This window comes from Phycicoccus sp. DTK01, from assembly GCF_017312765.1.
Lineage (GTDB): Bacteria > Actinomycetota > Actinomycetes > Actinomycetales > Dermatophilaceae > Phycicoccus > Phycicoccus jejuensis.
Genome location: NZ_BOPU01000002.1, coordinates 133399 through 248741, shown reverse-complemented (window position 1 = coordinate 248741; position 115343 = coordinate 133399). Strand labels below are relative to the sequence as shown.

The 115343-nt window shown below is 74.0% G+C and carries 99 protein-coding genes (1 of these 99 running past the window's edge); 59 read left to right on the top strand and 40 right to left on the bottom strand.

The genetic code is table 11. From position 1 onward, the window contains the following. Positions 1 to 101 precede the first annotated feature (101 nt). Positions 102 to 3407: a DEAD/DEAH box helicase gene (locus tag J3473_RS04885; RefSeq protein WP_242525693.1), complete on the top strand. Its 3306-nt coding sequence runs from the start codon at positions 102 to 104 to the stop codon at positions 3405 to 3407. Between the two features lie 97 nt (positions 3408 to 3504). On the opposite strand, the gene fumC is transcribed toward J3473_RS04885, so the two are convergent. Next, a complete protein-coding gene (gene fumC / locus J3473_RS04880) occupies positions 3505 to 4926 on the bottom strand; it encodes a class II fumarate hydratase (protein ID WP_030526260.1) in 1422 nt (473 codons plus the stop codon). 230 nt (positions 4927 to 5156) lie between these two features. Between fumC and J3473_RS04875 the strand changes: the two genes are divergently transcribed. After that, positions 5157 to 5963, top strand: coding sequence for a triacylglycerol lipase (locus tag J3473_RS04875; RefSeq protein ID WP_207022153.1), 807 nt, complete (start codon positions 5157 to 5159; stop codon positions 5961 to 5963). Between the two features lie 5 nt (positions 5964 to 5968). Next, positions 5969 to 7369, top strand: coding sequence for a wax ester/triacylglycerol synthase family O-acyltransferase (locus J3473_RS04870; protein WP_207022152.1), 1401 nt, complete (start codon positions 5969 to 5971; stop codon positions 7367 to 7369). An 8-nt stretch (positions 7370 to 7377) separates the two neighbouring features. Here the strand turns inward: J3473_RS04870 and J3473_RS04865 are convergent, their stop codons facing one another. The 5 genes from J3473_RS04865 to J3473_RS04845 all read right to left on the bottom strand — a co-directional run bounded on the left by J3473_RS04865 (position 7378) and on the right by J3473_RS04845 (position 13009). Further along, on the bottom strand, positions 7378 to 7800 hold the full coding sequence (locus J3473_RS04865; protein ID WP_207022151.1) for a VOC family protein: 423 nt from the start codon (positions 7798 to 7800) through the stop codon (positions 7378 to 7380). 115 nt (positions 7801 to 7915) lie between these two features. Next, entirely contained in the window at positions 7916 to 8398 is a 483-nt protein-coding gene (locus J3473_RS04860) for a pyridoxamine 5'-phosphate oxidase family protein (protein WP_207022150.1), read from the bottom strand. A 77-nt stretch (positions 8399 to 8475) separates the two neighbouring features. Beyond that, positions 8476 to 9888, bottom strand: a complete 1413-nt coding sequence (gndA, locus tag J3473_RS04855) for an NADP-dependent phosphogluconate dehydrogenase (protein ID WP_256437931.1) — start codon at positions 9886 to 9888, stop codon at positions 8476 to 8478. Between the two features lie 374 nt (positions 9889 to 10262). After that, entirely contained in the window at positions 10263 to 11756 is a 1494-nt protein-coding gene (locus J3473_RS04850) for a cryptochrome/photolyase family protein (protein WP_207022149.1), read from the bottom strand. Next, complete coding sequence (locus J3473_RS04845) at positions 11756 to 13009, bottom strand: FAD-dependent oxidoreductase (protein WP_207022148.1); 1254 nt, start codon at positions 13007 to 13009, stop codon at positions 11756 to 11758. The genes J3473_RS04850 and J3473_RS04845 overlap by 1 nt, the downstream gene beginning before the upstream one ends. Before the next feature lie 169 nt (positions 13010 to 13178). Between J3473_RS04845 and J3473_RS04840 the strand changes: the two genes are divergently transcribed. The 7 genes from J3473_RS04840 to J3473_RS04810 are packed head-to-tail and all read left to right on the top strand — an operon-like array spanning position 13179 to position 20338. Next, positions 13179 to 14297: a polyprenyl synthetase family protein gene (locus J3473_RS04840; RefSeq protein WP_207022147.1), complete on the top strand. Its 1119-nt coding sequence runs from the start codon at positions 13179 to 13181 to the stop codon at positions 14295 to 14297. Beyond that, the gene (gene crtI / locus J3473_RS04835; RefSeq protein ID WP_207022146.1) at positions 14294 to 15805 is read left to right on the top strand and encodes a phytoene desaturase family protein; all 1512 of its coding nucleotides are present in this window, start codon (positions 14294 to 14296) and stop codon (positions 15803 to 15805) included. The genes J3473_RS04840 and crtI overlap by 4 nt, the downstream gene beginning before the upstream one ends. After that, positions 15802 to 17316, top strand: coding sequence for an isopentenyl-diphosphate Delta-isomerase (gene idi / locus J3473_RS19445; protein ID WP_242525692.1), 1515 nt, complete (start codon positions 15802 to 15804; stop codon positions 17314 to 17316). The genes crtI and idi overlap by 4 nt, the downstream gene beginning before the upstream one ends. Continuing rightward, positions 17313 to 17660: a lycopene cyclase domain-containing protein gene (locus tag J3473_RS04825; RefSeq protein WP_306790177.1), complete on the top strand. Its 348-nt coding sequence runs from the start codon at positions 17313 to 17315 to the stop codon at positions 17658 to 17660. Before idi ends, J3473_RS04825 begins: the two co-directional genes overlap by 4 nt. Continuing rightward, positions 17653 to 17973 carry a lycopene cyclase domain-containing protein gene (locus tag J3473_RS04820; RefSeq protein ID WP_207022145.1) on the top strand — a complete coding sequence of 107 codons (321 nt, stop codon included), beginning with the start codon at positions 17653 to 17655 and terminating at the stop codon, positions 17971 to 17973. The genes J3473_RS04825 and J3473_RS04820 overlap by 8 nt, the downstream gene beginning before the upstream one ends. Further along, positions 17970 to 18704: a class I SAM-dependent methyltransferase gene (locus tag J3473_RS04815; RefSeq protein ID WP_030526248.1), complete on the top strand. Its 735-nt coding sequence runs from the start codon at positions 17970 to 17972 to the stop codon at positions 18702 to 18704. Before J3473_RS04820 ends, J3473_RS04815 begins: the two co-directional genes overlap by 4 nt. After that, entirely contained in the window at positions 18701 to 20338 is a 1638-nt protein-coding gene (locus tag J3473_RS04810; RefSeq protein ID WP_242525691.1) for an FAD-dependent oxidoreductase, read from the top strand. The genes J3473_RS04815 and J3473_RS04810 overlap by 4 nt, the downstream gene beginning before the upstream one ends. On the opposite strand, the gene J3473_RS04805 is transcribed toward J3473_RS04810, so the two are convergent. Both J3473_RS04805 and J3473_RS04800 read right to left on the bottom strand, forming a co-directional pair. After that, positions 20325 to 21077 (bottom strand): SDR family oxidoreductase, encoded by a 753-nt coding sequence (locus J3473_RS04805; RefSeq protein ID WP_207022144.1) that lies wholly within the window; start codon positions 21075 to 21077, stop codon positions 20325 to 20327. The genes J3473_RS04810 and J3473_RS04805 overlap by 14 nt on opposite strands. Next, complete coding sequence (locus J3473_RS04800) at positions 21074 to 22108, bottom strand: DUF5914 domain-containing protein (RefSeq protein ID WP_207022143.1); 1035 nt, start codon at positions 22106 to 22108, stop codon at positions 21074 to 21076. The genes J3473_RS04805 and J3473_RS04800 overlap by 4 nt, the downstream gene beginning before the upstream one ends. Before the next feature lie 81 nt (positions 22109 to 22189). Between J3473_RS04800 and J3473_RS04795 the strand changes: the two genes are divergently transcribed. After that, complete coding sequence (locus tag J3473_RS04795; RefSeq protein WP_207022142.1) at positions 22190 to 22588, top strand: SRPBCC family protein; 399 nt, start codon at positions 22190 to 22192, stop codon at positions 22586 to 22588. A gap of 405 nt (positions 22589 to 22993) precedes the next feature. Further along, the gene (locus J3473_RS04790) at positions 22994 to 23200 is read left to right on the top strand and encodes a cold-shock protein (protein ID WP_030526243.1); all 207 of its coding nucleotides are present in this window, start codon (positions 22994 to 22996) and stop codon (positions 23198 to 23200) included. A 134-nt stretch (positions 23201 to 23334) separates the two neighbouring features. Here the strand turns inward: J3473_RS04790 and J3473_RS04785 are convergent, their stop codons facing one another. Together J3473_RS04785 and J3473_RS04780 are read right to left on the bottom strand one after the other, a co-directional pair. Further along, a complete protein-coding gene (locus J3473_RS04785) occupies positions 23335 to 23760 on the bottom strand; it encodes a PPOX class F420-dependent oxidoreductase (protein WP_030526242.1) in 426 nt (141 codons plus the stop codon). 83 nt (positions 23761 to 23843) lie between these two features. Further along, positions 23844 to 28979, bottom strand: a complete 5136-nt coding sequence (locus J3473_RS04780; protein WP_242525690.1) for a peroxidase family protein — start codon at positions 28977 to 28979, stop codon at positions 23844 to 23846. Positions 28980 to 29268: 289 nt separating this feature from the next. On the opposite strand from J3473_RS04780, the gene J3473_RS04775 reads away from it, so the two are divergent. Genes J3473_RS04775 through J3473_RS04765 form a run of 3 tightly spaced genes read left to right on the top strand, consistent with a single transcriptional unit; the run spans position 29269 to position 31567 of the window. Then, positions 29269 to 30036 (top strand): LamB/YcsF family protein, encoded by a 768-nt coding sequence (locus tag J3473_RS04775; RefSeq protein ID WP_242525689.1) that lies wholly within the window; start codon positions 29269 to 29271, stop codon positions 30034 to 30036. Next, positions 30033 to 30686 (top strand): allophanate hydrolase subunit 1, encoded by a 654-nt coding sequence (locus J3473_RS04770; protein ID WP_242525688.1) that lies wholly within the window; start codon positions 30033 to 30035, stop codon positions 30684 to 30686. Before J3473_RS04775 ends, J3473_RS04770 begins: the two co-directional genes overlap by 4 nt. Then, a complete protein-coding gene (locus tag J3473_RS04765) occupies positions 30683 to 31567 on the top strand; it encodes a biotin-dependent carboxyltransferase family protein (RefSeq protein ID WP_207022139.1) in 885 nt (294 codons plus the stop codon). Before J3473_RS04770 ends, J3473_RS04765 begins: the two co-directional genes overlap by 4 nt. A 119-nt stretch (positions 31568 to 31686) precedes the next feature. On the opposite strand, the gene J3473_RS04760 is transcribed toward J3473_RS04765, so the two are convergent. Continuing rightward, positions 31687 to 32238 (bottom strand): maleylpyruvate isomerase family mycothiol-dependent enzyme, encoded by a 552-nt coding sequence (locus J3473_RS04760; RefSeq protein WP_207022138.1) that lies wholly within the window; start codon positions 32236 to 32238, stop codon positions 31687 to 31689. Positions 32239 to 32273: 35 nt separating this feature from the next. Further along, positions 32274 to 33326 carry a sigma-70 family RNA polymerase sigma factor gene (locus J3473_RS04755; RefSeq protein ID WP_051749960.1) on the bottom strand — a complete coding sequence of 351 codons (1053 nt, stop codon included), beginning with the start codon at positions 33324 to 33326 and terminating at the stop codon, positions 32274 to 32276. Between the two features lie 117 nt (positions 33327 to 33443). Between J3473_RS04755 and J3473_RS04750 the strand changes: the two genes are divergently transcribed. Together J3473_RS04750 and J3473_RS04745 are read left to right on the top strand one after the other, a co-directional pair. Further along, the gene (locus tag J3473_RS04750; RefSeq protein WP_207022137.1) at positions 33444 to 34940 is read left to right on the top strand and encodes a DHA2 family efflux MFS transporter permease subunit; all 1497 of its coding nucleotides are present in this window, start codon (positions 33444 to 33446) and stop codon (positions 34938 to 34940) included. A 178-nt stretch (positions 34941 to 35118) separates the two neighbouring features. Beyond that, a complete protein-coding gene (locus J3473_RS04745; protein ID WP_207022136.1) occupies positions 35119 to 35613 on the top strand; it encodes a pyridoxamine 5'-phosphate oxidase family protein in 495 nt (164 codons plus the stop codon). Positions 35614 to 35632: 19 nt separating this feature from the next. On the opposite strand, the gene J3473_RS04740 is transcribed toward J3473_RS04745, so the two are convergent. Further along, entirely contained in the window at positions 35633 to 37120 is a 1488-nt protein-coding gene (locus tag J3473_RS04740) for an MFS transporter (RefSeq protein ID WP_207022135.1), read from the bottom strand. 112 nt (positions 37121 to 37232) lie between these two features. On the opposite strand from J3473_RS04740, the gene J3473_RS04735 reads away from it, so the two are divergent. Continuing rightward, a complete protein-coding gene (locus tag J3473_RS04735) occupies positions 37233 to 37907 on the top strand; it encodes a TetR/AcrR family transcriptional regulator (protein ID WP_030526232.1) in 675 nt (224 codons plus the stop codon). Positions 37908 to 37994: 87 nt separating this feature from the next. Here the strand turns inward: J3473_RS04735 and J3473_RS04730 are convergent, their stop codons facing one another. The 3 genes from J3473_RS04730 to J3473_RS04720 all read right to left on the bottom strand — a co-directional run bounded on the left by J3473_RS04730 (position 37995) and on the right by J3473_RS04720 (position 42836). Further along, entirely contained in the window at positions 37995 to 40412 is a 2418-nt protein-coding gene (locus tag J3473_RS04730; protein WP_207022134.1) for an FdhF/YdeP family oxidoreductase, read from the bottom strand. Positions 40413 to 40578: 166 nt separating this feature from the next. Then, positions 40579 to 41271, bottom strand: a complete 693-nt coding sequence (locus J3473_RS04725; RefSeq protein WP_207022133.1) for a response regulator — start codon at positions 41269 to 41271, stop codon at positions 40579 to 40581. Next, positions 41268 to 42836 carry a sensor histidine kinase gene (locus J3473_RS04720; RefSeq protein WP_242525687.1) on the bottom strand — a complete coding sequence of 523 codons (1569 nt, stop codon included), beginning with the start codon at positions 42834 to 42836 and terminating at the stop codon, positions 41268 to 41270. Before J3473_RS04720 ends, J3473_RS04725 begins: the two co-directional genes overlap by 4 nt. Before the next feature lie 191 nt (positions 42837 to 43027). Here J3473_RS04720 and J3473_RS04715 point away from each other — a divergent pair, with 191 nt between their 5' ends. Together J3473_RS04715 and J3473_RS04710 are read left to right on the top strand one after the other, a co-directional pair. Further along, a complete protein-coding gene (locus tag J3473_RS04715; RefSeq protein ID WP_207022131.1) occupies positions 43028 to 44404 on the top strand; it encodes a cation:dicarboxylase symporter family transporter in 1377 nt (458 codons plus the stop codon). Positions 44405 to 44577: 173 nt separating this feature from the next. Further along, positions 44578 to 46218 carry a hypothetical protein gene (locus J3473_RS04710; RefSeq protein WP_207022130.1) on the top strand — a complete coding sequence of 547 codons (1641 nt, stop codon included), beginning with the start codon at positions 44578 to 44580 and terminating at the stop codon, positions 46216 to 46218. Here J3473_RS04710 and J3473_RS04705 read toward each other — a convergent pair. Next, positions 46169 to 47221: an NAD(P)-dependent alcohol dehydrogenase gene (locus J3473_RS04705; RefSeq protein WP_207022129.1), complete on the bottom strand. Its 1053-nt coding sequence runs from the start codon at positions 47219 to 47221 to the stop codon at positions 46169 to 46171. The genes J3473_RS04710 and J3473_RS04705 overlap by 50 nt on opposite strands. A 99-nt stretch (positions 47222 to 47320) precedes the next feature. On the opposite strand from J3473_RS04705, the gene J3473_RS04700 reads away from it, so the two are divergent. The 10 genes from J3473_RS04700 (at position 47321) to J3473_RS04655 (ending at position 55968) form a co-directional block, all read left to right on the top strand. After that, the gene (locus J3473_RS04700; protein ID WP_242525686.1) at positions 47321 to 48718 is read left to right on the top strand and encodes a DUF429 domain-containing protein; all 1398 of its coding nucleotides are present in this window, start codon (positions 47321 to 47323) and stop codon (positions 48716 to 48718) included. Positions 48719 to 48781: 63 nt separating this feature from the next. Beyond that, positions 48782 to 49192 carry a VOC family protein gene (locus tag J3473_RS04695; RefSeq protein ID WP_030526224.1) on the top strand — a complete coding sequence of 137 codons (411 nt, stop codon included), beginning with the start codon at positions 48782 to 48784 and terminating at the stop codon, positions 49190 to 49192. A gap of 74 nt (positions 49193 to 49266) precedes the next feature. After that, positions 49267 to 49677, top strand: a complete 411-nt coding sequence (locus tag J3473_RS04690; RefSeq protein ID WP_207022127.1) for a nitroreductase/quinone reductase family protein — start codon at positions 49267 to 49269, stop codon at positions 49675 to 49677. A gap of 82 nt (positions 49678 to 49759) precedes the next feature. Then, complete coding sequence (locus J3473_RS04685) at positions 49760 to 50674, top strand: SDR family oxidoreductase (RefSeq protein WP_207022126.1); 915 nt, start codon at positions 49760 to 49762, stop codon at positions 50672 to 50674. A gap of 130 nt (positions 50675 to 50804) precedes the next feature. Further along, positions 50805 to 51704, top strand: coding sequence for an NAD(P)-dependent oxidoreductase (locus J3473_RS04680; RefSeq protein WP_207022125.1), 900 nt, complete (start codon positions 50805 to 50807; stop codon positions 51702 to 51704). 166 nt (positions 51705 to 51870) lie between these two features. Further along, complete coding sequence (locus J3473_RS04675) at positions 51871 to 53532, top strand: glycerol-3-phosphate dehydrogenase/oxidase (RefSeq protein WP_207022124.1); 1662 nt, start codon at positions 51871 to 51873, stop codon at positions 53530 to 53532. A gap of 100 nt (positions 53533 to 53632) precedes the next feature. After that, positions 53633 to 53830: a hypothetical protein gene (locus J3473_RS04670; RefSeq protein ID WP_030526219.1), complete on the top strand. Its 198-nt coding sequence runs from the start codon at positions 53633 to 53635 to the stop codon at positions 53828 to 53830. Positions 53831 to 53913: 83 nt separating this feature from the next. Further along, positions 53914 to 54654, top strand: a complete 741-nt coding sequence (locus J3473_RS04665) for a YqjF family protein (protein ID WP_207022123.1) — start codon at positions 53914 to 53916, stop codon at positions 54652 to 54654. Further along, positions 54651 to 55064, top strand: coding sequence for a hypothetical protein (locus tag J3473_RS04660; RefSeq protein WP_207022122.1), 414 nt, complete (start codon positions 54651 to 54653; stop codon positions 55062 to 55064). Before J3473_RS04665 ends, J3473_RS04660 begins: the two co-directional genes overlap by 4 nt. A gap of 247 nt (positions 55065 to 55311) precedes the next feature. Continuing rightward, positions 55312 to 55968, top strand: coding sequence for an SDR family oxidoreductase (locus J3473_RS04655; protein ID WP_207022121.1), 657 nt, complete (start codon positions 55312 to 55314; stop codon positions 55966 to 55968). Here J3473_RS04655 and J3473_RS04650 read toward each other — a convergent pair. The 7 genes from J3473_RS04650 to J3473_RS04620 all read right to left on the bottom strand — a co-directional run bounded on the left by J3473_RS04650 (position 55958) and on the right by J3473_RS04620 (position 63375). Continuing rightward, positions 55958 to 57100 carry a glutamate--cysteine ligase gene (locus tag J3473_RS04650; RefSeq protein ID WP_207022120.1) on the bottom strand — a complete coding sequence of 381 codons (1143 nt, stop codon included), beginning with the start codon at positions 57098 to 57100 and terminating at the stop codon, positions 55958 to 55960. The two genes, J3473_RS04655 and J3473_RS04650, sit on opposite strands and share 11 nt — an antisense overlap. 83 nt (positions 57101 to 57183) lie before the next feature. Next, positions 57184 to 58134 carry an aminoglycoside phosphotransferase family protein gene (locus J3473_RS04645; protein ID WP_207022119.1) on the bottom strand — a complete coding sequence of 317 codons (951 nt, stop codon included), beginning with the start codon at positions 58132 to 58134 and terminating at the stop codon, positions 57184 to 57186. Between the two features lie 3 nt (positions 58135 to 58137). Next, positions 58138 to 59385, bottom strand: a complete 1248-nt coding sequence (locus J3473_RS04640) for an arginine deiminase (RefSeq protein ID WP_207022118.1) — start codon at positions 59383 to 59385, stop codon at positions 58138 to 58140. Positions 59386 to 59489: 104 nt separating this feature from the next. Next, entirely contained in the window at positions 59490 to 60782 is a 1293-nt protein-coding gene (locus J3473_RS04635) for a YibE/F family protein (protein WP_207022117.1), read from the bottom strand. 7 nt (positions 60783 to 60789) lie between these two features. Further along, positions 60790 to 61506, bottom strand: coding sequence for an NUDIX domain-containing protein (locus J3473_RS04630; RefSeq protein WP_030526211.1), 717 nt, complete (start codon positions 61504 to 61506; stop codon positions 60790 to 60792). After that, positions 61503 to 62081 (bottom strand): isochorismatase family protein, encoded by a 579-nt coding sequence (locus tag J3473_RS04625; protein ID WP_207022116.1) that lies wholly within the window; start codon positions 62079 to 62081, stop codon positions 61503 to 61505. The genes J3473_RS04630 and J3473_RS04625 overlap by 4 nt, the downstream gene beginning before the upstream one ends. Next, a complete protein-coding gene (locus J3473_RS04620) occupies positions 62074 to 63375 on the bottom strand; it encodes a nicotinate phosphoribosyltransferase (protein ID WP_256437923.1) in 1302 nt (433 codons plus the stop codon). The genes J3473_RS04625 and J3473_RS04620 overlap by 8 nt, the downstream gene beginning before the upstream one ends. A 306-nt stretch (positions 63376 to 63681) precedes the next feature. Between J3473_RS04620 and J3473_RS04615 the strand changes: the two genes are divergently transcribed. Then, positions 63682 to 64326 carry a hypothetical protein gene (locus J3473_RS04615; protein ID WP_207022115.1) on the top strand — a complete coding sequence of 215 codons (645 nt, stop codon included), beginning with the start codon at positions 63682 to 63684 and terminating at the stop codon, positions 64324 to 64326. A gap of 49 nt (positions 64327 to 64375) precedes the next feature. Beyond that, on the top strand, positions 64376 to 65080 hold the full coding sequence (locus tag J3473_RS04610; protein ID WP_207022114.1) for a Pr6Pr family membrane protein: 705 nt from the start codon (positions 64376 to 64378) through the stop codon (positions 65078 to 65080). Between the two features lie 7 nt (positions 65081 to 65087). Here J3473_RS04610 and J3473_RS04605 read toward each other — a convergent pair whose 3' ends face one another. Further along, on the bottom strand, positions 65088 to 65558 hold the full coding sequence (locus J3473_RS04605) for an SRPBCC family protein (RefSeq protein ID WP_207022113.1): 471 nt from the start codon (positions 65556 to 65558) through the stop codon (positions 65088 to 65090). Between the two features lie 338 nt (positions 65559 to 65896). On the opposite strand from J3473_RS04605, the gene J3473_RS04600 reads away from it, so the two are divergent. From J3473_RS04600 to J3473_RS04560, 9 genes are all read left to right on the top strand, one after another. After that, positions 65897 to 66934: a LacI family DNA-binding transcriptional regulator gene (locus tag J3473_RS04600; RefSeq protein WP_207022112.1), complete on the top strand. Its 1038-nt coding sequence runs from the start codon at positions 65897 to 65899 to the stop codon at positions 66932 to 66934. A gap of 44 nt (positions 66935 to 66978) precedes the next feature. Continuing rightward, entirely contained in the window at positions 66979 to 68253 is a 1275-nt protein-coding gene (locus J3473_RS04595; protein ID WP_207022111.1) for a sugar ABC transporter substrate-binding protein, read from the top strand. A 1-nt stretch (position 68254) separates the two neighbouring features. Next, positions 68255 to 69205 carry a carbohydrate ABC transporter permease gene (locus J3473_RS04590; protein ID WP_207022110.1) on the top strand — a complete coding sequence of 317 codons (951 nt, stop codon included), beginning with the start codon at positions 68255 to 68257 and terminating at the stop codon, positions 69203 to 69205. A gap of 4 nt (positions 69206 to 69209) precedes the next feature. Next, the gene (locus tag J3473_RS04585) at positions 69210 to 70034 is read left to right on the top strand and encodes a carbohydrate ABC transporter permease (RefSeq protein WP_207022109.1); all 825 of its coding nucleotides are present in this window, start codon (positions 69210 to 69212) and stop codon (positions 70032 to 70034) included. Between the two features lie 50 nt (positions 70035 to 70084). After that, positions 70085 to 71704: a glucoamylase family protein gene (locus tag J3473_RS04580; RefSeq protein ID WP_207022108.1), complete on the top strand. Its 1620-nt coding sequence runs from the start codon at positions 70085 to 70087 to the stop codon at positions 71702 to 71704. Beyond that, positions 71701 to 73593 carry a glycoside hydrolase family 3 protein gene (locus tag J3473_RS04575; protein ID WP_242525685.1) on the top strand — a complete coding sequence of 631 codons (1893 nt, stop codon included), beginning with the start codon at positions 71701 to 71703 and terminating at the stop codon, positions 73591 to 73593. Before J3473_RS04580 ends, J3473_RS04575 begins: the two co-directional genes overlap by 4 nt. A 210-nt stretch (positions 73594 to 73803) precedes the next feature. After that, entirely contained in the window at positions 73804 to 74298 is a 495-nt protein-coding gene (locus J3473_RS04570) for a dsRBD fold-containing protein (RefSeq protein ID WP_207022107.1), read from the top strand. Positions 74299 to 74382: 84 nt separating this feature from the next. After that, positions 74383 to 75570 (top strand): hypothetical protein, encoded by a 1188-nt coding sequence (locus J3473_RS04565; protein ID WP_207022106.1) that lies wholly within the window; start codon positions 74383 to 74385, stop codon positions 75568 to 75570. A 91-nt stretch (positions 75571 to 75661) separates the two neighbouring features. Further along, the gene (locus tag J3473_RS04560; protein WP_207022105.1) at positions 75662 to 76456 is read left to right on the top strand and encodes a class I SAM-dependent methyltransferase; all 795 of its coding nucleotides are present in this window, start codon (positions 75662 to 75664) and stop codon (positions 76454 to 76456) included. Positions 76457 to 76649: 193 nt separating this feature from the next. Here J3473_RS04560 and J3473_RS04555 read toward each other — a convergent pair whose 3' ends face one another. Next, positions 76650 to 77495, bottom strand: a complete 846-nt coding sequence (locus tag J3473_RS04555; protein ID WP_207022104.1) for an aldo/keto reductase — start codon at positions 77493 to 77495, stop codon at positions 76650 to 76652. A 106-nt stretch (positions 77496 to 77601) separates the two neighbouring features. Here J3473_RS04555 and J3473_RS04550 point away from each other — a divergent pair, with 106 nt between their 5' ends. Then, entirely contained in the window at positions 77602 to 78720 is a 1119-nt protein-coding gene (locus J3473_RS04550; protein ID WP_030526202.1) for an aminotransferase class V-fold PLP-dependent enzyme, read from the top strand. A gap of 88 nt (positions 78721 to 78808) precedes the next feature. Then, positions 78809 to 79609 carry an alpha/beta fold hydrolase gene (locus J3473_RS04545; protein WP_207022103.1) on the top strand — a complete coding sequence of 267 codons (801 nt, stop codon included), beginning with the start codon at positions 78809 to 78811 and terminating at the stop codon, positions 79607 to 79609. A gap of 19 nt (positions 79610 to 79628) precedes the next feature. On the opposite strand, the gene J3473_RS04540 is transcribed toward J3473_RS04545, so the two are convergent. The 8 genes from J3473_RS04540 to J3473_RS04505 form a co-directional block, all read right to left on the bottom strand. Further along, entirely contained in the window at positions 79629 to 80306 is a 678-nt protein-coding gene (locus tag J3473_RS04540; RefSeq protein ID WP_207022102.1) for an HAD family hydrolase, read from the bottom strand. Between the two features lie 100 nt (positions 80307 to 80406). Next, positions 80407 to 81435 (bottom strand): Lrp/AsnC family transcriptional regulator, encoded by a 1029-nt coding sequence (locus J3473_RS04535; RefSeq protein ID WP_207022101.1) that lies wholly within the window; start codon positions 81433 to 81435, stop codon positions 80407 to 80409. A gap of 10 nt (positions 81436 to 81445) precedes the next feature. Next, positions 81446 to 82297 (bottom strand): alpha/beta fold hydrolase, encoded by an 852-nt coding sequence (locus tag J3473_RS04530; RefSeq protein WP_207022100.1) that lies wholly within the window; start codon positions 82295 to 82297, stop codon positions 81446 to 81448. A 14-nt stretch (positions 82298 to 82311) separates the two neighbouring features. After that, positions 82312 to 83481: a Xaa-Pro peptidase family protein gene (locus J3473_RS04525; protein ID WP_207022099.1), complete on the bottom strand. Its 1170-nt coding sequence runs from the start codon at positions 83479 to 83481 to the stop codon at positions 82312 to 82314. A 1-nt stretch (position 83482) separates the two neighbouring features. Continuing rightward, positions 83483 to 84379, bottom strand: a complete 897-nt coding sequence (locus J3473_RS04520; RefSeq protein WP_207022098.1) for an ABC transporter permease — start codon at positions 84377 to 84379, stop codon at positions 83483 to 83485. Next, the gene (locus J3473_RS04515) at positions 84376 to 85341 is read right to left on the bottom strand and encodes an ABC transporter permease (protein ID WP_207022097.1); all 966 of its coding nucleotides are present in this window, start codon (positions 85339 to 85341) and stop codon (positions 84376 to 84378) included. The genes J3473_RS04520 and J3473_RS04515 overlap by 4 nt, the downstream gene beginning before the upstream one ends. Before the next feature lie 61 nt (positions 85342 to 85402). Next, complete coding sequence (locus tag J3473_RS04510) at positions 85403 to 86998, bottom strand: ABC transporter substrate-binding protein (protein ID WP_207022096.1); 1596 nt, start codon at positions 86996 to 86998, stop codon at positions 85403 to 85405. Beyond that, on the bottom strand, positions 86998 to 88209 hold the full coding sequence (locus J3473_RS04505) for a dipeptidase (protein WP_207022095.1): 1212 nt from the start codon (positions 88207 to 88209) through the stop codon (positions 86998 to 87000). The genes J3473_RS04510 and J3473_RS04505 overlap by 1 nt, the downstream gene beginning before the upstream one ends. Before the next feature lie 162 nt (positions 88210 to 88371). Here J3473_RS04505 and J3473_RS04500 point away from each other — a divergent pair, with 162 nt between their 5' ends. From J3473_RS04500 to J3473_RS04490, 3 genes are read left to right on the top strand one after another with little or no spacing between them, the layout of a single operon-like run. After that, positions 88372 to 89406, top strand: a complete 1035-nt coding sequence (locus tag J3473_RS04500) for an ABC transporter ATP-binding protein (protein ID WP_207022094.1) — start codon at positions 88372 to 88374, stop codon at positions 89404 to 89406. Continuing rightward, positions 89393 to 90391 (top strand): ABC transporter ATP-binding protein, encoded by a 999-nt coding sequence (locus J3473_RS04495; RefSeq protein ID WP_207022093.1) that lies wholly within the window; start codon positions 89393 to 89395, stop codon positions 90389 to 90391. Before J3473_RS04500 ends, J3473_RS04495 begins: the two co-directional genes overlap by 14 nt. 15 nt (positions 90392 to 90406) lie before the next feature. Beyond that, entirely contained in the window at positions 90407 to 91441 is a 1035-nt protein-coding gene (locus J3473_RS04490) for a YncE family protein (protein WP_207022092.1), read from the top strand. Here J3473_RS04490 and J3473_RS04485 read toward each other — a convergent pair. The 3 genes from J3473_RS04485 to J3473_RS04475 form a co-directional block, all read right to left on the bottom strand. Then, positions 91431 to 92411 carry a GTP pyrophosphokinase family protein gene (locus J3473_RS04485; protein WP_030526198.1) on the bottom strand — a complete coding sequence of 327 codons (981 nt, stop codon included), beginning with the start codon at positions 92409 to 92411 and terminating at the stop codon, positions 91431 to 91433. The genes J3473_RS04490 and J3473_RS04485 overlap by 11 nt on opposite strands. Positions 92412 to 93007: 596 nt before the next feature. Further along, positions 93008 to 94378, bottom strand: coding sequence for a replicative DNA helicase (gene dnaB / locus J3473_RS04480; RefSeq protein WP_030526197.1), 1371 nt, complete (start codon positions 94376 to 94378; stop codon positions 93008 to 93010). Positions 94379 to 94765: 387 nt separating this feature from the next. Next, entirely contained in the window at positions 94766 to 95041 is a 276-nt protein-coding gene (locus tag J3473_RS04475) for a DUF2277 domain-containing protein (RefSeq protein WP_030526196.1), read from the bottom strand. A gap of 96 nt (positions 95042 to 95137) precedes the next feature. Between J3473_RS04475 and J3473_RS04470 the strand changes: the two genes are divergently transcribed. After that, entirely contained in the window at positions 95138 to 96364 is a 1227-nt protein-coding gene (locus tag J3473_RS04470; RefSeq protein ID WP_030526195.1) for an acetyl-CoA hydrolase/transferase family protein, read from the top strand. Positions 96365 to 96468: 104 nt separating this feature from the next. Here the strand turns inward: J3473_RS04470 and J3473_RS04465 are convergent, their stop codons facing one another. The 3 genes from J3473_RS04465 to J3473_RS04455 all read right to left on the bottom strand — a co-directional run bounded on the left by J3473_RS04465 (position 96469) and on the right by J3473_RS04455 (position 102969). Beyond that, on the bottom strand, positions 96469 to 97836 hold the full coding sequence (locus J3473_RS04465) for an MATE family efflux transporter (RefSeq protein WP_207022091.1): 1368 nt from the start codon (positions 97834 to 97836) through the stop codon (positions 96469 to 96471). 103 nt (positions 97837 to 97939) lie between these two features. Next, a complete protein-coding gene (locus J3473_RS04460; protein WP_207022090.1) occupies positions 97940 to 101266 on the bottom strand; it encodes a S8 family serine peptidase in 3327 nt (1108 codons plus the stop codon). Between the two features lie 170 nt (positions 101267 to 101436). After that, the gene (locus J3473_RS04455; RefSeq protein ID WP_207022089.1) at positions 101437 to 102969 is read right to left on the bottom strand and encodes a gamma-glutamyltransferase; all 1533 of its coding nucleotides are present in this window, start codon (positions 102967 to 102969) and stop codon (positions 101437 to 101439) included. Positions 102970 to 103042: 73 nt separating this feature from the next. Here J3473_RS04455 and J3473_RS04450 point away from each other — a divergent pair, with 73 nt between their 5' ends. The 12 genes from J3473_RS04450 to J3473_RS04395 all read left to right on the top strand — a co-directional run. Next, positions 103043 to 103819: an S-methyl-5'-thioinosine phosphorylase gene (locus tag J3473_RS04450; RefSeq protein ID WP_036828595.1), complete on the top strand. Its 777-nt coding sequence runs from the start codon at positions 103043 to 103045 to the stop codon at positions 103817 to 103819. Continuing rightward, entirely contained in the window at positions 103816 to 105156 is a 1341-nt protein-coding gene (locus tag J3473_RS04445; RefSeq protein ID WP_207022088.1) for an amidohydrolase family protein, read from the top strand. The genes J3473_RS04450 and J3473_RS04445 overlap by 4 nt, the downstream gene beginning before the upstream one ends. Then, complete coding sequence (locus J3473_RS04440) at positions 105153 to 105653, top strand: cupin domain-containing protein (protein ID WP_242525684.1); 501 nt, start codon at positions 105153 to 105155, stop codon at positions 105651 to 105653. Before J3473_RS04445 ends, J3473_RS04440 begins: the two co-directional genes overlap by 4 nt. Beyond that, complete coding sequence (locus tag J3473_RS04435) at positions 105650 to 106402, top strand: SDR family NAD(P)-dependent oxidoreductase (RefSeq protein WP_207022087.1); 753 nt, start codon at positions 105650 to 105652, stop codon at positions 106400 to 106402. Before J3473_RS04440 ends, J3473_RS04435 begins: the two co-directional genes overlap by 4 nt. A 112-nt stretch (positions 106403 to 106514) precedes the next feature. Next, positions 106515 to 107603 carry a BMP family ABC transporter substrate-binding protein gene (locus J3473_RS04430; protein WP_030526187.1) on the top strand — a complete coding sequence of 363 codons (1089 nt, stop codon included), beginning with the start codon at positions 106515 to 106517 and terminating at the stop codon, positions 107601 to 107603. A 228-nt stretch (positions 107604 to 107831) separates the two neighbouring features. Continuing rightward, entirely contained in the window at positions 107832 to 108992 is a 1161-nt protein-coding gene (locus tag J3473_RS04425) for an ABC transporter permease (RefSeq protein ID WP_051749954.1), read from the top strand. A gap of 2 nt (positions 108993 to 108994) precedes the next feature. Next, positions 108995 to 110032 (top strand): ABC transporter permease, encoded by a 1038-nt coding sequence (locus J3473_RS04420; protein WP_207022086.1) that lies wholly within the window; start codon positions 108995 to 108997, stop codon positions 110030 to 110032. Continuing rightward, positions 110032 to 111681 carry an ABC transporter ATP-binding protein gene (locus J3473_RS04415; protein ID WP_207022085.1) on the top strand — a complete coding sequence of 550 codons (1650 nt, stop codon included), beginning with the start codon at positions 110032 to 110034 and terminating at the stop codon, positions 111679 to 111681. Before J3473_RS04420 ends, J3473_RS04415 begins: the two co-directional genes overlap by 1 nt. Positions 111682 to 111987: 306 nt before the next feature. After that, complete coding sequence (locus J3473_RS04410) at positions 111988 to 113142, top strand: ferredoxin reductase (protein ID WP_242525683.1); 1155 nt, start codon at positions 111988 to 111990, stop codon at positions 113140 to 113142. Positions 113143 to 113185: 43 nt separating this feature from the next. Continuing rightward, positions 113186 to 114481, top strand: coding sequence for an acyl-CoA desaturase (locus J3473_RS04405; RefSeq protein WP_207022084.1), 1296 nt, complete (start codon positions 113186 to 113188; stop codon positions 114479 to 114481). 167 nt (positions 114482 to 114648) lie between these two features. Next, entirely contained in the window at positions 114649 to 115140 is a 492-nt protein-coding gene (locus tag J3473_RS04400) for a CAP domain-containing protein (protein ID WP_084696490.1), read from the top strand. A 34-nt stretch (positions 115141 to 115174) separates the two neighbouring features. After that, positions 115175 to 115343, top strand: partial view of a sulfite exporter TauE/SafE family protein gene (locus J3473_RS04395; protein ID WP_242525682.1) — the 5' portion only. Its footprint extends 581 nt past the window's final position; 169 of the gene's 750 nt are visible here — the first part of the coding sequence; its start codon is at positions 115175 to 115177; its stop codon lies beyond the right edge, outside the window.

Here is a 115343-nt window from a genome sequence, read left to right as displayed (position 1 = left end):
CCTGTGGACGGAGTCGGCGGATGTCGGTCCGCCGACGTACGGTGGGGTGTTCGGGTCCGTCGCGCCAGGGGACGGACCGTTCCCGTGGGAGGAGGGTGCCCGTGGCCCGGGTCGTCACCGCCGGACGGCTCGCCGAGCTGACCAACCGCGAGCTCGGCGACGTCTGCGGCACCGTCACCGTCGCGCGCGGGCTCGCGTACGCGCGCGAGGGCCGCGTCGTCGACGTCCACGTGTCCTCCGACGGCGCCCACGCCACCGGATGGGTCGGCGGCAGCCAGGGCGAGACGTACACGACCGAGGTCGCGCTGCGGCCCAGCGAGTCGGTCGGCACCCGCTCCGTGCGGCGCTGGCACAGCGAGTGCTCGTGCCCGGTCGCCAGCGACTGCAAGCACGCGGTCGCGGTCGCCGCCCGCGTCCGCGAGCTCGACCCCACCCCTGCCGCCCCCGGCGACGAGCCCCGGCCCGCGTGGGAGCGTGCGCTCGGCGGCGTCCTCACCGACGACGTCCCCCGGCACGTCACCCCCGTCGGCCTGCTCATCGAGGACGCGGCGCCCGCCGGTGGACGGGCCCGCGTCGCCGACGACACCGGGCGCGCCCAGCTGCGGCTGCGCCCGGTCGTCCCGGGCGTGCGCGGCGCCTGGATCCGCACCGGCGTCTCCTGGGAGAGCTTCGCCGGCGGTTACTACGGCTACGGCCGGGTCACCTACTCCGACGACCACGTCGACGCGCTGACCGCCATCGCCGACGCGCACCGCCGCTCGGTCCGGGCCTTCGGCTACGGCCGGATGCCCGACGCCATCCTCCTCGACCACCTCGGCAGCGGCTGGGTGTCGCTGCTGCGCTCGGCCGACCGCGCCGGTGTCCGGCTGCTCACCGACCTCACCGGCGAGGGGCACGTCGCCTTCGCCTCCGACCCCGCCGAGCTCGTCGTCGACATCGAGCGCACCGCCGACGGCGCCACGCTGCACCCGCGCCTCGACCTGCCCGTCGAGCCCGGCACCGACACCCACCTCGTCGGCTCGCCGGCCACCGGCTTCTGGCTGCGCGACGACGGCACCCTCGTCCTCGGCGCGCTGACCGAGCCGCTCGACGGCTCCCGGCAGCGCCTGCTCGACCTCGGCGTCGTCGACGTCCCCGAGGCCGACTGGGCCCGCTTCACCGTCACGCACCTCCCGGCCCTGCGGCGCAAGGCCCGGGTCCGCAGCCTCTCCGACGAGCTCGACCTGCCGGACGCCGTGCCGCCGCGCCTGGCCCTCGACGTCACCGTCGAGCCCGGGCACCGCACCCACCTGCGCTGGGGCTACCGCTACGGCGGCCCGACCGGCGTGCACGTCCCGCTCGGCTCCGACGAGCCCGACCCGATGCGCGACCACGGCGCCGAGCGCCGGCTCGTCGACGAGCTGCGCGCCGTCCCGGAGGTCGCCGACCTCGACGTCCTCTGGCAGGTCGTCGCGCAGCACCCGCGCCTGGTCCCCGAGCTGCGCCTGCACGCGTTCACGACCATCGCCTTCAGCCGCCTGCTGCCGGTGCTCGAGGAGCTGCCGTTCCTCGACGTCGAGGTGCACGGCGAGGTCGCCGAGTACACCGAGGTCGACGAGGCGCCGCTCATCCAGGTGTCGACGAGCGACGGCCCGGGCGGCGGTGGTGGCGCCTCCACCGACTGGTTCGACCTCGACATCTCGGTCACGGTCGCCGGCGAGGACGTCCCGCTCGCGCCGCTCATCGAGGCGATCGCCCGCGGCCACGAGCACCTCATCCTCGACTCCGGCACGTGGTTCTCGCTCGCCCGCCCCGAGCTCGAGACGCTGCGCCGGCTCGTCGACGAGGCCCGCTCGTTGCAGGACAAGCCGACCGACCCGCTGCGCATCTCGGCGGTGCACGTCGGCCTGTGGGAGGAGCTCGCGGCGCTCGGGGTCGTCGACGAGCAGAGCGAGCGTTGGCGGCGCACCGTCGGCCGCCTCGTCGACGGCGAGGGCGTCGAGCCGGCCGAGGTGCCGGCGGCCCTCCAGGCGACGCTGCGCCCGTACCAGGTCGACGGCTTCCGCTGGCTGTCGCTGCTGTGGGACTGCGGTCTCGGCGGCGTCCTCGCCGACGACATGGGCCTCGGCAAGACGATGCAGATGCTCGCGCTCGTCCTGCGGGCCCACGAGCGCGGCGAGCTCGAGCACCCCGTGCTCGTCGTCGCGCCGACGTCGGTGCTCTCGACGTGGGCCGGTGAGGCCGCGCGCTTCGCGCCGTCGCTGCGGACCGTCGTCGTCGACCGCACCCGCGGCAAGGACGGGCGCTCGCTCGCGGCGGCCGTCGGCGACGCGCAGGTCGTCATCACCTCGTACACCGTCGCGCGCATCGACGGCGAGTCGTGGCGCTCGCGCGAGTGGTCGGCGGTCGTCCTCGACGAGGCGCAGTTCGTCAAGAACCACCAGGCGAAGACCTACCAGGCGGTGCGGCGGCTCAGCGCGCGGGCGAAGTTCGCCATCACCGGCACCCCGCTCGAGAACTCGCTGATGGACCTGTGGTCCCTGCTGTCGATCGTCGCGCCGGGGCTGCACCCGCGGCCGGGGGCGTTCAAGGAGCAGTGGGCCACCCCCATCGAGCGAGACGGCGACACCGAGCGCCTGGCCCTGCTGCGCCGCCGCGTCCGCCCGCTCATGCTGCGGCGCACCAAGGAGGCCGTGGCCCGCGAGCTGCCGCCCAAGCAGGAGCAGGTCCTCACCGTCGACCTCCACCCGCGCCACCGTGCCGTCTACGACCGGCACCTCCAGCGCGAGCGCCAGCGCCTGCTGGGGCTCATCGACGACTTCGACGGCAACCGGATGGCGGTGCTGCGCGCGCTCACCGCGCTGCGGCAGATGTCGCTCGACCCCTCGCTCGTCGACGAGGAGTACGCCGGCCTCGCCGAGTCCGCCAAGGTCGACACGCTCGTCGAGCACGTCACCGAGCTCGCCGGCGAGGGCCACCGGGCGCTGGTGTTCTCGCAGTTCACCGGCTTCCTCGCGATCGTCCGGCGCCGGCTGGAGGCCGAGGGCATCGCCTACGAGTACCTCGACGGCCGCACCCGCGACCGCGCCGACCGGATCGCCGCCTTCCGCGACGGTGACGCCCCGGTGTTCCTCATCTCGCTCAAGGCCGGCGGGTTCGGCCTCACGCTGACCGAGGCCGACTACGTCTTCGTCCTCGACCCGTGGTGGAACCCGGCTGCCGAGGCGCAGGCCATCGACCGCGCGCACCGCATCGGCCAGACCCGGCCGGTCAACGTCTACCGGCTGGTCTCGCGCGGCACCGTCGAGGAGAAGGTCGTCGCCCTCCAGGAGCGCAAGCGCGACCTCTTCACGCGGGTCGTCGACGAGGGCGGCGCGATGAGCCGGGCCCTCACCGCCGACGACCTGCGCGGCCTCCTCTCCGGCTGAGACTTCGCGCCCCTCCTCTCCACGAACGTGTGTTGACTCGCCGGGATTCTCCGGCGATCTCACACGCGTTCGCGGTGCGGGAGAGGGGAGGCGGGGGTCAGTCGGGGCGGGTCATCGCGGCGGGGACGACCCACCGGTCGTAGTCCTCGTCGGTGACGTGCCCGGAGGCGAGCGCCGCCTCGCGCAGCGTCGAGCCGTCGCGGTGCGCCTGCTTCGCGATGGCCGCCGCCGCGTCGTAGCCGATGTGCGGCGCGAGCGCGGTGACGAGCATGAGGTCGGCGTCGAGGTGCTCGGCGATGCGCTCGCGGTCGGCCTCGAGACCCTCGACGCAGTGCTCGCGGAAGGAGCGGCAGGCGTCCGCGACGAGCCGTACCGACTCGAGCACGGCGTGCGCCATGACCGGCGTGAAGACGTTGAGCTGGAAGTTGCCCTGCGTGCCGGCGAACCCGACCGTCGCGTCGTTGCCGAACACCCGCGTGACGACCATCGTCATCGCCTCGGACTGGGTGGGGTTGACCTTGCCCGGCATGATCGAGGACCCCGGCTCGTTCTCGGGGATGCGCAGCTCGCCGATGCCGGTGCGCGGCCCCGACGCCAGCCAGCGGACGTCGTTGGCCAGCTTCATGAGCCCGCCCGCGAGCGTCCGCAGCGACGACGAGACCGCGACGAGCGCGTCGTGCGCGGCGAGCTGGACGAACAGGTTGTCGGCCTGCCGGAAGGCGAGCCCCGTCTCGGCCTCGAGGTGACGGGCGACGGTGGGGCCGAACGCGGCCGGGGCGTTGAGCCCGGTGCCGACCGCAGTGCCGCCGATGGCGAGGGCGAGCACCCGCTCGCCGGCGTACCGGACGTCGGCCTGCGCCTCGCGCAGCTGCCCGGCCCACGCGCCGATCTCCTGGCCGAGCGTGACCGGCGTCGCGTCCTGGAGGTGCGTGCGCCCGACCTTGACGACGTCGCCGAGCTCGGCGGCCTTGGCGTCGAGGGCCGCGCAGAGGGCGTCGACCGCCGGGTGCAGCCGCTCGGCCAGCTCGAGGGCGACGGCGACGTGGACCGCCGTCGGGAAGGTGTCGTTGCTCGACTGGCTGCGGTTGACGTGGTCGTTCGGGTGGACCGGGTCCTTGGAGCCGAGCTCGCCGCCGAGGATCTCGACCGCGCGGTTGGCGACGACCTCGTTGGCGTTCATGTTCGACTGCGTGCCCGAGCCGGTCTGGAAGACGACGAGCGGGAAGTGGTCGTCGAGCTCGCCGCGCGCGACCTCGTCCGCGGCCCGCACCACGGCGTCGGCGACCTCCTGCGGCAGCAGCCCGAGCTCGGCGTTGGCCAGGGCCGCGGCCTTCTTGAGCAGCCCGAGCCCGCGGACGACGGGGCGCCCCCAGACGAAGGTGTCGCGGCCGATGTCGAAGTGCTCGAGGCTGCGCTGGGTCTGCGCCCCCCAGTAGCGGTCGGCCGGCACCTCGACCGGCCCCATCGTGTCGCGCTCGGTGCGGGTGGACCCGCCGACGGCCTCGGGCTGCGTGCTCATCCCTCCACTCTCCCTCCGAACGCGTGTGAACTCGCCGGTCGACCCCGGCGAGTTCACACGCGTTCGCGGTGGGGGCGGGGTTGGTGGAGGGGCAGGTGACGGTCCGGATACGGCTCCGCCGACAGACTCCCGTGCCGAGCCGCGCTCTGCCACACTCGTCCTCTGCCCATTCGCAGCGTCGCGAGCCCGGGTCCGGGTCCTCGTCGGTGCGCCGCACGGAAGGAGCGAGGATGCCGAGGCTCGATGCGACCAGCGGTGCCCCGTCCGCGCCGACGCTCTGGATGGCCCGCCGCGAGTGGCGCGCCGCCCTCGAGCTCGCGTCCTCCGCCGTGCGCACCCGCGACATCGCCGGCTGGCCGGTCGGGGACGGTCACCCCGTCATCGTCCTGCCGGGTTTCCTCGCCGGCCCCGAGTCCACCGTCTTCCTCCGCTCGCACCTGCGCCGCCTCGGCTACCGGGTCCACGACTGGCGCCAGGGCCGCAACCTCGGCGCGAGCCCGGAGCTCGCCGCCCGGCTCGAGGACCTCCTCCTCGAGGTCTACGACCGCTACGGCCGCAGGGTCAGCCTCGTCGGCTGGAGCGCCGGAGGCATCTACGCCCGCGAGATGGCTCGCGCCCTGCCCCACTACACCCGCTCCGTCGTCACGCTGGGCAGCCCGTTCCGCCACCACCCGGCCGCCACCCGCGCCTGGGCGATGTACCGCGTGATGAACCGCCACCACCTCGACCAGATGTTCACCGAGGAGGCCCTCGCCCTGCGCGCGGCGCCGCTCGAGGTGCCGACGACGAGCATCTGGTCGCGCACCGACGGGATCGTCGCGTGGGAGTGCTGCGTCCTCGACCCCGGCCCCCTCGCCGAGAACGTCGAGGTCGACGCGACGCACCTCGGCTACGGCCACCACCTCGACACCCTGCGCGTCCTCGCCGACCGGCTCGCCCAGGAGGAGGGCGCCTGGCGGCCGTGGGTCGCGCCCACCGCCACCGCAGCGCCCGAGCACCCCGACGACGGCGACCCGCTGCACGACGTGGCGGGCTGAGGCGGGTGCCGCGCTCGCGCTGGGCCTCGCCGCTGGACGCCGTCTTCCTCATCGGGGAGACCCCCGAGACCCTCATGCACGTCGGGTCCCTCCTGCACTTCTCGATGCCCCCGGACGCCGACGACGCCTGGCTGCGCGACCTCGTCGCCGACGTGCGCGCCTCCCCCGTGCGGACGCCGTGGACCTACCGGCTGCAGACCCGGCGGCTGCTGCGCCAGCCGGTGCACCGCTGGGTCGAGGACGAAGCCTTCGACATCGACTACCACGTGCGGCACTCGGCGCTGCCGAGCGGCGGCGGCGAGCGCGAGCTCGGCGTGCTCGTGTCGCGGCTGCACTCCAACCAGCTCGACTTCCGCCGCCCGCCGTGGGAACTGACGTTCATCGAGGGCGTCGCACCCGGGCAGTTCGCCGTCTACACGAAGATCCACCACAGCCTCGTCGACGGCTACACGGGAAACCGCCTGCTGCAGCGCGGGCTCACCGAGGACCCGGACGACCGCACCCACCCGCACTTCCTCGGGCTGACCCGCCCGCCGCGCGCCGAGGGCGAGCCGCGCGAGCCGGTCGGTGACGTGACGGCCATCCTGCGCAGCATCGGGAACGCGGTGACCTCGATGCCGGAGGTCGCGCGCACCCTCGTCGGCACCCAGCTGCGGCGCGGCGGGCCGAGCACCCGGGCGGTGGCGTCGTACCAGGCGCCGGTGAGCATCCTCAACGGACGCACCGGCCGGGCCCGCCGGTTCGCGACGCAGCAGTACGAGCTCGAGCGGCTGCGCGCCGTCGCGCGCGCCCGCAACGCGACGCTCAACGACGTGCTCATGGCCGTGTGCGCCGGGGGCCTGCGGCGCTTCCTCGACGACCTCGCGAGCCTGCCGGACCGGCCGCTCGTCGCGTTCGTGCCGGTCAACGTCCGCGCCCCCGAGAGCGAGGGCGGCGGCAACTACGTCGGGGCGACGCTGGTGTCTCTGGCCACCGACATCGAGGACCCGGTCGCGCGGCTCGCCGCGATCACCTCGTCGTCGCGCGCCGCCAAGGCCCGGATGCGCGGGATGGGCGGCGACGCGGTCATCGCCTACAGCGCGATGCTCCTGGCGCCGGCCGGTCTCCAGGTGCTGCGGGCGATGAGCGGGCTGCCGCTGCCCGGGCCGCTGACGCTCAACGTGTGCATCTCGAACGTGCCGGGGCCGACGAAGCCGCTGTACTGGCGCGGGGCGCGGCTCGACGCCACCTACCCGGTGTCGATCCCCGGGCACTCGATGGCGCTGAACATCACCGCCCAGTCGTACGCGGGCACGCTCAACCTCGGGTTCATCGGCGACCGCGACGCCCTGCCGCACCTGCAGCGGCTCGCCGTGCACACCGGCGCCGCCCTCGAGGAGCTCGAGGCCGCCACCGGTACCGCCTGACGCGTCGGTCAGCCCTGCGGCGGCTCCCCCGTCCCGATGTTGACCATCCACGAGATGCCGAAGCGGTCGGTGAGGGTGCCGAACTCGTCGCCCCACATCTGCTTCTCGAGGGGCATCGTCACGGTGGCGCCCTCGGAGAGCCCCTCCCAGTAGCGGCGCAGGGCGTCGTCGTCGCCGCTCAGCGAGACGTGGACGGTGGAGGCGGCGGTGGCGGGGGCGTCCTGCCCGGGCGGCAGGTCGGAGGCCATGAGGACGAAGCCGTCGGGTGTGGCGAGGTAGGCGTGCATCACGCCGTCGGCGCCCTCCCCCTCCATCCCGTACTGGCCGAAGGTCATGACGTCGAGGCTGCCGCCGAGGACCTCCTGGTAGAAGGTCATCGCCTCGCGGGCGGTGCCGGGGAAGTTGAGGTAGGGGTTGAGCTGGCTCGCCATGGTGGCCTCCTGCGCCGGGTCGTCGATGACGCTGGACGACGCTACGCCGGGTCACCGACACGGACCAGCCCCTCCGGGAGGGGGGGAGTCGGAGGGGCCGGTCGGTCGGTGGGGGTCAGAGCTCGACGGTGTGGCTCTCACCCGCGTCGGGGCGGTCGCCGGTCAGGCGCGCCTTGACCATCTCGACGACGGTCGCGGCCTTGCCGGGGCTGTCCCAGTACTGCGCGGACTCGCCGTCGACGCGGATGACGGCGACCTCCGGGTCCTCGGGCTCCTTCTGGAACCAGGTCTTCGCGAACTCGTTCCACAGCTCGCGGGCCTTCTCGGGGTCGTGGCGGACGCTGGCCCGGCCGGCCACCGACACCCACGCGCCCTCCTTCGCGAAGGCGACGTTGACCTGCGGGTCGGCCTCGATCTCGGACGCCGCGGCGCTGTCGCGCTGGGCGAGGAACCAGAACGTGCCGTCGTCGTCGACCTCCTGCAGCGTCATCGGGCGCGAGGTCAGTGCGCCGCTCTCGCGGTGCACGGTCGTGAGCATCGCGGTGCGCTGGTCCTCGACGAGCTCCTTGACGTGGGCAGCGCCCTCGTGGTGGGTCATCCTGCGGTCTCCTTCCGGTTCGGTCTTCTCTCGCTACCCGGCCGCGGCGCCGGTGACACGGCGCCACGGCCGGGGTCTCAGGCGTCGACCTCGGTGCGGTCCTCCGCCCACAGCGTGTGGAAGGAGCCCTCGCGGTCGGTGCGCTCGTAGGTGTGCGCGCCGAAGTAGTCGCGCAGGCCCTGGACGAGGGCGGCCGGCAGCCGCTCGGCCCGCAGGGCGTCGACGTAGGCGAGCACCGACGAGAAGACCGGCGCGGGGAGCCCGGCCGCGACGGCGGCGGTGACGACCCGGCGCAGCGCGGGCAGGCGCTCGGCGACGGCCCCGGCGAAGGCCGGGGTCGCGAGGAGCGACGGCGCGTCGGCGTGCTCCTCGAGCGCCTCGGTGATGTCCGAGAGCAGGCGGGCCCGGATGATGCAGCCGTCGCGCCAGATGCGCGGTAGGTCGGCGAGCTCGACGTCCCAGCCGTGCTCGGCCGAGCCGTCGCGCACCATGTCGAGGCCCTGGGCGTACGAGACGACCTTGGCGGCGTACAGGGCTTGGCGCAGGTCGTCGGTCGTCACGGTCACGCCGACGCCCGGTGCGGCCTCGCCCGCGAGCGCCTCGCGGACGGCCGCGCGGCGCGCGGTGTCGCCGGACACGGCGCGGGCCATCGTCGCCTCGGCGATGCCGGTGACGGGCACCCCGAGGTCGAGGGCGGTCTGCACGGTCCAGCGGCCGGTGCCCTTCTGCTCGGCGGCGTCGCGGACGACGTCGACGAAGGGGCGGCCGGTCGCGGCGTCGGTGTGGCTCAGCACCTCGGCGGTGATCTCGACGAGGTAGGACTCGAGCTCGGTGCCGTTCCACTCGCGGAAGGTGTCGGCGACCGCGGACGGCTCGAGACCGAGGACGTGGCGCATCAGGTCGTAGGTCTCGGCGATCAGCTGCATGTCCGAGTACTCGATGCCGTTGTGCACCATCTTGACGAAGTGGCCGGCGCCGTCGGGACCGATGAGGGTGCAGCACGGCTCGTCGTCGACGTGGGCGGAGATGACCTCGAGGAACGGCCCGATCTCGGCGTAGGTGTCACCGTCGCACCCGGGCATGATCGACGGGCCCTCGAGCGCGCCGACCTCGCCGCCGGAGACCCCGACCCCGGCGAAGCGGATGCCCTTCTCCGCCAGCGCGTCGTGGCGCCGCGCGGTGTCGCGCCAGTGCGCGTTGCCGGCGTCGGCGACGACGTCACCCTCGTCGAGCAGGGGCACGAGCTCGTCGATCACGGCGTCCGTCCCCTCGCCGGCCTTGACCATGACGATGATCCGGCGCGGGCGCTCGAGCGAGCCGACGAGGTCCTCGAGCGAGCGCGCGAGCGTGAAGTCGCCCTCGTCGCCGAACTCGTCGACGAGCGCCTCGGCCTTGGCCGTCGTCCGGTTGTGCACCGCGACCCGGAAGCCGTGGCGGGCCAGGTTGCGGGCGAGGTTGCGGCCCATCACCGCGAGACCGGTGACGCCGATCTGCGCGTGCCCGGCGCCCCCGCCGCCGTCCGTGCTCGTGTCCGTCGTCTCCGCGTGGTCCGTGCTCACCGGGGTCTCCCGTCGTCGAGGGGTGGGGTGCCGACCGGCGGGCGGGCGGCACGTCCTTCGGGCCAACCCGCGCGAGCGCCCCGCTCTTCCCACCCTCGACAGACCCAGCCCCCGGCCCCGCCGCTCCTCCACCCCACCGCATGCGCCCACCCCGTCCCCCCACGTGTCACCCGCGTATCGGGTCACCCGATACGACCGCGCTCTACCCCGGAACCGTTCTCGGGTGAGGCGCAGCGGTATCGGGTCACCCGATACGCGTGGGGTTCGCGCGGGGTTCGGGCGGGGGCGGGTGGGGCGGGCCGGGGTCAGAGGCGGCGGACGACGCGGCGGCTGCGGGCGAGCAGCTCCTCGCGGCGGTCGGGCTCCATCCCGTCCCAGGTGCGGGTGACCATCCGGGCGCGGACGTTGGACTCGAAGACGTCGCGGTGGTGGTCGACGAACCCCCAGTAGAGGGCGTCCCAGTCCTCGCGCCACTCGCCGGGCCCGAAGTCGGTCATCTTCCGCAGGTAGTTGCTGCCCGAGACGTAGGGCTTGGTCGTGATGCCGGTGCCGGCGGCGAACTGCGACATCGCGTAGACGTTGGGGACCATCACCCAGTCGTAGGCGTCGACGAAGAAGGCCATGAACCACTCGTAGACCTCCTCGGGGTCGGTGCGCAGCAGGCACATCGCGTTGCCGAGGACCATGAGCCGCTCGATGTGGTGGGCGTACCCGCGCTCGACGACGCCGCGGACGACGTGGTCGACGGGGTCGAGGCCGGTCGTCCCGTCCCACCAGCCGTCGGCGAGGGACCGGGTGTGCCGCAGGTGGTTCGAGGTCCGCATCCGCCGGCCGTAGAGGTGGTAGGTGGCCCGCATGTACTCGCGCCACCCGATGAGCTGGCGCACGAAACCCTCGAGCGAGGGCAGGTCGACGCCCTGCTCCTCGGCGCCCTCGAGCACCGTGCGCAGGACCTCGCGGGGGTCGAGCAGGCCGCAGTTGAGCGCCGGGGTGATGGCGGCGTGGAACACGAAGGGGTGCTCGGTGGCGACCGCGTCCTCGTACGGACCGAACTGCGCGAGGCGCTCGGCGACGAACTCGCGCAGGCCCTCCCGCGCCTGCTCGTGGGTGACCGGCCAGTCGAAGGTGTCGGCGTTCCCGGGCGCGTCAGGGAACTCCTCGCCGACCCATGCGATGGCCTCCTCGACCTCGGGCAACCGCTCGGGCGACGCCCGGCCGGGCACCTGGTGCTTCTTCGGCAGCTTCTTGCGGTTCTCGGTGTCGAACGACCAGCGGCCGCCGACCGGCTGGTCGTGCTCCTTGCCCTCGACGAGCACGTCGAACCGCTGCCGCTGCCACTGGTAGAAGGTCTGCATCCGGGCGCGGTGCGACCCGAACCACTCGGTCAGCTCCGGTCGCGTCGTGAGGAAGTTCGGCGTCTCCTCGACGTCCTCGGGCGCCAGCTCGACCTTGGCCTCGCGGAAGGCGCGCCGCACGTCGCGCAGCAGCCAGTCGTCGACGACGTCGTGCAGCCGCACCTCGTCCGGGGCGGCGTCGGCGATCGCCTCGGCCAGCCGCGTCCGGGTCTTGCGCCGTGCCGAGGTCTCGATGACGTCGACGTCGAACCCCTTCTCGCGCAGGCGGTCCGCGAAGAGCCGCATCGACGCGCGGTGCAGGACGAGCTTCTGGGCGTGGAAGGGCTGCTGGCGGAAGAGCAGGTCGTCCTCGACGAGGACGAAGCGCGTACCCGTCGGCTCGTCGAGCAGCGACTCGAACAGCTGGTGCGGGAAGACGACGCGCAGCCGCCGGCGGGCCGCCATCAGGCGGTCGCGAGCAGGTCGAGGACGGCGCCGGCCACCCGGTGGCCCGAGACGAGCGCCCCCTGGATGGAGGCGGTGTCGCGGTGGTCGCCGGCCACGAGGACCCCGTCGGCCACGCGGGCCGGCGAGGTGAGGCGCAGCGGCGCCGGCTGCGCGGGGAGGGCATCGTGGACGTCGTCGCGGCGCACGGTGCGCCACGAGGCCGTCGAGCAGCCGAAGACCTCGGCGGCCTGGCGGCGCACCTCGTCCTCCGCGGCGTCGTGCCCGGGCCCGAGCAGCGTGGTCACCTCGACGAGGTGGGCGTCCGGGGGCGCGTACGACGGCACTGCGTTGCTCACGACGGCGGCGTTGACCATCGGGCCGCGGCGGCGGCCGTCGACGACGACCTTGTCGGAGCGGGTCGGCGCCTCGTCGGCTGCGAACCACCAGGTCCGCAGCCCACGGGTGACCGGTGCCGGCACGTCGACCAGCCCCGCGACGGCCTCGGGGCCGACGGCGACGACGACCGCCCGCGCCGAGAGCGACGTGCCGTCGGCGCACTCGACCGAGGGCTCGGCGCCGGGTCGCACCCCGATCACCGGCGTGGACAGGCGCAGGTCGACCGGGGTGCGGCGGCGCACGGATCGGTCGGCGAGCCACTCCGGCAGGGCCCGGATGCCGCGGGCGGGCAACCCGGGCACGCCGAGGGCGAACATCCGCACGAGGAGGCGCACGAAGGCCTCGGACGTCTCGGCGCGGTCCTCGGCGACGACCCCCGCGAGGAAGGCCTCGAGCACCTCGGTCCGCAGCGGCCCGGACACACCGGCGGCGTCGAGTCCCTCGCGCAGGCTGCGGTCGGCCCCGCGCTTGACCCGGCCGGGCGCGGTGAGGGCCGGGGCGGCCCAGCGCCCGAGCGCCGCCAGCCCACGCGGGTCGAGGAGGCCGCTGCGCAGCGTGGCCGCCAGCCTCGCCGGCTCGCGCAGCGGGTGGGCGAGCTCGACGAGCCCGCGCTCGCGGCGCACCAGCAGCCCGGCGCCGAACGGACGCAGCGCGAGGTCGTCGACGTCGACCCAGCGGCGGACCGCCGGGTAGGCCGGGTTGAGGACCTGGAAGCCGCGGTCCAGGAGGAACCCGTCGACCTCGTCGGTGCGCTGACGGCCCCCGACGACCGCCTCCCGCTCGACGACGACCACCGCGCGACCCGCCTCGGCGAGCCGGTCCGCACAGCGCAGCCCGGCCAGTCCTGCCCCCACGACGACGACGTCCGCATCCACTCCCGCACCGTAGTACGAGCCCGTGCAGTGGGTAGGAGGCGTCGGTGGCGCCGTCTAGGGTTCGACAGCGAGCAGCGGTCCGTCGGGGACGGATGGTTGAATCGTCGAACCCGCCGGGGCCCGAGCACACCACGAGCGACCGACGCGACGAGGGGCGGACCACCTCACGATGACCACCCACCCGACCACCACCGGAACGTTGGACGTGCTGCGCCGCGACCCCGAGACCGAGCTACTGCTGGCCGACGTCGACGACACCCTGGAGCAGGTCCTCGAGGAGCTCGGCAGCATCCTCCACGAGGTCGGGGGCGAGCTCGTCGACACCAGCGTCGGCTCGCTGGCCGTCGACCTCGTCGACGAGCTGGCCCAGCGGCTGCGCCATCCCGGCAAACGCCTCCGCCCGCTCCTCACCGGCTGGGGCTGGGCCGTCGCCGGTGGCCGGTCGGACACCCGCGAGGAGCTCGTCCGGGTCGCGGCCGCCCTCGAGCTGCTCCAGCTCTTCGCGCTCGTCCAGGACGACGTGATGGACCGCAGCGACGAGCGCCGAGGGCGCCCGGCCCTCCACGTCGTGGCCACCGAGCGGCACGTCGCGGAGGAGGGCCTCGGCGACGCCCAGCTCTTCGGTGACAGCGTCGCGGTGCTCGTCGCCGACCTCGCCCTGTCCGAGGCGACGCTCCTCGCGTCCGCCGGGACGCGGCGAGTGGCGCGCGCCTGGCGGGTCATGGCGACCGAGCTCGTCGAGGGGCAGCTGCTCGACGTCACGCACACGGCCGGCCGCGGGCGCGACCTCGCGGTGTCGCGGCGGATCGGGCGCCTCAAGAGCGGCCGCTACACGATCACCCGCCCCCTCGAGCTCGGCGCGCTCGTCGCCGGGGCCGCCCCCGAGGTCGTCGCGAGCCTCGTCGCCTGGGGGGACCTCGTCGGCGACGCGTTCGCGCTGCGCGACGACCTGCTGGGGGTCTGGGGCGACCCGGGGCTCACCGGCAAGCCCGCCGGCGACGACCTGCGCTGCGGCAAGCCGACCGTCCTCCTCGTCTGGGCCGCCGAGATGCTGCCCGAGCGCCACCACCACCTCCTCGAGGCCTGCGACGCCGGCACCCTCGACGCCGACGGCGTGCTCGCGCTGCGCAAGGCGATGCGCTCGTGCGGCGTCCGTGAGCGTGCCGAGGCCGCGATCGCCGACCTCGTCGAGCGCTCGCACGAGGCCGTCGAGCGCATCGACACCGACGACGAGACGCGGGCGGCCCTGCGCGAGCTGGCCCACGCCATCGGCTGGAGGTCGGCGTGAGGGTCCTCGTCGTCGGCGCCGGCCTCTCCGGCCTGGCCGCCGCCTGCCACCTGACCGCCGCCGGGCACGACGTCACCGTCCTCGAGCGCGACGACGTCGTCGGCGGCCGCGCCGGCCTGCTGCGGATGGGCGACTTCCGCTTCGACCCCGGACCCGTCGTCATGACGATGCCCGAGCTGCTGCACGCCCCGATCCGTGCAGTCGGCGGCGACCCGGAGGCGCTCGTCCCGATGCGCCGGCTCGACCCCGCCTACCGGGCCGTCTACGCCGACGGCTCCGAGCTGCACGTCCGTGCCGACATGGCCGACCTGCGCGAGGAGGTGCGACGGCTGTCCGGCGAGCGCGACGCCGCCGGGTTCGACCGCTTCCTCTCGTGGCTCGAGGAGCTCTACGAGGTCGAGTTCGACACGTTCATCGACCGCAACCTCGACTCCGTCCTCGACCTCGTCCGCAACCCGGTCACGGCCGCCCGGCTGCTCGGGCTCGGCGGCCTGCGGGCGCTCGGGCCCCGCGTCGGCTCCTTCTTCGAGGACGAGCGGCTGCACCGCATCTTCGGCTTCCAGTCCCTCTACGCCGGCGTGGCCCCGGCGCAGGCCCGTGCGGTCTTCGCGGTCATCACGTACATGGACAGCGTCCGCGGCGTCTTCCACCCCGAGGGCGGCATGCACGCCGTCCCGGTCGGGATGGCCCGGGCGCTCGAGGACGCCGGCGTGCCGATCCACCTGGGCGTGGAGGTGACCTCGGTGCTGCGGCGCGGCGACGGGGCCGTGGCCGGGGTCGCGACCGCCGACGGCACCCGGCTCTCGGCCGACGCGGTCGTCTGCACCGTCGACCTGCCGGTCGCCTACGCCCGCCTGCTGCCGGAGGTCACCCCGCCGCGCGTCGTCCGGCGCGGCGACTACTCGCCGTCGGCCGTCGTCTGGCACCTCGGCGTCAAGGGCACCCCCGCCCCGGGGGTGCACCACCACAACATCCACTTCGGCGACGCGTGGGACACCGCGTTCGAGGCGCTCATCGACCGTGGCGAGCTCATGCCCGACCCGTCGCGCCTGGTCACCGTGCCGTCGCTCAGCGAGCCGTCGGTGGCCCCCGACGGACACTCGTCCCTGTACGTCCTCGAGCCGGTGCCGCACACCGGCTCCGGCATCGACTGGAGCCGTGAGAGCGGGCCGATGAAGGAGCGCCTGCTCGCGTTCCTCGACGCCAACGGCTACCCGACCGACGTCGTCGTCGACCGGCTCGTCACGCCGGAGGACTGGCTGGCCCAGGGGATGCACCTCGGCACCCCGTTCGCCCTGGCGCACACGTTCCTCCAGTCCGGCCCGTTCCGGCCGGCCAACGTCGACCGGCGCGTGCCGGGCCTGGTGTTCGCCGGCTCGGGCACGACGCCCGGCGTGGGCATCCCGATGGTGCTCGTCAGCGGCAAGCTCGCGGCCGAGCGGGTGCAGCAGTACGCGGGGGGCGCCGTTCCCACCCCCCGTCCCCGTGCGGCAGGCTTGCCTGCATGAGCGGACCCCCCGCTGCCCACCTCGAGGAGGGCTACGCCCGGTGCGCGGCCGTGACGCGCGAGCACGGCACGACGTACTACTGGGGCGCGCGGCTGCTCCCGCGGGCCGAGCGTCGGCACGTGTTCGCGGTCTACACCCTCGCCCGCCTCGCCGACGACATCGTCGACCTCGCCGGGCCCGAGCCGGGCCCCGCGACCGCGTCCGAGCTCGACGCCTTCGAGGCCCGCTTCCACGAGGCCGTGGCCACCGGTACCTCCGAGGACCCGGTGCTCGCCGCCGTCGCCACCACGGTCCGCGAGCGCCGCATCCCCGACGAGTGCTTCGACCGGTTCTTCGGGGCGATGCGCGCCGACCTCACCCAGCGCACCTATGAGACGTGGGAGGACCTGCTCGGCTACATGGACGGCAGCGCCGCGGTCATCGGCGAGATGATGCTGCCCGTCCTGCACCCGACGAGCGAGGCGCGCACCCCGGCCCGGGCGCTCGGGCTGGCCTTCCAGCTGACGAACTTCCTGCGCGACGTCGGCGAGGACCTCGACCGCGGCCGCGTCTACGTGCCCCAGGAGGACCTGCGGCACTTCGGCGCCGACCCGTGGACGCGCACCGTGACACCGGAGTGGCGCGCGCTCATGGCCTTCGAGATCGAGCGCAACCGCCGCCTCTACCGCGAGGCCGACGCGGGCCTGTCCGCCCTCCCGCCGGCCTCGCGACGCTGCGTCGCGACCGCCCGGGTCCTCTACGCCCGCATCCTCGAGCGCATCGAGGATGCCGACCACGACGTGTTCTCCCGGCGTGTCCGCGTGCCCACCCCGGTCAAGGCCGGCCTCGCGGCCCGGATGGTCACGGCGCGCGACCCGCGCCGGCTCGTCGCCCGCGAGCGCTCGACCCGCCGCACCGCCGATCCGGCGTGGGTCGACGACGACGTCGTGCTCGTCGCCGACGACGGCCGCCCCCTCGGGACCGCCCGCAAGGCCGAGGTCCACCACGACGCGACCCCGCTGCACCTCGGCTTCTCCTGCTACGTCGTCGACGACGACGGACGCCTGCTCGTCACCCACCGCGCCGACGACAAGCCGAGCTTCCCCGGCGTCGAGACCAACTCGGTCTGCGGCCATCCCCGGCCGGGCGAGCCGCTCGAGGACGCCGTGCGCCGCCGGGCGCGCGACGAGCTCGGCGTCGAGCTGGCTGAGGTCCGCCTCGTGCTCCCGGCCTTCCGCTACCACGCCCGGGCGCGCACGCTCGCCGAGAACGAGCTCTGCCCGGTGCTCGTCGCCCGCGCCGGCTCCCCCGCCACCAACCCCGACCCGGTCGAGGTCGGCCGGGTCGACTGGGTTCCGTGGCAGCGGTTCTCGCGCGAGGTGCTGGCCGGCACCCGCGAGGTGTCCAGCTGGTGCGCCGAGCAGGTGCCCCTGCTCGCCGCGCTCGGTCCCGACCCGCTGCAGTGGCCCACCGCGCCGCGCGAGCAGCTTCCCGCGGCCGCACGTGCCGGTGACACCGTCGGGGCCGGGTGACCGTGGACGACCGGTACCAGTACCTGCTGCTCATGGCCGGGTGCCTCCTCATCACGCTGCCGCTCGAGGTCGTGCTGCGCGCCCGCGTCTACCGGCGCCCCCTGCGGCTGCTCGCCGCGCTCCTGCCGGTCGTCGTGCTCTTCGTCGCCTGGGACGTCCTCGGCATCCGGCGCGGCCACTGGACCTACAGCGAGCTCTACACGACCGGCGTCATCCTGCCGCTCGACGTGCCGCTCGAGGAGCTCGTCTTCTTCGTCGTCATCCCGATCTGCGGGCTGCTGACCTACGAGGCGGTCGGGACCGTCCTCTCGGTCCTGCGCGAGCGGCGGCGACGGGATGCCTGAGTACACGGCGCTCGCGGTGGCGTCGGTCGTGCTGACCGTCCTCGTCGAGCGGTTCTGGCTGCGCACCGGGGTGTTCCGCACCGCGAAGTACTGGCTGGCCATGGCCATCGTCTTCTTCTTCCAGGTGCTCGTCGACGGCTGGCTGACCAAGCTGTCGGCGCCGATCGTCATCTACGACGAGTCGCAGACCACGGGCCTGCGCATCCCCTGGGACGTCCCCGTCGAGGACTACCTCTTCGGGTTCAGCATGGTGACCCTGACGATTCTGCTGTGGGTCCGGCTCGGCCGGTCCCGCGAGGAGGTGGACCGATGAGCCCGCGCGACTGGGTGCTCGCCGACGCGTTCGACCGTGCCGCACCGACCTACGACGCGATGGTCGCCCTGTCGCCGGGGTACCACGACCAGCTGCGGACGGCCGCCGACGCGCTCGTCGAGCGGCTGCCCCGGCGCACCGGTGTCGCCCCCGTGGTCCTCGACCTCGGCTGCGGCTCGGGCGCCTCGACCCGCGCGCTCCTCGACGCGTGGCGCGACGGCGGCCGCGGGCCGCTGCACGTCACCGGCGTCGACGCCTCCGAGGGGATGGTCGAGCAGGCGCGACAGAAGCAGTGGCCGGACGGGGTCGAGCTCGTCGTGTCGGACGCCGTGACCTACCTGCGCGGGCTGCCGGACGCCTCCGTCGACGGCGTCCTCGGGGCCTACCTCCTGCGCAACGTCCCGGACCGGCAGGCGCTCGTCGCCGAGGTCGCACGGGTCCTCCGGCCGGGCGGCGGGTTCGTCCTGCACGACTACTCCGTCGCGGGCAGCCGTCGCGCGCAGGCCATCTGGGCCGCGGTGTGCCACGGCATCATCATCCCGCTCGCCGCGGTCAAGCGCTCCGACGTGCCGCTGCACCGCTACCTCTACGAGAGCGTGCGCGACTTCGACTCCGTCGACCGGATGTGCGGCCGGCTCCAGGAGGCCGGGATGACCGACGTGCGCCACCGCTCCTACCCCGGCTGGCAGGACGGTCTCGTCCACACGGTCGTGGGCCGGCGCGCCGCGTGAGCCCCCGCCGTCCGACGTCGCTGCGGCCGGCTGCCTTGCGCCGCAACCGGTCCTGGCGGCCGGGGCTCGACCGCCGAGCGGTCTTCCACGCCCCGCCGCAGCCCTCGGCCGGTGACGGCCGGGCGCCGGCGGACCGGCACGTCGTCGTCGTCGGCGGCGGCATCGGCGGGCTGACGGCGGCGCTCGGGCTGGCCGAGCGCGGCGTCCGCGTCACGCTCCTCGAGCGCGACGAGCGGCTCGGGGGTCGCGTCTCGGCGTGGCCGGTGACGCTCCCCGACGGCTCCGGGTCGGTCATGAGCCGGGGCTTCCACGCCTTCTTCCGGCAGTACTACAACCTGCGGTCGGTGCTGCGCCGCACGGACCCGACGCTGTCCGGGCTGCGGCCCCTGGCCGACTACCCGCTCGTCCGCAAGGACGGCGGCGCCGACTCGTTCGCCGGCATCCCGCGCACGCCCCCGGCCAACCTCGCGGCCTTCGTCGCCCGCTCCCCCAGCTTCGACCTCGCCGGCCTGCGCGGCGTCGACGTCGAGCAGGCGCTCGGCCTCCTCGACCTCAGCTTCCCCGGGTCCTTCACCGACCTCGATGGCGTCAGCGCGTCCGAGGTGCTCGACCGCCTCCGGTTCCCCACCGCCGCACGCCATCTGGCCCTGGAGGTCTTCGCGCGCAGCTTCTTCGCCGACCCCCGGGAGTTCTCCGGCGCGGAGCTCCTCGCGATGTTCCACCTGTACTTCGTCGGCTCGTCCGAGGGCCTGCTCTTCGACGTGCCGCGCGACGACTACGACAGCACCCTCTGGGGGCCGCTCGGTGCCCACCTGCACGACCTCGGCGTGCAGGTCCGCGTCGGCCGCAGGGTGACGGGCGTCCGCGAGGGCGACGACGGCCGCCTCACGGTGCACCACCGCGGGGCCGACGCGGGCGCCTCCGACGAGGTCCTCGAGGCCGACGCCGTCGTCCTCGCCCTCGACCCGGTCGGGCTGCGCGAGGTCGTCGCGGCCTCGCCGGGGCTCGGCGACGACGGGTGGCGCGCGCGCGTCGGCGCCGTCCGCTCGGCCCCTCGCTTCGCCGTCTGGCGCCTCTGGCTCGACGGGCTCGTCGACCCCGAGCGCCCGCCGTTCCTCGGGACGAGCGGGTACGGGCCGCTCGACAACGTCTCGGTGCTCGAGCGCTTCGAGGACCACGCGGCGGCGTGGAGCCGCGAGCACGACGGGTCGGTCGTCGAGCTGCACGCCTACGCCCTGCCCGACGAGGTCGGCGACGACGAGGTCCGGTCCGCCCTGCGCACGGCCCTCCACGAGGTGTGGCCCGAGACGGCCCGGCTCGGCGTCGTCCACGAGGAGTGGCTGGTCCGCGGCGACTGCGTGCTCGTCGGCCTCGAGCCGTGGGCGTCGCGCCCGGGCGTCACGACCCCCGACCCGCGGCTCGTCCTCGCCGGCGACTCGGTGCGCTGCGACCTGCCCGTGGCCCTCATGGAGCGGGCGGCGACGACGGGCTGGCAGGCCGCCGACACCCTCCTCACCGGCTGGGGCCTGCCGGGTCACGGCGTGTGGTCGGTGCCGCTGGGCTCGCGGCTCGGGCCCGTGCCCGGGCTCGCCCGGCGCGGCCTGCGGGCCGCGGCGTCCCTCACCAGGCGGTGAAGCCGCCGTCGACGAGGAGGTCGGTGCCGGTGACGAACGAGGCCCGGCGCCCGAGGAGGAAGACGACGGGCTCGGCGACCTCCTCGACCTCGGCGAGGCGTCCCATCGGCGTCTGCGCGGCGAAGCCGGCGTTGACCTCCGGCGGGTTCGTGGCCGTCATCGCGGTCATCGTGTAGCCCGGGCTCACCGAGTTGACCCGGATGCCGAGCGGCGCCCACTCGACGGCGAGCGAGCGCCCGAGGTGGATGACCCCGGCCTTGGCCGCCGAGTACGCGGCGTGGGTGACGCCGCGGTTGACGACGTGCCCGCTCATCGAGGCGATGTTGACGATCGAGCCACCGCGGCCGGCCAGGAGGTCGTGCTCGGCCTGGCAGGCGAACATCACGCCGTCGAGGTCGACCTGGACGACCCGGCGCCACTCGTCGGCGGTCATGCCCGAGGCCGGGTGAAGGCCGTCCACCCCCGCGCAGTTGACCGCGTAGGACACCGGCCCGAGGTCGGCCGCCGTGGCGACGCCGGCCCGCACGGCGTCGCGGTCTCGGACGTCGAGGGAGGCGACCGCGTGCGCCACCCCGGCCGCCTCGCAGACCGCGACGAACGCGGCCGTGTCGGCGTCCGGGTGGTCGACGCAGAGGACGCCGACCCCGCGGGCCGCGAGCGCCTCGACCACCGCCAGCCCGATGCCGCGGGCGCCCCCGGTGACGACCGCGACGTGCCCGGGCTCGAGCTCGGGCCTCACCCGGACCAGCCGCGCCGGCGCAGGGCGTAGCGCCGGGCCGCGTACTCGAGGTCGTCGGCCCACAGCTGGCGCTGGGAGGCACGCATCCCGACCTGCACCAGCCGCGAGAGCGAGCGGGCGGCGCGGAAGCCGACGCGCTCGGACGTGGCGACGACCGCCTCGGTCATCACCGTGCGGGCCGGGTGCTCGCCGGGTGCGGTGAGCGGCGTCGCGTGGGTCTCGACGACGCTGCCGGTGCCCTCGCCGTCGGTGATCGTCATGAGGACGGTGTGCGAGTCGGGACAGGTGAACTCGGCGCGCACGGGCACGGCGAAGGTCCGCCCGAGCCGGTAGGCGACGTCGAGGACGAGGACGTCGTCGCTCGAGGCGTCGTCGTCGACCGTGAGGTCGCTGAAGGCGTAGGGGTGCAGCCACGCCCCGTGCCACGGGTCGAGCCGGTTGGCGACGATGTCGCGCGGCTCGCAGTCGGCGACGAGGGAGACGACGGACGCGACGGCCCCGGCGGGGTCGGGACGCTCGCAGAGCACCGGGCGCTCGCTCGGCCCGACGCCGTCCTCGACCGCGCCGACGCGCACCCAGACGAGGACGCCGTCGTCGTGCGCGGCGTAGGTGTTCCAGGGCGGCGAGGTGTCGCGGCCGAGCGGCATCCCGTGCCAGCGGCACAGGACGTCGCCGTCGACGACGTCGCAGTCGTGCAGCCGGGCCCCGAGGTGCGGGCAGGCGCCTGGCCCGGCGAGGAGGCCGCCCCCGGTGTCGCGCCACAGGACGACCTCGCGGCCGGCGACCGTCCGCACGAGCGAGCGGCCGCGCGGGACCTCGCTCGACGCGCCGGCGACGAGCCAGCCGTGCGTCGGACGCCGCAGCGCCGCGGCGAGCGAGGCGTCGATCCGGGCCGGGCGGGCCTCGCGCCAGGTGCCGCGGAGGTGGTCCGGTGTGGTCTGCGGCAGGTAGCGCACCGGGACCCGCTCGCGGACGGCCCCGGCCACCGAGCGGTCGGGGCGGGCCGGTCGGTCCGTGCGGAACAGGCTCATCCACCCACGCTAACCGGCCTGCCGCCGTGGGGGAACGCTCGCGCGCGACCCGGACGCGACGTCGTCTGGGACGATGGCGGCATGTCCCTGCTCGACGGCTCGCTCCGGCTCTCGGCCACCGGCCCGCTCGCGCCCGAGCACGCGTGGGCCCGCTACACCGAGCCGCGCCGCTGGTCGGTGTGGTCACCGCAGATCCGCGAGGTCGACTACCCGCTCGCCGTCATCGAACCGGGGACGCACGGCCGGGTCCGCGGCGTGGGCGGGGTCGTCGCCGTCTTCACCGTCGACGAGGTCGACCACGCGACGCGGACGTGGTCGTGGTCGGTGCGCTCCGGGCCGCTGCGGGTGCGGTTGCACCACGGCGTCGAGGAGGCCGCGGGCGGGAGCACGGCCTGGGTCGAGGTGCACGCCCTGTGGCCGGTGGTCGTCGGCTACGCCCCGGTGGCCCGCTGGGCCCTCGGCCGCCTCGTCACCCCCTGACGCCCGGCGACGACCCCGCACGTGCGGGCTTTCCGCGCTCCAGACCGGAAGCCGACCTCGACAACCCCGCACGTGCGGGCTTCCCGCGCTCCGAACCGGAACCTGACAGCGACAACCCCGCACGTGCGGGCTTTCCGCGCCCCGGACCACAACCCGACAGCGACAACCCCGCACGTGCGGGCTTCCCGCGCTCCGGTCCGAGCGGCGCCGACGGGCGTGGGCTGCGAGATCCAGGCTGGTTGGGGCTACGCTGGTCCTGTTGTTGAGCTTTCCGTTTGTGAAGTAGTGGCAGAACCGGTCCTCACGGGACCGAGCAGCTTTCTGAGCAGAGGTACGCACCAGGCATCACCAACGCCGGGCCCCACGGCAGTCGTGGGGTCCTCGCTCAGAGAGAAAGGCCATCCCATGGCTACTGGCACCGTGAAGTGGTTCAACGCCGAGAAGGGCTTCGGCTTCATCGCCCCCGACGACGGCTCCGCCGACGTCTTCGCCCACTACTCGGCCATCAACTCCAGCGGCTACCGCTCGCTCGACGAGAACGCCAAGGTCGAGTACGAGACCACGCAGGGCCAGAAGGGCCCGCAGGCGTCGAACATCACCGTCATCGGCTGACGTTCGTCACCACCGCGCCGCGAGGCGCACCACGCAACGCCGTCCGGCACCGCCGGGCGGCGTTCGTGCGTCCGGGGCCGGGCACGAGCCGACACGTTCCCCGACTCCTGCACACCCCGCCCCCGCGGGGGAGGTCAGGCGACCGGGGTGCGCTCGACCTCGAGGAGGATGCCGGCCCGCGGGTTGCGGCGGACACCGACGAGCCCGGTGACCTTCTCGACGAGGTCGGACATCCGCGCCGGCAGGCCGTACTTCGCGACGACCGCGGCCCGGACCTGCGCGACCTCCTCGGGCGAGCGGACGACGACGCCCTCGCCGCGGTAGGTCGGCGCCCCGTCCTCGACGGCGCCGCGCACCGAGCACGGCCGCAGCTCGACCCGACGGGTGTGGCCGAGGCGCTTGGTCTTGCCGGTCGCGTCGACCGTGATGACGGCGAGCCGGTCGGTGCCGTCGACGGCGGGCGCGACCCACACCGGGGTCGACACCGCGCGCCCGTCGCGGCGGAAGGTCGTCAGCGAGACGTACTTCGCGGACGCGAGGGGGTGGTCGGCGGCGCTCATGCGCCCAGCGTAGGGACCGTGCGAGCGCAAGGCCCCGCCGGCGACCGAGGAGCATCCGGTCGCCGGCGGGGTGGTCGCTGCGGTCAGCGCGGTGACACCGCCGCGGAGCGCTCGGACACCGGACCGTCCCCGACGCTGTTGAACGCGACGACCTCGAAGCGGTACGAGCCCGCCGGCAGGGTGAACGACCGGGTGCGGGCGTTCGCCCCGACGACGGCGACGGTCGGCGAGCCGACCGGGGTGACGCCGTCGGCGTCCATCCGCAGCGCCGTCACCCGGTAGCCCGTGATGGCCGAGCCGCCCGTGCTCGTCGGTGCGTTCCAGTTCGCGCTCGCCGTCAGGGCACCACCGGCCGCGCCCTGGGTCGGGGCGAGCATGACCGCGGCCCCGGGCACCCCGGCGGGGGTGACGGCGTTCGAGGCGGTCGAGAAGGCGCTGGCCCCGAGGGCGTTGACCGCCGCGAGCCGGAACGTGTACGCCGTCCCGTTGGTCAACCCGGTGACCGTCGTGCTCGTCGGCGCGCCCGTCAGGGTGCGGGTCTCGACGACGGTCGTCCCGGTGCGGACCTGCAGCTGGTAGCCCGTGATCGGCTGCCCGCCGGTGTCGCTCGGGGGCGTCCAGGTGAGCAGGGCCGACCCGTCGGCGCGCGCCGCGACGAGCGAGGTCGGGGTGAGCGGCGGCCCCACGGCCGTCACGGCGGTCGACTCCGTCGCGGGCCCGGCCCCGAAGAGGTTCACGGCCTGGACCGTGAAGGTGTAGGACTGCCCGGCGGTGAGCCCGGTGACCGAGCGCGCCCGGATGCCGGTGCCGATGCCGGTGACCCGGCTGACCTCGGCGCCACCCGACTTCACGACGAGCGTGTAGCTCGTGAAGGTCGGGCTGCCGTTGGCCGGCGCCGCCGTCCACGACACCGTCGCGTTGCGGTTGGTCCCGGCGACCGCCGTGACGCTCGCCGGCGCCGCGGGGGTCCGGACGAGGATCCGCTGGTCGCTGAACTGGAGCGCCTCGATGTTCCGCAGCCGGTCGGTGCCGTCACCGCGGGTCGCGCCACCGACGGCCGGGGGCGTGCTCGTCGTGTCCTGGACGCTGATCGTGCCGTCCGCGTTCGTCGTGATGACGTACGTCCCGCGGGTCCCGAGGAACGTCGCGACGTCGCAGTTGCGGGGCGCGGTCGTCCCGCAGTCGGGGGCCGGGGTCACCGGCGTCGTGATGCGACGGACCGCCACGACCTTCCCGGGGTCGACGAGCCCCTTGAAGATCGCCGACTGCAGCGTCATCCCGCTCGTGCCGGGCCCGAAGGTGCCGGTCTTCGCCACGCCCTCGATGAGGTCGGTCGTCCCGAGCTCGGTCGCGGGGTCGGACGGGTCGGTCCGGACGCTGAGGGCCACCCGCAGCTCCTTGTCGCCGTCGATGACGTCGTCGCCGGCGCGGCCCGTGAAGGTGTCGTTGCCACCCCCGCCGAGGAGGATGTCGCCCTCGCCCCAGACGGGGCCGGTGAGCGGGCAGCTGCCGCTCGCCGACAGCGCGGCCGTCTCCTCGGCGGTGCCGACCCACGACGACACCGGCGGGAGGACGTCGGCCAGGCCGTCGATGCGCGCGAGACCGTCCCGGTCGATGGCGTCGCAGCCGGTGAAGCCGCCACCGCCGACGAGCCGCGGGAACGCGAGGACGTTGGTCGTCCCCTTGATCTTGTCGTTGAGCGGTCCGCCGGAGACCGCCTCGGTCTCCTGCCACCGGTCGCGGTTGGTGATCACCTGGATGGGCAGGCCGCCGAGGTTGTTGTTGATCATCAGGTCGTCGTCGGCGGCGACCGTGTCGTACTGGTGGATGGCCCAGTCGAAGCCTCCCGCACCGGCGTTGCGGTCGACCGCCGCGTTCTGCGCCATGATGTCGTCGCCGCCCTCGGCGTCGTAGTCGTTCTCGCCGACCTGGCCGACGAAGACGTCGTTGCCGGGGGCCGTCTCGGCCGGGTCGTCGAAGAACGGCGCGCCGTGGTCGCCCTGGAGCAGGTCCTGCCCCGTGCCGCCCTGGATCCAGTCGTCGCCACCGCCACCGAAGACGGCGTCGGCGCCCTGCCCGGCGATCACCAGGTCGTTGCCGGGACCGGCGAAGATCTCGTTGTCGTTCGCCCCGCCGTTGAGCAGGTCGTTGCCGTCGTTGCCGTGGACGATGTCGTCACCCGGGCCGGCGTCGATCGCGTCGTTGCCCGGACCGCCCTTCGGCACGTCGGCGCCGTCGGTGTCGGTGATGATGTCGTTGCCGTTGCCGCCGAGGGCCACGTCGTCACCACCACCACCCTCGATGACGTCCGGCCCGTCGCCACCCCAGAAGGTGTCGTTGTCCACGCCACCCGCGACGCGGTCGGCGCCGGAGGTCCCGTCGTAGACGGCCTGGCCGTTGATGCCGGGCGGGTCGACAGTGTTGACCGAGCGGTACTGGATGGTGCCGTCGGGACGACGCAGCAGCAGCTTGGTCTCGTTGCACTCCGAGGCCGGGTCGTCGGCCACGGTGGAACCGCCCGCCGCGTAGCCCGCCGGGGTGCCCGCGAGGTTCGCGAGCTCGAACTTGCAGTCGGCCCGGGCGAACGCGTCGGCCTTGAGCGTCCGCGTCCCGTCGGTGTTGCGCATGATGATCTCGGAGAAGGAGTTCCCCTCGAGCTGCGTGCGCAGGTTCATGCCGGGGGTCCGGGCCAGGTAGTAGAGCCGGTCGTGGTCCTGGAGGTCCTCCATCTGGTTCTGGAAGACGTAGTTGAACGTGCTGCCCAGCATGCCGCCGTTGAGGTTGGTCAGCTCCGCGAGGCCACCGATCCACAGGTCGACGTCGTCGAGCCCGGTCGTCGTCACGCCGGCGGACGTGCTGGCCCAGTCACCCGTGCCAAACATGAAGTCCGCGGCGTCGGCCGGGACCACGTCGGTCGGTGTCGGGTCGACGATCGCCCGGGCGGCGTCACGTCGGGCCGCCGTCGTGGTGGCGGCCAGGATCGACGGGTGGCGGCCGTAGGCGGCGACGAAGTTGACCAGCGACTCGGGGTGCTTGAGGTGCTGGCCGAGGTCGCTCCAGCTCTCGTAGGGCGTGAGCGCGGCGTCGTGCGTCCGGTCGAAGATCTGCCGTCGGACGTCGTTGAGCGGGGGGACGCCGGCGTCGCGGGCCCGCGTGATGTTGAGCGTCGCGAGGTCGAGGGGGAGGCCGAGCAGGTTGTTGCGGAGGGTCTCGGTGACGAACTCGTCGATCTCGTTGCCGGTCTGGTCGGAGGAGCCCATGAAGACCGCCCCGGCGCCCTGCTCGGCCGTCAGCGTGCCCGCCGGGCCTCCGTCGTACAGCGACGGTGGGGAGAGGAAGGCGTCGAGCAGCGGCAGCGAGGCATCGGTCTCGGAGCCGTCAGGGGCCACGACGTGGCGCGAGACGGTCTCGTCGAGCATCGAGTGCCCGAACCGGTACACGGCGTGGGCGAACTCGGCGCTGATGGCCGGGTTCACGTCCGGCGAGTACACGTGGAACGGCCGGATGGCCGGCTGCACCTTGCGGCCGAACTCCTCGAACACGAGGTGCTGGTACTCCATCTCGGTGACGAAGCGGGCGGCCTGGAACAGGCGCTGGCCGTAGGTCCACGACCCGGTGCCGTCGGCACCGGAGACCCCGACCGCCTGCCACTGGGCGAGCGCGGCCCGGCCGGTGGCCGTGGTGTCGCCCTCGAGCGTGGTGCGGATGGCGTCGACGAGCCGGTTGTGCTCCGAGTGGAAGACCTGGTGCACGGAGGTCAGCGCGATGTTCTCGTTGCACCGGCCGTCGCCGCAGGCGGCGTGCGACGCGAGGAGCTCGTCGTCGTAGGTACCCGGCGCGGTCGGCCCGGTGTTCACCACGGAGTCGGCGTCCGGCGTCGGCCAGGTGTCGCCCACGCCGTCGTGGTCGGTGTCGACCTGCGAGGGGTCGGCGTTGTGCGCGATGTCCGTGAGGAACGGGGTGTCGAAGTGCGCGGCGTCGGCGGGGACCGGCACCGGGGTGGCGGTGTCGCCCTCGACCAGACCGCTCGCGGTCACGTACTGCGGCAGGCCGCGGGCCGGGCCCGGGAGGAAGTTGCCGTAGGGGTCGACGGCGAGCATCGGCACGTCGAGCGCGTCCCGGTCGGACAGCTCGAGGCCCAGCAGCTCGCGGGCCTGCTTGCGCACCGCCGCCCACGTCGACTCACCACCGGTCATGTCGGGTGAGCCCGTGTAGGTCTGCCCGGCGCCGAGGCCGTCGAGGAGCTTGCCCGCGGCGACCGCCGCCGGGCTGGTGGAGCCGACCGCGCCGGTGGCGGCGCGGTACTCGCGCAGGAACACCTGGTGCGAGGCGTGCGAGGTGTAGGTCTGGCTCTGGTCGACCCACGGGGTGTCGGTGTTGACGGCCTCCTGCACGTCGTCGGCCGTGCCGAGGACGTGGTCGTCGCCCGCCTGGTTGCGGGCCCGGGTCAGGACCATGAAGCGGCGCGACGCCGGGACCTCGTCACCCGTGCCGGCGCGGCCGTCCGGGCCGAGGGTCACCAGCGGGTCGTCGGCCTTGAGCGGGACGTACACGGTGGCTCCGCCCTTGACCGTCTGGTCGACGCCGTGGTCGAAGAACTGCCCGAAGAAGGTGAAGAGGCTGTTGTACGGCGGGGAGAGACCCACGTCGGTCGTGATGTTGGGGATGAAGAGCGTCTGGTGGCTCGGCGTGCACCCGGGCGGGTCCGCGACGATCGGCGGGTCGGTCGACGGGTCGGGGTCGGTGGTGCAGGGCACGGCCGTCGGGTTGGTGCTCTGCGAGCGCACCGGGTGCCCCGCGGCGGCGACGGCGGCCGGGTTGGTCACCGTCTGGTCGGCGATGAGGTTGCTGATGACACGCGGCTGGGCGTCGACGACGTTGCCGGTCTTCTGCGTGTAGCTCGTGTCGCCGGGGGCGCCGACGGGCAGGCTCGGGGTGATGGGGTCCGCGTCCCGGAAGACCGGTGTGGTCAGCCGGGGGAAGAGCTCGTCGGCCGAGGCGACGCGGAAGGTGCCGGCGGTCTTGAGGTTGTTGCACGAGCCGTCGACCGTCCGCAGACCGTAGGCCGTGAGGATGTCGGGGACCTGCTCGGCGTCCGGGATGCCGTCCCCGGCCTTGTTGAGGAGCGTCCCGCAGGGGTCCGCGGCCGTGAAGGTCGTCGAGTGCCGCTCGGCGATCTTGATCTGCTTGAGGATGAACGCCAGGTCGCCCGTGGTCACGGTGAACCCGGATCCGACCGTCGCCGCGGACGCCGGCGCCACGAGCGCCGGGACGGTGCCTCCCGCCACCGTCGCTGCCACGACGGCGACCACCACGTGTCGCCATCCCCGGCGGGGCCGGCCCGCCGCACGGAGTCCGGGCCCTCGGAGCCCCTGTCGCCTGCTGCTGTACCCGACCATGGCGGTCCCGCTTCCCCGGCGCCCCTGCGCGCCGATCCGGGCAGGGTCCCGCCGCCACCTTGGGGTTGCCTTGGGGTCGTCGCCCCGGCCGGCCGGTAGCGTCGGCGCCGTGGGAGCCGTCATCGACCTCAACGCCGACCTCGGCGAGTCCTTCGGGGCGTGGACGCTCGGCGACGACGCCGCGATGCTCCGGGTCGTGACCAGCGCGAACGTCGCCTGCGGCTTCCACGCGGGTGACCCCACGACCATCCGCCGGACCGTCGCGCAGGCCGCGGCCGCCGGCGTGGTCGTCGGCGCGCAGGTCGGCTACCGCGACCTCGCGGGGTTCGGGCGGCGCCGCATCGACATCCCGCCGGAGGACCTGACCGCCGACGTGCTCTACCAGCTCGGCGCGCTCGAGGCGATGTGCCGGGTGGCCGGCACGCGCGTCCGGTACGTCAAGCCGCACGGCGCGCTCTACACGACGGCCGCGGTGGACGAGGGGCAGGCGCGGGCGGTCGTCGACGCCGTCGTCGCGTGGGACGCCTCGCTCCCGGTGATGGGTCTGCCCGGCTCGGTCCTGCTGACGATCTCGGCGGACGCCGGCCTGGCGACCGTCGCCGAGGCCTTCGCCGACCGCGGATACGACGCCGCGGGCCGGCTCGTGCCACGCCGTGACCCCGGCGCGCTCGTGACCGACCCCGCGCAGGTCGCCGCACGGGTCGTGCGGATGGTGCGCGACGGCGTCGTCGAGGCCGTCGACGGCACGCTCGTCCCCGTCACCCCCGACTCCGTGTGCGTCCACGGCGACACCCCCGGCGCGGTCGCCGTCACTCAGGCCGTCCGCGACGCGCTGGCGGCGGCCGGCATCGGCCTGCGGGCGGTCGTCGAGCCGTGAGCGGCGTCCCCGTGCAGGTCCTGCCCGCCGGGGAGCACGCCGTCCTCGTCGAGGCGCCCGGCCTGGCCGAGGTCCTCGCGCTGGCCGTCGCGGTCCGGGCCGCGGTCGCCCGAGGCGGCGCGCCGTGGTCTGGCGTGACCGACGTCGTCCCCGCCGCCCGGACTCTCCTGCTCGTCGGTGACCGGCTCGACCCGGCCCCCGTCGCGGATGCCGTCCGCACGCTGGCCGCGGTCGTCCACGCCGACGCCTCGACCCCCACCGACGGCGACCTCGTCGAGGTGCCGGTGCGCTACGACGGGCCGGACCTCGACGACGTGGCCCGGCTGACCGGCCTGACCGCCGGGGAGGTCGTCGCCGCGCACACCGGCACGCCCTGGCGCGTCGCCTTCGGCGGGTTCGCGCCGGGGTTCGCCTACCTCGTCGGCGGCGACCCGCGGCTGCGCGTGCCGCGCCGCGACACCCCGCGCCCCTCGGTGCCGGCGGGGTCGGTCGGGCTGGCCGGGGAGTTCTCCGGTGTCTACCCGCGCGCCTCGCCCGGCGGCTGGCGACTCGTCGGCACGACGGACGTCGTGCTGTGGGACGCCGAGCGCGAGCCGCCCGCGCTGCTGCGCCCTGGTGGGCTCGTCCGCTTCGTGGCGGTGGACGGATGACGTCCGCGCTCGAGGTCGTGCGCACGGGGGCGCAGGTGCTGCTCGAGGACGCCGGGCGGCTGGGGCTCGCCGCGGTCGGGGTGGGCCGGTCCGGGGCCGCCGACAGAGGCGCGTACCGGCTGGCCTGCCGGCTCGTCGGGCACCGGGACGACCCGGCGGCGCTCGAGGTGCTGCTCGGTGGGCTCGTCGTCCGGGCGCGGGGCCGCGTGCTCGTCGCCGTCACCGGGGCGGTGGGACCGCTCGTGGTCGACGGCCGGCCGGCGCCCCACGCCGCCGTGCTGGAGCTGCGCGACGGCGCCGAGCTGGCCCTCGGCGCGCCCACCGCAGGCCTGCGCTCCTACCTCGCGGTGCGCGGTGGCCTCGACGTGCCGGCCGTGCTCGGCTCGCGCTCGACCGACGTCCTGTCCGGGCTCGGCCCGGCCCCGGTGCGGCCCGGGGACGTCCTGCCGGTCGGACCCGCGCCGGCGACCTTCCCGCACGTCGACCACGCCGTGGTGCCGCCTCCGGAGCCGGGTGAGGTCGTCCTCGACGCGCTGCCGGGGCCACGCACCTCGTGGGTCGGCGGCCTCGCGGCGGTGACCCGGGGCGGCTGGGTCGTCGGCCCGGACAGCGACCGGGTCGGCGTGCGGCTCCGGCCGGTCGACGCCCCCGTCGAGCGCCTCCCGGAGCACGCGGCCGACGAGCTCCCGAGCGAGGGGATGGTGCGCGGCGCCGTCCAGCTGCCGCCCGGCGGCGAGGCCGTCGTGTTCCTCGCCGACCACCCGGTGACCGGCGGCTACCCGGTCGTCGCCGTGCTGACCGAGGCCTCGGCCGATCGCGCCGCCCAGCTGCGCCCCGGACAGGCCGTGCGCCTGCGCGCGGTCACGACCCCGGCCCGCTGACGCCACCGGCCCGCCGCCCCGCCGACCGCACCCCGGCATCCGTCGGCTCCTCGGCCCCTCCCACCCGTCGAGTGAACAGGACACGCCGTGTGCGCCGGCCCGCAGGCGGCGCGTCCTGCTCACTCGACGGGGTGCACCCGGCCGAGGTGCGCGAGCAGGAGGGACGCGGGGTCGGTCGCCCGCGGCGGCACCGGGGGCGCGAAGCGCGGATGGCGCACGCCGGCCGGCACGCGGCGCAGGGCCACGGGCAGCAGGGCGGCGGCGAGCAGCGGCGGGAACGGCGCCGGCGACCCGAGCGCGGCGGCGACGTCCCACCCGTGCACCGCGACCTCCACCGACGACACCTCGAGCGCCACGTCCGGCTCCAGGCGCCGGTCGCCGACGAGCACCGGCCCCGGACCGCCGTCGCGCACCCACCCCTCGAGGAGGGCGCAGCCCAGCACGCGCAGGTGGTCGGCGAGCACGGTCGGCCGGCGGGAGGTCGGCGGCGGCCCGACGCTCGCCATCCGGCCGAGCGAGAGCTCGGTGACGACCTCGAGGGAGTCGACCATGTGCACGAGGAGGTCGGCGAGCGTCCAGGCGGCGCAGGGGGTCGGCCGGTCGGCGTCGTCGTCGGTGACCCCCACGAGGACGCCGCGGGTCCAGGCCAGCGACCGGTCCAGCAGCTCCACGTCGACCCCCGGACGGCAGTCCGCGGGGTGCACGCTCACTCCCCCGGTCGGGCGGGGACGTCGTCCGGCCCGAGCTGCTCCGGCAGCCCGGCCAGCGCGAAGTACGCGGGGTCGAAGAACACGACGGCGTGCTTGACGAGCGGGCCCTCGAGCTCGAGCACCTGCAGCTGGAAGGGCCGGAAGACGTCGCCGCCCGGGCCCTCCTCGCGCATGTAGAGGCCGAACGCCGGCTGCCCGTTGCACGTCGTCGGCAGCATCGGCATGTCGTAGGTGCCGCCGGGGCACTGGGTGTCGACGAGCTCGGCGATGGTGCGCGGCCCCTGGTACCACCCGGCGAAGGGCGGCATCTCCCAGACGGCGTCCTGCGTGAACAGGCGCGCGATGGCGTCGGGGTCCTTGCGCCAGAACGCGTCGACGTACCGGTCGAGGAGGGCGCGCTGCTCGTCGTCGAGCTCGGCGCGCGGGGCGTCCGGTGTGGGGGCGACGTCGCCGAGGGTCGCGCGGGCCCGCTGGAGCGCGCTGTTGACCGACGCGACCGACGAGCCGGTGGCCTCCGCGACCTCGGCCGCGGACCAGCGCAGGACGTCGCGCAGGACGAGGACGGCCCGCTGGCGCGCCGGCAGGTGCTGCAGCGCCGCGACGAAGGCCAGCCGGACGGTGTCGCGCTCGGCGACGACGTCGGCCGGGTCGGCGGTGCCGAGGAGCGCGGCGTCCGGCATCGGGCCGAGCCACGGGACCTCGGTGCGCTCGTCGAGCGGGTCGGCACCCTCGGAGGAGGCCGTGCCGAGGCCGGACGGCAGCGGGCGGCGGTCCTTGCCCTCGAGCGCGGTGAGGCAGACGTTGGTCGCGATGCGGTGCAGCCACGTGCGCAGCGAGGAGCGCCCCTCGAACGAGCCGTACGCCCGCCACGCGCGCAGGTAGACCTCCTGCACGAGGTCCTCGGCGTCGCTCGGCGACCCCGTCATCCGGTAGCAGTGCGCGAGCAGCTCGCGGCGGTACCGGCCGACGGCGGCGTCGAAGTCGGTGTCGGCGTCGGCGCGGGTGCCCCCGTCGGCCGCGGCCCGGGTCGGTGAGCCCGTGGACGTCATCGCGGTCCTCCTCCCGGCACCCCCGTGGTGCCTCTCAGCCGTACCGACCGGCGTCGGCCGCCGAACTCATCGCCGCGGCGACGATGACTTCCGGCCGGTGTCCCGGTCGATCCCACCATGACGACCACCGATTCCACCACCCTCGACGCCCCCGCGGCCCCCGCGGCGGCGGCCCCGGACGCCCCGGCACGCACCTACCCGGTGCTGCGCTGGCTCGTCGCGGCGACCTTCACCGTCATCCTCAACGAGACCGTGATGGTCAACGCGATCCCCCGCCTCATGGTCCAGTTCGACGTGGGCGCCCGTGCGGCACAGTGGCTCTCGACGGCGTTCATGCTGACGATGGCCGTCGTCATCCCGGTCACGGGCTGGTTCCTGCAGCGGGTCACGACCCGGCAGGCCTTCACCGTGGCGATGTCGGTCTTCGGCGTGGGCACGCTCGTCTGCGCGCTCGCGCCGACCTTCCCGGTCCTCGTCGGCGGCCGGGTCGTCCAGGCGGCCGGCACCGCCGTGATGATGCCGCTGCTCATGACGACGCTCATGACGGTCGTCGACGAGCGCGACCGCGGCCGGGTCATGGGCAACGTCACGCTCGCCATCTCGGTGGCGCCCGCGCTCGGGCCGGCGCTCTCGGGCGTCGTGCTCGCCGCGGCCGGGTGGCGCTGGCTGTTCGGGCTCGTCCTGCCGGTCGTCGTGCTCGTCGGCGTCGCCGGGCTGCGCCGCCTCACCGACGTCGGCGAGGTGCGCGCCTCGCGCGTCGACTGGGCGAGCGTCGTCCTGTCGGCCCTCGGCTTCGGGGCGCTCGTCTACGGCCTGAGCCGGGTCGGCGAGGAGCACCCCGGGGCGGTGCCCGCGTGGGGCTGGGCGCTCGGCGGCGTGCTCGTCGTCGCGGGCTTCGTCCTGCGCCAGCGCGCCCTGACGCGGCGGTCCGAGCCGCTCCTCGACCTGCGCGCCCTGACCCACCGCACGTACGCGGTCTCGCTCGCGATGCAGTCGCTCGCCTTCCTCACGATGCTCGGCGCGATGATCCTCCTGCCGCTCTACCTCCAGGACCTGCGCGGCCTCTCCCCGCTGCAGACCGGGCTGCTCGTCGCGCCGGGCGGCATCGCGATGGGTCTGCTCGGGCCGGTGGTCGGGCGGGTCCTCGACCGGGTGGGGGCGCGACCGCTCGTCGTGCCGGGCTCGCTCGGGGTCCTGGCCTCGCTCGCCGCGCTCTCCCGCCTCACCGACGGGACGCCGTACGTCCTCCTCCTCGCGGTGCAGGTGCTCCTCATGGTCTCGCTCGCGGCGCTGTTCACGCCGGCCTTCACCCTCGGCCTCGGCGCCCTGCCCGCGCACCTCTACGCCCACGGGTCCTCCCTGCTCGGCACGGCCCAGCAGGTGTCCGCGGCGGTCGGCACGGCGCTGACGGTGACCGTGCTCTCGTGGCGGTCGGCGCAGCTGGCGGCGGGCGGCGCCGGCGAGGCCGCGGCGTACGTCGGCGGGGTGCGTGCGGCCTTCAGCGTCGCGGCCGTCCTCGCGGTCGGCGTCGTCGGCCTCGCCCTGCTCCTGCCGAACCGCCTGCCGCCGACGGCCGGCCTCGAGAGCGGGGAGGGCGCACCGGCCGCCCACTGACGCGGCTCCTCGCCCTCCCGGATGCTCCCGCGCCTCCCGCGACCTTCGCGGTGGCGCGGGAGCATCCGGGAGTCAGCACGGCGGACACCGTTCGGGTTCCGAGGTTGCCGCGTCGCCGGACGGGGTAGCCCCGGGGTGCGGTGCGCCGCTGGGGCGGGCCGGGACGAACGGAGTGACCATGGCACAGGACCAGGACGACCGGGCCACGGTGGTCGAGCTCGTGGGGCGCGCCCAGTCGGCGATGCTCACGACGATGACCCCCGACGGCGACCACGTGAGCCGACCGATGGCCGTGCAGGAGACCGAGTTCGACGGGGACCTGTGGTTCTTCGTCGACGAGGGCTCGGACAAGGTGCGCCAGATCCGCGAGAACCCCCGCGTCAACGTGTCCTTCTCCAACGACCGCAAGAGCGAGTGGACCTCCATCAGCGGCCGCGCCGAGGTGGTCCACGACCGGGCCAAGGCCGAGGAGCTGTGGGCCAAGCCGCTCGAGACGTGGTTCCCCGACGGCCTCGAGACCCCCGGCCTCGCGCTTGTCAAGGTCCACGGCGAGACCGCCGAGTACTGGGACGCGGCCACGAGCCGGGTCAAGCAGATGCTGGGGATGGCCCGGGCCATCCGCCGCGACGACCCCGACGAGTTCCCCGTCGACCACCGCACCGTCGAGCTCTGACCCCCGCGGGTGGCCGGCGTCAGCGGATGCCGGCCACCTCCTCGTCCGTGGCGTCCTGCGGGTGCTCCTCGACGCTGCGGGAGTCGGTGAGGGACGAGGCGCCCCAGGTCGCGACGACCCCGACGAGGAGCGCGAGCACGAGGTAGGTCACCCGCTCACCCCGGAAGAACGCGTCGACGAGGTCGCTCCCCCACCGGCCCGCCGGCAGCGACCGGGTGACGAGGAGCGCGACGAGCGTGCCGACGACGGCGACGCCCACGCTGGACCCGACCTCCTGCGCCGTGTCGTTGAGCGCGGTGCCGATGGACGTGCGGTTGGCCGGCATGGCGTCGACGAGGGCGACGGCGCAGGTGGTCATCACCGTGCGCAGGCCGAGGGTGAGCACGACCATCGCCGCCGCCACGGCGGGGTAGCCGTGCGAGACGCCCCAGGCCATCCCGGCGAGCGAGGCCGTGAGCAGTCCCGCGCCGACGAGGCACGCGACCCGGTGGCCGAGGTGCCCGACCAGCCGCTCCGTGACCGGGGTCGCGAGGAGCATCGTCGCGACCATCGGCAGGTTGGCCAGCCCGGCGCGCACCGGGCTCCAGCCATAGGCGTACTGGAAGTGCAGGATCAGCCCGAACATCACGCCGGCCATGGCGATCGACGTGCCGACCTGCGCCAGCGCCGCGCCCCGAACCGTCCCGGTGCGCACGAGCGCGAGGTCGAGCATCGGGGACGGCGTGCGGCGCTCGTGCCGCACGAAGGCGACCACCGCCAGGGCCGCCCCGACGAGCGCGGCCACGGTCCACGCCGAGAGCCAGCCGTGCTCGACCCCGCTGGTCAGCGACCAGCAGCCGAGGCCGATGGCGGCGAGGCTGAGCACCGTGCCACCGAGGTCGAGGCGGTCGTCGGTCAGGTCCTCGCGGCGGTCGGCCGGGACGCCGAGCCGGACGCCCACCCAGGCGAGGAGGGCGATCGGGGCGTTGACGAGCAGCAGCCACTCCCACCGGACGTGCGCGAGCGCGGTGCCGCCGAGCAGCGGTCCGAGGACGAAGCCGGACATGCCGACGACGATCATCACCGTCATCGCCCGCATCCGCAGGGCCTGGTCGCCGAACAGCCGGAAGACGAGCGAGTTGGTGATCGGGGCCATCGCGGCGGCGGCGACCCCGAGCGCGGCACGCACGAGGACGAGCTCGCCGGTCGTCGAGACGGCGGCCACGGTGAGGCTCACGAGGCCGAAGACCGCGAGGCCGACGAGGAGGACCCGGCGGCGGCCGAGCCGGTCGGCCATCGAGCCGGCGGTGAGCAGCAGGCCCCCGAAGGTCAACGAGTAGGCGCCGGTGACCCACTGGAGGGCGGTCGTCCCGCTGCCGAGGTCGCGGCCGATGGTCGGCAGCGCCACGGTGAGCAGCGTGTTGTCGACCATCTCGACGAAGAAGGCGAGGCAGAGGGCGGCCAGCGGCACCCAGGCGGCGCGGAGGGACGGGTACGTGCGGGGCGCGGTGGCCGGGATGGAGGTCATGGCGCCTCCTCTCTGAATCGAACGTCGTTCGGTAGTCGAACGACGTTCGAGACTATAGAACGTTGTTCGGTCCGCGGCAAGACCCCGCGTCCGGGTGTGGTCTCATGGGGGCGTGCCCCCTCGTCGACGCGCCTCGCACTCGCTGGAGTCCGTCCTCACCGAGGCCGTCGCCCTGCTCGACGAGCACGGGGAGCCCGGGCTGAACTTCCGCGCGCTGGCCGGGCGGCTCGGTGGTGGCGTCGGCAGCGTGTACTGGTACGTCTCGAGCAAGGACGAGCTGCTCGACCGGGCCTCGGACCACGTCCTCGCGGGCGTCCTCGCCGACGTCCGCGACGTCGGCGGCGCCGACCCGGTCGACGACCTGCGCACCATCGCCGTCACCCTCTTCGACGCGATCGTCGAGCGCCCGTGGCTCGGTGCCTACTTCATGCGCAACACGCTCGTGCAGCCCAACGCCCTGCGCCTGTTCGAGAAGCTCGGCCAGCAGGCCCTGCGCCTGGACCTCACGCCACGCCAGCGCTTCCACGCGGTGTCCGCGGTCGTCGGCTTCGTCGTCGGCACCGCGGCCGACCTCGGGCAGGACCCCCCGGCCGAGGTGCTCTCGGGCGAGGTCGGGCGCCACGAGTACCTCGACGCCGCGGTCGACCAGTGGCGGGCCCTCGACCCGGTCGAGTTCCCGTACCTCCACGAGATCGCCGACGAGTTCGCCGGCCACGACGACACCGACCAGTTCCGGGCGGGGCTGGACCTGCTGCTCGCCGGGCTGCGTCTCCAGGCCGGCGCCTGACCCCGCCGATCGCAGAAGCTCCCCCGGCACCCGGAGGCTTCCGGGAGCCGAGGGAGCATCCCGGCGAGGTGGCGAGCGGAGCCCGTGTCAGCTCAGGTGGTGCGGCTCGACGTCGCTGCGGTTCTTCTGGTCGCTGCCGGACCTGACCCGGCTCTCGGGGTCGCAGTCGACGCGCCCGCACGAGCCGAGCGGCTCGAACCGGACGACGAGGCCCTTGGACACCGGGCAGTTGCTGCCCTCGGCGACGTGGTCGAGCGGGACGAGGACGTTGCACTCGGGGTAGTAGGCCGCCGCGCAGCCGCGCGCCGTCGGGTACGAGACGACCCGGTAGCCGTGCGCCACCCGCTCGGAGCCGTCGACCCACTCCGAGACGACGTCGTAGAGCTCGCCCTCGCGCAGGCCCAGCCCGCGGATGTCGTCGGGGTGCACCATGACGACGTTGCGCCCGCCGGCGAGGCCGCGGTAGCGGTCGTCGTGGCCGTAGATCGTCGTGTTGAACTGGTCGTGGCTGCGCAGCGTCTGCAGGACGAGCCGGCCCTCGCGCGCCTCGAGCAGCTCGATCGGCACCGACGAGATCTCGGCCTTCCCCGACGCGGTCTCGAAGACGCGCGAGTCGCGGGGCGGGTGCGGCAGGGTGAACCCGCCGGGCCGCTGGACCTTGTCGTCGTAGGCGTCGCAGCCGGGGACCACGTGGCCGATGTGCCGGCGGATGGCGGAGTAGTCCTCGGCCATCGCGGCCCAGTCGATGCTCGAGCCCTCGGGGCCGTCGCCGAGGACGGCCTCGGCCATCCGGCAGACGATCCACGGCTCACCGCGCAGCATCGGGCCGGCCGGCTCGTTGCGCCCGACCGACAGGTGCACCTGCGACATCGAGTCCTCGACGGTCAGCCCCTGCCAGCCCTCGGTCGTGATGTCCTTCTCGGTCCGGCCGAGGCACGGCAGGATGAGCATCCGCCGCCCCGGCAGGACGTGCGTGCGGTTGAGCTTGGTCGAGATCTGCACCCCGAGGCTCACCGAGCGGATGACCTCGTGGACGAGCTCGGAGTCGGGCGTCGCGGCAGCGAGGTTGCCCCCGAGGCCGACGAGCACCCTGACCCGGTTCTCCTGCAGCGCGCGGATGCTGTTGACCACGTCGTGGCCGCGCTGCTTCGGTGGCGTGAAGCCGAACTCGAGGCGCAGCTTCTCGGCGAAGTGGGCGGGCAGCTTGTCCCAGATGCCCATCGTCCGGTCGCCCTGGACGTTGGAGTGGCCGCGCACCGGGCACAGGCCGGCGCCGGGCTTGCCGATGTTGCCCTGCAGCAGAGCGACGTTGGTGATCTCCTTGATGGTCGACACCGCGTGCTTCTGCTGCGTCACGCCCATCGCCCAGCAGAAGACCGTCTTCGACGAGCCGACCAGCAGGTCGGCGACCCGCTCGATCTGGCTGCGCTCCAACCCGGTCGCCCGCAGCACGAGGTCCCAGTCGAGGTCGCGCACGTGCTGCTTGTAGGACTCGAACCCGGTCGTGTACCGGTCGACGAAGTCGTGGTCGACGGCACCGCGCTCGACGAGCAGGGCGCCGAGGGCCTGGAAGAGCGCGAGGTCGCCGCCGAGGCGGATCGGCAGGTACTCGTCCGCGAGGTCGGTGCCGACCCCGGTCAGGCCACGGACCGTCTGCGGGTTGTCGAACTTCATGAGCCCGGTCTCGGGCAGCGGGTTGACGGCGACGATCTTCCCGCCGCCCTTGACGCACTTCTCGAGCGCCGAGAGCATCCGCGGGTGGTTGGTGCCGGGGTTCTGCCCGGCGATGATGACGAGCTCGGCCTCGTGGACGTCCTCGAGGGTCACCGACCCCTTGCCGATGCCGATGGTCTCGGCGAGCGCGACCGAGGTCGACTCGTGGCACATGTTCGAGCAGTCCGGCAGGTTGTTGGTGCCGAAGGCCCGGGCGAACAGCTGGAAGACGAACGCGGCCTCGTTGGAGGCGCGTCCGCTCGTGTAGAGCACGGCCTCGTCGGGCGAGTCGAGCGCCTGCATCTCCTCGGCGACGATGCCGAACGCCTCGCCCCACGTCACCGGCTCGTAGTGCGTGCCGCCCTCGCGCAGGAGCATCGGCTCGGTGATGCGCCCCTGCTGCCCGAGCTGGTAGTCGCTCCACGTGGCGAGCTCGGAGACCGGGTGGCGCGCGAAGAACGCGGGGTCGGCGCGCCGCTTGGTGGCCTCCTCGGCGACCGCCTTGGCGCCGTTCTCGCAGAACTCGGCGAAGCTGCGGTGCTCCGGGTCGGGGTCGGGCCAGGCGCAGCCCATGCAGTCGAAGCCGTCGGCCTGGTTGAGGCGCCGAAGGGTGGTGAGGGTGCGGACGGGCCCCATCTGGCCGATGCCGCGGTTCATCGAGACCGCGACGGCCTCGAGCCCGGCCGCGGCCCTGCGGCGGTGGTGGACGTCGACGTCGGTGGGGGCGACGTCGGCCTCCGGCGCACCGCGCCAGGGCTCGAGCATCCGGGTCACGCGGGAGTTCTCGGCCATGTCCTCACCCTCGCACCCGCGGGCGCGCCGCAGTGGCTCAGGGTCCGTGACGAATGTCAGGACGTCGCAGGTCAGCCGCGCTCCCCGTCGCGCGCTACACCGCAGTACGGGTCGCCACAGCAGCACCTACTGCGGTGTAGTCGGCACCTGGACGGGGGTGGTGGGGTCAGCCGGTCCACTCGTAGGTGACCTCGGGGCGCCCGGTGCCGGCGTAGCGGTTGCCGCGGGCCGCGCGCCCGGCCGTCACGAGGTGCTCGCCGTACCGGCGCGCCGTCACCCGGCTGACGCCGAGCCGCTCGCCGAGCTCGGCCGCCGAGCACGGCCCCCCGGCCTCGCGCAGGGCGACGGACGTGCGCGCGAGGAGGTCCTCGGTCATGCCCTTGGGCACCGCCGAGCCCCCGGCGGGCCGCAGCCGCGAGAAAAGGGTGTCGACCTCGGCCTGCGTGTCGGCCTCGACGCCGCCCGACGCCTCCGCCCGGTAGGCGCGGTAGGCCTCGAGCCGGTCGCGGAGGGTGCCGAAGACGAAGGGCTTGAGGACGTACTGGACGACCCCGAGCGACACGGCGGCGCGCACCATCTCGAGGTCACGCGCCGAGGTGACCGCCACGACGTCGGCCCGGTGCCCGCCGGCCCGCATCGCCCGGACGACGTCGAGCCCCGGCAGGTCCGGCAGCCCCATGTCGAGGAGCACGAGGTCGACCGCGCTGCTCCCGAGGTGCTGCAGGGCGTCGCGGGCCGTGTGCACCGTCCCCGACACGACGAACCCCTCGACGCGTCCCACGTACGTCGCGTGGGCCTGCGCCGCCACCGGCTCGTCCTCGACGACGAGCACGCGGATGGGCTGCTCCGCCGCGCTCACCCGTCCACCCCCGCGCGCACGGGCAGGCGCACCGTGACGGTCGCCCCCGGCGGCTCGTCGATGCGCAGCGTGCCCCCGAGCCGCTGCACGGTGTCGGCGACGAGCGCCAGCCCGATGCCGCGCGACCCGGCCGGCCCGTCGACCGACTTCGTCGAGAAGCCGCGCTCGAGCACCCGCTCGCGCAGTGCCGACGGGATGCCCGGGCCGGTGTCCGCGACGACGAGCTCGACCCCGTCGCCGAGGTCGTGGGCCCCGAGGGTCACCCGCCGGACGCCCTCGACCCCGGTGACGGCGTCGATCGCGTTGTCGACGAGGTTGCCGACGACGGTGACGACGTCGCGGGCCGGCGCGACGTCCGCGGGCCAGCGCAGCCCGGGGTCGACGACGAGCTCGACCCCGCGCTCGTGGGCCTCGGCGGCCTTGCCGAGCAGCAGCGCCGACAGCGTCGGGTCCTCGACGCCGGTGACGACGACGTCGGTGAGCCGCTGCGCCCGCTCGAGCTCGTCGGTCGCGAACTCGACGGCGCGGTCGGGGTGCCCGAGCTCGATGAGCGACACCATCGTGTGCAGCCGGTTGCCCGACTCGTGCGCCTGCGAGCGCAGCGCCTCGGCCAGCCCCCGCGCCGCACCGAGCTCGCCGGTCAGCTCCTCGAGGTCCGTGCGGTCGCGGACGGTGACGACCGCGCCGAGGTCCTCGCCGTCGCGGCGCGCCCGCGCCTTGTTGAGGACGAGCACCCGCCCGCCGGTCACGTGCAGGTCGTCCTCGCGGACGTCGGGGTCCGCCATCGCCGCGACGAGCGGTGGCGCGAGCCCGAGCTCGCCGACGTCGCGCCCGGTGGGGTCCTCGCGCAGCCCGAGCAGGCGGCGCGCCTCGTCGTTGGCCAGCCGCACCCGGCCCCCGGGGTCGACGAGGACGAGCCCCTCGGTCACCGAGTGCAGGACGGCGTCGTGGTGGTCGTGCATCGCCTGGAGCTCGGCCGCCCGCAGCCCGCGGGTCTGGTGGCGCACCCGCCGGGTGATGAGCGTGGTGCCGACCGCGGCGAGCAGGCCCGCCACGACGCCGGCGACGAGCAGCGGCGGCAGCTCGCGGGCGAGCCGCTCGTCCGCGGCCTGCTTGCCGATGCCGACCGCGACGAGCCCGACGACCCGTGCCCCGTCACGCACCGGCACGACCGCTCGCCGGCTCGGCCCGAGCGTGCCTGTGTAGTCCTCGACGACCTCCCCGCCGGCGCGCGCGGCGGCGATGTGCCCGACGAACTGCTTCCCGACCTGGTCGGGGTTCGGGTGGGAGAACCGGATGCCGCTCGGGCTCATGACGACGACGAAGTCGGTGCCGGTGCTGCGCCGCACCCCTTCCGCGAGCGGCTGGAGCACGCCGTCGGGGTCGCCGCCGCGGACGGCCTCGACGACCTCGGGCTCGGCGGCGACGGACTGGGCGACGGCGAGGACCTGTGCGGTCGACTGGTCGGTGACCGCCTGGCGCGCCTGGAGGTAGGCGGCCCCCAGCCCGGCCGCGATGACCCCGAAGACGAGGGCGACGACGAGCAGCGCCGTCTGCCCCGCCACGCTCAGCCCGTGCGACCCGGGCTCGTCCGGCGGCGCGGGCCGGCCCGGGGCACCCTCGCCCGCCCGGCTCACGACCGGGGCCCGCGCTCCCGCGTGAACTTTGCGTACACAACGGTGACGATAGCCGCGTCGTCGAGCACCCTCGACGACGACAGCGCAGGCCCACTGCGTCGGACAAAGGAGTTCACGCCATGACTGCATCCGCGCCCGCAGCGCCGGGTGGCGACACCGCCGCCCCGAAGCGCCGCGACAGAACGCACTTCCTCTACATCGCGGTCATCGTCGCGATGCTCCTCGGCATCGCCGTGGGCTTCCTCTTCCCGGAGTTCGGCAAGGAGCTCAAGCCGCTCGGGACGTTCTTCGTCAACCTCATCAAGATGATGATCAGCCCGATCATCTTCGTGACGATCGTCCTCGGCATCGGGTCGGTGCGCCGCGCCGCGCAGGTCGGCAAGGTCGGCGGCCTCGCGCTCGGCTACTTCCTGACGATGTCGACCGTCGCCCTGGCCATCGGTCTCGTCGTCGGCAACATCGTCCAGCCCGGCGCCGGGCTCAACCTCACCGACGAGCTCGCGAAGTCCGGTCAGTCGCAGGTCTCGGCGGAGGCGGAGTCGACGACCGAGTTCCTCCTCGGCCTCGTCCCCGACACCCTCGTCTCGGCGCTCACCTCCGGGTCCGTGCTGCAGACCCTCCTCGTCGCGATCCTCGTCGGCTTCGCGCTGCAGAAGCTCGGCACCGCCGGCGAGCCGATCCTGCGCGGCATCAAGCACCTCGAGAAGCTCGTCTTCCGCCTCATGGCGATGATCATGTGGGTCGCCCCCGTCGGCGCGTTCGGCGCGATGGCCGCGGTCGTCGGCGCCACCGGCCTCGACGCTCTCAAGAGCCTGGGCCTGATCATGGTCGCCTTCTACGCGACGTGCTTCCTCTTCGTCTTCGGTGTGCTCGGGGCGATGCTCCGCGTCGTCGCGGGCGTCGGCATCTGGTCGCTCCTCAAGTACCTCGGCCGCGAGTTCCTCCTCATCCTCTCGACCTCGTCCTCGGAGTCGGCCCTGCCGCGGCTCATCGCGAAGATGGAGCACCTCGGGGTCTCCCGCCCGGTCGTCGGCATCACCGTCCCGACCGGCTACTCCTTCAACCTCGACGGCACCGCGATCTACCTGACGATGGCCTCGCTCTTCATCGCCGAGGCGCTCGACAAGCCGTTCAGCATCGGCCAGCAGATCGGCCTGCTCGTCTTCATGATCATCGCGAGCAAGGGCGCCGCGGGTGTCACCGGCGCCGGCCTGGCGACCCTCGCCGGCGGCCTCCAGTCGCACCGCCCCGACCTCGTCGACGGCGTCGGCTTCATCGTCGGCATCGACCGCCTCATGAGCGAGGCGCGCGCGCTGACCAACTTCGCGGGCAACTCGGTCGCGACCGTCCTCATCGGCACGTGGACCAACGCCATCGACCGCGAGCAGATGAGTGCCGTGCTCGCCGGGCAGCGACCCTTCGACGAGGCCCGCATGATCGACGACCACGAGGCGGCCCCGCCGGCCGCCGAGGAGCTCGAGCCCGCGGCGCGCTGAGCACCGCCGCACCCGCAGCACCGCCGGAGGGCGGGTGGTCCCCACGGGGCCGCCCGCCCTCCGCCGTGCCGGCATCGGCCGGACGGCCCTTCCCGCCCGGGACGGGCAGCGGCCGGTCCCCGGATGTCCCTACCCTGCGAGTGAACCCGTCGCGCCGACCTCCAGGACCCCTCATGCCCCCGCGCCCCCGCCTGCTCGCCCTCGGCGTGGCCCTGGCCGCGTCCGCCGCGGCCCTCGTCGGCGGTGGCGCCGCCCCGGTGCACGCCGCCCCGCCCGGCGCGCGGACCGGGCCGACCACCGTGAGCGGCACCCTGACCGCCCTCGTCGCCGACGGCTTCGGCAGCGGCACGACGAGCACGACGCTCGCCGTCACCCCCGGCGGCACGGCCGGCAGCCCCGTCCCGCTGACCGGTGTGACGGCGACGGACGAGCACCCCCTCGTCGGGGCCCGTGTCAGCGTCCGCGGCACCCGGACCGCCTCCGGGGCGCTGCGCACCTCCGACGCCGCCCTCGCCGCCTCGGGCACCACCTCCCGCACCGCCGAGCTCGCCCTGCCCACCGGCTCGGGGAAGCGCACCTACACGGTGCTCGCGATCTCCCTGCGCTTCGCCGACCGTCCGTCCGAGGCGCCGGCCTCGCCGAGCACCGTCGCGGCGCGGCTCTTCGGCGCGTCCTCGAGCGTCCGGGCGTTCTACGCCGAGTCCTCGGACCGGCTGTGGACCGTCGGCGGCCGCGCGGTCGGCCCCTACACGGTGACACGGAGCAACCCGTCGAGCTGCGACTTCCGGGAGTGGGGCGAGAAGGCACAGGCCGCCGCCAGAGCCGCGAAGGTCGACACCTCCGCCTACACGAACATCATGGTCGTCGTGCCGCGGCAGGCCTCCTGCGGCTGGGACGGCCTCGCCGAGGTGCCGGGCACCTGGTCCTGGATCAACCAGGACTCCCCCTCGCTGCTCGTGACCGCCCACGAGCTCGGCCACAACTTCGGTGAGCACCACGCCTCCGGCTACCGCTGCACGACGGGGACGACGAACGTCACCCTCGGGGCCCCCTCCGGCTGCAGCGACCCCTCGGGGACGGTGCTGGAGTACGCGGACCCGTTCTCCGTCATGGGCAACACCCATGCCCGCCTGCACCCCGCGGCCGGCCGCGTCCACTTCGGCCAGGTCAAGCCGGTGTCCGTGCCCGCCGGCGAGGCGAGGACCGTGCGCATCGTCCCGTCCGAGACGCCGTCGGGGAACCGCGAGCTGCGGATCCCGCGGCGGGACGGGTCGTGGCTGACCGCCGAGCTGCGCACGACCACCGGGGCGTTCGACACGTTCGCGGCGACGGACCCGGCCGTCCGGGGCGTCACCTTCCGCATCGACCGCGGTGCGGGGCACCAGAGCTGGCTCCTCGACGGCAAGCCCTCGACCTCCTCGTTCGCCGACGCCCCGGTGCTCCCGGGCGGCTCCGTGACGGACGCGACGACGGGTGTCCGGGTCGACGTGGTGTCGGTGACCGCGGCCGGTGCCGTGCTGCGCGTCGGCTCGCGCGTCGCCCCGCGCGACCTCGCCCTCACCGTCAGCGGCTCGACGCTGCAGGCGACGTGGACGGCGCCCTCCGGCGTCGTCGCCTCCGGTGGCTACACCGTGACGGTCGACGGGCGGACCGAGCAGGTCTCGGGGACCTCGTGGTCGGGTCCGACGTGGTCCGGGCGGCACACCGTCGCGGTCCGGGCGGTCGACAGCGGTGGGACCGCGCGGCCGGCGGCCTCCGCCACGATCAAGGTCTCGGCGAGGCTGACGGCCACCCCGGTCCGCCCCCTTCGCTGACGGCGGCCGCGGCCGACCCGGTCCGGTCCGACCGCCCGTCGACGCGGACGACGACCTTGCCCCGGGCGCGCCCGGCGGCGACGTGGTCGAGGGCCCGCGCCACCCCGTCGAGGGGCACGACGTGGTCGAGGACCGGCCGGACCGCGCCGGCGTCGACGAGGCCGACGAGCTCGGCGAGGTCGGCGGCCCGCTCGCGGGACACGTGCATCACGAGGCGCTGGCGCACGAACGGCGAGAGCAGCGCCGCCCCCACCGACCGCTCGAGGCCCCCGAGCCAGCGTCCGGGTGCCTCGCTGCCGACGACGACGAGCGTGCCCCGGGGCGCGAGCACCGCCCGCAGCGTGCGCAGCGACCGGTGGCCGCCGATGTCGAGGACCGCGTCGTAGCGGACGCCCTCGGCGTCGACGTCGGCCTCCTCGTGGGCGACGACGCGCGCCGCCCCGAGCCCCCGGACGAGCTCGGCCTTGGCCCGGCTGCACACCCCGGTCACGCGGGCGCCGGCGGCGACGGCGAGCTGGACGGCGTACGTGCCGACCCCACCGGACGCCCCGACGACGAGGACGCGCTGCCCCGGCCCGACACCAGCGGCTCGCAGCGCCTGGAGGGCGGTGAGGCCCGAGACCGGGAGCGCGGCCGCCTCCTCGTCGGTCAGCGTGCGGGGGGCCGCGGCGAGACGCGGGACCGGGACGACCGCGAGCTCGGCGCACGACCCGTCGGCGGTGCCGACGACGCGGTGGCCGACCTCCACGCCCGTGACGCCGGGACCGAGGGCGACGACGGTGCCGCAGAGGTCACGGCCCGGCACGGGGAACCTCGGGCGGCGCAGGCCGAGGCCCAGGCGGGCCAGGAGCGGGCGCCCGGTCATCACGTGCACGGTGCCGCGGTCGAGGCCGGCGGCGGCGACGCGCACGAGCACCTCCCCCTTGCCGGGCTCCGGGTCGGGGCGGTCGGTGAGGTGGAGGCGGTCGGTGCCCCCGAAGCGGTCCTGGGCGACGGCACGCACGGCTACTCCCTTACAACGTAAGAACGACGGATGCGTCGCACCGTAGCCTTACGACGTAAGATCGCGCAAGACCCCACCCGTGGACCCCTCGGAGACGCCGTGCCGCCCCGCCCCCGCACCGACCGCCCCACGCTCAGCCGTGAGCGCATCGTGGCCGAAGCCGTCGCCCTCGCCGACGCCGACGGCCTCGGCGCGCTCTCGATGCGGGCCCTCGCCGGCCGGCTCGGGGTCGAGGCGATGTCGCTCTACCACCACGTGCCGAACAAGGACGCGCTCCTCGACGCGATGGTCGACGCGGTCTTCGCGGAGCTGCACACGCCGGTCGTGGGCGGCGCCTGGCGCCAGGAGCTGCGCGCCCGGTCGGTGTCCGGCCGGGCGGCCCTGCTGCGCCACCGCTGGGCGATCGGGCTGATGGACGCGCGCCGCTCCCCCGGGCCCGCTGCCGTCGCGCACCACGACGCCGTCATCGGATGCCTTCGCGCGCAGGGCTTCTCGCTCGCCGCGGTCGGCCACGTCTTTGCGCTCGTCGACGCGCACCTCTACGGCTTCATGGTCCAGGAGCTCTCGCTCCCCTTCGCCGGGCAGGAGGAGCTGGCGCAGCTCGAGGCCGAGATCATCGACGAGGCGGTGGCGGCGACCTACCCGCACTTCACCGAGTTCGCCCGCGACCACACGATGCGGCCCGGGTGGTCGTTCGGGGCGGAGTTCGAGGTGACCCTCGACCTCGTCCTCGGGGCGGTCGAGGGCCTCGCGCCGGCCGCGCCCGTCGCACCGGCCGGCCCGGCGGTCCCGCCACCCGTCACGGTCGACGTCCCGGTCCTCGGCGTCGACGGCTGCCCGGCCGGCTGGGTCGGCGCGCTGCTCGAGCCGGGCGCGCCCCGGCCGCGCGTCGTCGTCGCCTCGACGATCGCCGAGCTCGTCGAGACCGTCCGCGAGGTCGCCGACGTCCGGGTCGTCGGCATCGACATCCCGATCGGCCTCCCCGACAGCACGACCCGGGCCGCGGACGCCCTGGCCCGCCGCGCGCTGCCGGGCAAGGCGTCGTCGGTGTTCACCACGCTGACCCGCGAGGCCTACGGCGCTCCCGACCGCGCCGCCGCGGACACCGTCAACCGCGCGCTCAGCGGGCAGGGCGTCGGGGCGCAGGCCTTCGCCCTGCGCGCGAAGATCCTCGAGGTCGACGCGTGGGTCCGCTCGCGACCCACCGTCGAGGTGCTCGAGGTCCATCCCGAGGTCTGCTTCGCCCGGATGTCCGGCGCCCCCCTGCGGCCCAACAAGAAGACCGACGAGGGACGCCGGGCCCGCCTCGACGCGCTCGCGGCCGCCGGCATCGCCCGGCCGTCGGTGCTCGAGGGGCGCGGCTACGCCGCCGACGACGTCCTCGACGCGTGCGCCGTCGCGTGGACCGCCGCCCGTCACGCGGCCGGCGGCTCCGAGCGCCTCCCGGACCCGCCGGAGGTCTTCTCGGACGGCATCACGGCGGCCATCCACGTCTGACCTCCGTCACCCCGGCCGGCAACCCGGTTGGCCCGCCCCCGCCGCCGGTGGGAGGGTGACGGCATGACCGCGCGCGTCTCCCACACCTCCGTCGACTGCCGCAACGCCTACGAGCTCTCCGAGTGGTGGAAGGGCGTCCTCGACTACACCGACCTGCCCGACGACCCCAACGAGCCGGGCCACGAGGAGTGCATGCTCGTCAGCCGCGACCGCACCCACCGCATCCTCTTCATCGAGGTCCCCGAGGAGAAGACGGTCAAGAACCGCATCCACCTCGACCTCGAGCCGGTCGAGGGCAGCCGCGACGACGAGCTCGCGCGCCTGCTCGCGCACGGCGCCACGGAGGTCGCCGACCTGCGCGGCAAGTACGGTCCGGGCACCGGCTGGGTCGTCCTCGCCGACCCGGAGGGCAACGAGTTCTGCATCCTGCGCAACAGCGCGGAGCGCGAGGCCGCCAAGAGCCCCGCGGAATAGCGTCGCGCGCAGCGTCGCTGATCCCCTCGGACACGTGGGCGTACGCCGCCCCGACGCAGCAGGAGGTGGCCATCGTGGCCGACTGGAACCAGAGCATCATCGACGAGTTCCGCAGCAACGGCGGCACGGTGCGGACCATGGGCTTCGGCCGCGGCCTCGTCCTGCTGCACCACGTGGGGGCGCGCACCGGCACCGCGCGCGTCTCGCCCCTCGCCACCGTCCGTGACGGGGAGGACGTCTGGCTCGTCGCCGCCTCCAAGGCCGGCGCACCGGACAACCCCGACTGGTTCCACAACCTGCGCGCCCACCCGGAGACCGAGATCGAGACGCCGGACGACGGCACGGTGCCGGTGACCGCGCGGGTGCTGCCGCCGGAGGAGCGCGACGCCGCGTGGGCCCGCTTCACCGCGATGTCCGAGGGCTTCCGGTCCTACGAGCAGAAGACGACGCGCGTCATCCCCGTCGTCGAGCTGCGCCGCCGCTGACCCCACCGCGCCGCGCCGGCGGCGGAACCCCGCCGGCGCCCCGCGCGCTGACCCCCCGAGAGCCGACCACCGAGGAGCACGCATGAGCCGCTGGACCTTCGAGCAGATCCCCGACCTCACCGGACGCCGCGCTGTCGTCACCGGTGCGAACTCCGGCATCGGGCTGGTCGAGGCGCGCGAGCTCGCCCGGCACGGCGCCGACGTCGTCCTCGCCGTGCGCAACACGCAGGCCGGCGAGCAGGCGGCCGAGCGCATCCGGCGCACCGGCGCCCCCGGCGGGGTCTCGGTGCGCCGGCTCGACCTCGCCTCGCAGGCGTCGGTCCGCGAGTTCGCCGAGGGGTGGGACGGGCCGCTCGACCTGCTGCTCAACAACGCCGGCGTCATGACCCCGCCCCGGTACCGCGAGACCGAGGACGGCTTCGAGCTGCAGTTCGGCACCAACCACCTCGGCCACTTCGCGCTGACGGGCCTCCTCCTGCCGCACCTGCTCGAGGCGCCCGCCGCGCGGGTGACGACCGTGGCCTCGATCGCCCACCACCGGGGCGACGGCGCGGTCTGCGAGGGCAACCCGCGCGAGGGCTACGACCCGCAGACGACCTACGGCCGCTCCAAGCTGGCCAACCTCCTCTTCGCCGACGAGCTCGAGCGACGCGCCCGCGCCGCCGGCGTCGCGCTCACCTCGAACGCCGCCCACCCCGGCGTCTCCGCGACCAACCTCGTCGCGAGCAAGGACGGCATGGGGGCCATCCCCGTCGTCGGCACGATCGGCCAGCTCGGCGTCAGGCTGCTCTTCCCCGGCCCCGAGAAGGGCGCCGAGGGCCCGCTGTACGCCGCGACGGTCGCCCGCGGGGGCACCTACTCCGGCCCCACCGGCATCGGCGAGACCCGCGGGCCGGTCGGCGAGGCCCGCCGCTCGCGCTGGGCGCAGGACGCGACCCTCGGCCGCACCCTCTTCGACCGCTCCGAGGACCTGACGGGCGTCTCCTTCACCCTCTGACCCTCCCGCCTTTCGCGATCGCGTATGAAACCGCCGGTCTTCCCCGGCGGTTTGACACACGTTCGCGGCGGGAGCGGGTCGGGCTGCGCACGCGGGCCGAACCCGTCGGTCGGGGTGTGAGGATGACGGAATGCGCATCCTCCTCACCGGTGGCAGCGGCAAGGCCGGCCGCCACGTCGTCCCGTACCTCGTCGAGCACGGCCACACCGTCACCAACCTCGACCGCGCCCCGCTCGGCCTCGACGGCGTCACCGACCTCGACGTCGAGCTGACCGACCTCGGGCAGCTGCTCTCCACGCTGCGGATGCCCGCCTCCTTCGACGAGCTCGACGAGCCGCAGGAGCGGGCCTACGACGCGATCGTCCACCTGGCCGCGGTCCCCGCCATCCTGCTCAAGGCCGACAACGAGACCTACGCGAACAACGTGCTCTCGACGTGGAACGTCCTCGAGGCCGCCGCGATCCTCGGCATCCGCAAGGTCGTCTTCGCCTCGTCCGAGACCACCTACGGCATCTGCTTCGCGCGCGGCGAGCGCAAGCCCGAGTACCTGCCGGTCGACGAGGAGCACCCGACGGTGCCCGAGGACGCCTACGCGACCTCCAAGGTCGTCAACGAGACGACGGCGCGCTCGCTGCAGCGCCGCACCGGGGCCGACGTCTACGGGCTGCGGATCAACAACGTCATCGAGCCGCACGAGTACGCGGAGCGGTTCCCGGGCTTCCTCGAGGACCCGGCCCAGCGGCGGCGCAACATCTTCGCCTACATCGACGTCCGCGACCTCGCGCAGGCGATCGACCGCTGCCTGGCCACCGACGGCCTCGGCTTCGAGGTCTTCAACATCGCCAACGCCGACCACTCCGTCGCCGCGACGACGGCCGAGCTCGTCGAGCAGTTCTACGACGGGGTCGAGGTCCGCCGCGCGATGGGCGAGCACGAGACCTTCTTCTGCATCGACAAGGCCAAGCGCCTCCTCGGCTACGAGCCGCAGCACTCCTGGCGCGACGTCCTCGACGACCCCCGCGCCGGCTGACCCACTCTTTCGACCCGACTTATTGCGCATCCGCCACCTCGAGCGCCCGGATCCGGGTCCTTTCGCGTGGCGGATGCGCAATATGTCGAGAATGGGGCGGGGCGGGCGCTGTCCAGCCCCGCCACCTCCGCGCCGGTGCGCGCCACGGGACGCCTACGCTGGGGTCATGAGCCTGCGATCGGCGAACATCGAGCGGATCGACGGCGGCCTGTTCGACGTCCTCGTCGTCGGCGCCGGCATCAACGGCGCCGTCTCCGCGGCGGCGCTGGCCGGCCGTGGGGCCTCCGTCGCGCTCATCGACCGGGGCGACTTCGGCGGCTTCGTCAGCCAGGAGTCCTCCAACCTCGTGTGGGGCGGCTTCAAGTACCTCGAGAACTACGAGCTGCCGCTCGTCTTCGGCCTGTGCCGCAGCCGCAACCGGCTGATGAAGGCCTACCCCGACAACATCCGCGAGATCGGCTTCCTCGCCGCGCTCGACCACGGCTCGCCGTACGCACCGTGGTTCGCCGGCCTCGGGGCCACGGCCTACTGGGGCATCGGCCTCTTCGGCACCAAGCGCCCGCACCTCTACGACGCCGACGACGTCAAGGAGCAGGAGCCGGCCATCGACACGACCGACGTCCGCGGCGCCATCGAGTACCGCGACGCCTTCCTCGTCGACAACGACAGCCGGTTCGTCTTCTCCTTCGTCCGCTCCGCCCTCGAGGCCGGCGCCTCCGTCGCCAACTACGTCGAGCTCGTCTCGGCCGAGCGGATCGGCGACCGCTGGGTCTGCCGCCTGCGCGACACCGACACCGGCCGTGAGGTGACGACCGCCGCGCGGGTCGTCGTCAACGCCGCCGGCCCGTTCGTCGACGAGATCAACGAGTCCTGGGACCTGCGCACCGAGCACCGGATCGTCTACTCCAAGGGCATCCACCTCGTCGTCCCCCGCCTGACGACGACCAAGCACGACCGCGTGCTGGCGTTCTTCGACGACACCCAGCGCCTCTTCTACGTCATCCCGATGGGCCGCCGCTCGGTCATCGGCACGACCGACACCCGGGTCGACAGCCCGTACACCGAGGTGACCGACGAGGACCGCGAGTTCCTCCTCGAGCAGATCAACAAGCGCCTCGACCTCGCGCAGCCGCTGACCGCCGACGACGTCATCGCCGAGCGCTGCGGCGTGCGCCCCCTCGTCGTCAGCCGCGGCGCGGGCGACCAGGACCAGGCCGACTGGACCTCGCTGTCGCGCAAGCACGAGATCGAGCGCGACGACCACCAGCGCGTCGTCACGGTCCTCGGCGGCAAGCTGACCGACTGCCTCAACGTCGGCGAGGAGGTCGCGGAGGAGGTCGTGCGTCTCGGCATCCCGCTCGAGAAGGACCTCGGCAACTGGTACGGCGAGCCCGCCGCGCAGACCCGCGCCGAGTTCTACCGGCAGGCCCGGCTGATGCGCCTCGACGCGCTGCGGACCAAGCCCGACACCGAGCCGCTGACCGACCGGCTGTGGCGCCGCTACGGCCGGCGCGCCTTCGACCTGCTCGAGGCCATCCGCGCCGACCCGTCGATGGGCGAGGACGTCATGGGCTCGGCCGACTACCTGCGCGCCGAGCTCTACACCGCCGCGCAGCACGAGATGGTCGTCACCCTGGACGACTTCATGCGCCGTCGCTCCAAGATCGACCTCGTCGTGCGCGACGAGGACATCGAGGGCTCCGAGGGGCTGCGCGAGGTCGCCCGGATCCTCTTCGGCGACGACGCCGACCGGCGCCTGGCCGAGTACCTCGACGCCCGCCACCGCGAGCGGCACACCGTGGCCGACGAGGACCGCACCTCGGCCTGAGGCCTGCCCGTCGCCTCCCGGTGATGCCCGGCGCGGCCCTGACAGCGACCCCACAGGCGGGGCCGAGGCCGTCCCGAGGCACCCACCCGAGGGTGGAGGCATGACGACGACGGCGCCGCTCCCGACCACCGCTCCCACGACCGCGTCGGTCCGCGACCTCATCGCGGAGCTCGCCTCGACCGAGGACGCGCTGCGCGGCCGGGCCGGCCACGGCCTCTCGGAGCGCGACCTGCGCGTCGTCCGGCGGCAGGCGGCGGTCGTCCGCGAGCTGCGTCGCCGGCGCTCCCGCCTGCACTGACGCCGGCCGGCTCCTTCGACGGCGGCCGGCGGCCGGTGCCACCGAGCCGCCCGACGGGCCTGCGCGCGACCGACACTCGGAGCATGCAGGCACGCGTCGAGGCTCCTCCGCTGACGGGCCCGCGGACGATGCGCCAGCAGTGGCGCGACATCACGTTCGTCCACTGGGCGGTGGAGCCCGAGCGCGTCGCCCCGCTCCTGCCCGCCGGCGCCCGCCCCGACGTCCTCGACGGCGTGACGTACGTCGGGCTCATCCCCTTCCGGATGCACCGGGCCGGCTTCGGCCGCGGGCCGGCGGTCCCGTGGCTCGGCGACTTCCTCGAGACCAACGTCCGCTTCTACTCCGTCGACGACGAGGGTCGGCACGGCGTGGTCTTCGGGTCGCTGGAGTGCGAGCGCACCCTCGTCGCCGTCGGCGCCCGCGTCGTCTTCGGTACGCCGTACACGTGGGCCCGGATGCGGATGGAGCGCTCCGGCGACGAGGTCCGCTACACCTCGACGCGGCGGCTGCCCGGCCCACGCGGCGCCCGCTCGACGATGCGGGTCCGCGTCGGCGAGGAGCTGCTCGAGCCGGACCCGGTGTCCGAGTTCGTCACCGCACGCTTCGGCCTGCACACGCGCGTCGCCGGGCGGACGGCGTGGGTCCCCAACGAGCACCCGCCGTGGCCGCTGCGCCGGGCCGAGCTGCTGGACCTCGACGACGAGCTGCTCAGGGCCGCCGGGTTCGCCGACCTCGCCGCGCGCCCGCCCGACAGCGTCCTGCACTCGGCCGGCACACGGACCGCGTTCGGGATGCCCCGCCGGCTGCGGACCACCGGGTGGTGACCCCGCTCGTCGCCCTCGCCGCGGTGGCCGCGTGGCACGCAGCGTTCCAGCTGGCCGTCAGCACGCTCGCCTACCCGACCCTCCTCGAGCAGCCGGCCGACCGCTTCGCCGCCGCCCACGACCGGCACTCGCGCCGAGTCCTCGTCCTCGTCGTCCCGACGTACGCCGCCGTGCTCGGCGCCGTCGCGTGGGTCGTCGCCGCCGGGCCGCGCACCCCCGCGGTCCTGCTGGCGGTCGCCCTCCAGGGGGTCGTGCTCCTCCTCACCGCGCTCCTCGCCGCCCCCACCCACGGGGCGCTCGGGCGCGAGGGTCGCACCCCGGCGCTCGCCCGCCGGCTGCGCGCCGTCGACGCCGCGCGCTCCGTGACGGCGCTCGCCGGGCTCGTGGCCGCCGTCGCCGCCCTCGCCTGACCCGCGACCCTCCTCCCCTCTCCCCTCCGCAGCGCCCGTCCTTGCCCTCTCCCCTCGGAGTCGAGGGCGCAGGTGGCTGCCCCAGCGACCGCTTCCGCACTCGACCCCAGGTCTGCGCGGACCCGTCCGGGGTCGAGGGCGCACGTGGCTGTCCCGGCTGCCACTTCCGCACTCGACTCCAGGTCTGCGCGGACCCGGACTGTCGAAGGTCCGGAACAGCGGCTCCGACGCGGGTGTTGGCCCGAACATGCGCATCCTCACCATCGGCGGCCACGGCAAGGTCGCCCGCCACCTGACCCCCCTCCTCGCCGAGCGCTCCCACGAGGTCACCGCGGTGATCCGCAACCCCGAGCACACGGCCGACGTCGAGGCCGACGGCGCCACCGCGAAGGTCGCCGACGTGCAGTCGATGTCGACCCCCGAGCTCGCCGACCTCGTGCGCGGCTTCGACGCCGTCGTCTGGTCCGCCGGCGCCGGTGGCGGTGACCCCGAGCGCACCTACGCCGTCGACCGCGACGCGGCCATCCGATCGATGGACGCCGCCCTCGAGGCCGGCGTCGAGCGCTACGTCATGGTGTCGTACTACGGCGCCGGGCCGGACCACGGTGTGCCGGAGGACGACGCCTTCTTCGCCTACGCGGACGCCAAGACCGCGGCCGACGAGCACCTGCAGGCCTCGGGTCTCGCGTGGACCCTCGTCCGCCCCAGCGCCCTGACCGACGACCCGTCGACCGGCCGCATCGAGACCTCGCGCACCGGTGCGGGCAAGGGGTCGGTGCCGCGCGCCGATGTCGCCCTCGTCATCGCCGAGGTCCTCGCGCGCCCGGGCACGGCGCACGCGGTCGTCGAGTTCAACACCGGCGACACCCCGGTCACCGACGAGCTCGACGCCGTCAGCCGCTGACGAGCGCGGCGCGGACGGCGGCCCGCAGGTCGCCGTCCGCCGCGGTCACGGCCTCGCGCATCCGCGTGTAGCCCCCGCCGCCGCGCGCGAGCCGTTCGACGCCCGCGAGCTCGTCGACGCAGCCGAGCCGACGCGCCACCGGCTGCAGCAGTTCGAGGAGCTCGAGCACGTCGTCGACGACCGGCACCTCGCGGCTGTCCGCATCGACGATGACGATGGCCTCGAGCCCGTACCGCGCTGCGCGCCACTTGTTCTCCTGCACGTGCCAGGGCGGGAGCGGCGCCGGCAGCCGACCGACGTCGAGCTGGTCCTCGAGGTGCACGACGAGGCAGTGCACGAGCGCCGCGATCGCCGTGACGTCGGCGGCGCTCGACAGCCCGTCGCACGCCCGCACCTCGATGGTGCCGAGGCCGAGCGAGGGCCGGATGTCCCAGCGCAGCTCGCTGACGTCGTCGACGACCCCCGTCGTGAACACGTCGTGGAGGTAGGTCCGGTACTGCGCCCAGGACTCGAACTGGAAGGGCAGGCCGGCGGTCGGCAGCTGCTGGAAGAGCATCGTGCGGTTGCTCGCGTACCCGGTGTCGACGCCGCCGGTGAACGGTGACGACGCCGAGAGCGCCGTGAGGTGCGGGTGGTAGGTGAGCAGCGCGTTGACGAGCGGCCACACCTTGGCCGCCGACGTGATGCCGACGTGGACGTGCACGCCGTAGATGACCATCTGCCGGCCCCACCACTGGGTGCGGTCGATGAGCGTCGCGTAGCGCTCGCCGGAGGAGACCTCCTGGTCCTCCCACCGGCTGAACGGGTGCGCGCCGCCGCCGAACAGCGCGAGGCCGCGCTCGTCGGCCGCCCGACGGACCTGGTCGAGCCCGTGCTGCAGGTCCTCCGCCGCCGCGGCCGCGTTGTCGCAGATGCCGGTGACGATCTCGAGGGTGTTGGTCAGCAGCTCGTTCGTGACGGACGAGCGTCCGGCGGAGGCCGACCCGCTGCGCGACCCGCCGTCGTCGAGGGCTGCGATGAGCTCGGGGGCGCGCGAGACGAGGTCGAGGGTGTCGGGGTCGACGAGGCCGAGCTCCCACTCGACACCGAGGGTGCGGCCCGCGGACGGGTGGAACGTGCGGTCGGGGCTCATCGGGGGGTCCCTCCGGTGGTCGAGCACTGGTGCCCGAGCCTACGGGGCGGGGCACCGGGGGCGCCCGGTGACCTGCGCCGACGTCAGCGTCCGAGCTCCTCGAGGGTCCCCCGCAGCGAGCGCAGCTGCCACGCGGTGTCGGCGTCCTCGGCAGGCGCGGCCGCGAGGTCGACGACGTACGCGGCGACGTCGGCGAGGGCCCAGCGGCGCTCGCGCCTGCGCATCCGGGCGGGGGACGGTGTGCGGCCGGTGAGGTCGGCGTAGAAGGCGGCGACGTCGAGGTCGGTGCGGGCCGCGACGAGCCAGAGGTCGCGCTCGGGCTCGGCGCGGCGCGCGGTGTCCCAGTCGACGAGCACGGGGCCGTCGGCGGTGAGGACGACGTTGCCCGGGTGCGGTTCGCCGTGGGTCAGGACGGTGGCGCCGGGGAGGTCCGCGGCGTCCTCGCGCAGCGCCTCGCGCACGGCGGCGGTGTGCGGGCGCAACAACCCGGTGACGACCCCGGCCAGCGGCCCTCCGGCGAGCGGCTCGTCGCGCTCGCAGCGGTCGAGAGCCGCCACGAGCCCGTCGACCCCGGGCAGGGCGGGGTCCTCGGGCCGGGCCGGGGTGCTCGGGGCGTCGAGCGCGTGGAGGTCGGCGAGCAGGCGCACGACCGCCTCGGCGCCCGCGTCGGGCCACCGGTCGGAGAAGCCCCCGGCGGCGCCGTCGAGCCAGGGCTGCACCGACACCGACCACGTCCCGTGACGGTGCAGCAGCGCCCCGTCGGCCGCCGCGACCGGGCCGTGCGCGCCCGCGACGCCGTGGGCGCGGGCCGCCGCGGGCACCGCGTACGCGGCCGCCAGCGCCTCGACGGTCCCGTCGTCGGGGGTCGCGTCTGCGGTGACGAACCAGCGCCGTCCCCCGGCCGCCGTCGCCGCCCAGTGGTGGCTGCCGTAGCCGACCGGGAGGTGGGTCAGCGACAGGGTCGTCGCGTCCCAGCCCCGCCGCACGACGTCGAGGACGTCGGCGTCCGGCAGGTCACGCGGCGGGGACTGCACGGGTCAGTACTCGACGGGGTCGCGCACGAGCGGGCAGGTCATGCAGTGGCCGCCGCCGCGGCCCCGGCCGAGCTCGGACCCGACGATCTCGACGACCTCGATGCCGGCGTCGCGCAGCAGGGCGTTGGTCGTCGTGTTCCGGTCGTAGGTGAAGACGACGCCAGGCTCGACGGCGACGGCGTTGTTGCCGCTGTCCCACTGCTGGCGCTCGGAGGCGTACACGTCGCCGCCGGTCTCGATGACGCGCAGGCCGTCGAGGTCGAGCGCCTCGGCGACGACCTTGGTGAACGTGCCCTCGCCGCGGTCCTCGACCTCCACGCCGGGGTCGGTGTCGGAGGGATGGAGGACGAAGGTGTGCGCCCCGTCCATGACGTTCGGGTAGAGGGTGACGACGTCGCGGTCGGCGAAGGTGAAGACGGTGTCGAGGTGCATCGCGGCGCGCAGCTGCGGCAGGCCGGCGACGACGACCTTCTCGGCCGCGCCCTGGGCGAAGAGGGAGGCCGCCACCTGGGTGATCGCCTGGCGCGAGGTGCGCTCGCTCATCCCGACGAGGACGACGCCGTTGCCGACCGGCATGACGTCGCCGCCCTCGAGGGTCGCCTCGCCCCAGTCGGTCTCGGGGTCGCCCCACCACACGGTCGCACCGGCGAAGTCGGGGTGGAAGCGGTAGATCGCCTTGTAGATGATCGTCTCGTTCTGGCGGGCCGGCCAGTAGAGCGGGTTGAGCGTCAGCCCGCCGTACACCCAGCACGTCGTGTCGCGCGTGTAGAGGGTGTTGGGCAGCGGCGGCAGCAGGTACTCGCGCGCGCCGGTCTGCTCGCGGGCGAGCATGACGAACGGGGTGCGGAAGTCGTCGGGGAGGTCGGGGATCGCGAGCCCGCCGATGAGGAACTCCGCCAGCCGCGCCGGCTCGAGGGTCTCGAGGAAGGCCCGCGTGGAGTCGACGAGCCCGAGGCCGACGTGGTTCGGGACGATCTTGCGGTCGAGCAGCCAGTCGCGCGCCCCGGGGATGGCCATCGTCTCGGCGAGGACGTCGTGGAGCTCGACCACCTCGACCCCGAGGCCGCGCAGCTTCTGGACGAAGTCGGCGTGGTCGCGCTCGGCCTGCCCGACCCACATGACGTCGTCGAAGAGCAGGTCGGCGCTGTTGGTCGGGGTGAGCCGGCGGTGCGCGAGGCCCGGCCGGCAGACGAGGACCTTGCGCAGGCGCCCGACCTCGGAGTGCACCCCCAGCGTGCTGGCGTCGGTCATCGTGCTCCTCGCGGGTGGTGGACGGGCGGCCCGGCCGCGTCGTCGAGCCCGCGGACCGGACCTCGATCCCACCACACCGCCCGGTCCGCCGACCAGTGCGGGACTCAGACGGGCGCGGCGACCTCGGCGTCCGCGGGGGCCGGCGCGACCCGGGGCGGCGGGGCGACGACGACGGCGACGGCGGTCGTCGCGGGGATGGCGAGCACCAGGCCGACGGCGCTGGCCAGCGTGCGGACGACCTCGGCCGTGATGTCCTCGGAGAGGAACAGCTTGTCGGCGCCCTGGCCGGAGAGCGCGATGAGCAGCAGGATCGGCAGCGCGGCTCCGGCGTAGGCGAACACGATGGTGTAGACGGTCGAGGCGAGGTGGTCGCGACCGATGCGCATCGCGGAGGCGAACAACGCCCGGCGGCTGCGCCGGGGGTCGGCGGCGCGCAGCTCCCAGACGGCCGAGGTCTGGCTGATCGTCACGTCGTTGAGCACGCCGAACGCCGCGATGAGGACGCCGCACGCGACGAGGTCGTGCAGCCTCACGTCGGTCGCGAGCGCCTGCAGCAGACCGCTGTTCTCGTCGCCGACGCCGGTCAGCCGGGCGGCGTCGGAGCCGAGGACGCCCGCGACCGCGGTCAGCCCGAGACCGAGCACGGTCCCGAGCAGCGCGGTCGACGTGCGCAGGCTCAGGCCGTGCGTCAGGTAGAGGACGACGAGCATCGTCGCCCCGGAGGCGGTGAGCCCCACCGCGACCGGGTTCGCGCCGTCGAGCAGCGCCGGGGCCACGAAGAAGAGGAGGATCGCCCCGCCGACCCCGAGGCTGACCAGCGCGGCGAGCCCCCGCCAGCGCGCGACGAGCAGCACGAGGACGACGAAGACGGCGGCGAGGACGAGCAGCGGCGGCTGGCGCTCGACCCCGGCGTACGAGTACGCGCTGTCGAGGATCGCCCCCTGCTCCTGCGCCGAGTCGAGCGCGGCGTCCGGCAGCTTCAGCAGCGTCACCGTGTCGCCGGCGCGCAGCCCGGAGCGGCTGACCTCCGGCTGGATGCGCACCGTCTGCTCCGAGCCGTCGTCGAGTCGCACCGTCAGCTGCCCGCAGTCGGGGTCGCCGACCGGTACGTCGTCCGTCGAGTCGGGGGCGACGGCGGGGCAGGGGGCGGTCAGCGAGACGACGCTGCCCTGCGGGAAGGTCGCCCCCTGCACCGCGTAGTCGAGCTGCGGGTTCGTGGGCAGCTCGCCGCGCGGCCAGAGGGCGACGAGGCCGTACGCGGTCGCGGCGGCCGTGAGCAGGACGAGGGCGACGACGACGACCCGCGTCACGAGGGGCGTCGGCGGCAGGCGGTGGGTCGCGTCGTCGGGCAGCGCGCCGTGAGCCGCGGCGTCCGGCAGCGCGTGGTGGTGGCCCATCGACGGGTCAGCGCTCGCCGCGGGTGGCGGTGCGCAGCATCGGGGGCTGGATGTCGGTCGCGGTGCCCCGGCGGTAGAGCAGGGCCGGCCGGCCGCCCGCGGCCGAGACGCCGTGGGCCTCGGTGGGGACGACGAAGCCGTCGGTGCCGAGGACCTTGCGACGGAAGTTGCCGAGGTCCGGGGGCGCGCCCCACACCGCGGTGTAGACGCGGCGCAGCTCGGGCAGCGTGAACGGCTCGGCCACGAACTCCCGTGCGAGGGTGGTGTACTCGAGCTTGGAGCGGACGCGCTCGCGGGCGTCGTGGAGGATCTCGGCGTGGTCGAACGCGAGGGTCGGGGCGTCCGGCCCGCCGTCGAGCACGTCGTCGACCGACCACCAGCGGGCGTTCGCGGCGTCCGAGCCGGGGCTCGGCGCGGGCAGGTCGGGGGCGAAGGCCACGTGGGCGACGGACACGACGCGCATCCGCGGGTCGCGGTCGGGCGCGGAGTAGGTGCGCAGCTGCTCGAGGTGCCCCTCGAAGCGCTCGACCCCCGTCTCCTCCCGCAGCTCGCGCCATGCGGCGGTCTCGGCGTCCTCGTCGGCCTCGACGAACCCGCCGGGCAGCGCCCACGACCCCGCGAACGGCTCGGAGCCACGCTCGACGAGCAGCACCGAGAACACACCGTCGCGGATGGTGAAGACGCCGAGGTCGACGGTGACGGCGAACGGCGGGTGCTCGCTCACGGGGCCACCTCCGCGCCGGCCGCGGCCATCTCGGCCAGGGCCCGCTCGCTCGTCGCGGGGGCGACGCCGGCGTGCATCCCCGGCAGCAGCCGGACCGAGAACCCCTCCCGGCGCGCGTCGAGGACGGTCGCTCGCACACAGTGGTCGGTGGCGATGCCGGTGACGTCGAGGTGCGTGACCCCGAGGTCGCGCAGCAGCGCGGCGAGGGGACGGCCGTCCTCGGTGGTGCCCTCGAAGGCGCTGTAGGCGGCGCTCCCCCGGCCCTTGCGGACGTGGTGGGTCACGGCGGAGGTGTCGAACCCGTTCGCGTAGGCGGCCCCCGGGCCGCTCGAGACGCAGTGGGCCGGCCACGTCGTCACGAAGTCCGGCTCGGTGCCCGGCTGCGCGAAGTGCCCGCCGTTGGTGCCGTGCGGCTCGTGCCAGTCGCGGGAGGCGACGACGGCGGCGTAGTCGTCACGGTGCGCGGCGAGGTGCTCGGTGATGCGGCGGGCGACCTCGTGGCCCCCCTCGACGCCGAGGGACCCGCCCTCCACGAAGTCGGTCTGGACGTCGACGACGACGAGCGCGTCAGCCATCGGTCTCCCCTTCCTGCTCGACGGTGAGGTACGGGCGGCCGGCGGCCACCGACCGGGCCTGCGGGGGCAGCGTGGCCAGCGCCGCGGCGCAGTGCTCGCGGACGGTGTCGAGGTCGGGGACCCCCACCGGGCGCCCGCCGCGCAGGACGGGCACCTGGACGCGGGTGGCGCCGGGCTCCTCGTGGTCGTCGGTGCGGTACCACTCGCGCCGCAGCACCCCGTGCTCGTCGTGGCGGCGCCAGGCGGTCTTGCCGCCGCCGACGGAGATCTTGTCGTGGCTCTTCTTCGCGACCGGCCGCAGCGCCCCACCGGGTCCGGACGCCACGGCGACGAGCTTGTAGACCAGGCTCGCGGTGGGGTGGCCGGAGCCGGTGACCACGCGCGTGCCCACGCCGTAGCCGTCGATCGGCGCGTCGGCGAGGGCGGTGAGGACGAACTCGTCGAGGTCGCTCGTCGCGATGATGCGGGTGTCGCGGGCCCCGAGGCCGTCGAGGAGCGCGCGCGCCGCCGCCGAGGTCTCGGCGAGGTCGCCGGAGTCGATGCGCACCGCCCCGAGCCCCGTCCCCGCGACCTCGACCGCGGTGCGGATGCCCTGCTCGACGTCGTAGGTGTCGACGAGCAGCGTCGTGCTGACGCCCTGGACGGCGACCTGGCTCGCGAAGGCCCCGGCCTCGGTGGCGTGCGCCAGGGTGAACGCGTGGGCCGCCGTCCCGACGGTCGGCACACCGTGCCGGTGGCCGGCGGCGAGGTTGCTCGTCGAGGCGAACCCCGCGAGGTACGCGGCCCGGGCCGCGGCCAGGGCGGCCTCCTCGTGGGTGCGGCGGCTGCCCATCTCGACGAGGGGCCGGCCCTGCGCCGCGAGGACCATCCGGGCGGCCGCGCTCGCGACGGCGGTGTCGTGGTTGAGGACGCTGAGCACGAGGGTCTCGAGCATCACGCACTCGCCGAGCGTGCCGCGGACGCTGAGCACCGGGCTGCCCGGGAAGTAGAGGTCGCCCTCGGGGTAGGCGTCGACGTCGCCGGTGAAGCGGAAGTCGCGCAGCCAGGCCGCGGTCGCGTCGTCGACGACCCCCGCGGCCTCGAGCCAGGCGACCTCCGCGGCGTCGAAGCGGAAGGCCTCGACCATCTCGACGAGCCGCCCGAGGCCCGCGACGACGCCGTAGCGGCGCCCCTCGGGCAGGCGTCGGGCGAACGCCTCGAACACCGCGGGGTGGTCGACGCTGCCGTCGCGGACGAACGCCGTGAGCATCGTCAGCTCGTAGCGGTCGGTCAGCAGGCCGGGGCCGTGGGTCACCGGAGCCTCCTCGGGAAGTCACCGTGACCATAACCGGCGGCGAGCGACCGGGACCACCGCAGCGCCGACCCGGCACGTGCGGGCTTTCCGCGACCCCGTCCTCTCCCGTACCCCAACGACCCCGCACGTGCGGGCTTTCCGCGGCCCCGTCCCCTCCCGCACCCCGACAACCCCGCACGTGCGGGCTTTCCGCGGCCCCGTCCCCTCCCGCACCCCGACAACCCCGCACGTGCGGGCTTTCCGCTCCGGGTCGGGTCAGGGTCGCCCCCGACAGACGCCCGACGGCGCCCGGGCCACGCTCGAGCCATGACCACGACCGCCGCGCGCGACACCCTCCCCGTCGAGGGGCCCGCCGCCGCATCCCGCTCGTCCGTGGCGCGGGGCGGCGTCCTCGCCGGGACCGACCGGGCGACGCCGACGGGCCTCGCGGTGCTCGGCCCCGTCGTGGCCGCGACCGCCCTCACCGTGCCGGCCCTGGTGGCCGCCGGACGGGTCGGGACCGCGACGGTCGACGTCGCCGCGTCCTTCGTCCTCGTGGCCGGCCTGCAGGCCCTGGCCGCGCGCGCTGCGTGGCGGCGCACCCGGGCCGCCGCACGACCCGCCGCGCGCGCCGCACTGCTCGGCCGGCTCGGCTACGCCCTGGTGCTGGCCGCCACGGCCGTGGGGCTGCTCGGCCCCCAGGACCTCGCGGCAGCCCGACCGGCCTGGGCGGCGGGCGCCGGGGTGCTCGGGATCGGCCTGTTGGCGCAGGCGGTCGCGCTGTCGCGCAGCCGGATCGGCCATCCGGCCACGAGATGGGTCGCGGGATGCGCCGGCGTGGCGGCCGTCGCCCTGGCGCTCGTGCCCGGAGGCGTCCCGACCGTGCCGCTCCTGTGGTGCGTCGTCGTCGGGGACCTCGCCGCCGCGGCCGCGCACACGCTCCCTGGTCGCGGCCGGCGTCACCGGCCCTGACGAGGCGCGCCGCGCGGGCATCGCCCTGTCCCGCGGGCATACTCGCCCCGTGGTCGACGTCGCAGCCCCCGCCCCGTCCCGAGCGGCCCGCGCCGCCTTCGGCCTCAACGCCGGTGTCGCGTGGCTGGGGCTCGTGCTCACGCTCGTGATCTCCGGCGCCGGCGGGTACGCCGAGTCGGTGCCGCCGCGCGGCCTCTACGGCCTGCACCCCGACGGGGCGGCGGGCGTGGTCTCGCGGCTGGCCGACACCCTCAGCTACTTCACCATCTGGTCCAACGTCGTCGTCGCGGTGTCGGCGACCCTGCTCGTCCTGCGCCCCACCCGGACGGGCTTCCTGGAGAGGGTGATCCGGCTCGATGCGCTGTTGATGATCACCGTCACGGCCATCGTCTACCAGGTGCTCCTCGCCCCCACCGCCGACGTCGTCGGCTGGTCGCGGCTGACCGACCCGATCCTCCACGTCGTGACGCCGGCGCTGACCGTCCTCGTCTGGCTCGTCGCCGGCCCGCGGGGCTGGGTGACCGGCCGGCTCGTCCCCTTCGCCCTCGTCGTGCCCCTCGCGTGGGTCGCGTGGATGCTCGGGCGCGGGGCGGTCGTCGGCGCCTACCCGTACGACTTCACCAACGTCGTCGCCCTCGGCTACGGCTCGGTGGCGACGACGCTCGTCCTCATCCTCGTCTTCGGGCTCGTCGTGGCGAGCGTGCTCTGGGGTGTCGACGCCCTGCTGACCCGACGCTCCCGCCGGCGCGGCTGACGGGGGCTCAGCCGGAGGGCGTCTCCGCGGCGGCGCGCAGCCGGGCGAGGCCGCGCTCCATGTCGGGGCCGACGAGCGAGTCCATCGACTTCACGAGCGAGAAGACGCGCATGACCGGGGAGAGCTCGCCGCGCATCCGCCACTCGACCCCTGTCCCGCCGGTGGCCTGCGGGGTGAGCACGAACTCGACGCGCGAGCGCGACGGGAAGGGCTTCTCGAACGCGAGGTCGACGTCGACCTGCTCGGGGGTGGAGCCGACGACCTCCATCGTGCCGCGGCCCGCCTTGCGGTTGCCGTCCCACGCGTAGCGGGCGCCGGGACCTCGCGCGGCGCCGGAGTACGTGCGGCGCATCGCCGGGTCGAGCTCCTCCCACGGCGACCACCGCGGCCAGGCGTGGAAGTCCTCGAGCAGCGCGTGGACGGCCGCCGGCGGCGCGCTCGTCGTGGTCGAGCGGGTGACGACGTACGGGGTGCCCATGCGGGCCAGTGTGTCGGTCGACGGGCGACACGTCGAGACCCGGCCGCGGGTCCCCGTGAGCGGACGGGAGTCGACGCTGTCGTCGACTCCTGCACGCCTGCCGGCCGGACCCGTGGGCAGGAGTCGACCCATTCGTCAGTTGATGGACGCGCCCGCCGGCGGGGAAATCGACGAACGGTCGGACGGCCCGCGTCGTCGCAGGTCAGCGACCTGCGCCGGCGTCCCCGACGACGTCGCCGACACCGTTGTCACCCGCCGCCGGGGTTGCCGCCCCTCGCGGCACCGTGGCAATGTAAGCGCTCACACGAAGTTGTAAGCGCTTACAAGGAGGTGGCGCGGTGAGCCGCAGCACGAGCACGCCGGAGCACGCGGGCACGACGATCTACTCGGTCGCCGAGGCCGCGGGCGTCTCCATCGCCACCGTCTCCCGCGTCATCCAGGGCAGCACCGCCGTCGCCGAGCGCACCCGCGCCAGGGTCCTCGACGCCATCGACCGGCTCGACTACGTGCCCCTGGCCGCCGCCCGCTCGCTCGCCGTGCGCCACCACGAGGCGGTCGGCCTCGTCCTGCCCGAGCTGCACGGCCCCTACTTCTCGGAGCTGCTCATGGGCTTCGAGCAGGCCGCGGCGGAGCTCGACCTCAGCGTCGTCCTCGCCCTCGTCGAGCCCGACCGCCCCCTCGACGCCCCGCGCTTCACCCGCCTGGCCGCCGGCGTCGACGGCGTCGCCGTGCTCGGCGGGATCATCCCCGACGACGTCCTCGAGCGGGCCGCCCGCCAGAAGCCGGTGCTCGTCGTCGCGGGCGGGGCGACGACCGGGTTCGAGCGCCTCGCGGCCGAGAACGTCGCGAGCTCGCACGAGCTGACCACCCACCTGCTCGACGCGCACGGCCGCACCCGCCCGGTGTTCGCCGGCGACCCCGCCGTCGCCCCCGACGTCCGGCAGCGCTTCGAGGGCTACGCCACCGCCCTGCTCGAGCGCGGCCTCGAGGTGCCCGCCCCGCTCGGCGGCGGGCTGCGCGAGAGCGACGGCGCCGCGGCGGCCGAGCGCCTCCTCGCCGGCGAGGTCACCGCCGACGCCGTCGTCTGCGCCAACGACGAGGTCGCCCTCGCCCTGACCACCCGCCTCGTCGCGAGCGGCGTCCGCGTCCCCGACGACCTCGCGGTCACCGGCTGGGACGACGTCATGGCCGCCCGCTACGTCCGGCCCGGCCTGACCACCGTCCGCCAGCCGGTCCGCGAGCTCGGCGCCCTCGCCGCCCGCCGCCTGCACGAGCGCATCACCGGCGCCGAGCCGGGCGACCCCGGCCTGCTCGCCACCCGCGTCGTCCTGCGCGGGTCCTGCGGATGCCCAGAGCCGTCCCCGACGGCCGTCTAGACCACACCCTCGCCCCGTCCACCCCACAAGGAAGTGAGTTCGACATGAGACGACGCCCGACGACCGCCCTGGTCCTCGTGGCCACCGCCGCGCTGGCCCTCAGCGCGTGCGGCCGCAGCGAGAGCGGGGCCGGAGCCGCCACCACCGGCACCGACGTCGCGTCCGGCAAGGCCACCGGCACCATCACCGTCTGGGCGATGGGCGCCGAGGGCGAGAAGCTGCCCGACCTCGCCAAGGACTTCGAGGCCCAGAACCCCGGCGCCAAGGTCAACGTCACCGCCATCCCGTGGGACGCGGCGCACGACAAGTTCACGACCGCCATCACCGCGAACAGCACCCCCGACGCCGCGATGGTCGGCACGACGTGGATGGGCGAGTTCGCCGGCCTCGGCGCGCTCGACCCGCTGCCCGGCAACATCGACTCCGCGGGCTTCTTCCCGGGCGCGCAGGAGACGACGAAGGTCGGCGGCACGAGCTACGGCATCCCCTGGTACGTCGAGACCCGCCTCGTCTACTACCGCACCGACCTCGCGAAGAAGGCCGGCTACACCGAGGCCCCCACCACCTGGGACGGCCTCAAGGAGATGGCGAAGGCCATGCAGGACAAGGCCGGCGCCACGTGGGGCATCGGCCTCCAGGCCGGCGGCACCGGCTCGTGGCAGACGGTCATGCCGTTCGCCTGGGGCGAGGGCGCCGCGCTCGACGCCGACGGCAAGTACAGCTTCGACACCCCGCAGCTGCTCAAGGCCGTGCAGTACTACCAGTCGTTCTTCACCGACGGCATCTCCGACAAGGCCGCCCCGGCGCAGCCGACGACCGAGCCCGACTTCGTGAGCGGCAAGGTGCCGATGTTCATCTCCGGGCCCTGGATGATGTCCGCGGTCGAGAAGGTCGGCGGCGAGGGGTTCAAGGACAAGTACGCCGTCGCGAAGATCCCCGCGGGCAGCGCCGGCTCGTCGTCGTTCGTCGGCGGCTCGGACTTCGTCGTCTTCAAGAACAGCAAGCAGCGCGACACCGCGTGGAAGTTCGTCCAGTTCCTCGCCGACCCCGAGACCCAGGCCAAGTGGTACGGGATGTCCACCGACCTCCCCTCGGTCCAGTCCGCCTGGGACGACTCGGCCCTGTCGGGCGACGACAAGCTCGCCGTGTTCGGCGACCAGCTCGAGACCGCGAAGGCGCCGCCGTCGTTCCCCACGTGGGAGCAGGTCGTCGCGTCCTTCGACTCCGAGCTCGAGAAGGTCACCAAGACCGGCGCCGACCCCGCCGCCGCGCTCAAGACCGTCCAGCAGCAGGCCGACTCGATCGGCACCGGTCAGTGACATGACCACGACGACCGCCCCGCCGGCTCCCGCCGGCGAGTCCACCGCCCCGGGCGGCGGCCGGCGCACCCGCGCCGCCGCCCGGCGCGAGGGGCGGGCCGCGTGGATCCTCGCCCTCCCGTTCAGCCTGCTCTTCCTCGCGTTCACCGCGTGGCCGGTGCTCCAGTCGCTCTTCATGAGCATCACGGACACCCGCTCGCGCGACCTGCGCACCCCGTTCGCCGTCGACGTGACGGGCCTCGAGAACTACACCAAGGCGCTCTCGGACCCGCTGTTCCTCCAGTCGATGCGCAACACCGCGTACTTCGTCCTCGTCGGCGTGCCGCTGACCCTCACCGTCGCCCTCGCCGCGGCCGTCGCGCTCAACCGCGGCATCCACCGGCTGCGCTCGGTCTTCCGGCTCGGCTTCTACACGCCGGTCATCACCTCGATCGTCGCCGTCGCCGTCGTGTGGCGCTTCCTGCTGCAGACCGACTACGGCCTGATCAACACCGTGCTCGGGTGGGTGGGCATCGACGGCCCCAACTGGCTCGGCGACCCGAGCTGGTCGATGCCCTCGCTCATCCTCATGGCGACCTGGCGCAACTTCGGGACCGGGATGATCATCTTCCTCGCCGGCCTCCAGGCCGTGCCGTGGCACCTCCACGAGGCCGCCGCCATCGACGGGGCCTCGGCGTGGCAGCGGTTCCGGCACATCACGCTCCCCCTCATGCGCCCGACGATCCTCTTCGTCTCGGTGACGACCGGCATCGGCTACCTGCAGTTCTTCGAGGAGCCGTTCGTCATGACCAACGGCGGACCCCTGAACTCGACGATCTCGATGTCGATGTACACGTACAAGCAGTTCGGGTTCGGCAACTACGGCTACGCGGCGGCGATCAGCTACATCATCTTCGTCCTCGTCGCGGTCGTCACCGCGATCCAGTTCCGCCTCCTGCGAGAGGAGCGCTGACCCGATGCTCACCGCCAAGCGCACCAACTGGTGGCTCTACGGAGCCCTCACCGTGGCCCTCGTCGCCGTCGTCGCCCCGTTCGTCTGGATGGTCCTCGGCTCGTTCAAGTCCGAGGGCGAGCTGCGCCAGTCGCCGCCCACCTGGTGGCCGCAGACCGCGTCCCTCGACAACTACACCCAGCTGTTCAGCCGGCTCGACTTCGGCGGCTACTTCACCAACTCGGTCGTCGTCGCCGTCGTCGTGACCGCGGGCAACCTGCTGTTCTGCTCGATGCTCGGCTACGCCCTGGCGATGCTCGAGTTCCGTGGCAAGAGAGCGCTGTTCGTCATCGTCATGACGACCCTCATGATCCCCGGCGTCGTCACCTTCGTGCCGCTGTTCGTGCTCGTCGCGAACGCCGGCCTCGTCGACACCCTCCCCGGCCTGTTCCTGCCGTTCCTCGTCAGCCCGTTCGGCGTGTTCCTCATGCGCCAGTTCATCCTCGGGCTGCCCAGGGACCTCATCGACGCCGGCCGTGTCGACGGCGCCGGCGAGCTGCGGATCTTCGCGCGGATCATCCTGCCCCTGTGCGGGCCGGCCCTCGCGACGCTCGGCATCCTCACCTTCCTCGGCAGCTGGAACAACTTCCTCTGGCCCCTCGTCGTGGCGCAGACCGAGGACACCTACACGCTGCCCGTCGCCCTCGCGCTCTACAGCACCGGCCAGAACAGCACGCAGTACGGGCTGCTGCTCGCCGGTGCCACCGTCGTCGTCCTCCCGGTGCTGCTCGTCTTCATGGTCTTCCAGCGCCGGTTCATCGAGGGCATCGCGACCACCGGCATCAAGTGACGACCGGACCGTCCGGCGCCACCCACCGACCCCCGTCAGGAGAGATCCCGATGACCCCCCGTCCCGCCTCCGCCCCCGTCCCGGCCTCGCGCCGCCAGCTGCTCGTCGGCGGCGCGGCCGCCCTCGGCGGCCTCGTCGTCAGCGGCGCCGCCGCCCAGCCCGCCGCAGCCGTGACGCGTTCCGGCGCACCGTCGCTCGTGCACGGACCGGACCACCACCACGCCTGGGACCCGCGCGCGGTGCGTCGCTGGGCCGCCGACACGTGGCGCTCCCTCGTCGCGATGACCGACGAGCGCACCGGCCTCCCCGCGGACAACATCACGGAGTCCCTCGCCGCGGGCGACCGCAGCGGGTACACCTCTCCGACGAACATCGGCGGCTACCTGTGGAGCGCCGTCGTCGCCCGCGAGCTGGGCATCATCACGCCCGGTGAGGCGACCCGCCGGGTGCGGCGGACCCTCTCGACGCTGCTGCGGATGGAGCACCACGAGCCGAGCGGCATGTACTTCAACTGGTACGACGAGACCTCCGGCGCCGTCCTCACGACCTGGCCGGACTCGGGGGACCCGGTGCAGCCGTTCGTGTCCAGCGTCGACAGCGGCTGGCTCGGCGCCGCCCTCATGGTCGTCCGCGAGGCGGTGCCCGGCGCCCGTCGCGACGCCGACCGCCTCTTCTCCCGGATGCGCTGGGACGTCTTCTACGACCCGGCGGGCCCGCGCCCCGGCGGCCTCATGCACGGCGGTTTCTACGTCACCGAGCCGGCGGACACCTCCGGCGTGACCAAGGGGAACCACCTCGGCGTCGGTGACGACGTCTGGCTGACCAACCACCACTACGACACCGCGGTGTCCGAGACGCGCATCACGAGCTACCTCGGCATCCTCACCGGGCAGGTCCCGGCGAAGCACTGGTTCGCGTCGTGGCGCACCTTCCCGGCCACGTGCGACTGGTCGTGGCACGAGATGCAGCCGGTCGGCGAGACCCGCACCTACCTCGGGCTCGACGTCTACGAGGGCGCCTACACCTACCGCGGGATGCACGTCGTCCCCGGCTGGGGCGGGTCGATGTTCGAGGAGCTCATGCCCGACGTCTTCGTCCCCGAGGCCCGGTGGGCGCCCCGCTCCTGGGGCCGCAACCACCCGCTGCACGTCCGGGCGCAGCGCGAGCACGGCCTGCTCGAGGCGAAGTACGGCTACTGGGGCTTCTCCCCCTCGTCGAACCCCGCAGGCGGCTACCGCGAGTACGGCGTCGACGCCCTCGGCCTCAACCCCGACGGCTACTGCTCCGACCAGGAGAGCACCAACTACGACCCGGGCTTCGGCACGTGCCGCGAGGCGACCAACCCGAACCCGACCTTCGGCGACGGCGTCGTCACCCCGCACGCCGCGTTCCTCGCGATGATGCACGAGCCGCGCGAGGCGTTCGCCAACCTCTCGGGCATCGAGAAGGAGCTCGGCGCGTACGGGCGCGGCGGGTTCTTCGACGCCGTCGCGGTGCGCTCCGGCACGATCGCCCGGCGCTACCTCTCCCTAGACCAGGCGATGGTCATGGGCGCGGTCGGCAACGTGCTGTGCCGCGACGTCATCCGGAAGGCGTTCTCCACCAGGGCGGTCGAGAAGCGGCTGCGTCCCGTCATCGGGATCGAGGAGTTCGGGGCGGGGGTCGCGTGAGCACCTCGACCGAGACCCCGGTGGTCCACCACGCGGCCACCGACGACACCCCGGCCTGGCGCGACCTCAACGGCAACGGCGTCCTCGACCCCTACGAGGACCCGCGCCTGCCGGTCGACGAGCGCGTCGAGGACCTGCTCGGGCGCCTCTCCCTCGAGGAGAAGGCCGGCCTGATGTTCCACACGGTCATCGAGGCCGGGCCCGACGGCGAGCTGCTCGAGGCGCCCGGCGCCATCAGCAAGTCTCCGACGAGCGAGGTCGTGCTGCGCAAGCACCTCTCGCACTTCAACGTCCACGCGCTGAAGGACGCCCGGCAGGCCGCCCGCTGGAGCAACAACCTCCAGCGGATGGCCGAGCGCACCCCGCACGGCATCCCCGTGACGGTGAGCACCGACCCGCGCCACGCGTTCATCGAGAACGCCGGCGTCTCGTTCGCGGCCGGCTCCTTCTCGCAGTGGCCCGAGCCGCTCGGGCTCGCCGCGCTGCGCGACCCCGCCCTCGTCCGGCGCTTCGCCGACATCGCCCGGCAGGAGTACGCGGCGGTGGGCATCCGCGAGGCCCTGCACCCGACGCTCGACCTCGCGACCGAGCCGCGCTGGGCCCGGCAGGCCGGCACCTTCGGGCAGGACCCCCGCCTGGCCGGCGACCTCGGCGTCGCCTACCTCGAGGGGTTCCAGGGTGGCCCGGAGCTCGGCGCGGGCACGGTCGCCTGCGTGACGAAGCACTTCCCCGGCGGCGGCCCGCAGAAGGACGGCGAGGACGCCCACTTCCCCTACGGCCGCGAGCAGGTCTACGAGGGAGGGCGGTTCGCCGACCACCTCGACCCGTTCCCGCGCGCCATCGAGGCCGGGACCGCGGCGATCATGCCGTACTACGGGATGCCCGTCGGTCTCGAGATCGACGGCGAGCCCATCGAGGAGGTCGGGTTCGGCTACAACCGGCAGGTCGTCACCGGCCTCCTGCGCGAGCGCCTCGGCTTCGACGGCGTCGTGCTCACCGACTGGGAGCTGGTCAACGACAACCACGTCGGCGACCAGGTCCTCCCGGCCCGCGCCTGGGGCGTCGAGCACCTCGACCCCGCCGGCCGGATGGAGCTGCTGCTGCACGCCGGCGCCGACCAGTTCGGCGGCGAGGAGTGCGTCGAGGTGCTGCTCGACCTGGTGCGCTCCGGCCGCGTCCCCGAGTCGCGCGTCGACGAGTCGGCCCGCCGGCTGCTGCGGGTCAAGTTCCGGCTCGGGCTGTTCGACGACCCGTTCGTCGACGAGGACGCCGCGACCACGGTGCTCGGCAACGACGAGTTCCGCACCGCTGGCTTCGAGGCGCAGGCCCGCTCGGTCACCGTCCTCGTCAACGAGCCGGCGGCCGGTGTCGACGGCGCCGCGGCGCCGACCCTGCCGCTGCGGCCGGGCACGCGCGTCTACGCCGAGGGCGTGGGTGCGGACGACCTCGTCGCGGCCGGTCTCGCGGTCGCCGCCTCCCCCGAGGAGGCCGACGTCGCGCTCGTCCGGCTCCAGGCCCCGTTCGAGGCCCGCGACGACCTCTTCCTCGAGGCGTGGTTCCACCAGGGCTCGCTCGACTTCCCGCCGGGCCTCGTGAGCCGGCTCTCGCGCGTCGCGGCGCAGTGCCCGCTCGTCGTCGACGTCTCCCTCGACCGCCCGGCGGTGCTCACGCCGCTCGTCCCGCTGTGCGCCGCGCTCACCGGGACCTACGGCAGCAGCAGCGCCGCGCTCCTCGCCGCCCTGACCGGGGCGATCCCGCCGGTCGGCCGGCTGCCCTTCGACGTCCCGGCGTCGATGGACGCCGTGCGGCGCCACCCCGAGGACGTCCCCGGCTTCGGGGACGACGCCCTGTTCCGGTTCGGCGACGGTCTGTCACTGGGTCCCGCCTGACCGAGCCGGCCCGGGGCATCCCCGGGGAATCCCGGGCTACACCGCAGTACGTGCGGCCACAGCGACACGTCCTGCGGTGTAGCCCGCGGCACTGCCGCGACGTCTTCCGCGGCGGCGCCGGGAGGAGGACGATGGGCTCGGGTGCCGGGGACCGTCGCCACCACCCCGGCACCCGGCCCGTCCCGGTGACGACCGACCGAGGAGGCGGCCGTGAGAGCGCACCCCGGACACCACATCGTGCTCGCCGGAGAGCGGGTCGACCAGCCGGCGAGGGCCGGTGAGGTGCTGACGGCGGGGCCGGGCGGCGACCCGCCGTGGACCGTCCGCTGGGACGACGGCCACACGAGCACCCTCTACCCGGGCGCGGGGGCCGTCCTGCGGGTGAGCGAGGAGGACGCGCCGCCGGCGGACGTCGCGACCCGGCCGGACCTCGGCACGATGCGCCAGTGGAGCGTGCGGGTCACGCTCTTCGAGCGCGGCGACGACACGACCGCGACCGTCGCCCTGCTCGCCGACACCCCCGACGCGCTGACCGCCCACGGCCGCAGCCACCGGTCGCCGCGCGACGCGGCCGACCCGCACATCGGCGACGCGGTGGCCGTGGCCCGGGCGCTGCGCGTGCTCGCCGACCGGGTGATGGCGGCGACCGAGCACGACATCGAGGTCCGGACCGGCGAGCACGACGTCCACGTCCGGGCGCGGTGACGTCCGCGGCACCTGACCACCTCCTGAGGACCGCGAGACCTGTGGGGCTTCCGTGACTCCTGGGACGGGTGTGACACTGCGCGGGTGACCGTCCGCCTGCGCGCCCGCTCGACGGCACGCCTGGTCGTCGCCGCGCTCGTCCTCGGGCTGGCCGGGACGGCCGCGACGACCCCGGCCCACGCCGACGACCCGGTCGTGCCCGGCGCGAGCCAGGTGCGTGCGGCCCGGGAGGCCGCCGCGAGCGCCGACCGGGAGGCGACCCGGCTCGCGGGCGAGCAGGCGGCGCTCGCCCGGCGGCTCACCGACCTGCAGCTCGGGGTGGCCCGCGCGGTCGACGCCCAGCGCACCGCCGAGCAGGACCTCGCCCGCGCGAGCGCCCTCGCCACGAAGGCCGGCGACGACCTCGAGCGCGCCCGCGCCGCGCAGGTGGCCGCCCACCGCGACGTCGCCGACGCGGCCGTGCGCGCCTGGACGAGCGAGGGCGAGGTCAACGCGCTCGAGCTGCTCCTCACCGGGTCACCGGAGTCGATGGCCGACGCGCAGGTGGTGCTCGACCTCCAGGGCCGACGCACGAGTGCGGCGCTGATCCGGGCAGCGGGTGCGGCGGCCGCGGGGGCCGCGCAGTCGGCGCACCTCGACGCCGCGCGCGAGGGGCAGGCCACCGCCACCCGGCGCGCGCAGGAGGCCAGGCAGGCCGCGGAGCGCGCCGAGGCCGACGCGGCCCGCGCGGCCGCCGCCCTCGCCGCCCGCGCCGAGGCCCTCGACGCGCAGGTCACCGCGCTGCGCGCCCGGGCCGCCCGGCTCGCGACCCAGCGCGCGACCGGCCTGCAGGCGCTCGCCCGGGCCCGCGCGCGGGCGGAGGCGCAGGCCCGTCGCCGGGCCGCGCGCGAGGCCCGCGCGGCCCGCGACCGCGCCGCGCGGGGCGGCGCCTCGACGCCGGTGGCCGGAGCGGGAGGTGGCTCCCCGGCGAGCGCCCAGCGCACGGCCCGCTCGCTGCTCGGCGCCCACGGCTGGGGCGGCGACCAGTACGGCTGCCTCGTCGACCTGTGGAACGGCGAGTCGGGCTGGAGCTGGAGCGCGACCAACCCCTCGTCGGGCGCCTACGGCATCCCCCAGGCCCTGCCGAGCTGGAAGATGGCGAGCGCCGGGTCGGACTGGCTGACCGACCCGACGACGCAGGTCCGCTGGGGGATGGACTACATCCAGCGGGCCTACGGCTCGCCGTGCGCGGCGTGGAGCGCCTGGCAGGCCCGCTCCCCGCACTGGTACTGACCCGCGGGCGACCGACCACCCCGTGGACACCGCCCGACCGGGGCGCGAGCACCCCCTTGCCCGCGCATCCCGCGGGAGTGACCGTGGGGTGATGGTCCCCTACACGCACGGACACGCCGAGCCCGTCCTGCGCTCGCACCGGTGGCGTACGGCCGAGAACTCGGCCGCGCACCTCCTGCCGCGGCTGCGTCCGGGCCTGCGCCTGCTCGACGTCGGCTCGGGACCGGGCACCATCACCGCCGACCTCGCCGGGCTCGTGGCCCCCGGCCGGGTCACGGCGCTCGAGGCGGACGACGCCTCCCTCGCCCTCACCGCCGCGGAGCTGCGCCGGCGCGGCGTCGGGGCCGACCTCGTCGTGGGCGACGTGCACGACCTGCCCTTCCCGGACGGCTCGTTCGACGTCGTGCACGCCCACCAGGTGCTCCAGCACGTCGCCGACCCCGTGCAGGCCCTGCGCGAGATGCGGCGCGTCTGCCGTCCTGACGGGGTGGTCGCCGCCCGGGACGCCGACTACGCCGCCTTCGCCTGGTGGCCGCGGCCGACGGGCATCGACCGCTGGCTCGACCTCTACCGTGACGCCGCCCGGGCCAACGGCGGTGAGCCCGACGCGGGTCGCCGCCTGCTCGGCTGGGCGCTGGAGGCCGGCTTCCCCGCGCCACACGTGACCGCCTCGACCTGGTGCTTCGCGACCCCCGAGGACCGGGCCTGGTGGGGTGGCTCGTGGGCGGACCGGATGACGGGGTCGCGGCTGGCCGACCAGCTGCTGCGCGAGGAGCGCTGCACCGCGGCCGAGCTCGAGGCCGTCGCGGCGGACTGGCGGGCCTGGGCCGACGCGCCGGACGGCTGGTTCACCGTCCTCCACGGCGACCTGCTCGCCTCCCCCTGACGCCCCTCGCCGCGCCAGACCTCACGCGTATCGGGTCATCCGATACGGGTGCGCTTCACCCCGGAACGGTTCTCGGGTGAAGCGCGGTCGTATCGGGTCACCCGATACGCAGGTGACTCGTGGGAGGACCCGGGGGGACGCCCGAGGGCCCGGCTCCGTGGTGGAGCCGGGCCCTCGGGCGGTCAGCGAGACTTCACTCGGGGACGTAGTCGAACTCGTCGGGGTTGGGGCCGGTGCGGCCTTCCTCGCCCTGGTCGAGCGCCGAGATGCGCGAGACCTCGTCCGGGGTCAGCGAGAAGCCGAAGATCTCGAAGTTCTCACGGATGCGCTCGGGGGTCACCGACTTCGGGAAGACGATGTCACCGCGCTCGATGTGCCAGCGCAGCGTGACCTGCGCCGGGGAGACGCCCTTGGCCTGCGCGATCTCGGTGATGACCGGGTCGCCGAGGACCTTGCCCTGCGCGATCGGCGACCACGCCTCGGTCGCGATGCCGTGCTCGGCGTCGGCCGCGCGGACGGCCTCGTTCGTGAAGTACGGGTGGACCTCGACCTGGTTGACGGCCGGCACCACACCGGTCTCGGCGACGATGCGCTCGAGGTGCGCCGGCTGGAAGTTCGAGACACCGACGGAGGCGGCGCGCCCGTCCTCGACGAAGGACGCCATCGTGCGCCACGTCGAGACGTAGTCGCCGTCGTAGAGCGTCGGGAGCGGCCAGTGGATGAGGAAGAGGTCGATCTTGTCGAGCCCGAGCTTCTCCATCGTCTCGCCGAAGGCGCGCTTCGCGTCGTCCGGGCGGTGGAAGCCGTTGTTGAGCTTGGAGGTCACGTAGATCTCGTCGCGCGGGATGCCGGAGGTGCGGATGGCCTCGCCGACCTCCGCCTCGTTGCCGTACATCTCCGCGGTGTCGATGTGGCGGTAGCCGATCTCGAGGGCGCGCGTGACGGCCTCTGCGGTGTCCGACGGCTCGATCTGGAACACCCCGAAGCCGAGCTGGGGGATGGTCGTGCCGTCGTTGAGCGTGATGCGGGAAACGGTCATGCAGGGTCCAGCGGTCAGCGGGCCGTGGGTATTCCGCTCACCGCCGGTGTGGAATCCGTGGCGCTCGGACGCCCGGGAGGGGGTCGGACGGGTGAGGATGTCTGTCATGGACCGACGGGACGACTACGCGCTGGCCCGCGGCCGTACCTTCCTCAACCACGGCTCGTTCGGGGCCACGCCCGCGACGGTGCTCGACGCCGCCCGCGAGGTCCGGGCCGACGCCGAGGCCGACTACCCGGGCTTCTACCACCACCGGCTCTTCCCGCAGCTCGACGCCAGCCGCCGCGCCGTCTGTGCGCACCTCGGCGTGCCCGAGGACCGCGGCGTGTTCGTCCGCAACGCCACGACGGCGATGCAGACGGTGGTCGACCACCTCGCGCTGCGCCCCGGCGAGCAGGTGGTCGTCACGAGCCGCGAGTACGAGGCCACCGTCGCGCTCATGGGTGTGCTCGCTGCGCGCGGGGTCGACGTCGAGGTGGTCGACGGTCGGCACGAGGGGCTCGTCGAGCGGCTGCTCGACGCCTGCGGCCCGCGCACGCGGGCGGTGGTCGTCAGCCACGTCACCTCGCCGTGGTCCCAGGTCAACGAGGTCGACCGGCTCTCCGCCGAGCTCTCGCCGCGCGGCGTCGCGACCGTCGTCGACGGCGCCCACACCGCCGGCCAGCTGAGGATGCCGGTGCGGCGTCCGGGGGTCTTCGTCTGCCTGACCCTCCACAAGTGGCTGCACCTGCCCAAGGGCGCGGGCTTCCTCGTCGTGCCCGACGACGCCGCCGACGACCTGCGCCCGGTCGTCACCAGCTGGTACTCGCAGTCCGGGTCGCTGACGGAGCGGTTCGCCTGGGGCGGGACCGACGACGTGGTCGCCCACCTCGTCGCCCCGACCGCCCTCGCCTACCACCGCGAGCTGCTCGACGACGGGCTGGTCGACCACTGGGAGAAGCTGACCGGGCACGCCGAGACCCTCCTGCTCGCGCTGCCCGGCACGAGCGTCCTCGCCCCGGCGCCGCGCGCCCCCGCGATGGTCGCGGTCGGCCTCCCGCCGGTCGACCCCGAGGAGGCCCTGCGCCGGATGCACGCGCGCGGCGTCGACCTCTGGTGCGCCGGCACCGACGAGGGCCCGGTGCTCCGGCTGTCCGTCGCGCCCTACACGACCCCGGAGGACGTCGACCACGGCGTCGGCGTGCTCGAGGAGGTCCTCGCCGGGATGCCGTGGCGGGCCGCCTGAGCCGCGCATCGTCCGTAAACCGCTTGCCGCGCCGGCTGCCTGCGGCGTTGACTGCCCGCATGACGTCCGTCCCCGGTCCCGCGTGCCGTTGAGCGACCGGTCCGTCGCGTACGAGCGCGCCGGCCGGCCCGAGGCATCGACCGTCGTGCTCCTGCACGCCGGGGTCGCCGACCGGCGGATGTGGGACCCGGTGTGGGACACCCTGACCGACGCGCACGACGTCATGCGGCTGGACCTGCGCGGCTTCGGCGCCTCGGACACCGCACCCGACGGCAGCGTGTGCCACCGCGACGACGTCGCGGCCCTCCTCGACGAGCTGGCCACCGGCCCGTGCCACCTCGTCGGCGCGTCGTTCGGCGCCGGGGTCGCGGCCGAGGTCGCCCTCGAGCGACCCGACCTCGTGCGCTCGCTCGTCCTCGCCCCGCCGGGCGGCAGCCTCCTCGTGACGATGACCGAGGACCTGCGGGCCTTCGTCGAGGCCGAGCGCGCGTTGCTCGCGGCCGGCGACCTGGACGGCGCCGTCGCGCTCAACGTCCGGACGTGGCTCGTCGGCCCCGGACGCACCGACGCCGACGTCGACCCGGCCTCGCGCCGGGCCGTCGCGACGATGCAGCGGCGCGCCTTCGAGGTCGAGGCGCTGCTCGGCGACCTCGACGTCGACGAGCCGGAGCCGCCCGCGGTCGAGCGCCTCTCGCGGCTCGAGGTGCCGGTGCTCGTCCTCGTCGGTGGGCACGACCTCGCGACGGTGCACGACGCCGCGGACCGCGTCGTCGCGGGCGCGCCCGACGTCGGTCGCGTCGACTGGGCGGACGCCGCGCACCTGCCCTCGATGGACCACCCCGAGCGCTTCGCCTGGCTGCTGCGCGAGTGGGTCGCACGCCTGAGCTAGCGGTTCACCGCCCGGCGGGTCATCCCCCGGTGACGCCGGCGAGGGCCGACCCCTCCCAGTGCCGCAGCAGGTCGGCCGGGTCCGCGTACGTCTCGACGCAGCCGGCCTCCCGCAGCTCGGCCGCGCTCGTGCCTCCGCACTCGACGCCGACGCACGGCATCCCGGCGCGGCGTGCGGCCTCGGCGTCCCAGACGGAGTCGCCGACGAACACCGCCTCCCCGGCGCCCAGCCCGATGCGCTCGAGGGCGACGTCGAGGATGTCGGTGTCGGGCTTGCTGCGCTCGGCGTCGGAGCTGGTGGTGCTCTCGTCGACCCAGTCGTCGGCGTCGAGCGCGCTCCGCAGGGCGTCGAGGTCGGTCCGGCCCGCGGACGTCGAGAGGACGACAACCATCCCCGCCTCGTGGCAGTGCCGCACGAGGTCGCGGGCGCCGGGCAGCGGGACGAGCCGCTCGTGCCACGCCGCGAACAGCGCCGCGTGCGAGGCGACGACCTCGTCGGCGACCGCCTCGTCGTCCCCGTCGAGGAGGTGGCCGACGATGCGGTCCGACCCGAGGCCGATGGCCCGGTGGATGCGGTGCATCGGCACGACGTGCCCGTGCTCGCGCAGGGCCTGCCACCAGCACGTCGTGTGCGCGTAGGAGGTGTCGACGAGGGTGCCGTCGACGTCGAGGAGCACGGCGCGGGGGGCAGTGGGCACGGAGGGCCTCCGGTGGGGTCGGGGACGGGACACCGGAGGGCTACCCGGCCCGGCGGGCCTGCACGCACGACGGGCGCGGCGGATGTGCGCAGCCGCGCGGTCAGGCCTCGACCTGCGCCACCTCGTCGGCCTCGGGTCGGCGCTCGTCCACCAGCGCCTGCCACCACGGGGTGCGCAGGAACCCTCGGGTGACCGTGAGGAGCTCGAGGCTCGCCTCCCAGCCGAGGACGCCGTCGATCGTTCCGAGCTCCTGGGTCAGGAAGGTGAAGACGTCGCTCGTGGAGGGGAGGATGAGCTCGCACATGAGAGAGCAGTCCAGCGTGGCCGCCAGGTACCGGACCCCGACGAAGTCCGCGAGGCGTCGCGCGACGGCATCCAGGCGCGAGGGCGTGACGGAGACGGTGAGGAGGATCTCGGCCTCGAAGCCCAGCGCGGGCGCCGAGACGAGTGTGAGCACGACAGCGCAGCCACGCTCGGTCATCGTCTCGAGCCGGCGGCGCACCGTGCTCTCGTTGACCCCGATGGTCTCGGCCACCGCGCGGAAGCTCGCCCGGCCGTCCTCCTTGAGGACCTCGAGGATCTGCCGGTCCGTGTCGTCGAAGTGCGACGGGTCGCACACGTGCAGCGCCGCCGCCGCCTCGTCACCCCGCTCCTGCCGCGCGAGGACTCCTTGGAGCCAGTGCTGGGACACCTTGTACTGGTGCAGCACGAGGTCGGTCCGGCAGGACTCCACGCCGTCGATCATCTGGATCTCGTCGACGAGCCGGGAGTGGAGGGCGTCGGCCTTGGGGATGACGATCTCGGCGACGAGGTCGTTGGCGCCGGTGACGAGGCAGAGGAAGCGCAGGTCGTCCCGCTCGGCCAGGACGCGCGTGACGTCCATCTGCCGACCCGCCCGGCACCGGATGCGCAGCACGAAGAGGTCCGAGGCGTCCGGGGTGTTGATGGCGTGGCTCACGCCCACGGCGACGACGCCCTTGCCGATGAGCTGCTGGCCACGGCGGGTCACCGTGGCGAGCGAGGAGCCGACCCGGTCCGCGATCTCCGTCCAGCTCGCCCGCCCGTCGGCCTGCAGAGAGGCGATGATCCGCCGGTCCAGCTCGTCCACCGCGGCGACACCCCCTGTCACGTCCGGCACCTCACGCCGGGGCGGGGTGCCCGAGCGCGTCCTGGAGGAAGGACCGCACGATACTCCGGAACTTGTCGGCCTCCTCGACCTGCGGGGAGTGCCCGGACTCCTCGAAGACGACGAGACGGGCGTCCGGCACCAGGTCCGCGATGCGCTCGCTGCAGGCCACCGGGGTGATCCAGTCGTCCCGGCCGACGAGCACGAGGGTCGGGCAGGTCACCGAGCCGAGACGACCCGTCACGTCGTAGCGGGGCATGTTCTCGGTGAAGGCCCAGTTGTGCGTCCGGTAGCGGTAGGGGGTCTGCTCGACCTTGCGGGCGACGGCCTCGGGGTCGTAGACGTGGTCGTAGAGCGGGAGGATCTCGGCCCAGCAGTCGCGCAGGTCCTCGTCGTCCCGCACCGCACCGTCCATGATCCGTTCGAACTTGGCCAGGTCGAGGTCCACGCGCGCACTGGAGAGCGCGTTGGCCCGGGCCAGCTCCTCGTTGGAGGAGTCCGGCGAGGTGTCCCGCAGGACCATGGCGAGCAGCCGGTCGGGGTGCCGGACCGCGTACTCCATCGCGATGAACCCGCCGTAGGACCCCCCGGCGATGACGAAGCGCTCGGCGCCCGCCCACTCACGCAGGGCATCGACGTCCGCCACCCACTGCTCGTGCGTGAACGGCTCGTTCCCCTCGCTGCGACCGGACCCGCGGGCGTCGAAGACGAGGACGCGGTAGGTGTCGGCCAGCGGCCCGAAGCTGGCGCGCGGCTCGGCCATGCTGCCCAGGCCCGGCGCGCCGTGGTGGACGATGAGCAACGGGGCACCCTCGGGGCCCGTCAGCTCGACCTCGAGCCGGTTTCCGTTGATGTCGACCTGCATGGGGTACCTCTCGGTCAGGCGACGACGATGTCGTCGAGGGCGGTCGGGAAGGTGGTGAGCGGCTCGGCAGCAGAGGACCCGACGAGGACGGAGTCCGAGATGCGGTACCCCGCGTGACCCGGGACGTAGAGACCCGGTTCGTTGGACAGGACGAACCCCTCTCGGATCACGGTCGGGTCACCGTCCTCCAGCCAGGGCGGCTCGTGCATGCCGAGCCCGATGCCGTGACCCTGCCGGTGCTGCAGGTACTCGCCGAGCCCGGCGTCGTGGATCACCGCCAGGCAGGCGGCGTTGGCCTCCGCGCAGGTGGAGCCGGGTCGGATGGCTCGCAGCCCCTCCTGGTGCGCTGCCCGGACGGTCTCGTAGTAGCGGACCTGTTCCGCCGTCGGCTCCCCGAGCAGGAAGGTGCGCTCCCCCTCGACGAACCTGCCCCCGACCGCGCACCCGAGCGAGAGCATGAAGGTCTCGCCGGGGGTGAGGCGGTGCTCCGACGGAAGCCCGTGCGGCCGGGCGCTGTTGGCCCCGGAGTAGACGAGCCCTCCGGCGAGGAAGCCGGTGACGACGACGTCCGAGTGCTCCGCGTACATCGTCCGGGTCCCCACCGCCCCGACGTGCGCCGCCAGCTCGGCCTCACTGGGCAGGTCGCCCCCGTCCGCGAGCGCGTCGCGCACGAGCTGCACCCCTGCCTCGAGCATGCGGTCGGTGATGCGCGCGGCCTCGCGGTGCAGGACCACCTCCTCGGGCCGCTTGACGCTCCGGCACCGGGCGACGACGTCCGTCACCCGGGGCTCGACCGCGGGCAGCGTGCCCTCGAGCAGGGCGACACGACCGACGGAGGTGCTGGGTGCGATGCCGACGGGGCCGGCCGCCACCCGGTCCGCGAGCAGCGAGAGCGGCTCGACCACTCCCGGGAACTCGGGGTAGACGACGAGGTCGGCGGCCGTCCCCTGCCACACGGCGTGCTCCTCCTCCAGCCGGGGCAGGAGCAGGACGGCATTCCCCTCGACGGGGAGCCACACGACGACCGGTCGCTCGCCGGGGTGGTGGAAGAAGCCGGTGAGGTAGGCGACGTCCTCGGGGTGGTCGAGGAGGAGGCCCACGAGCCCCTCCTCCTGGGCGGCGGACCGGACGTCCGCCTGCACCCGGACGTGGGCCTCGGCCCCCAGGCGTTGGGAGAAGGCCACGTCAGTCCTCCCTGGCCCGCGGGTTGCGGGCGTCGTTGTAGGCGATGGCCACGAGGGTCGCCGCGATGACGAGCAGGAGGATGGCCGCGGAGGGGAAGAGGGTGGTCCACCACGCGGTCGTCATCGAGCCGGACTGCTGGGACTCGTAGAGCACGCGACCCCAGGACCAGCTCGACGGGTCTCCGAGACCCAGGAAGGACAGGCCCGCCTCGGAGAGGACGGCCCGGCTGGCCGTGAGGACCACGGTGACGCTGATGACCGGCGCCACGGCGGGCAGCAGGTGCCGGCGCAGGATCCACAGGTGGCGCCCCCCGAGGACGCGGGCCGCGTCCATGTAGGGCAGCCCCACGACGGCGAGGGCCTGGGAGCGCACCACCCGCGCCACCTCGGGCCAGGAGAAGAAGGAGATGACGAGGATGATCGTCGACAGGGACGGCCCGGCGAGCGCGGCGACGAGGATCATCAGCGGGAGGACCGGGAGCGACAGGGAGAGGTCGACGACCATGCGCAGGAGGGTGTCGACCCGGCGGACGTAGGCCCCGAGCACCCCGACGACGACGCCGAGCGCGATGGCGAGCGCCGACGCCGCGACGCCGACGAACATCGAGACCCGCGTTCCCCAGATGACCTGGGCGAAGACGTCCCTCCCGAGGTTGTCGGTCCCGAACCAGTGCGCCGCGGACGGCGGCGCGAGCACGTCGGCGCTGAAGCCGCTGGGGTACTCCGCGATGAGCGGTGCCAGGGCAGCCATCAGCACGAGGACACCGAGAATGGCCGCCGCCCCCAGCCCCATCGGGTTGCGCCGGAACGCGTCCCACGTCGCACGTCCGGCCGCCTCGCCACGCTCGACGGGCTCGGCGGCGCCTCCCGCAAGGTCTTGCTCGAGGGCCGCGGTCATGCGTTCCTCACTCTCGGGTCGAGCAGACCGTAGGCCAGGTCGGTCAGCATGTTCGCGACGACGACCGTCGCCGCGAGGAGGAGGAAGGCCCCCTGGAGGACCGGGAAGTCGAGACGGATCACGGACTCGTAGATGGCCCGGCCGACGCCGGGGTAGGCGAAGATCGTCTCGGTCAGCACGGACCCTCCGACGAGGAAGCCCAGCTGGAGCCCGAGCAGTGTCGTGGTCGGCAGGAGCGCGTTGCGCAGCCCGTGCTTCCACACGACGAGCCGCTCCGGGGTGCCCTTCGCGCGGGCGAGGGTGCAGAAGTCCTCACCGAGCGCGTCGATCAGGGTGGAGCGCAGCGTGAGGACGTAGGAGCCGAGCGAGACGAGCACGAGACTCGTCAGCGGCAGCACGAGGTGACGCAGCACGTCGAGGTACCACGCGCCGCCGTACACGCCCTCGGCGTACGCGCCCCCGATCGGGAACCACCCGAGGACGAGGCCGAACACGTAGAGCAGGAAGATCCCCACGCTGGGGACGAAGAGGGACTGACCGGTCACCCCGATCACCTGCACGACCCGGTCGAGCGCCCCGTGGGCGTGGGTCGCCGCGGTCACCCCGAGCGGGATGCCCACGAGGACGGTGAGGACCACGGCCGAGCCGGCGAGCAGGACCGTCCACGGAAGCCGCTCCAGGAGGATCGCGCTGACCGGCTGGGCCTGGCTGAAGGACGTCCCGAGGTCACCGTGCAGCAGCTGACCGAGGTACTTGGCGTACTGGACCACGAGGGGGTCCGTCAGCCCGTACTTGGTCAGCAGCTCCTGGCGCATCGCGGCATCCATGTTCGTGCTGGCGATGGCGGTGGCGGGGTCTCCCGGGAGGAGCCGGAGCAGCAGGAAGGTGATGGTGACGGCGAACCAGAGCGTCACGAGCCCGTGGCCGACGCGCTTGGCGACGAAGACCGCGATGGGCGGCATGGGGTCTCCCCTCGGGGTGGGGGTGGACGGCGCCCGGGGGGCGGGCGCCGTCCACCGGCGGTCACGGGGTGCGGGTCACCCGGGCGAGCGACTCGGGGTCGATGATGGAGAGCAGCTCGCTCGGCTTGGTGACGAAGCCGGACCAGTCGGACCGGTGCGCCACGTAGAGGTTCTGCACGTACATCACGTTGTCGATCATCTGGTCGTGCACGTAGGCGGCCGCCTGGCGGACGAGCACCTTCTGCTGATCCGCGTCGACCGTCGCCTGGGCCTGCTGGATGAGGTCCGTCAGCGCGGGGTCGTCGACCTGCGAGTAGTTGATCGCGCCCTTCGGCAGGTACTGCAGGGCCATGTTCGAGACCGGCTCGTCCATGATCGCGAAGGAGCCCGCGTAGATGTCGTAGTCACCCTCGGCGGTCTTGGCGAGGTAGGTGTTGCGGTCCAGCCCCTGGAGCTCGATCGTGATGCCGGCCTTGGCCGCGCCCTCCTTGACGATGGACGTCCAGGCCGAGACGACCGGGTCCTGGAGGGAGTAGATCATCCGGAACGTCGGGTTCTGCACGCCGGCCTCGGCCAGCAGCTGACGCGACTTCTCGGGGTCGTAGGCGTACTCCGTGAGGTCCGGGTTCGCGTACTGCTTGAGCGAGTCCGTGATGGGGCTGCTGTTGGCGGTGACGGCCTGCCCCTGGACGGCGACCTCCCTGATCGAGCCGTAGTCGACCGCGTGCGCCAGGGCCTGCCGGACGCGGGCGTCGTCGAGCGGGGCGCGCTTCATGTTGTAGGTCATGTGCGTGAACCCCAGGCCCGGGACCTCGGCCACGTCGATGCCCTCGGTGGACTGCAGGCTGCGCACCTGCGCGGGCGGCAGGGCGTTGGCGATGACGTCGACGTCACCCTTCTTCAGGGCGAGGATCTCGGTGTTGACGTCGGGGTAGACCTTGAACTCGACGGCGGCGAGCGTGGGCTTGCCGTTCGGTGCCAGCGGGTAGCCCTCGACCCGTTCGAGGGTGTAGCTCTGACCCTTGGCCACGGTCTTCAGCCGGTAGGGGCCGGCGCTCACCCAGTCGGCGTCGTTGGCGAAGTCGTCGATCGTGGCGTGCTTCGAGAAGACGTGCTCGGGGACGACCGTCATCCAGAAACCGACCTCGGGAACGACGATGCTGTCCGGACGGGTGAGGGACACCTCGACCCTCGTGTCGGACACCGCCTTCGCCGTGTCGACACTGCCCATGAAGCCGTTGACCACGCCTCCCTTGGGGTTCTGGGTCTTGATGGTGTTGATCGTGTACGCCACGTCGGCCGCGGTCAGCTTCTCGCCGTCGCTCCACGTGAAGTCGTCCCGGATGTCGTACCACCCGGTGCGCCCGTCGTCGCTGTAGCCCCAGGAGGTGGCGAGCGAGGGCTGCTTGCTCCCGTCGGCGGCGATCGTCAGGAGGCGCGGGTACATGAGGTCGGTGACCCACGAGTCCGTCCGCGAGTTGCCGAGCATCGGGTTGAGGTTGACGACGTCCGTCGTCGTGGCGATCCGGAGGGTGTCCGCGGCGCCCGAGGTGCCGGACGCGCTGCCGCCCTCCTCCGGCCCGCTCGGGGCGCACGCCGCCAGGGCGAGCGCGGCCGCGGAGGCCACCACCCCGGTGAGGACCGTTCGGCGGCGCATCAGAACCACACCTCCTCGAGGACACGGACGATGTTGCCGCCGACGACCGCGCGGATCTCGTCGTCCGAGTACCCGTGGCCGACGAGCCAGCCGATGATGTTGTGGAAGCACTCGCCGGGGTTCTCGAGCCCGTCGACGTACGGCTGCTTCTCGTACTCGACGTGGCCGTGCGCCTGGCCGATGGACAGGTTGCTGCTGAAGGCGTCGTGGAGGCCGACGTGGTCCCCGAAGAGGGTGTCCGGCCCGAACGCGACGTGCTCGATGCCCACGACGTCGACGAGGTGGGTGAAGTGGTCCATGACGGACTCGAGGGAGTGCTCCGGGTGCTGGGGCGACAGCGTCGTGTGCGGAGCCGCCTCCAGCCCGATCACCCCGCCGCGCTCGGCCATCGCCTTGATGACGGCATCGGGCTTCATCCGGTTCGTGGGCCAGACCTCGCGCGAGCCGCAGTGCGTCATGAAGACCGGCTTCGTCGAGTGCTTGATGACGTCGAGGCTGGTCCGGTCCCCCGAGTGGGAGAGGTCGATGGCGAGACCGAGCTTGTTCATCCGGGTCACGGCCCGCTCCCCGAAGTAGGTCAGCCCGCCGTCCCCGCGCTCCTTGAGGCCGGAGCCGAGGTAGTTGGCCTCGGAGTAGGCGATGCCGATCTGCCGCACGCCGAAGCCGTAGAGGATGTCGAGGCGGTCGACCTCGTTCTCGATCATCGTCGCGGCCTCGAGCCCGAACACGAGGGCGAGCCGGCCGTCCTCCTGGGCCCGCCGGATGTCCGCCAGCGACTCGCCCTTGACGACGTAGTCCTGGTGGGCGAGGTCGGCCATCCGCATGCCCAGGTCGTGCAGGACGTCGACCCACTTCCAGCCGCCGTCACTGCTGATGCAGCAGGTGCCGTCCATGACGTTGTCGAACACGGCGGTCATCCCCGAGCGGGCGAGACCCTCGTAGCCGGTCAGCTCGCGGCCGGTGCGGATGTACGCGCGAAGGTCCTGGTGGAGGTTCTCGGGGAAGAGCGACGGGTGGTCGTGCAGCGAGATGACCATCGACTCGGTGAGCAGCCGCTCGGTGCGCTCCTGTTCGGCCGTGGTGAGATCGAGCCCCGTGTAGGCCGGGACCCTCCCGACGTCCGTGGCCATCGGGATGTCCGGGAAGTCGACCCCCGGCTCCAAGTAGCTGTAGGAGCGGTAGGACTTGTACTGCGGGGACGGGTCGAGCATGAGGCTCCTCCGGGCGGCAGGGATTGACGATTACAGGCGAAGTGGCGACAGAGTTGCAAGAAAACCGCATGTAAGTCAATGGGTACGAGAAAAATCGGCTCAGACTCTTCCGGTCGTCCACGGGGTCCGGCATCATCGGGGTGCCACGTCCCGAGGAGGGCCATGACCACCGCACCGCTCGATGCCTCACCCCGTCACACCCCGTCGTCCGACGTCCCGGCCCTGCGCCTGCGTGGGCTGTCGGTGACCTTCCGGACCAGGCGCGGCCCCGTCCCGGCGGTCCGGGACCTCGACCTCGACGTCCGCCGGGGGCAGCTCCTCGCCCTCCTCGGCGAGTCCGGGTCGGGCAAGTCGGTCACCGCCCGGGCGGCCCTCGGCCTCCACGACCCCCGTCGGACCGAGGTCCGGGCGAGCGCCGTCGAGGTCGCCGGCCACGACGTGCTCGGCGCGACCCCGGAGGAGCTGCGCCGGCTCCGCGGGGCGACCGTCGGCCTGGTGTTCCAGGACGCGCTCTCCGCGCTCAACCCGGTCCTCACCGTCGGGCACCAGATCGGCGAGCTCTACCGCCAGCACCGCGGCGCGTCCCGGCGCGCTGCCCGCGCCCAGGCGGCCGAGATGCTCGCCCTCGTCGGCATCCCTGCCGCGCACCAGCGGGTGGACGACTACCCGCACCAGTTCTCCGGCGGCATGCGGCAGCGCCTCCTCATCGCGATGGCGATCGCCCTGGAGCCCGAGCTGCTCATCGCCGACGAGCCGACCACCGCGCTCGATGTCACGGTCCAGGCGCAGGTCCTCGAGCTCATCGACCGGCTCCGCGCCGAGCTGGACATGGGGGTCCTCCTCATCACGCACGACCTCGGCGTGGTGTGCGAGGTCGCCGACGAGGTGGCCGTCATGTACGCCGGTCGGATCGTCGAGCGCTCGTCGGCCGACGATCTCTTCGCCGGACCCGCCCACCCCTACGCGGAGGCCCTCATGCGCTCGGTCCCCCACGTCGACGCCCTGGGGCGCGATCTCGCGGTCATCCCGGGGACCCCTCCACGACCCGGCGCACTGCCGACCGGGTGTGCCTTCCACCCGCGGTGCGACTGGGCTGTGGCCGCCTGTCGGACGGAGCGGCCACCCCTGCTCGACGTGGCACCGGCCCGGTCGGCGGCCTGCCTGCGGTCCGAGGAGGTGCTCCGTGCCCACGTCTGAGCCCGTCCTCGTCTGCGACGACGTGAGCAAGACCTTCGTCACCGGCTCTCCGGGCTTCGGTCGGTCGAGAGTGAGCGCCGTGCACCGCGTCTCTCTGACCGTCGCCCCCGGGGAGTCGCTCGGCATCGTCGGAGAGTCCGGGTGCGGGAAGACGACCCTCGCCCGCATGCTCGTCGGCCTCGAGCGCCCGGACACGGGGAGCATCCGCCTCGGTGGGCGCGACGTGACCAGCGCGCGCGGGCGGGAGCGCCGGGCCCTGAGCCGGGAGGTGCAGATGGTCTTCCAGGACCCCTACACCTCGCTCAACCCGCGGATGACCGTCCTCGACCTCGTGTCCGAGCCGCTCGTCGTCCACGGGCTGCACCGGGTCGCGGACGAGCGGCGCGAGCGCGTCGCCGAGCTCCTGGGCTCCGTCGGCCTCTCGCCGGACATGATGTCGCGCTACCCGCACCAGTTCTCCGGTGGACAGCGGCAACGGATCGGGATCGCCCGCGCCATCGCGCTGGAGCCGTCGGTGCTCGTCTGCGACGAGCCGGTGTCGGCCCTGGACGTCTCGGTCCAGGCCCAGGTCGTCAACGTGCTCCGCGGGCTCCAGGAGCGCCTCGGGCTCGCCATCGTGTTCATCGCGCACGACCTCGGGGTCGTGCGCCACATGGCCGACCGGACCGCCGTCATGTACCTGGGGTCCGTGGTCGAGGACGCCGACTCCGCCACCCTGTTCGAGCGGCCGACGCACCCCTACACCCAGACGCTGCTCTCGGCCTCGCCGCGCATGGACCGGTCCCGGCGGGCCCTCGGTGAGCGGCGCGCACCACTGGGTGAGCCCCCGTCACCGACGAACCCGCCGCCGGGTTGCCGGTTCCACACGCGGTGCCCGCTGGCGACCGACGTCTGTCGGACGGAGCGCCCGCCTCTGCGTCCCCGCGAGTCCGGCGGCGCGGTCGCATGCCACCACGCCGAGGAGGCGGTCGGCGCCGTGGTGTGAGGCAGACTCGGGCCGGTGACCCCTCCTCGCCCCGTCGGCCGCCGTCTCGTCCTCGGCGCGGGTGTGGTGGGTGCCGTCTCCGCCCTCGTCGCGTGCTCCGGCCAGGACCCGGCGGCACCCCCCGCCGACCACCACGCGAGCGGCGGCCCCGGCGCCGAGCCGGCCGTGGCCCCGACGCCGAGCGTGGAGCCCGCCGGCCGGGTCCTCCCGGTCGGCTACTCGCCCGAGGGGATCGTCCTCGACCCCGCGAGCGGCCTGCTCGCCGTGGGCGTCCGTCGCCCGGACCGCCTCGTCCTCCTCGACCCCACGACGCTCGCCGTGCGTCGCACAGTGGACGTCCCCGGCACGGTGCGCCACCTCGGCCTCACCGCGGGCGGCGGGACGGTGCTCGTGGCCAACGAGGCCGCCGACGAGCTCGTCGAGGTCGACACCTCGACCGGGCGCACCCGCACGACCCCGGTCGGCCACGTGCCCCACGACGCGACGGGCGCGGAGGGCGGCGACGTCCTCGTCGGCGACGAGTTCAGCGGCTCGATGAGCGTCGTCCGGGACGGCCGGGTCGTCCACACCTTCGACGACCTGCGCCAGCCGGGCGGCGTCGTCGCCGACGGGCGCACGGCCCTGGCCGTCGACGTCGCCGACTGGTCGCTCACGAGCTACGACCTCGACCGGATGACCCGGGTCGCCCGGGTGCCGGCCGGCGCGGGGCCGACGCACGGCATCCTCGCCCGGCCGGGGCTGGTCGCCGTCGCCGACACCCGGGGCGACGCGCTGCTGCTGTTCTCGGTCGACCCGCTGCGACAGGTCGGGTCGCTGGCCCTCGCCGGCAGCCCCTACGGCCTCGCCGCCGACGCGGAGGGCGGCCTCGTGTGGGTGACCCTGACCGCGCTCAACGAGGTCGTGGGCGTCGACGTCTCGGGGTCGGCACCGCGCGAGGTCGTCCGGTACCCGACCGTCCAGCAGCCGAACACCGTGGCCGTCGCGCCGGGGTCGCGCACGCTGTGGGTCGCCAGCCGCACCGACGGCACGGTCCAGCGCGTCACCCGCTGAGGCGGGCGGCCCGCGCCGCGAGGGCGTCGTGCCGGTGGGCGTTGCCGTGGAGCGCGAGGTAGCGCTCCCCGAAGCGCGCGAGGAGGTCGTCGTCGAGCCGGCGGACGGCCCCGGGCGGGTAGCGGTAGTCCATGGCGGCGGTGACGGCGGCGCTGTCGATGTCGCGCAGGACCTCGCTCAGCTCGTCGAGGGAGGCGATGCCGAGCTCGAGGAGCAGGCCGGCGATCCACTCGTAGTGGTCGGTGCGCGACCACCCCGCGCTCGAGTACCGGCCGGCGAGGAAGGTCGCGAGCTCCTGGGCGCTGATCCGCGGGTCGAGCTCGTCGCCGGCGTCGACCCCGCTCGTGCCGAAGCCCGCCTGCAGCCGGTCGCGGATGGTCTGGAACTCGCGGTCCGCGAGCTCGAGGAGGCCGGCCGCGAGCGTGAAGCGGCGGTCGAGGTCGGGCACCTGCTCGGGCGGGACCGTCCCCTTGTAGCGGATGTCGTGCTCGAACTCGGCCCACGCGTGCTGCAGCACGGTCCGCAGCTGGACGGACGCGCACCGCAGCGGCTCGTAGCCGGCGCCGGGCTCGGTCGAGCGCGTCACGAGGAGGTGGCGGCTCGCGTAGCCGAAGCGGCCGGCGGCGGCGGTCTCGACCCCGAGGTCGCGGTCGTCGAGGACGGTGAAGTGCTCGGCGAGCAGGTCGGCGACGGCGTCGATGTCGCGCTGCACGTAGGTGATGACGCGGACGCCGACCTGGTCGGTCACGGCGACGAGCGGGTCGGCCGCGCCGTCGGCGGCGAGCACCCCGCGGGCCTTGGCGGCGAAGGAGGCCACCGACTTCGTGCGTCCGGTGACGCTCAGGTAGTTGATGCCCGCCTCGTCGATCGTCGCGGCGACGTCGGCGACGAACTGCTCGGTCGCGGGGACGAGCCGCGGGCGGGAGGCCGTGTACCCGGCCACGGCCCGGTCGACGTGGCGCAGGGACATGCGGCCCACTGTCCCACGCCGGCCCGCTTCCCCGACCGCACGACGCCCCCGACCGTCATCCACCCCACTGATTGCGAGTTCCGCCGCCGACACACCGCACCACCGGCGCGTCGACCGGCCGAACTCGCAAGAAGTCACGACCCGGGGACTGATTGCCCATCCGCCACCTCACCACCCCCGCAAACCCGCCCCACAGGTGGCGGATGGGCAAGAAGTCGCGCGACCAGAAGACTCAGACGCGAACCCACCCCACTGATTGCGAGTTCCGCCGCCGACACACCGCACCACCGGCGCGTCGACCGGCCGAACTCGCAAGAAGTCGCGACCCGGGGACTGATTGCCCATCCGCCACCTCACCACCCCCGGAAACCGGCCCCACAGGTGGCGGATGGGCAAGAAGTCGCGCGACCAGAAGACTCAGACGCGAACCTCCGCACTCATTGCGAGTTCCGCCGCCGACACACCGCAGCACCGGCGCGTCGACCGGGCGAACTCGCAAGAAGTCGCGACCCGGGGACTGATTGCCCATCCGCCACCTCACCACCCCCGCAAACCGGCCCCACAGGTGGCGGATGGGCAAGAAGTCGCGGAGGGGGTCAGAAGCCGCCGTCGCGCGCCATGTTGTTGAAGCGCGAGTAGTGCCCCTGGAAGGCCAGGACGATGTCGGCGGTCGGCCCGTTGCGGTGCTTGGCGACGATGACGTCGGCCTCGCCCTCGCGCTCGGGGTCCGAGCGGTCGCGGTGCAGGAGGATGACGACGTCGGCGTCCTGCTCGATCGAGCCCGACTCACGCAGGTCCGACATCTGCGGGCGCTTGTCGGTGCGCTGCTCGGGGCCACGGTTGAGCTGCGAGACCGCGATGACCGGCACCTCGAGCTCCTTGGCGAGCAGCTTGAGCGCACGCGAGAACTCGGCGACCTCCTGCTGGCGCGACTCGACCTTCTTGCCGCTCGTCATCAGCTGGAGGTAGTCGATGACGATGAGCTTGAGGTTGTGCTGCTGCTTGAGCCGGCGTGCCTTGGCCCGGATCTCCATGAGCGACATGTTCGGGCTGTCGTCGATGAACAGCGGCGCGTCCGAGATCTTGCCCATGATCCGGGCGAGCTTGGTCCACTGCTCCTGGTTCTTCAGGCCGCGGCGCAGGTCCTGGAGCTGGATGGTCGCCTCGGCCGAGAGGATGCGCATCGTGATCTCGGTGCGGCTCATCTCGAGGGAGAAGACGGCCGCGGCCATCCCGTGCTTGATGGCGGCCGCCCGGACGATGTCGATGCCGAGCGTCGACTTGCCGACCGCCGGTCGCGCGGCGACGACGATCATCTGGCCGGGGTGCAGGCCGTGGGTCAGCTCGTCGAGCTCGATGAACCCGGTCGGGACGCCGATGAGGTCGTCGGTGCGACCGGAGGCGGCCTCGATCTCCTCCATCGTCTCGTTGAGCAGCTCGCCGAGCGCGTGGTAGTCCTCGCCGCCGCGCTTCTCGGCGACCGAGTAGACCTCGGCCTGGGCGCGGTTGACGATGTCGTCGATGTCGCCCTCGCCCTGCGCGTACCCCATCTGGACGATGCGCGTCCCGGCCTCGACGAGGCGGCGCAGCACGGCCCGCTCGTGGACGATCTCGGCGTAGTAGCCGGCGTTGGCGGCGGTCGGCACCGACTGGATCAGCTGGTGGAGGTACGCCTGCCCGCCGACGCGGGTCAGGTCGCCGCGCTTGGAGAGCTCGTCGGCGACGGTGATGGCGTCGGCCGGCTCGCCGCGGCCGAAGAGGTCGAGGACGGCGTCGAAGATCGCCTCGTGGGCCGGCCGGTAGAAGTCGTGGGCCTTGACCTCCTCGAGGCAGTCGGCGATGGCGTCCTTGTCGAGGAGCATCGAGCCGAGGACCGACTGCTCGGCGTGGAGGTCCTGCGGCGGGACCCGCTCGTCCGGGCGGTCGCTGGGAACGGAGAAGGCCTCGCTCAGCTCCGCGATGCTCACCCGTGCGCCCCTTCCTGGACCGGTCCGTGCGACCCCGAGCGGACCGCCTGCGCGACGTCCGTCGGCCTGGTGCTCACCCCACCAGAAGGCACCGACACCGGGACGTCCGAGTCACCGTAGGACCTGCGGGCGGCGACCTCCAACCCCGGCGCCGAACGGCTGTGGACAGAGTGTGGACAAGGTGGGGAAAACGCCGGGCGGAGTTGTGCACCGTCGGTGGAGAACCCTGTGGACGACGCCCCGACGGACCGCACCGCACGGCCCTGACCTGCGACGTCTCCGTCCACCCCCTGTGCGCGACAGAAAGTTTCGGGCGTGTCACGGTCCACAGGCGACGGGAGGCATCTGCATCACGTCATGGCCCGCCCGACCTGCCGGACACCGGTGTCAGCCGGTGCGGCCGTAGCGCTCCGCCGCGCGGGCGCGGGCCTTGGCCGCCTCCACCTCGCGGTCCTTGGGCGGGGCCTGCGTGACGAGCGCGTCGAGCAGGTGCGCGGTGGCGTGCGCGACCTCGTCGACGGCCCGGGCGAAGGCTTCCTCGTTGGCCTGCGACGGCCGCGTCGACCCGCTCACCTTGCGCACGTACTGGAGCGCGGCGGCCCGCACCTCCTCGCTCGTCGCGGGCGGCTCGAAGTTGTGGAGCTGGCGGATGTTGCGGCACATGGCGTCCACGCTAGGCCCGCCACCGCGTGGCCGGAAGGGGTCAGGACAGCCTCACCTGCCGTGTGCGCGCGCCCCGGACGGGCCATGATGGGTGCCGTGCGGACAGTCACGCTCGACCAGCTCGGCCGCCACCTCGCCGCCCTCCCGGGGGTCCCCCGCGTCGTCGTCTCCGGCAACGTGGCCGTGCCCTGGGAGGCCGTCCGGGTCCTCGACGAGGGACGCCAGGAGTACGTCCTCCACGCCCTCAACGCGCCACCGGGGATCCCGGACCGGCCCGGGGTCACCGCCGAGACCTGCTTCGTCGGCGGCGGGATGCGCCGGCACTCGAACCTCTCGTACGTCCCGAGCCGGCTCTCGCTCGTCCCCGTGCTCTACGGCGGCCCGCTCGCCCCCGACGTCGTCGTCGTCCACTGCGCACCGCCGCGCGACGGGATGCTCTCGCTCGGCATCGAGGTCAACGTCCTCCCGGCGGCCATCGACGCCTGCCGCGCCCGTTCCGGCCTCGTCGTCGCGGTCGTCAACGACCGGATGCCCTACACCGGCGGCGACGCCCTGCTCCCGGTCGAGGCGGTCGACCTCGCCGTCGAGGTCTCGGCGCCCCTGCCGACGCACCAGCCGCTCGTCCCCGACGACGACAGCCGGCTCATCGGCGAGCGCATCGCGGCGCGCGTCCCCGACGGCGCGACCATCCAGGCGGGCATCGGCGGCATCCCGGACGCGACGATCGCGGCCCTGACCGGCCGGCGCGACCTGCGCGTGTGGACCGAGATGTTCTCCGACGGCGTCGTCGCCCTCGACCGGGCCGGCGCGCTCGACCGCGACCACCCGCTGACGACGTCGTTCCTGTTCGGCTCCCAGGACCTCTACGACTGGGTCGACGGCAACCCGCGGGTGCGGATGACCAGGACCGAGACGACGAACGACCCCGGCCTCATCGCCCACCAGCGCCGGATGACCTCGGTCAACTCCGCGCTCGAGGTCGACCTCTTCGGCCAGGCCAACGCCTCGCGCATCGACGCGCGCATCCACTCGGGCTTCGGCGGCCAGACCGACTTCGTCGTCGGGGCGCTGCACTCGCCGGGCGGGCAGTCCTTCATCGCGCTGCGCTCGTGGCACCCGAAGGCGAACTGCTCCACCGTCGTCCCGCTCCTCGACGAGCCCGTGACGAGCGTGCAGCAGACCGCGATCGTCACCGAGCAGGGCGCCGCGGAGCTCTTCGGGTACGACCAGCGCGGCCAGTGCCGGCACATCATCCGCGACGCCGCCCACCCCGACGTCCGTGACGAGCTGTGGGAGGAGGCGCGCGCGCTCGGCCTCGCCTGAGCGCCCCCGCACCCCCTCCTCCGCCCCGTCCCGTCCGCCAACGCGTGTGGAACCGCCGGGCGTCCCCGGCGGGTTCACACGCGTTCGCGGAAGAGGGGGCCCGGTCAGCGGGGCGCGCCGGTCACCATCCACCGGTCGGTGCGCACCCGCAGCCAGAGCAGGGTGCCGCGCACCGCCATGAACGCCGTGAAGGCCAGCCAGAGCCAGATGAGGGCGTGCTCCTGCCCGAGGACGCTGCCCCCCTCGAGGAGCCAGTCCGCGGCCGCCCGCACGCCGAGGGCGACCGGGACGTAGGCCACGAGCGTCGCGACCATCGCCACCGCGAGCCAGCGCCCGTCGCCCGCACCGATGAGGACGCCGTCCACGACGAACACGAACCCCGACAGCGGCTGCTGGAGCGCAACGACGGTCAGGCCCGCCGCGACGGCCGCCTGCACGGCCGGGTCCGGCGTGAACCACGCCCCCACCCACGGGCGGACCGCGAGGACCAGCACCCCGAGCACGACACCGCCGAGCACGCCCCAACGCACCATGAGCCGCGTCGCCGCCCGCGTCCGCGCCACGTCGCCCGCACCGAGCGTGCGCCCGGTGATGGCCTGCGCCGCGATGGCGAGGGCGTCGAGGGCGAAGACGAGGAACGACCAGAGCGTCGCGGTGACCTGGTAGGCCGCGAGCGGCACGTCCCCGAAGCCGGCGCCGACCCACGTCGTGAGGAGCAGCACCGCGCGCAGCGCCAGCGTGCGGACGAGCAGGGGCACGCCGCCGCGCGCTGCCGCGAGCACGCGGCCGGGATGGGCCCGCAGCGGCAGGCGGGCGCGCCGGGCCTCGCGGACGAGCACCGACCCGAGCGCGAGGGCCATCCCCCACTGCGCGAGCACGGTCCCCCACGCTGACCCGGCGATGCCCCAGCCGAGCCCGTGGACGAACCAGAGGTTGAGCAGCGCGTTGGCCCCGAACCCACCGACCGCGACGACGAGCGGGGTGCGGGTGTCCTGCAGGCCCCGCAGCACCCCGGTCGTCGCGAGGACGACGAGCATCGCGGGGAGCCCGACCGCCGAGACCGCGAGGTAGGTGGTGGCCTCGTCGACGACGGCCGCGGAGGCCCCGAAGGCGCCCGAGAGGTCCCGGGCGAGGAGGGCGACGAGCAGGGCGGTCGGGACGCCGAGCCCGACCGCGAGCCAGGTGCCGTCGAGCCCCGCCGACACCGCACCCTCGCGCGAGCCCGCCCCGAGCCGGCGCGCGACGACGCTCGTCGTGCCGTAGGCGAGGAAGACGAAGACGTTGGCGGCGGTCAGCAGCACGGCGCTCGCGACCCCGAGGCCGGCGAGCGGCTCGACGCCCAGCCGCCCGACGATGGCCGAGTCGACGAGGAGGAAGAGCGGCTCGGCGACGAGGGCGAGGAAGGCCGGCAGGGCCAGGCGCAGGACCTCGCGGTGCTGCGACGGGGAGGTGTCCTCGGGCGGCGCGCTCACCCCGGCACTCTCGCACGGGACCGGCCGCGGCCGGTGGCACGCCCACGGCGCGCGGAAGGGCCCCGCGGGACGTACCCGCGGGGCCCTCCGTGCGACGCGTGCGTCAGCTCTGCGCCGGAGCCGAGACGAGCACCGAGCCCGTCCCGAGGACCGCACCCTCCGTGGAGAGCAGGTTCATCTCCCCGAACAGCTGACGACCGTTCTCGGCCGCGGCGTCGGGCGAGATGGCCCCGTTGACCGTGACCGAGGCCCCACCCGCGAGGGTGACCGAGCCCGACGGCACGTCGAGCGTGCCGAGGGCCGGGCTGAAGAACACGTCACGGTAGTCGTACTCCGTCGTGCCCGCCGGGACCGAGTAGCCGTCGATGACGACGGTGTAGGTGCCGGGCGCCGGGTTGGCGATCGAGACCGCCTCCTCCGAGTCGCCGTCGGCCGACTGCGCCACCTGGTTGCCGTCGGCGTCGTAGACCGTGAGGTCCAGGTCGGCGCTGAGGTCCGAGGTGTTGCCGATCGCCGCGTCGAGGCGGGTCGCGCCCTCCGGCACGACGACCTCGTACGTGGCCTGGTCGCCGTCGGCGATGGTCGCGCGCTCGGCGTGGGCCGAGCCGAGCGAGCCGCCGCGCGGGTTGACCGTCACGGTGCCGAAGTCGTTCTTCACCGTCCAGGAGACCGGGGTCGACTCACCGACGGGGGCGTCGACGGTCTGGGTCTCCGGGTCGACCGTGAGGCCCTGGACGGCCGCGGTCAGCACGAACGGGTTGTCGAGGAACGGCGAGGTGCGCCGCGACTCGACGAGCAGCTCCCACACGCCCGGGATCGGGTTGGCGTAGGCCCGGGACTGCGGCTTGCAGGTGGCCGGGTCGCTGTAGTTCGTGTAGCAGAACGGCGTCGACGTGGTGTCGACCGGGACGCCGTACGGGTTGAACGCGATCCAGCGGACCTGGCTCTTCGTGGCGATGCCCGACAGGTTCACCTGGAGCGCCTTGGCGCCCTCGGGGACCGTGACGAAGACCCGCTTGAAGAGGTTGCGCTCGACCGTGCCGCGGGTGACCGTCGAGTACGACGGCTTCGTGACGTCGGTCGAGGCGACGACCGCGAGCATCACGCGGTGGTCGACCAGCCGGGTCGTCGGGTCGTCGATCTCGAGGATCGCCGAGTGCAGCCCACGGGTCTTGACCTTCGTGGTCACCGGGATGGAGACCTCGCCGCCGCGACCGATGCGCACCGAGGACGGCGCCGAGAAGGTCCCGTCGTTGCCGATGATGCGGACCGTGTGCTTGACCCGCTGCGAGGTGCCCGTCGTCCGCGCGACCTCGACGGTGTACCGCTTGGTCTGGCCCACCTTGAGGCCACCCTGGCCGGCGGGGCAGTCGACGTAGAGGCCGGTGCCCTGGTTCGGGGTCGTGAGGAAGCCCGAGAGGGCGGTGCAGACCGGGGCCGTGGTGGTGTACTCGCCGCGGACGTTCGACCGCTTCTTGAGCAGGTTCCACGCACCGGGGACGTCGGTCTGGCCGGTGCCCTGGCCGACCGCCTCGAGCTTCTTCTGGTAGTCGGCGCTGGTGTACATCGACTCACGCAGCTGCTTCGGGGTGATCGGCGTCTGGGTCTGGAAGCCGGCCGAGAGCAGGAGCGCGGCGGAGCCGGCGGCCTGCGGGGAGGCCATCGACGTGCCGTTGAACATCGCGTAGCCGATCGGCAGCGTGTAGCCGGCCTCGGCGAGGTCGGGCTGCTTGAGCCACTGGGGCACGGTCGAGATGGCCGAGCCCGGCGCCATGATGTTCGGCTTGAAGCCGCCGTCCTCGCGCGGGCCGCGCGAGGAGTAGTTGTGCAGCGCGAGCTTGCTCGACACCTGCGAGCCGTAGTTGGCCAGCCAGGTCTCCTTCGAGACCGAGGAGGCGACGCTCACGACGTCGGTCGCGACCGACGGGTCACCGACGGTGTTGATGCCGGCGCCGGAGTTGCCGGCCGAGATGAACAGCTGGACGCCGAAGACGTCGATGAGCCGGTTGTACAGCTCCGCCCGGGCGTTCGCGCCGTCGTTGAGGGCCGGGAGGCCACCGATCGACATGTTGACGACGTCGACGCCGCGGTTGGCGACGAGGTCGACCATGCCGTCGGTCAGCGCCGCGTTGGTGCAGCCGCCGCCCCAGGTGCAGGCGCGCGAGGAGACGATCTTGGCGCCGGGCGCCTGGCCGTCCATCCTGCCGCCGAACAGGCTGTGCCCGGCCGCGATGCCCGCGACGTGCGAGCCGTGCGCGTCCTCGACGATGCCGATGTTGACGAAGTCCGCGGTCGTCCCGACGTAGGGCCCGCCGTAGGGGCTCATGTCGACGTCCTCGCGGTACTCGACGACGAACGGCATGCTCTCGACGATGTCGGTCGACGGGTCGTCGACGCCGAAGTGGCCGATGTCGTACTTCTCGTTGTACGGCCGCATGAGCTCGTCGGCGGAGAAGACGTTGTCGAGGTTGCTGTCGACCCAGATGTCGTGGGTCGTCGCGTCGTAGAGGATGCCGAACCGGTCGGTGGTGTCTCCGTCGCGGTTGACGTCGCCGCCGGGCTCGCTCGCCGCGGTGATCGACTCGGAGAAGCGGCTGAAGTAGAAGGAACCGCTCTTGGGCGCCCGATAGGTGCCGACACCCGTGAGGGTGAACGACGGGGTGGCCTCCACCTGCGTCAGCATCGGTCGCCAGGTGGCGTCACCGTCGAAGATCGGGTCGGTGGCCGTCACCCAGTCGACGATCTTGCGCTCGCCGGTGGAGGTCGTGGCCAGGGCCGGGTGGTCGAGGTCGACACCCGAGTCGAGGACACCGATGGTCACGCCGCGGCCGTCCCACTTCGGGTTGGCCTTCTTGAAGTCCACGGACCCGGTCTCGCGGGTCGGCATGTACGGGTTGGCGTTCGGCGTGGACTTCCCCGGGCCCGCGAGGGTGCGCACGGCGCCGGCCTTGCCCTCGGCCCCCGGCGTGGGGAGCTTGACCGACTCGTCGAGGTCGACGGCGCGGACCTTCGCGAGCGCCGCGACACCCGGGACGGCCTTCGTGGGGACGCTGGCCCGCACGTAGCCGACCTTGTCGTTGGTCATGCCGACGAAGCCGCCCTGGGCGCGGATGGACGCGGCGACCTGCTTCGTCGTGCCCTTGTCGACGGCCATGATGAGGGTGACCCGCTTGGTGCCGGCCGCCTCCGCCTTCTCGAGCAGCTGCACGTCGTGCTGGCCGAGCTTCTTCTCGGTCGTGGTGGCCGAGGGGGTCTCCTTGACCTCGGTCTTCTGGAGAGTGGCCTGGGGGGCCTTCTCGCGCAGGAGACCCGGGTCAGCGGGCCCCTTCGCGACGGCGCCCGAGGCTCCGAACGACCCCGTGGTGAGGGCTGCGGCGGCCAGGCCGGCGAGCGCGACGCGCCCCGACCTGTGGGAGAGGGGATGTCTCATCGGTGTCCTGTCTTCCCCGCGACGCACCTGCCTGCGTCTGAACAACGGTGGCGACAGGCAACCACGGATCCGGCGCTGTGGGAATAGGGCAGAGGGCAACCCACGCGATTCTTTGCCAACTGCTGACCCGCAGGTCACGAGCGGGTCGGCCGACGGCCCCGTTCGCCGGCTCAGCCGTGACCGAGGACGGCCACCGCGGCCTCGCGCCGCGGGTCGCCGGCCGCGCTGAGGGCGCCGTCGGCGTGCCGGTACGCGGCCCCGACCCCGCCGAAGTACATCGAGAGGGCGCCGTGGTCGGTGGCCGCCAGGCCGGCCCGGTGCACCGCGGCGGTGATGGCCGGGTCGGACTCGTGCTCGACGACGGGCCGGCCGCCGGCGTCGAACCGGACGTGCAGCCGCGGCGCCTCGATGGCGGTCGTCAGGTCCGCACCGTGGAGGCACCCCTGGCCAAGCACCTGCATGAGGGCGGTCGTGATGCGGTCGGCCCCGGGGGACCCGACGGCGATGACGCGGCCGTCGGCGGTGCGACCGGTCGTCGGTGCCATGTTCGACGCGAGCCGCGTGCCGGGCGCCAGCGCGTGGAGGCCGAGCCGGTTGAGCTCCGGCTCCCCGAGCGCGTTGTTGAGGAGCATCCCCGTGCCCGGCACCGTGATGCCGGCGCCGTAGCCCGCCGACACCGTGACGGCGCAGGCGAGCCCGTCGGCGTCGACGGCCGAGACGTGCGCGGTGGAGGCCGAGGTCGGCAGGCCGGCGAGGCCGTGGCGGTCGACCGAGGACAGGAGCGCGTGCCCCGCGGCGTCGAGGTCGGGCGAGACGTCGTGGACCTCGAGCCGGTAGCGCAGCACGGCGAGCTGGACGGCCAGCACGTCGTCCCAGTCGTAGGAGCCGCGCCGCGCGAGCTCGCCGAGCATCACGGCGAGCATCGGACCGCCCACCGACGGAGGCGGGTTCGCGGCGAGGTCCCAGTCGCCGACGGTGCGGCGCACCGGGTCGCGCTCGAGGACGCGGTAGGCGGCGACGTCGTCGGCGGTCACGAGCCCACCGTGCGCGGCCATGTCGGCGACCATCGCCCGACCCACCTCGCCCGTCGTGAGGACGGAGGCGCCGTCGCGCCCGACGAGGTCGAGGACGTCGGCGAGCAGCGGGTTCGTCGTGACGTCGCCGGCGCGCAGCGGCGAGCCGTCGTCGCGGGTGACGACCCGGTGCGCCTCGGGGTCGGCGCCGAAGAGGCTGCCCGCGACGAAGCCGAGGTAGCGGGCGGCCGCGCCCCCCATCGGGTACCCGTCGCGGCAGGCGGCGGCCGCCGGGGCCACGACGTCGGACCATCCCGCCAACCCGAAGCGGGTCACGACGTCCTCGCACGCCGACGCGGCGCCCGGGGTCGCCACCGACCCGTGGCCGGCGAACATCGTCACGCCGCCCCCGTACTCGGTGTGGACCTCGCGCACGCCCTGCCCGAACGCCTCGCGGGACAGGCCGCGGCCCGGCATCTCGACCGTGCCGTCGACGAGGACGGGCTCGCCGGCGGGGCCCCAGACCGACACGAAGGCACCGCCCCCGAGCGAGACGATGCCCGGCTCGGTGGCCATCGCGGCGAGCGCCGCGGCGACGGCGACGTCGACGGCGTTGCCCCCGGCGTCGGCGAGGGCCCGGCCCGCCGCGAGCGACACCGGACCGGTCGCCGCCAGCGCCACCTCACCCATGGAGCGGCATCCTGCCACCGCCCGGACCGCTCGCGTGGCCGCCGTCCGTGACCGGGCGGTAGCGTTCGGGAGCATGAGCCGCCCGCCCCTCGCCGTCGTCGCCGGGACCGGCTTCTACGACCTCGAGGCCCTCGAGGACCGCACCGAGGAGACCGTCGACACCCGGTGGGGCCCGGCGCGGGTCACCCGCGGCCGCTGGCACGGGCTGCCGGTCGTCTTCCTCACCCGGCACGGCCCGGGCCACTCGGTGCCGCCGCACCTCGTCAACTACCGCGCGAACATCCGCGCGCTCGCCGACCTCGGCGTCGAGGACGTCGTGGCCGTCAACGTCACCGGCTCGATCGACCCCGACCTCGCCCCCGGCGACCTCGTCTGCCTCGACGACTTCCTCGACCTCACGAAGCAGCGGCCGCTCACCTTCTTCGACGGTTCGGGCCCCGAGGGCGTCGTCCACGTCGACGTCTCGGCGCCCTACCACCCGGCGCTGCGCCGCGAGCTGCTCGACGCCGCCGCGGCGGTCGGCCGGCCGATGCGCGACGGCGGGGTCTACGCCGCCTTCGAGGGGCCGCGCTTCGAGACCGCCGCCGAGATCCGGCTGGCCCGCCTCGCCGGCGGCGACGTCGCCGGGATGACCGGCGTCCCCGAGGTCACCCTCGCCCGCGAGGCCGGCCTGCGCTACGCGGCGGTCTCGCTCGTCGTCAACCCCGCGACCGGGGTCGGCGACGCCGACGAGCCGATCACCATGGCCGAGATCGACGCGGTGCTGGCCCGCAGCCGCGACGCGGTGCTCGCCGTCCTCGACGAGCTCGTCCACACCCGGGCCACGTTCAGCGAGGAGGACGCCGGATGAGCCGGCTGGTCATCGACGGCGCCGCGTACGTCGTCACGGTCGACGACACCGACACCGTCCTGCGGGACACGACCGTCGTCGTCGAGGACGGCACGGTCACCGAGGTCCGGCCGGCGGCCGACGGCCCGGTCGACGGCGACGAGGTCCTCCAGGCCCGCGGCCGGCTGCTGATGCCGGGCCTGGTCAACCTCCACACCCACCTGCCGATGACGCTGCTGCGCGGGCTCGCCGAGGACGTCGACCTCCAGGGCTTCCTCACCCGCGTGTGGGCGGCCGAGGGCGCGGTGATGGACCCACCGACCGTCGAGCTCGGCGCGACGCTCGGGGCGCTGGAGTCGCTGCTCGGCGGCTGCACCACGCAGCTCGACATGTACTTCCACCACGAGGCCGCCCACCGGGGCGCCGTCGCGGCGGGCAGCCGGCACGTCATCGGCCCGGTCTTCATGGACGGCCCCGGCCCCGACGGCCTCGCCTGGGAGGAGCGCCTCGCCCTGATGCGCGCCTGGCCGGCGGCGATGGCGGCGCTCGGCGGCCCGGCGGTGCCCGTGTCGGCCATGCCGCACGCGACGTACACCTGCTCCCCCGAGAACCTCGCCGAGGTGCTCGCCACGCTGCGCGAGGTGCGCGACGGCGGGCCCGCCCTGCTGACGACCCACGTCTCGGAGAACGCCGCCGAGAACGACGACGTCGCGGCCCGCTACGGCGCGACCCCCACCGAGGTCCTCGCCGGGGCCGGCTGGCTCGACGGCGACCTCCCGCTCGTCGTCGGCCACGGCGTGCACCTCTCGGCGAGCGACCGCGAGCGCCTGGCCGCCGCGGGCGCCGCCGTCGCGCACTGCGCCGGCTCCAACCAGAAGCTCGCGAGCGGCGCCCTGCCGTGGGAGGCGGTGCGCGAGAGCGGGGTCCGCCTCGGCATCGGCACCGACGGCTGCTCGAGCTCGAACGACCTCGACATGTGGCAGGCGATGCGCCAGGCCGCGCTCCTGGCCCGCCTGACGAGCGGCCGTCCCGACGTCGCGAGCGCCCACGCCGTGCTGCGCGCGGCGACGATGGACGGGGCCCGGGCGCTCGGCCTCGGCGACGTCGTCGGGTCGGTCGAGGTCGGCAAGCGGGCCGACCTCGTCCTCCTCGACCTCGAGAAGCCGCACCTCACGCCGGTGCACGACGTGCACGCGCTCCTCGTCTTCGCGGCCGGTCGCGCCGACGTCACCGACGTCCTCGTCGACGGCGAGGTCGTCGTGCGCGACGGGCGCAGCACCCGCGTCGACACTCCTGCCCTCCTCGCGCGCGCCCGCGAGGTCGGGGCCAGCGCCCGGGCGGCCGCGGAGGCCTCGTGAGCGCGGCGGCAGGCGTCCTCCAGGTCGACCCACCGGACGAGAGCGCCGAGGAGGTCATCGACCGGCTGGGCATGGTCCCGATCCCGGAGGAGGGCGCCTGGTACGTCGCCGGGCCCCGGACCCAGGGCCTCAACGCGATCACCGTGCTGCTGACCAACCGGCCCGACGGGTTCTCGGCGATGCACCGGCTCACGATCGACGAGGGCTGGCAGTGGCTCGGTGGCGCGCCGGCCGCGCTGCTGCGGCTGCGGCCCGGTGGATCCGGCGTCCTCAACTACGTCGGGGGGGAGCACTCTCAGGTCCTCGTCCGCAGGAACACGTGGATGGGCGCGACGACCCTCGGCTGGTGGACGCTCCTGTCCTGCTGGTGCGCCCCGGCCTTCCGTCCCGAGCACTTCGAGCTCGGCCGCCGCGACGACCTCGTCGCGCAGTACCCGCAGTTCGGCGAGGAGATCCGCACCCTGACCCGCGAGCAGCCGGTCGGGCGGATGCGGTGACCGCACTCGTCACCGGCGCGAGCGGCGGGCTCGGCGCGGCCGTGGCCCGGGCCCTCGCGAGCGCCGGGCACGACGTCGCCGTCCACTACCGCGGCGACGAGGCGGGGGCACGCGCCGTCGTCGCCGGCGTCGAGGGGCTGGGCCGGCGGGCGCTGGGCCTCCACGCCGACCTCGACCTCGAGGCCCCCGCCGACCTCGACGCCGCCTGCGCCGACCTGCTCGGGCGCTGCACCGACGCGCTCGGCGCCCCCGACGTCGTCGTGCTCAACGCCTTCCCCCAGCACCACCTCGCGTGGGACGACCTCGACGCCGCCGCGTGGGACGGCTACCACCGGGCCGGCCTGCGCCCGACCGCCGTGCTCCTGCGCCAGGCCGCGGCCGGGATGGGCGCCGGCGGCGTGGTCGTCGTCGTCGGCTCGATCGAGGGGCTGCGGGCGATGCCGACCCACGCCCCCTACGCCGTCGCGAAGGCCGCGCTGCACCACCTCGTCGGGGCGGCGGCGCACGAGGCCGGGCCGCGCGGCGTGCGCGTCGTCGGGGTCGCGCCGGGCCTGGTCGACCGTGACGGGCTCGCCGAGGCGTGGCCCGAGGGCGTCGCGCGGTGGCGGGCGGCCTCGGCGCTCGGGCGGCCCGTCGACCCCGACGAGGTCGCCGCGACCGTCGCCTTCCTCGCCTCACCGGGCGCGTCCGGCATCACGGGCACCACCGTCACCGTCGACGCCGGGTGGTCCGCCGCGCCCGGGTGGTGAGGGACGGGGACCTCTGGTAACGACCCCGCAACGAAGCCCGGCGGCGTGCGGCGAGAGGCGTTTCTGGCCGTAGCATCTGCTCGTCTGTACAGCCCTCTCGAGGAGATCCTCCATGAAGTCTTCGCGTTACCTCGTCGCGGTCCCCGCGGCGCTCGCCCTGGCCCTCGCGGGCTGTGGCGGCAGCACCGGCACCTCCGGGTCCGGCAGCTCGGCCTCCGGCTCGGCCGCGGCCGGCGCCCCGACCGACGACTCGAACTGCGCGAGCGCCGACGTGTTCTGCATCGGCCTGGTCACCGACACCGGCAAGGTCGACGACAAGTCGTTCAACCAGTCGGCGCACGAGGGCGCGAAGGCCGCTCAGGCCGAGACCAACGGCTTCTACAAGTACATCGAGACGCAGGACGCCAAGGACTACGCGGCCAACATGGCCCAGTTCACCAACAAGAAGTACGACGTCGTCGTCACGGTCGGCTTCCTCATGACCGACGCCACGGTCGCCGCGGCCAAGGCCTCCCCCGACACCAAGTTCATCGGTGTCGACCAGGGCTACCCCGAGGGCACGACCGAGAAGAACCTCACCGGTCTGATCTTCCCCGAGGACCAGGCCGGCTACGGCGCGGGCTACCTCGCGGGCCTGATGACCAAGACCAACAAGCTCGGCCAGGTCCTCGGCCTCGAGATCCCGCCGGTCCAGAAGTACGCCAAGGGCTTCGAGGCGGGCGCCAAGGCCGCCAACCCGTCGGTCTCGGTCACCACCGTCTACCACCCCGCCGGCGACAACGCGTTCAACGACCCGGTGTGGGGCGGCGGCGAGGCGCGCAAGATGCTCGCGCAGAACGCGGACATCATCTTCGGCGCCGGCGGCAACACCGGCAACGGCGCGCTCCAGGAGGTCGCGAAGGCCTCCGGTGCGGGCACCGACAAGTTCTGCATCGGTGTCGACACCGACCAGTGGGACACCGTCCCCGCCGCGCAGCCGTGCCTCATCACCTCGGCCGAGAAGCTCATCTCGAAGGGTGTCACCGACACCATCAAGACGGCCAAGGACGGCGAGTTCTCCGGCATCCAGACCCTCGGCCAGGCGGGCCTGTCGTCGTTCCACGACTTCGACGCCACGATCCCCGAGGACGTCAAGACCAAGGTCGCCGACATCGTCAAGCAGATGGAGGCCGGCACGCTGAAGACCGGCGTCACCCTCTGACCGACGCGGTCACCGGTCAGCGCCGCTGACCACCCGCCCGAGGGGGCGGGCATCCCGACCGGATGCCCGCCCCCTCGGCACGTCGGTCGCCGTCGGCGCCGCCCCGCCCTCGGCCGCCCCGCCCTCGGCAGAACCTGCCCAGAGCACGCCCGCGCGTCGGGCACCCCCGCACTTCCGCCCACCGGGCCCTCGGGCCACACTGTGGGCACCCCGAGTCATTGGAGACCCATGTCCGACACCCGCACGGCGGAGAAGACTCCGCCGCCGCCCGCCGAGGATCCGCAGCAGCGCGACCGGGGCGGGGCTCTCGCGTTCCTCGTCAGCCACCAGAGCGGCGTCGTCATCGTCGTCGCCCTCCTCATCTCGCTCCTCGTGGGCGCGGCGCTCATCCGCTACCAGGGCGTGGACCCCTGGTACGCGTACACGACGCTGTTCAAGGAGGCCTTCCAGAACGACGCGTACACGCGCACGCTCCAGAAGACGGCGCCGCTCGTCCTCACGGGGCTCGCGGTCGTCCTGCCGCTGCGGGTCGGGCTGTTCAACATCGGCGGCCAGGGACAGTTCGCCACCGGCGCCATCGCGGGCGCGTGGGTCGCCTACGCCGCGGGCGGGGCGGGCTGGCTCGGCGCGCTCCTCGGCATGCTCGCCGGGCTCGTGGCGGGCGCGCTCGTCGGGGTCCTCGTCGGCGTCCTCAAGGCCTGGCGCGGGGTGCACGAGGTCATCTCGACGATCATGCTCAACTACATCGTCGCGGGCGTCACCTTCTGGCTCGTCGTCGGCCCGCTGCAGGCGGAGTCCTCGAAGACCAGCGGCATCCCGCAGACCGAGGCGATCCCCGAGTCCAGCCAGATCGGCGCCGTCGGCGGCGTCCCGGTCGGGTTCCTCGTCGCCGTCGTCCTCGCCGTCGCGTGCTGGTGGATGCTCACGCGCACCACCCTGGGCTTCAAGCTCAACACCGTCGGCGCGAACAAGAGCGCGGCCGGCTACGCGGGCATCTCGATCCCGGCCATCACCGTCCTCTCGCTCGCGCTCGGCGCCGGCCTCGCCGGGCTCGGCGGCGCCCTCGAGGCCGAGGGCACGCTCTTCCGGTTCGAGCCGGCCATCGTCGGCACGCTCGGCTTCGACGGCATCACCATCGCGCTGCTCGCCCGGGCCAACCCGCTCGCGACGATCCCGGCCGCGTTCCTCGTCGGCATCCTGCGCACCGGCGCCGCCGGCCTGCAGTTCGCGACCCAGACGCCCGACCTCCCGAGCGGCATCACGCCCGAGATCGTCGACGTCCTCCTCGCCGTCATCCTCCTCATGGTGTCGATCCCCGTCCTCGGCAAGTGGCTCTTCCGCAGCCGCGCCGCCAAGGTGAGCGTCGCCTCGACGAGCTGGGGGAGCTGAGCATGGCCTGGGTGCAGAAGAACCGCACGACGCTGGCCATCGCGGCCGCCGTCCTCGTCGCCTCGTACGTCTTCTACTACGCGAAGAACGACATCGCGCCGTCGATGTTCGGCGCCGCGTGGGGCTACGCGATCCCGCTCGTCCTCGCCGCGCTCGTCGGCGTCATCGGCGAGCGCTCCGGCGTCGTCAACATCGGCATCGAGGGGCAGATGCTCCTCGCCGCGTTCGCCGGCTTCTTCGGGGCCGCCTACAGCGGCTCGATGATCGTCGGCGTCCTCGCCGGCATCGGCACCGGCCTCATCGCCGGCGGGTTCCTCGCGTGGACGACCGTCCGCTGGCGGATGGACCAGATCATCGCCGGTGTCGTCCTCAACATCATCGCCACCGGCATCACGTCCTTCTACCTCAAGTCGGGCCAGACCCTGCCGGGCGTCATCCCCAACGTCGACGTCCCGGTGCTCGGCAGCATCCCGCTCATCGGCGAGACGTTCTTCAGCGGCCGCAGCGCCATCGCGCTCGTCGCCATCGCCGCCGCGGTGCTCGTGCACCTCTCGCTGTTCCACACCCGCTGGGGCCTGCGCACCCGCGCGGTCGGCGAGTACCCGTCGGCCGCCGACACCGCCGGCATCAACGTCGAGCGGCTGCGGATCATCAACGTGACGCTCGCCGGCTCGCTCGCCGGCCTCGCCGGGGTCTACCTGTCGATGGACGCCTCGAGCTCGTTCGAGCGCGGCATCACCGCCGGGCGCGGCTTCCTCGCCCTCGCGATCATGATCATGGGCGCGTGGCGGCCGCTGCGGGCCTTCGTCATGGCCCTGTTCTTCGGCTTCGTCAACGCGATCGCCAGCCAGCTCCAGCAGTCCGGGCTCGGCCAGGGCGAGGGCACCGGGTTCTTCCACGGCATCGTCGGCGCGATCACCGCGCCGCAGATCCTCGGCACCCTCCCCTACGTCGCGACGCTCGTCGTCCTGGCGCTGGCCGCGGGCCGGGTCCGCGGGCCGGCGGCGGCCGGCCAGCCCTACGTCAAGAAGGACCAGTGATGAGCGACCCCACGCCCACCGAGGGCACCCCGCGACCGGTCGGGCACGACACCTCGCGCGAGCACCTGGCTGCCCACGTCACGAACGAGGCGATCCTCGACCTGCCGCCGGAGCAGTCCGGCTTCGGCGAGGGCAACGTCGGCGAGGTGCTGCTCGACATCGACGGGCTCTCGAAGTCCTTCGGGTCGGTCCGCGCGAACCGCGACATCAGCCTGAGCGTCCGGCGCGGCGAGATCGTCGCGCTGCTCGGCGAGAACGGCGCCGGCAAGTCGACCCTCGTCAACCAGATCTTCGGCCTCATCACGCCCGACACCGGCACGGTCGCGGTCAAGGGCGACACGACGCCGATCAAGGACCCGAAGGACGCCATCGCGCGCGGCATCGGGATGGTGCACCAGCACTTCCAGCTCGTGCCCGTCATGACGGTCGCCGAGAACATGGTCCTCGGCCACGAGACCACGCGCGGCGGCGGCGTGCTCGACCTCGAGGCGGCGCGGCGGATGGTCCGCGACCTCTCGCAGCGCCACGGCCTCGCCGTCGACCCCGACGCCGCGGTCGAGGACCTGCCGGTCGGCACCCAGCAGCGCGTCGAGATCCTCAAGGCGCTCTCGCGCAAGGTCGACCTGCTCATCCTCGACGAGCCGACCGCGGTGCTCACGCCGCAGGAGACCGACGAGCTGCTCGGCGTCATGAAGGAGCTCGCCGACTCCGGCACCTCCATCGTCTTCATCACGCACAAGCTGCGCGAGGTGCTGGCCGTCGCCGACCGCGTCTACGTCCTGCGCCAGGGCCAGGTCGTCGGCGAGGTCGCGACCAAGGACACCGACGCCCGCGGGCTCGCGACGATGATGGTCGGCCGCGAGGTCGTCCTGTCCATCGACAAGGCGGCGGCCACGCCCGGCGAGACGGTGCTCGAGGTCGAGGACCTCCACGTCCGCGACGACCGCGGGCTCGGGGCGGTCAACGGCTTCAGCCTGACCGTGCGCGCCGGTGAGATCGTCGGCGTCGCCGGTGTCGAGGGCAACGGCCAGCGCGAGCTCGTCGAGGCCCTCGCCGGGATGCGCAAGGTCGACTCCGGCCGGATGGCGCTGGGCTCGCTCGACCTCACGAAGGCGAACCCGCACCAGACCCACCACGCCGGTATCGGCCACGTCCCGGAGGACCGCGAGAAGCACGGCATCGTCGGGTCGTACTCCATCGCCGACAACCTCGTCCTCAACGAGTTCGACCAGGCGCCGTACGCGAAGGGCGGCGTGCGCCAGTTCGACGCCGTCCGCGAGAACGCCGAGCGGCTGCGCGAGGAGTTCGACATCCGCTCCAGCGGCGTCGGGCAGAGCGCGGGGTCGCTCTCGGGCGGCAACAAGCAGAAGGTCGTCGTCGCGCGCGAGATGTCCTTCGAGCCCAAGCTGCTCATGGCGGCCCAGCCCACGCGTGGCGTCGACGTCGGGTCGATCGAGTTCATCCACCGGCGGATCGTCGAGGCCCGGGACGCGGGCGCCGCGGTCCTCCTCGTCTCGGCCGAGCTCGACGAGATCCTCTCGCTCTCGGACCGGATCGCCGTCGTCCACGGCGGCGCGGTCGTCGCCGAGATGGACGCGAAGGACGCGGACCGGACGGAGATCGGCCGCCTCATGGCCGGCGACCACTGACCTGCGGCACTGCGTCAGGCACCACGACGACAGACACCACGACGACCCCCGTCGGCCCCGGCCGGCGGGGGTCGCGCACATCCGGTCGAGGTGAAACCCGACCACGACAGGGTCCTCAATCACCTCGACCCGATGTCGCGCCGTCCATCCCGACTTCTTGCGAGTTCCGCCGCTCGACGCGCCGCTGACGGGCGGGTCGAGCGGCGGAACTCGCAATCAGTGCAGGTGGGGGTCGTGGCTGATCGCTTCCTGAGAAGCGACCCTACGATGCCGTAACTTACGGATGCGTAGGTTACGCTGGCGTACGTGAGCACCACCACCGACCGAGCGACCCCCCGCGGGGCCATGCGGCCGCGCCTCGGGGCGCACACCGACGGACCCCTGGGTGGCCTCGCCCGCGGCGCCCGCCGGGTCGCCGAGGCCCTCGCCACCCCGCTCGTCCCCGCCGACTACCTCGACCTCCTCGACCCGATGCGGGCCGGCGCCGACCTGCGCGGGCGCATCGTCGAGGTCCGTCCCGAGACCGACGACGCCGCGACGGTCGTCATCCGCCCGGGCCGCGGCTGGCGCGGGCACGTGCCCGGCCAGTACATCCGGATCGGCGTCGACATCGACGGCGTCCGCCACTGGCGCGCCTACAGCCTGACCCACCGCGCCGACGGCACCGCCGCGGCCGGCATCCCCGCCGGGTGCGTCGCCATCACGACCAAGGCGATCCCGGAGGGCAAGGTCAGCACCCACCTCGTGCGCCATGCCACCCCGGGCACCCTCGTGATGCTCGACCAGGCGACCGGTGACTTCACCCTCCCGACGCCGGCGCCGGCCAAGGTCCTCTTCCTCACCGCCGGCAGCGGCATCACGCCGGTCATGGGGATGCTGCGCAACCACCTCGGCGAGCTCGCCGACGTCGCGCACGTCCACTGCGCCCCCTCCGAGCGCGACGTGATCTTCCACCGCGAGCTCGCCGGGCACCACGCCGACGGTCGGCTCGCCCTCAGCCTCAACCTCGACGAGGTCCACGGCGTCCTCGACCTCGCCCGCCTCGACACCCTCGTCCCGGACTGGCGCGAGCGCGAGACCTGGCTGTGCGGCCCGACCGCGCTGCTCGACGCCGCCGAGAAGCACTGGGCGGACGCCGGGGTCCCCGAGCGCCTCCACGTCGAGCGCTTCCGCCCGAGCGTCGTCGAGCCCGGCGAGGGCGGCACCGTCACCTTCGCCCGCAGCAGCCGCATCGTCGAGGCCGACGGCGCCACGGCCATCCTCGACGCCGGCGAGGACGCCGGCGTCCTCATGCCGAGCGGCTGCCGGATGGGCATCTGCTTCGGCTGCGTCGTGCCGATGCGCTCCGGCGCGATCCGTGACCTGCGCACCGGCGAGGTCACCGTCCACGAGTCCGACGAGCCGCTGCCGGTCCAGACGTGCGTCAACGCCGTCGCCGGCTCCTGCGAGCTCGACCTCTGACCACCCGACCGCCCTCCCGACCCCTCCACGGAAGGACCACCCCATGACCCTCGCCCCCGAGCGCACCCCCGCCCACGGCTCGAGCAAGCCGCACGGCATCAACCCGCGCCTGCGCGTCGCGTCCGACGCCCCGCGCCCCCAGCGCCCCGCCCTCAAGAAGTCCGGCCGCCCCAACCCGGCCGCGCACCTGACCCCCGAGCAGATCGAGGGCATCGGCCACGAGCTCGACGCCCTGCGCAAGCAGGTCATGGACTCCCGCGGCGAGCGCGACGCGGCCTACATCCGCAAGGTCATCAAGGTCCAGCGCTACCTCGAGATGGGCTCGCGCGCCGCGCTGCTCTTCAGCGGCGTCAAGGTCAAGGGCTTCCGCCCGGCCTGGTGGATCGGCACGGCCGGCCTCTCGGTCGCCAAGATCCTCGAGAACATGGAGATCGGCCACAACGTCATGCACGGCCAGTGGGACTGGATGCGTGACCCGAAGATCCACTCGACGGCGTGGGAGTGGGACAACGCCTCGCCGGCCAGCCAGTGGAAGCACAGCCACAACGAGATCCACCACACCTTCACCAACGTGCTCGGCCGCGACAACGACCTCGGCTACGGCATCCTGCGGGTCGACGAGGACCAGAAGTGGAGCCTCTTCTACCTCTTCCAGCCGATCTGGCACGTGGGCAACGCGCTGCTCTTCGAGTACTCCATCGCCGCCTACGACCTCGAGCTCGGCGGCTACCTCGCGAAGAAGCACCGCCTGAGCGAGGAGGACAAGGCCGAGTTCCGCAAGAACCGCGACGAGGTGCTCGCGAAGATCCGCCGCCAGGCGACGAAGGACTACCTCGTCCACCCCGCGCTCTCGGCCGTCACGGGCTCGGCCCGCACGACGCTCACCGCGAACGTCGTCGCCAACCTCGTGCGCAACGTGTGGACCAACACGGTCATCATCTGCGGCCACTTCCCGCCCGGCATCTCCACCTTCGAGAAGACCTCGATCGACGGCGAGACCCGTGGCGAGTGGTACCTGCGCCAGATGCTCGGCTCCGGCAACATCTCGGGCACCAAGGCGATGCACGTGATGACCGGCAACCTCAGCCACCAGATCGAGCACCACCTCTTCCCGGACATGCCGAGCAACCGGTACGCCGAGATCGCCCCGCAGATCCGCGACCTCATGCAGCGCCACGACCTGCCCTACGTCACCGGCAGCCTCTGGAAGCAGGCGGCGTCGGTGTACTGGAAGGTCGTCGAGCTCTCGCTGCCGAACAAGGTCGAGGGTCGCCGCCGTCGCGACATCATCCGTCTCGAGCTGAAGAAGGCGCAGCGCCGCCGGAAGACCCGCCGCTGAGCGGGGCGTCGCAGCGAAGGTGAGGGGTCGGCCGGTCGGCCGACCCCTCACCCGTCCGTCGTGCGGGCGACCGCCCGCGCATGGCATGGTGGCCGGGCGCCGTCCCCTGCCCGGCGCGGCCTGCGGGCCCGACCGCGCCACCGGCGCGACCACCCCGAGGAAGCACCATGAGCACCAGCCCCACCCGTACCCGCCTCGTGCGCGCGCTCGCCTGCACCGCGCTGCTCACCCCGGCCGCCGTCGTCGCCGCCGAGCCCGCGAGCGCCGCCACGGCCGCCCAGATGCAGACCGAGGTCATCACGCTCGTCAACGCGCAGCGCGCCAAGGTCGGCTGCGCCCCGCTGCGCACGAGCACCGCGCTGCGCAACGCCGCGGTCCTGCACAGCACCGACATGCGCACGAAGAACTACTTCAGCCACACCTCGAAGGACGGCCGCAGCCCCTGGGACCGCATCCGGGCGCAGGACTACGCGTACGGCTCCGCCGAGAACATCGCCGCCGGCCAGCGCACGCCCAAGGCCGTCGTCACCGCGTGGATGAACAGCGCCGGCCACCGCAAGAACATCCTCAACTGCGCCAACAAGGCCGTGGGCGTGGGTGTCTCGCAGGGCGGCGGCGACTACTACATCTACTGGACGCAGGACTTCGGCACGCGCTGACCCCGGCGCCGCCGCGCCCGGTAGCGTCCGGGCGGTGGTCCTGCTCGGTGGTGGCGTGGTCGCGGCCGGGCTCATGGCCCTCGCCGCGGTCGTCATCGGCTACTCCAAGACCGCGCTGGGCGGCTTGGCCGTCGTCGCCGTCGCGATCTTCGCCACCGTGCTGCCGGCCCGGCAGTCGACGGGCGCCATCCTCGCGGTGCTCG

Coding starts and splice junctions, on each gene's coding strand:
- fumC (WP_030526260.1), bottom strand. CDS start 4,926: ATGAGCACGCAGCCCGAGGCCGTCGGCGGGTCCACCCGCACCGAGCGC.
- J3473_RS04875 (WP_207022153.1), top strand. CDS start 5,157: ATGCCGAGGCTCGATGCGACCAGCGGTGCCCCGTCCGCGCCGACGCTC.
- J3473_RS04865 (WP_207022151.1), bottom strand. CDS start 7,800: ATGGCGAGCCAGCTCAACCCCTACCTCAACTTCCCCGGCACCGCCCGC.
- J3473_RS04860 (WP_207022150.1), bottom strand. CDS start 8,398: ATGACCCACCACGAGGGCGCTGCCCACGTCAAGGAGCTCGTCGAGGAC.
- J3473_RS04850 (WP_207022149.1), bottom strand. CDS start 11,756: ATGGCGGCCCGCCGGCGGCTGCGCGTCGTCTTCCCGCACCAGCTGTTC.
- J3473_RS04840 (WP_207022147.1), top strand. CDS start 13,179: ATGACCACCCACCCGACCACCACCGGAACGTTGGACGTGCTGCGCCGC.
- idi (WP_242525692.1), top strand. CDS start 15,802: ATGAGCGGACCCCCCGCTGCCCACCTCGAGGAGGGCTACGCCCGGTGC.
- J3473_RS04820 (WP_207022145.1), top strand. CDS start 17,653: ATGCCTGAGTACACGGCGCTCGCGGTGGCGTCGGTCGTGCTGACCGTC.
- J3473_RS04815 (WP_030526248.1), top strand. CDS start 17,970: ATGAGCCCGCGCGACTGGGTGCTCGCCGACGCGTTCGACCGTGCCGCA.
- J3473_RS04800 (WP_207022143.1), bottom strand. CDS start 22,108: ATGAGCCTGTTCCGCACGGACCGACCGGCCCGCCCCGACCGCTCGGTG.
- J3473_RS04795 (WP_207022142.1), top strand. CDS start 22,190: ATGTCCCTGCTCGACGGCTCGCTCCGGCTCTCGGCCACCGGCCCGCTC.
- J3473_RS04790 (WP_030526243.1), top strand. CDS start 22,994: ATGGCTACTGGCACCGTGAAGTGGTTCAACGCCGAGAAGGGCTTCGGC.
- J3473_RS04785 (WP_030526242.1), bottom strand. CDS start 23,760: ATGAGCGCCGCCGACCACCCCCTCGCGTCCGCGAAGTACGTCTCGCTG.
- J3473_RS04765 (WP_207022139.1), top strand. CDS start 30,683: ATGACGTCCGCGCTCGAGGTCGTGCGCACGGGGGCGCAGGTGCTGCTC.
- J3473_RS04755 (WP_051749960.1), bottom strand. CDS start 33,326: ATGACGTCCACGGGCTCACCGACCCGGGCCGCGGCCGACGGGGGCACC.
- J3473_RS04750 (WP_207022137.1), top strand. CDS start 33,444: ATGACGACCACCGATTCCACCACCCTCGACGCCCCCGCGGCCCCCGCG.
- J3473_RS04745 (WP_207022136.1), top strand. CDS start 35,119: ATGGCACAGGACCAGGACGACCGGGCCACGGTGGTCGAGCTCGTGGGG.
- J3473_RS04740 (WP_207022135.1), bottom strand. CDS start 37,120: ATGACCTCCATCCCGGCCACCGCGCCCCGCACGTACCCGTCCCTCCGC.
- J3473_RS04730 (WP_207022134.1), bottom strand. CDS start 40,412: ATGGCCGAGAACTCCCGCGTGACCCGGATGCTCGAGCCCTGGCGCGGT.
- J3473_RS04715 (WP_207022131.1), top strand. CDS start 43,028: ATGACTGCATCCGCGCCCGCAGCGCCGGGTGGCGACACCGCCGCCCCG.
- J3473_RS04710 (WP_207022130.1), top strand. CDS start 44,578: ATGCCCCCGCGCCCCCGCCTGCTCGCCCTCGGCGTGGCCCTGGCCGCG.
- J3473_RS04695 (WP_030526224.1), top strand. CDS start 48,782: ATGACCGCGCGCGTCTCCCACACCTCCGTCGACTGCCGCAACGCCTAC.
- J3473_RS04685 (WP_207022126.1), top strand. CDS start 49,760: ATGAGCCGCTGGACCTTCGAGCAGATCCCCGACCTCACCGGACGCCGC.
- J3473_RS04680 (WP_207022125.1), top strand. CDS start 50,805: ATGCGCATCCTCCTCACCGGTGGCAGCGGCAAGGCCGGCCGCCACGTC.
- J3473_RS04675 (WP_207022124.1), top strand. CDS start 51,871: ATGAGCCTGCGATCGGCGAACATCGAGCGGATCGACGGCGGCCTGTTC.
- J3473_RS04670 (WP_030526219.1), top strand. CDS start 53,633: ATGACGACGACGGCGCCGCTCCCGACCACCGCTCCCACGACCGCGTCG.
- J3473_RS04665 (WP_207022123.1), top strand. CDS start 53,914: ATGCAGGCACGCGTCGAGGCTCCTCCGCTGACGGGCCCGCGGACGATG.
- J3473_RS04655 (WP_207022121.1), top strand. CDS start 55,312: ATGCGCATCCTCACCATCGGCGGCCACGGCAAGGTCGCCCGCCACCTG.
- J3473_RS04650 (WP_207022120.1), bottom strand. CDS start 57,100: ATGAGCCCCGACCGCACGTTCCACCCGTCCGCGGGCCGCACCCTCGGT.
- J3473_RS04640 (WP_207022118.1), bottom strand. CDS start 59,385: ATGACCGACGCCAGCACGCTGGGGGTGCACTCCGAGGTCGGGCGCCTG.
- J3473_RS04635 (WP_207022117.1), bottom strand. CDS start 60,782: ATGGGCCACCACCACGCGCTGCCGGACGCCGCGGCTCACGGCGCGCTG.
- J3473_RS04625 (WP_207022116.1), bottom strand. CDS start 62,081: ATGGCTGACGCGCTCGTCGTCGTCGACGTCCAGACCGACTTCGTGGAG.
- J3473_RS04615 (WP_207022115.1), top strand. CDS start 63,682: ATGACCACGACCGCCGCGCGCGACACCCTCCCCGTCGAGGGGCCCGCC.
- J3473_RS04605 (WP_207022113.1), bottom strand. CDS start 65,558: ATGGGCACCCCGTACGTCGTCACCCGCTCGACCACGACGAGCGCGCCG.
- J3473_RS04595 (WP_207022111.1), top strand. CDS start 66,979: ATGAGACGACGCCCGACGACCGCCCTGGTCCTCGTGGCCACCGCCGCG.
- J3473_RS04590 (WP_207022110.1), top strand. CDS start 68,255: ATGACCACGACGACCGCCCCGCCGGCTCCCGCCGGCGAGTCCACCGCC.
- J3473_RS04585 (WP_207022109.1), top strand. CDS start 69,210: ATGCTCACCGCCAAGCGCACCAACTGGTGGCTCTACGGAGCCCTCACC.
- J3473_RS04580 (WP_207022108.1), top strand. CDS start 70,085: ATGACCCCCCGTCCCGCCTCCGCCCCCGTCCCGGCCTCGCGCCGCCAG.
- J3473_RS04560 (WP_207022105.1), top strand. CDS start 75,662: ATGGTCCCCTACACGCACGGACACGCCGAGCCCGTCCTGCGCTCGCAC.
- J3473_RS04555 (WP_207022104.1), bottom strand. CDS start 77,495: ATGACCGTTTCCCGCATCACGCTCAACGACGGCACGACCATCCCCCAG.
- J3473_RS04550 (WP_030526202.1), top strand. CDS start 77,602: ATGGACCGACGGGACGACTACGCGCTGGCCCGCGGCCGTACCTTCCTC.
- J3473_RS04530 (WP_207022100.1), bottom strand. CDS start 82,297: ATGCAGGTCGACATCAACGGAAACCGGCTCGAGGTCGAGCTGACGGGC.
- J3473_RS04520 (WP_207022098.1), bottom strand. CDS start 84,379: ATGACCGCGGCCCTCGAGCAAGACCTTGCGGGAGGCGCCGCCGAGCCC.
- J3473_RS04515 (WP_207022097.1), bottom strand. CDS start 85,341: ATGCCGCCCATCGCGGTCTTCGTCGCCAAGCGCGTCGGCCACGGGCTC.
- J3473_RS04510 (WP_207022096.1), bottom strand. CDS start 86,998: ATGCGCCGCCGAACGGTCCTCACCGGGGTGGTGGCCTCCGCGGCCGCG.
- J3473_RS04505 (WP_207022095.1), bottom strand. CDS start 88,209: ATGCTCGACCCGTCCCCGCAGTACAAGTCCTACCGCTCCTACAGCTAC.
- J3473_RS04500 (WP_207022094.1), top strand. CDS start 88,372: ATGACCACCGCACCGCTCGATGCCTCACCCCGTCACACCCCGTCGTCC.
- J3473_RS04485 (WP_030526198.1), bottom strand. CDS start 92,411: ATGTCCCTGCGCCACGTCGACCGGGCCGTGGCCGGGTACACGGCCTCC.
- J3473_RS04475 (WP_030526196.1), bottom strand. CDS start 95,041: ATGTGCCGCAACATCCGCCAGCTCCACAACTTCGAGCCGCCCGCGACG.
- J3473_RS04460 (WP_207022090.1), bottom strand. CDS start 101,266: ATGAGACATCCCCTCTCCCACAGGTCGGGGCGCGTCGCGCTCGCCGGC.
- J3473_RS04455 (WP_207022089.1), bottom strand. CDS start 102,969: ATGGGTGAGGTGGCGCTGGCGGCGACCGGTCCGGTGTCGCTCGCGGCG.
- J3473_RS04450 (WP_036828595.1), top strand. CDS start 103,043: ATGAGCCGCCCGCCCCTCGCCGTCGTCGCCGGGACCGGCTTCTACGAC.
- J3473_RS04445 (WP_207022088.1), top strand. CDS start 103,816: ATGAGCCGGCTGGTCATCGACGGCGCCGCGTACGTCGTCACGGTCGAC.
- J3473_RS04430 (WP_030526187.1), top strand. CDS start 106,515: ATGAAGTCTTCGCGTTACCTCGTCGCGGTCCCCGCGGCGCTCGCCCTG.
- J3473_RS04425 (WP_051749954.1), top strand. CDS start 107,832: ATGTCCGACACCCGCACGGCGGAGAAGACTCCGCCGCCGCCCGCCGAG.
- J3473_RS04420 (WP_207022086.1), top strand. CDS start 108,995: ATGGCCTGGGTGCAGAAGAACCGCACGACGCTGGCCATCGCGGCCGCC.
- J3473_RS04415 (WP_207022085.1), top strand. CDS start 110,032: ATGAGCGACCCCACGCCCACCGAGGGCACCCCGCGACCGGTCGGGCAC.
- J3473_RS04405 (WP_207022084.1), top strand. CDS start 113,186: ATGACCCTCGCCCCCGAGCGCACCCCCGCCCACGGCTCGAGCAAGCCG.
- J3473_RS04400 (WP_084696490.1), top strand. CDS start 114,649: ATGAGCACCAGCCCCACCCGTACCCGCCTCGTGCGCGCGCTCGCCTGC.